General features: G+C 55.4%; 109 protein-coding genes, 10 pseudogenes and 1 CRISPR repeat array (1 of these 120 cut by a window edge). Of the genes and pseudogenes, 60 read left to right on the plus strand and 59 right to left on the minus strand.

Annotated elements, in window-relative coordinates; translation table 11 throughout:
• The first annotated feature begins 63 nt into the window (after positions 1–63).
• The 3 genes from DYE40_RS10555 (at position 64) to DYE40_RS10565 (ending at position 2,217) form a co-directional block, all read left to right on the plus strand.
• On the plus strand, positions 64–684 hold the full coding sequence (locus tag DYE40_RS10555; RefSeq protein ID WP_115309065.1) for an L-threonylcarbamoyladenylate synthase: 621 nt from the start codon (positions 64–66) through the stop codon (positions 682–684).
• 144 nt (positions 685–828) lie between these two features.
• Positions 829–1,455: a CPBP family intramembrane glutamic endopeptidase gene (locus DYE40_RS10560; protein WP_172461264.1), complete on the plus strand. Its 627-nt coding sequence runs from the start codon at positions 829–831 to the stop codon at positions 1,453–1,455.
• A 99-nt stretch (positions 1,456–1,554) separates the two neighbouring features.
• Positions 1,555–2,217 carry a site-2 protease family protein gene (locus DYE40_RS10565; protein WP_115309067.1) on the plus strand — a complete coding sequence of 221 codons (663 nt, stop codon included), beginning with the start codon at positions 1,555–1,557 and terminating at the stop codon, positions 2,215–2,217.
• Positions 2,218–2,274: 57 nt separating this feature from the next.
• On the opposite strand, the gene DYE40_RS10570 is transcribed toward DYE40_RS10565, so the two are convergent.
• The 3 genes from DYE40_RS10570 to DYE40_RS10580 form a co-directional block, all read right to left on the minus strand.
• A complete protein-coding gene (locus DYE40_RS10570; RefSeq protein ID WP_115309068.1) occupies positions 2,275–2,487 on the minus strand; it encodes a hypothetical protein in 213 nt (70 codons plus the stop codon).
• Between the two features lie 237 nt (positions 2,488–2,724).
• Positions 2,725–3,684: a histidine kinase dimerization/phospho-acceptor domain-containing protein gene (locus tag DYE40_RS10575; RefSeq protein ID WP_115309069.1), complete on the minus strand. Its 960-nt coding sequence runs from the start codon at positions 3,682–3,684 to the stop codon at positions 2,725–2,727.
• The gene (locus DYE40_RS10580) at positions 3,681–4,385 is read right to left on the minus strand and encodes a response regulator (protein WP_115309070.1); all 705 of its coding nucleotides are present in this window, start codon (positions 4,383–4,385) and stop codon (positions 3,681–3,683) included. The genes DYE40_RS10575 and DYE40_RS10580 overlap by 4 nt, the downstream gene beginning before the upstream one ends.
• A 191-nt stretch (positions 4,386–4,576) precedes the next feature.
• On the opposite strand from DYE40_RS10580, the gene DYE40_RS10585 reads away from it, so the two are divergent.
• The gene (locus DYE40_RS10585) at positions 4,577–5,200 is read left to right on the plus strand and encodes an inner membrane CreD family protein (protein WP_244731315.1); all 624 of its coding nucleotides are present in this window, start codon (positions 4,577–4,579) and stop codon (positions 5,198–5,200) included.
• A gap of 99 nt (positions 5,201–5,299) precedes the next feature.
• Here DYE40_RS10585 and DYE40_RS10590 read toward each other — a convergent pair whose 3' ends face one another.
• From DYE40_RS10590 to DYE40_RS10610, 5 genes are all read right to left on the minus strand, one after another.
• Complete coding sequence (locus DYE40_RS10590) at positions 5,300–5,536, minus strand: ParA family protein (protein ID WP_115309072.1); 237 nt, start codon at positions 5,534–5,536, stop codon at positions 5,300–5,302.
• A gap of 277 nt (positions 5,537–5,813) precedes the next feature.
• On the minus strand, positions 5,814–6,599 hold the full coding sequence (panB, locus tag DYE40_RS10595; protein ID WP_115309073.1) for a 3-methyl-2-oxobutanoate hydroxymethyltransferase: 786 nt from the start codon (positions 6,597–6,599) through the stop codon (positions 5,814–5,816).
• Positions 6,600–6,673: 74 nt separating this feature from the next.
• Positions 6,674–7,321 carry a deoxynucleoside kinase gene (locus DYE40_RS10600; protein ID WP_115309074.1) on the minus strand — a complete coding sequence of 216 codons (648 nt, stop codon included), beginning with the start codon at positions 7,319–7,321 and terminating at the stop codon, positions 6,674–6,676.
• A 125-nt stretch (positions 7,322–7,446) separates the two neighbouring features.
• Positions 7,447–9,849, minus strand: coding sequence for a hypothetical protein (locus DYE40_RS10605; RefSeq protein ID WP_115309075.1), 2,403 nt, complete (start codon positions 9,847–9,849; stop codon positions 7,447–7,449).
• Between the two features lie 105 nt (positions 9,850–9,954).
• Positions 9,955–10,617 carry a response regulator gene (locus DYE40_RS10610; protein ID WP_115309076.1) on the minus strand — a complete coding sequence of 221 codons (663 nt, stop codon included), beginning with the start codon at positions 10,615–10,617 and terminating at the stop codon, positions 9,955–9,957.
• 172 nt (positions 10,618–10,789) lie between these two features.
• On the opposite strand from DYE40_RS10610, the gene DYE40_RS10615 reads away from it, so the two are divergent.
• Together DYE40_RS10615 and DYE40_RS10620 are read left to right on the plus strand one after the other, a co-directional pair.
• On the plus strand, positions 10,790–11,074 hold the full coding sequence (locus tag DYE40_RS10615) for a PepSY domain-containing protein (RefSeq protein WP_115309077.1): 285 nt from the start codon (positions 10,790–10,792) through the stop codon (positions 11,072–11,074).
• Between the two features lie 47 nt (positions 11,075–11,121).
• Positions 11,122–11,715, plus strand: coding sequence for a PepSY domain-containing protein (locus DYE40_RS10620; protein ID WP_115309078.1), 594 nt, complete (start codon positions 11,122–11,124; stop codon positions 11,713–11,715).
• A 36-nt stretch (positions 11,716–11,751) separates the two neighbouring features.
• Here DYE40_RS10620 and DYE40_RS10625 read toward each other — a convergent pair whose 3' ends face one another.
• On the minus strand, positions 11,752–12,672 hold the full coding sequence (locus DYE40_RS10625) for a LysR family transcriptional regulator (RefSeq protein ID WP_244731321.1): 921 nt from the start codon (positions 12,670–12,672) through the stop codon (positions 11,752–11,754).
• Positions 12,673–12,777: 105 nt separating this feature from the next.
• The gene (locus DYE40_RS10630; protein ID WP_115309079.1) at positions 12,778–13,164 is read right to left on the minus strand and encodes a RidA family protein; all 387 of its coding nucleotides are present in this window, start codon (positions 13,162–13,164) and stop codon (positions 12,778–12,780) included.
• 104 nt (positions 13,165–13,268) lie between these two features.
• Between DYE40_RS10630 and DYE40_RS10635 the strand changes: the two genes are divergently transcribed.
• The 4 genes from DYE40_RS10635 to clpP all read left to right on the plus strand — a co-directional run bounded on the left by DYE40_RS10635 (position 13,269) and on the right by clpP (position 17,386).
• Complete coding sequence (locus DYE40_RS10635) at positions 13,269–14,090, plus strand: HpcH/HpaI aldolase/citrate lyase family protein (RefSeq protein ID WP_115309080.1); 822 nt, start codon at positions 13,269–13,271, stop codon at positions 14,088–14,090.
• A gap of 239 nt (positions 14,091–14,329) precedes the next feature.
• Entirely contained in the window at positions 14,330–15,106 is a 777-nt protein-coding gene (locus DYE40_RS10640; protein WP_115309081.1) for a ferredoxin--NADP reductase, read from the plus strand.
• Between the two features lie 231 nt (positions 15,107–15,337).
• Complete coding sequence (tig, locus tag DYE40_RS10645) at positions 15,338–16,645, plus strand: trigger factor (protein WP_115309082.1); 1,308 nt, start codon at positions 15,338–15,340, stop codon at positions 16,643–16,645.
• A gap of 105 nt (positions 16,646–16,750) precedes the next feature.
• Complete coding sequence (clpP, locus tag DYE40_RS10650) at positions 16,751–17,386, plus strand: ATP-dependent Clp endopeptidase proteolytic subunit ClpP (RefSeq protein WP_115309083.1); 636 nt, start codon at positions 16,751–16,753, stop codon at positions 17,384–17,386.
• A gap of 630 nt (positions 17,387–18,016) precedes the next feature.
• Here clpP and accD read toward each other — a convergent pair.
• The 3 genes from accD to DYE40_RS10665 form a co-directional block, all read right to left on the minus strand.
• Complete coding sequence (gene accD / locus DYE40_RS10655; RefSeq protein WP_115309084.1) at positions 18,017–18,880, minus strand: acetyl-CoA carboxylase, carboxyltransferase subunit beta; 864 nt, start codon at positions 18,878–18,880, stop codon at positions 18,017–18,019.
• A gap of 133 nt (positions 18,881–19,013) precedes the next feature.
• Positions 19,014–19,805 carry a tryptophan synthase subunit alpha gene (gene trpA / locus DYE40_RS10660; protein WP_115309085.1) on the minus strand — a complete coding sequence of 264 codons (792 nt, stop codon included), beginning with the start codon at positions 19,803–19,805 and terminating at the stop codon, positions 19,014–19,016.
• A 166-nt stretch (positions 19,806–19,971) separates the two neighbouring features.
• Entirely contained in the window at positions 19,972–21,141 is a 1,170-nt protein-coding gene (locus tag DYE40_RS10665; protein WP_115309285.1) for an alpha-hydroxy acid oxidase, read from the minus strand.
• Between the two features lie 245 nt (positions 21,142–21,386).
• On the opposite strand from DYE40_RS10665, the gene iscR reads away from it, so the two are divergent.
• The 4 genes from iscR (at position 21,387) to iscA (ending at position 24,148) form a co-directional block, all read left to right on the plus strand.
• Positions 21,387–21,830, plus strand: coding sequence for a Fe-S cluster assembly transcriptional regulator IscR (gene iscR, locus DYE40_RS10670; protein WP_115309086.1), 444 nt, complete (start codon positions 21,387–21,389; stop codon positions 21,828–21,830).
• A gap of 29 nt (positions 21,831–21,859) precedes the next feature.
• Entirely contained in the window at positions 21,860–23,074 is a 1,215-nt protein-coding gene (locus tag DYE40_RS10675) for an IscS subfamily cysteine desulfurase (RefSeq protein ID WP_115309087.1), read from the plus strand.
• A gap of 86 nt (positions 23,075–23,160) precedes the next feature.
• A complete protein-coding gene (gene iscU, locus DYE40_RS10680) occupies positions 23,161–23,553 on the plus strand; it encodes a Fe-S cluster assembly scaffold IscU (protein ID WP_115309088.1) in 393 nt (130 codons plus the stop codon).
• 274 nt (positions 23,554–23,827) lie between these two features.
• Entirely contained in the window at positions 23,828–24,148 is a 321-nt protein-coding gene (gene iscA / locus DYE40_RS10685) for an iron-sulfur cluster assembly protein IscA (RefSeq protein WP_115309089.1), read from the plus strand.
• Here the strand turns inward: iscA and DYE40_RS10690 are convergent.
• Positions 24,087–24,331: pseudogene (locus DYE40_RS10690) on the minus strand (alternative ribosome-rescue factor A). The gene iscA and the pseudogene DYE40_RS10690 overlap by 62 nt on opposite strands.
• A 69-nt stretch (positions 24,332–24,400) precedes the next feature.
• Between DYE40_RS10690 and hscB the strand changes: the two are divergent.
• From hscB to dinB, 6 genes are all read left to right on the plus strand, one after another.
• Complete coding sequence (gene hscB / locus DYE40_RS10695; protein WP_115309091.1) at positions 24,401–24,910, plus strand: Fe-S protein assembly co-chaperone HscB; 510 nt, start codon at positions 24,401–24,403, stop codon at positions 24,908–24,910.
• A 64-nt stretch (positions 24,911–24,974) separates the two neighbouring features.
• Positions 24,975–26,837, plus strand: a complete 1,863-nt coding sequence (gene hscA / locus DYE40_RS10700) for a Fe-S protein assembly chaperone HscA (protein WP_115309092.1) — start codon at positions 24,975–24,977, stop codon at positions 26,835–26,837.
• A 145-nt stretch (positions 26,838–26,982) separates the two neighbouring features.
• Positions 26,983–27,324, plus strand: coding sequence for an ISC system 2Fe-2S type ferredoxin (fdx, locus tag DYE40_RS10705; protein ID WP_115309286.1), 342 nt, complete (start codon positions 26,983–26,985; stop codon positions 27,322–27,324).
• Between the two features lie 89 nt (positions 27,325–27,413).
• The gene (gene iscX, locus DYE40_RS10710; protein WP_115309093.1) at positions 27,414–27,611 is read left to right on the plus strand and encodes a Fe-S cluster assembly protein IscX; all 198 of its coding nucleotides are present in this window, start codon (positions 27,414–27,416) and stop codon (positions 27,609–27,611) included.
• 27 nt (positions 27,612–27,638) lie between these two features.
• On the plus strand, positions 27,639–28,439 hold the full coding sequence (locus DYE40_RS10715; protein WP_115309094.1) for a polyamine aminopropyltransferase: 801 nt from the start codon (positions 27,639–27,641) through the stop codon (positions 28,437–28,439).
• Between the two features lie 69 nt (positions 28,440–28,508).
• Complete coding sequence (gene dinB / locus DYE40_RS10720; RefSeq protein WP_115309095.1) at positions 28,509–29,585, plus strand: DNA polymerase IV; 1,077 nt, start codon at positions 28,509–28,511, stop codon at positions 29,583–29,585.
• A 337-nt stretch (positions 29,586–29,922) separates the two neighbouring features.
• Here the strand turns inward: dinB and DYE40_RS10725 are convergent, their stop codons facing one another.
• Positions 29,923–31,713: a 2-isopropylmalate synthase gene (locus DYE40_RS10725; RefSeq protein WP_115309287.1), complete on the minus strand. Its 1,791-nt coding sequence runs from the start codon at positions 31,711–31,713 to the stop codon at positions 29,923–29,925.
• A 314-nt stretch (positions 31,714–32,027) separates the two neighbouring features.
• On the opposite strand from DYE40_RS10725, the gene DYE40_RS10730 reads away from it, so the two are divergent.
• Together DYE40_RS10730 and DYE40_RS10735 are read left to right on the plus strand one after the other, a co-directional pair.
• On the plus strand, positions 32,028–32,861 hold the full coding sequence (locus DYE40_RS10730) for an RnfABCDGE type electron transport complex subunit B (protein WP_115309096.1): 834 nt from the start codon (positions 32,028–32,030) through the stop codon (positions 32,859–32,861).
• A 66-nt stretch (positions 32,862–32,927) separates the two neighbouring features.
• Positions 32,928–33,665, plus strand: a complete 738-nt coding sequence (locus DYE40_RS10735) for an SDR family NAD(P)-dependent oxidoreductase (RefSeq protein WP_115309097.1) — start codon at positions 32,928–32,930, stop codon at positions 33,663–33,665.
• A gap of 450 nt (positions 33,666–34,115) precedes the next feature.
• Here the strand turns inward: DYE40_RS10735 and metG are convergent, their stop codons facing one another.
• Entirely contained in the window at positions 34,116–36,203 is a 2,088-nt protein-coding gene (metG, locus tag DYE40_RS10740; protein WP_115309098.1) for a methionine--tRNA ligase, read from the minus strand.
• A 374-nt stretch (positions 36,204–36,577) separates the two neighbouring features.
• Here metG and cas9 point away from each other — a divergent pair, with 374 nt between their 5' ends.
• From cas9 to cas2, 3 genes are all read left to right on the plus strand, one after another.
• Positions 36,578–39,934 (plus strand): type II CRISPR RNA-guided endonuclease Cas9, encoded by a 3,357-nt coding sequence (gene cas9, locus DYE40_RS10745; RefSeq protein ID WP_115309099.1) that lies wholly within the window; start codon positions 36,578–36,580, stop codon positions 39,932–39,934.
• A gap of 127 nt (positions 39,935–40,061) precedes the next feature.
• Positions 40,062–40,973, plus strand: a complete 912-nt coding sequence (gene cas1 / locus DYE40_RS10750; RefSeq protein WP_115309100.1) for a type II CRISPR-associated endonuclease Cas1 — start codon at positions 40,062–40,064, stop codon at positions 40,971–40,973.
• Positions 40,966–41,292: a CRISPR-associated endonuclease Cas2 gene (cas2, locus tag DYE40_RS10755; protein WP_115309101.1), complete on the plus strand. Its 327-nt coding sequence runs from the start codon at positions 40,966–40,968 to the stop codon at positions 41,290–41,292. The genes cas1 and cas2 overlap by 8 nt, the downstream gene beginning before the upstream one ends.
• A 63-nt stretch (positions 41,293–41,355) precedes the next feature.
• Positions 41,356–42,645: a CRISPR direct-repeat array (repeat unit 36 nt; unit sequence ATTGTAGCACTACGAGATGAGAGAGGAAGCTACAAC).
• A gap of 391 nt (positions 42,646–43,036) precedes the next feature.
• Here cas2 and mnmA read toward each other — a convergent pair.
• Both mnmA and DYE40_RS10770 read right to left on the minus strand, forming a co-directional pair.
• On the minus strand, positions 43,037–44,119 hold the full coding sequence (gene mnmA / locus DYE40_RS10765) for a tRNA 2-thiouridine(34) synthase MnmA (protein WP_115309288.1): 1,083 nt from the start codon (positions 44,117–44,119) through the stop codon (positions 43,037–43,039).
• Between the two features lie 132 nt (positions 44,120–44,251).
• Positions 44,252–44,584, minus strand: a complete 333-nt coding sequence (locus DYE40_RS10770; protein ID WP_115309102.1) for a hypothetical protein — start codon at positions 44,582–44,584, stop codon at positions 44,252–44,254.
• A 5-nt stretch (positions 44,585–44,589) separates the two neighbouring features.
• Between DYE40_RS10770 and DYE40_RS10775 the strand changes: the two genes are divergently transcribed.
• The 4 genes from DYE40_RS10775 (at position 44,590) to DYE40_RS10790 (ending at position 47,575) form a co-directional block, all read left to right on the plus strand.
• Positions 44,590–44,871, plus strand: coding sequence for a hypothetical protein (locus DYE40_RS10775; RefSeq protein WP_115309103.1), 282 nt, complete (start codon positions 44,590–44,592; stop codon positions 44,869–44,871).
• 15 nt (positions 44,872–44,886) lie between these two features.
• Positions 44,887–45,729, plus strand: coding sequence for a class II glutamine amidotransferase (locus tag DYE40_RS10780; protein WP_115309104.1), 843 nt, complete (start codon positions 44,887–44,889; stop codon positions 45,727–45,729).
• Between the two features lie 10 nt (positions 45,730–45,739).
• Entirely contained in the window at positions 45,740–46,237 is a 498-nt protein-coding gene (nrdR, locus tag DYE40_RS10785) for a transcriptional regulator NrdR (protein ID WP_115309105.1), read from the plus strand.
• Positions 46,238–46,381: 144 nt separating this feature from the next.
• Positions 46,382–47,575, plus strand: coding sequence for an amino acid aminotransferase (locus DYE40_RS10790; protein ID WP_115309106.1), 1,194 nt, complete (start codon positions 46,382–46,384; stop codon positions 47,573–47,575).
• A gap of 73 nt (positions 47,576–47,648) precedes the next feature.
• Here DYE40_RS10790 and leuD read toward each other — a convergent pair whose 3' ends face one another.
• The 13 genes and pseudogenes from leuD to DYE40_RS10855 form a co-directional block, all read right to left on the minus strand.
• On the minus strand, positions 47,649–48,290 hold the full coding sequence (gene leuD / locus DYE40_RS10795) for a 3-isopropylmalate dehydratase small subunit (RefSeq protein WP_115309107.1): 642 nt from the start codon (positions 48,288–48,290) through the stop codon (positions 47,649–47,651).
• A 78-nt stretch (positions 48,291–48,368) separates the two neighbouring features.
• Positions 48,369–48,590 (minus strand): membrane lipoprotein lipid attachment site-containing protein, encoded by a 222-nt coding sequence (locus DYE40_RS10800; protein WP_115309108.1) that lies wholly within the window; start codon positions 48,588–48,590, stop codon positions 48,369–48,371.
• 125 nt (positions 48,591–48,715) lie between these two features.
• A pseudogene (locus DYE40_RS10805) lies at positions 48,716–49,081 on the minus strand (VOC family protein).
• 176 nt (positions 49,082–49,257) lie between these two features.
• On the minus strand, positions 49,258–50,025 hold the full coding sequence (gene hisF / locus DYE40_RS10810) for an imidazole glycerol phosphate synthase subunit HisF (RefSeq protein WP_115309109.1): 768 nt from the start codon (positions 50,023–50,025) through the stop codon (positions 49,258–49,260).
• 50 nt (positions 50,026–50,075) lie between these two features.
• Positions 50,076–50,399, minus strand: a complete 324-nt coding sequence (locus DYE40_RS10815) for a diguanylate cyclase (RefSeq protein WP_115309110.1) — start codon at positions 50,397–50,399, stop codon at positions 50,076–50,078.
• A gap of 46 nt (positions 50,400–50,445) precedes the next feature.
• Positions 50,446–51,189 (minus strand): 1-(5-phosphoribosyl)-5-[(5-phosphoribosylamino)methylideneamino]imidazole-4-carboxamide isomerase, encoded by a 744-nt coding sequence (gene hisA / locus DYE40_RS10820; RefSeq protein ID WP_115309111.1) that lies wholly within the window; start codon positions 51,187–51,189, stop codon positions 50,446–50,448.
• Between the two features lie 267 nt (positions 51,190–51,456).
• The gene (gene hisH / locus DYE40_RS10825) at positions 51,457–52,101 is read right to left on the minus strand and encodes an imidazole glycerol phosphate synthase subunit HisH (protein WP_115309112.1); all 645 of its coding nucleotides are present in this window, start codon (positions 52,099–52,101) and stop codon (positions 51,457–51,459) included.
• A gap of 122 nt (positions 52,102–52,223) precedes the next feature.
• A complete protein-coding gene (locus tag DYE40_RS10830) occupies positions 52,224–53,003 on the minus strand; it encodes a TatD family hydrolase (protein WP_115309113.1) in 780 nt (259 codons plus the stop codon).
• 83 nt (positions 53,004–53,086) lie between these two features.
• Complete coding sequence (locus DYE40_RS10835) at positions 53,087–53,476, minus strand: PilZ domain-containing protein (protein WP_115309114.1); 390 nt, start codon at positions 53,474–53,476, stop codon at positions 53,087–53,089.
• A 10-nt stretch (positions 53,477–53,486) separates the two neighbouring features.
• A complete protein-coding gene (gene holB / locus DYE40_RS10840) occupies positions 53,487–54,464 on the minus strand; it encodes a DNA polymerase III subunit delta' (protein WP_115309115.1) in 978 nt (325 codons plus the stop codon).
• A gap of 120 nt (positions 54,465–54,584) precedes the next feature.
• Positions 54,585–54,794, minus strand: coding sequence for a (2Fe-2S)-binding protein (locus tag DYE40_RS10845; protein WP_115309116.1), 210 nt, complete (start codon positions 54,792–54,794; stop codon positions 54,585–54,587).
• A gap of 189 nt (positions 54,795–54,983) precedes the next feature.
• Positions 54,984–55,376, minus strand: coding sequence for a fluoride efflux transporter CrcB (gene crcB, locus DYE40_RS10850; RefSeq protein ID WP_115309117.1), 393 nt, complete (start codon positions 55,374–55,376; stop codon positions 54,984–54,986).
• Positions 55,373–56,077 (minus strand): energy-coupling factor ABC transporter permease, encoded by a 705-nt coding sequence (locus tag DYE40_RS10855; RefSeq protein WP_115309118.1) that lies wholly within the window; start codon positions 56,075–56,077, stop codon positions 55,373–55,375. Before DYE40_RS10855 ends, crcB begins: the two co-directional genes overlap by 4 nt.
• Before the next feature lie 120 nt (positions 56,078–56,197).
• Between DYE40_RS10855 and DYE40_RS10860 the strand changes: the two genes are divergently transcribed.
• On the plus strand, positions 56,198–59,509 hold the full coding sequence (locus DYE40_RS10860; RefSeq protein WP_115309119.1) for a DNA translocase FtsK: 3,312 nt from the start codon (positions 56,198–56,200) through the stop codon (positions 59,507–59,509).
• 378 nt (positions 59,510–59,887) lie between these two features.
• Positions 59,888–60,925: a hypothetical protein gene (locus tag DYE40_RS10865; RefSeq protein ID WP_115309289.1), complete on the plus strand. Its 1,038-nt coding sequence runs from the start codon at positions 59,888–59,890 to the stop codon at positions 60,923–60,925.
• Between the two features lie 321 nt (positions 60,926–61,246).
• On the opposite strand, the gene lpdA is transcribed toward DYE40_RS10865, so the two are convergent.
• The 9 genes from lpdA to sdhC form a co-directional block, all read right to left on the minus strand.
• Positions 61,247–62,680 carry a dihydrolipoyl dehydrogenase gene (gene lpdA / locus DYE40_RS10870; protein WP_115309120.1) on the minus strand — a complete coding sequence of 478 codons (1,434 nt, stop codon included), beginning with the start codon at positions 62,678–62,680 and terminating at the stop codon, positions 61,247–61,249.
• A gap of 133 nt (positions 62,681–62,813) precedes the next feature.
• Positions 62,814–63,989 carry a 2-oxoglutarate dehydrogenase complex dihydrolipoyllysine-residue succinyltransferase gene (gene odhB / locus DYE40_RS10875; RefSeq protein ID WP_115309121.1) on the minus strand — a complete coding sequence of 392 codons (1,176 nt, stop codon included), beginning with the start codon at positions 63,987–63,989 and terminating at the stop codon, positions 62,814–62,816.
• A 62-nt stretch (positions 63,990–64,051) separates the two neighbouring features.
• On the minus strand, positions 64,052–66,880 hold the full coding sequence (locus DYE40_RS10880; RefSeq protein WP_115309122.1) for a 2-oxoglutarate dehydrogenase E1 component: 2,829 nt from the start codon (positions 66,878–66,880) through the stop codon (positions 64,052–64,054).
• A gap of 167 nt (positions 66,881–67,047) precedes the next feature.
• Complete coding sequence (gltA, locus tag DYE40_RS10885; RefSeq protein ID WP_115309123.1) at positions 67,048–68,331, minus strand: citrate synthase; 1,284 nt, start codon at positions 68,329–68,331, stop codon at positions 67,048–67,050.
• A gap of 53 nt (positions 68,332–68,384) precedes the next feature.
• On the minus strand, positions 68,385–68,633 hold the full coding sequence (locus tag DYE40_RS10890) for an FAD assembly factor SdhE (RefSeq protein ID WP_115309124.1): 249 nt from the start codon (positions 68,631–68,633) through the stop codon (positions 68,385–68,387).
• Positions 68,634–68,731: 98 nt separating this feature from the next.
• Entirely contained in the window at positions 68,732–69,439 is a 708-nt protein-coding gene (locus DYE40_RS10895; RefSeq protein ID WP_115309125.1) for a succinate dehydrogenase iron-sulfur subunit, read from the minus strand.
• A gap of 13 nt (positions 69,440–69,452) precedes the next feature.
• A complete protein-coding gene (gene sdhA, locus DYE40_RS10900; protein ID WP_115309126.1) occupies positions 69,453–71,216 on the minus strand; it encodes a succinate dehydrogenase flavoprotein subunit in 1,764 nt (587 codons plus the stop codon).
• Positions 71,217–71,234: 18 nt separating this feature from the next.
• On the minus strand, positions 71,235–71,579 hold the full coding sequence (gene sdhD, locus DYE40_RS10905; protein ID WP_115309127.1) for a succinate dehydrogenase, hydrophobic membrane anchor protein: 345 nt from the start codon (positions 71,577–71,579) through the stop codon (positions 71,235–71,237).
• A complete protein-coding gene (sdhC, locus tag DYE40_RS10910; protein ID WP_115309128.1) occupies positions 71,573–71,956 on the minus strand; it encodes a succinate dehydrogenase, cytochrome b556 subunit in 384 nt (127 codons plus the stop codon). Before sdhC ends, sdhD begins: the two co-directional genes overlap by 7 nt.
• 473 nt (positions 71,957–72,429) lie before the next feature.
• Here sdhC and DYE40_RS10915 point away from each other — a divergent pair, with 473 nt between their 5' ends.
• The 3 genes from DYE40_RS10915 to mltB are packed head-to-tail and all read left to right on the plus strand — an operon-like array spanning position 72,430 to position 74,298.
• A complete protein-coding gene (locus DYE40_RS10915; protein ID WP_115309129.1) occupies positions 72,430–72,786 on the plus strand; it encodes a hypothetical protein in 357 nt (118 codons plus the stop codon).
• A gap of 4 nt (positions 72,787–72,790) precedes the next feature.
• Positions 72,791–73,225: a protein YgfX gene (locus DYE40_RS10920; RefSeq protein WP_115309130.1), complete on the plus strand. Its 435-nt coding sequence runs from the start codon at positions 72,791–72,793 to the stop codon at positions 73,223–73,225.
• On the plus strand, positions 73,222–74,298 hold the full coding sequence (mltB, locus tag DYE40_RS10925) for a lytic murein transglycosylase B (RefSeq protein WP_115309131.1): 1,077 nt from the start codon (positions 73,222–73,224) through the stop codon (positions 74,296–74,298). The genes DYE40_RS10920 and mltB overlap by 4 nt, the downstream gene beginning before the upstream one ends.
• A gap of 81 nt (positions 74,299–74,379) precedes the next feature.
• On the opposite strand, the gene DYE40_RS10930 is transcribed toward mltB, so the two are convergent.
• Both DYE40_RS10930 and DYE40_RS13160 read right to left on the minus strand, forming a co-directional pair.
• Positions 74,380–74,670, minus strand: a complete 291-nt coding sequence (locus DYE40_RS10930) for a calcium-binding protein (protein WP_115309132.1) — start codon at positions 74,668–74,670, stop codon at positions 74,380–74,382.
• A gap of 346 nt (positions 74,671–75,016) precedes the next feature.
• Positions 75,017–76,630, minus strand: coding sequence for a hypothetical protein (locus DYE40_RS13160; RefSeq protein WP_147286633.1), 1,614 nt, complete (start codon positions 76,628–76,630; stop codon positions 75,017–75,019).
• Between the two features lie 838 nt (positions 76,631–77,468).
• On the opposite strand from DYE40_RS13160, the gene DYE40_RS10945 reads away from it, so the two are divergent.
• Positions 77,469–78,110 (plus strand): IS1595 family transposase, encoded by a 642-nt coding sequence (locus DYE40_RS10945; RefSeq protein WP_115309135.1) that lies wholly within the window; start codon positions 77,469–77,471, stop codon positions 78,108–78,110.
• A gap of 35 nt (positions 78,111–78,145) precedes the next feature.
• On the opposite strand, the gene DYE40_RS10950 is transcribed toward DYE40_RS10945, so the two are convergent.
• The 3 genes and pseudogenes from DYE40_RS10950 to DYE40_RS10960 form a co-directional block, all read right to left on the minus strand.
• A complete protein-coding gene (locus tag DYE40_RS10950; RefSeq protein ID WP_147286634.1) occupies positions 78,146–78,622 on the minus strand; it encodes a hypothetical protein in 477 nt (158 codons plus the stop codon).
• Positions 78,613–79,324, minus strand: a pseudogene (locus DYE40_RS10955) (IS1595 family transposase). The gene DYE40_RS10950 and the pseudogene DYE40_RS10955 overlap by 10 nt, the downstream one beginning before the upstream one ends.
• Before the next feature lie 118 nt (positions 79,325–79,442).
• A pseudogene (locus DYE40_RS10960) lies at positions 79,443–79,664 on the minus strand (transposase); the annotation flags it as partial.
• 50 nt (positions 79,665–79,714) lie between these two features.
• Here DYE40_RS10960 and DYE40_RS10965 point away from each other — a divergent pair.
• Positions 79,715–80,521, plus strand: coding sequence for an integrase core domain-containing protein (locus DYE40_RS10965; RefSeq protein ID WP_115308639.1), 807 nt, complete (start codon positions 79,715–79,717; stop codon positions 80,519–80,521).
• A 24-nt stretch (positions 80,522–80,545) separates the two neighbouring features.
• On the opposite strand, the pseudogene DYE40_RS10970 reads toward DYE40_RS10965, so the two are convergent.
• From DYE40_RS10970 to DYE40_RS10975, 3 genes and pseudogenes are all read right to left on the minus strand, one after another.
• Positions 80,546–80,980 (minus strand): annotated as a pseudogene (locus DYE40_RS10970) (IS1595 family transposase); the annotation flags it as partial.
• A gap of 22 nt (positions 80,981–81,002) precedes the next feature.
• A complete protein-coding gene (locus DYE40_RS12390) occupies positions 81,003–81,326 on the minus strand; it encodes a hypothetical protein (protein ID WP_147286635.1) in 324 nt (107 codons plus the stop codon).
• 609 nt (positions 81,327–81,935) lie between these two features.
• A pseudogene (locus DYE40_RS10975) lies at positions 81,936–82,045 on the minus strand (IS1595 family transposase); the annotation flags it as partial.
• Between the two features lie 85 nt (positions 82,046–82,130).
• Between DYE40_RS10975 and DYE40_RS10980 the strand changes: the two are divergent.
• Positions 82,131–82,427, plus strand: a pseudogene (locus DYE40_RS10980) (integrase core domain-containing protein); the annotation flags it as partial.
• 49 nt (positions 82,428–82,476) lie between these two features.
• On the plus strand, positions 82,477–83,289 hold the full coding sequence (locus tag DYE40_RS10985) for an NUDIX domain-containing protein (RefSeq protein WP_115309137.1): 813 nt from the start codon (positions 82,477–82,479) through the stop codon (positions 83,287–83,289).
• A 303-nt stretch (positions 83,290–83,592) separates the two neighbouring features.
• Here DYE40_RS10985 and DYE40_RS10990 read toward each other — a convergent pair whose 3' ends face one another.
• The 3 genes from DYE40_RS10990 to hemA all read right to left on the minus strand — a co-directional run bounded on the left by DYE40_RS10990 (position 83,593) and on the right by hemA (position 88,062).
• Complete coding sequence (locus DYE40_RS10990) at positions 83,593–84,954, minus strand: PFL family protein (protein ID WP_115309138.1); 1,362 nt, start codon at positions 84,952–84,954, stop codon at positions 83,593–83,595.
• Between the two features lie 89 nt (positions 84,955–85,043).
• Positions 85,044–86,681 (minus strand): CTP synthase, encoded by a 1,638-nt coding sequence (locus tag DYE40_RS10995; RefSeq protein ID WP_115309139.1) that lies wholly within the window; start codon positions 86,679–86,681, stop codon positions 85,044–85,046.
• Between the two features lie 118 nt (positions 86,682–86,799).
• A complete protein-coding gene (gene hemA / locus DYE40_RS11000) occupies positions 86,800–88,062 on the minus strand; it encodes a glutamyl-tRNA reductase (RefSeq protein WP_115309140.1) in 1,263 nt (420 codons plus the stop codon).
• A gap of 226 nt (positions 88,063–88,288) precedes the next feature.
• Here hemA and ccoG point away from each other — a divergent pair, with 226 nt between their 5' ends.
• Positions 88,289–89,806, plus strand: coding sequence for a cytochrome c oxidase accessory protein CcoG (gene ccoG, locus DYE40_RS11005; protein ID WP_172461266.1), 1,518 nt, complete (start codon positions 88,289–88,291; stop codon positions 89,804–89,806).
• A 3-nt stretch (positions 89,807–89,809) separates the two neighbouring features.
• The gene (locus tag DYE40_RS11010) at positions 89,810–90,361 is read left to right on the plus strand and encodes a FixH family protein (protein ID WP_115309141.1); all 552 of its coding nucleotides are present in this window, start codon (positions 89,810–89,812) and stop codon (positions 90,359–90,361) included.
• A 158-nt stretch (positions 90,362–90,519) separates the two neighbouring features.
• Here DYE40_RS11010 and DYE40_RS11015 read toward each other — a convergent pair whose 3' ends face one another.
• The 3 genes and pseudogenes from DYE40_RS11015 to DYE40_RS11025 form a co-directional block, all read right to left on the minus strand.
• Complete coding sequence (locus DYE40_RS11015) at positions 90,520–91,233, minus strand: DUF4184 family protein (RefSeq protein ID WP_115309142.1); 714 nt, start codon at positions 91,231–91,233, stop codon at positions 90,520–90,522.
• 138 nt (positions 91,234–91,371) lie between these two features.
• The gene (locus DYE40_RS11020) at positions 91,372–91,917 is read right to left on the minus strand and encodes a methylated-DNA--[protein]-cysteine S-methyltransferase (RefSeq protein WP_115309143.1); all 546 of its coding nucleotides are present in this window, start codon (positions 91,915–91,917) and stop codon (positions 91,372–91,374) included.
• Between the two features lie 150 nt (positions 91,918–92,067).
• A pseudogene (locus DYE40_RS11025) lies at positions 92,068–92,322 on the minus strand (3-methyl-2-oxobutanoate hydroxymethyltransferase); the annotation flags it as partial.
• Between DYE40_RS11025 and DYE40_RS12685 the strand changes: the two are divergent.
• On the plus strand, positions 92,269–92,538 hold the full coding sequence (locus tag DYE40_RS12685; RefSeq protein WP_172461262.1) for an alpha/beta hydrolase: 270 nt from the start codon (positions 92,269–92,271) through the stop codon (positions 92,536–92,538). The pseudogene DYE40_RS11025 and the gene DYE40_RS12685 sit on opposite strands and share 54 nt — an antisense overlap.
• Before the next feature lie 240 nt (positions 92,539–92,778).
• Here the strand turns inward: DYE40_RS12685 and DYE40_RS11030 are convergent, their stop codons facing one another.
• Positions 92,779–93,639, minus strand: a complete 861-nt coding sequence (locus DYE40_RS11030; protein WP_115309144.1) for an EamA family transporter — start codon at positions 93,637–93,639, stop codon at positions 92,779–92,781.
• 91 nt (positions 93,640–93,730) lie between these two features.
• On the opposite strand from DYE40_RS11030, the gene DYE40_RS11035 reads away from it, so the two are divergent.
• From DYE40_RS11035 to DYE40_RS12805, 3 genes are read left to right on the plus strand one after another with little or no spacing between them, the layout of a single operon-like run.
• A complete protein-coding gene (locus DYE40_RS11035; protein WP_115309145.1) occupies positions 93,731–94,246 on the plus strand; it encodes a MarR family winged helix-turn-helix transcriptional regulator in 516 nt (171 codons plus the stop codon).
• A 27-nt stretch (positions 94,247–94,273) separates the two neighbouring features.
• Positions 94,274–94,744, plus strand: coding sequence for a Rossmann-fold NAD(P)-binding domain-containing protein (locus DYE40_RS11040; protein WP_115309146.1), 471 nt, complete (start codon positions 94,274–94,276; stop codon positions 94,742–94,744).
• Between the two features lie 36 nt (positions 94,745–94,780).
• Entirely contained in the window at positions 94,781–95,224 is a 444-nt protein-coding gene (locus DYE40_RS12805; protein WP_218564345.1) for a hypothetical protein, read from the plus strand.
• Between the two features lie 67 nt (positions 95,225–95,291).
• Here DYE40_RS12805 and DYE40_RS11050 read toward each other — a convergent pair whose 3' ends face one another.
• Together DYE40_RS11050 and DYE40_RS12980 are read right to left on the minus strand one after the other, a co-directional pair.
• Complete coding sequence (locus DYE40_RS11050; protein ID WP_147286636.1) at positions 95,292–95,573, minus strand: hypothetical protein; 282 nt, start codon at positions 95,571–95,573, stop codon at positions 95,292–95,294.
• 152 nt (positions 95,574–95,725) lie between these two features.
• Positions 95,726–96,002: pseudogene (locus DYE40_RS12980) on the minus strand (IS1595 family transposase); the annotation flags it as partial.
• Positions 96,003–96,194: 192 nt separating this feature from the next.
• On the opposite strand from DYE40_RS12980, the gene DYE40_RS12395 reads away from it, so the two are divergent.
• Both DYE40_RS12395 and DYE40_RS12400 read left to right on the plus strand, forming a co-directional pair.
• Complete coding sequence (locus tag DYE40_RS12395) at positions 96,195–96,476, plus strand: hypothetical protein (protein WP_147286637.1); 282 nt, start codon at positions 96,195–96,197, stop codon at positions 96,474–96,476.
• A 21-nt stretch (positions 96,477–96,497) separates the two neighbouring features.
• Positions 96,498–96,824, plus strand: a pseudogene (locus DYE40_RS12400) (DUF6985 domain-containing protein); the annotation flags it as partial.
• Positions 96,825–96,899: 75 nt separating this feature from the next.
• Here the strand turns inward: DYE40_RS12400 and DYE40_RS11060 are convergent.
• Entirely contained in the window at positions 96,900–97,955 is a 1,056-nt protein-coding gene (locus DYE40_RS11060; RefSeq protein ID WP_115309148.1) for an HlyD family secretion protein, read from the minus strand.
• Between the two features lie 192 nt (positions 97,956–98,147).
• On the opposite strand from DYE40_RS11060, the gene DYE40_RS11065 reads away from it, so the two are divergent.
• From DYE40_RS11065 to DYE40_RS11110, 10 genes are all read left to right on the plus strand, one after another.
• Positions 98,148–98,741 (plus strand): MlaC/ttg2D family ABC transporter substrate-binding protein, encoded by a 594-nt coding sequence (locus DYE40_RS11065; protein ID WP_115309149.1) that lies wholly within the window; start codon positions 98,148–98,150, stop codon positions 98,739–98,741.
• A gap of 56 nt (positions 98,742–98,797) precedes the next feature.
• A complete protein-coding gene (gene tpx / locus DYE40_RS11070) occupies positions 98,798–99,292 on the plus strand; it encodes a thiol peroxidase (protein ID WP_115309150.1) in 495 nt (164 codons plus the stop codon).
• 164 nt (positions 99,293–99,456) lie between these two features.
• Entirely contained in the window at positions 99,457–100,050 is a 594-nt protein-coding gene (locus DYE40_RS11075) for a bacteriohemerythrin (RefSeq protein WP_115309151.1), read from the plus strand.
• A gap of 271 nt (positions 100,051–100,321) precedes the next feature.
• Complete coding sequence (locus DYE40_RS11080) at positions 100,322–101,446, plus strand: ABC transporter ATP-binding protein (protein ID WP_172461267.1); 1,125 nt, start codon at positions 100,322–100,324, stop codon at positions 101,444–101,446.
• 13 nt (positions 101,447–101,459) lie between these two features.
• Positions 101,460–102,437: an ABC transporter permease subunit gene (locus DYE40_RS11085; protein WP_115309153.1), complete on the plus strand. Its 978-nt coding sequence runs from the start codon at positions 101,460–101,462 to the stop codon at positions 102,435–102,437.
• On the plus strand, positions 102,430–103,323 hold the full coding sequence (locus DYE40_RS11090) for an ABC transporter permease subunit (protein WP_115309154.1): 894 nt from the start codon (positions 102,430–102,432) through the stop codon (positions 103,321–103,323). Before DYE40_RS11085 ends, DYE40_RS11090 begins: the two co-directional genes overlap by 8 nt.
• A 377-nt stretch (positions 103,324–103,700) precedes the next feature.
• Positions 103,701–104,471: a (Fe-S)-binding protein gene (locus DYE40_RS11095; RefSeq protein ID WP_115309155.1), complete on the plus strand. Its 771-nt coding sequence runs from the start codon at positions 103,701–103,703 to the stop codon at positions 104,469–104,471.
• Positions 104,468–105,169: a LutC/YkgG family protein gene (locus DYE40_RS11100; protein WP_115309156.1), complete on the plus strand. Its 702-nt coding sequence runs from the start codon at positions 104,468–104,470 to the stop codon at positions 105,167–105,169. Before DYE40_RS11095 ends, DYE40_RS11100 begins: the two co-directional genes overlap by 4 nt.
• Positions 105,166–106,611, plus strand: coding sequence for a LutB/LldF family L-lactate oxidation iron-sulfur protein (locus tag DYE40_RS11105; protein WP_115309157.1), 1,446 nt, complete (start codon positions 105,166–105,168; stop codon positions 106,609–106,611). Before DYE40_RS11100 ends, DYE40_RS11105 begins: the two co-directional genes overlap by 4 nt.
• A gap of 302 nt (positions 106,612–106,913) precedes the next feature.
• On the plus strand, positions 106,914–107,180 hold the full coding sequence (locus DYE40_RS11110; RefSeq protein WP_115309291.1) for a SemiSWEET family transporter: 267 nt from the start codon (positions 106,914–106,916) through the stop codon (positions 107,178–107,180).
• 129 nt (positions 107,181–107,309) lie between these two features.
• Here the strand turns inward: DYE40_RS11110 and DYE40_RS12690 are convergent, their stop codons facing one another.
• Entirely contained in the window at positions 107,310–107,486 is a 177-nt protein-coding gene (locus DYE40_RS12690; protein WP_218564346.1) for a hypothetical protein, read from the minus strand.
• Positions 107,487–107,543: 57 nt separating this feature from the next.
• On the opposite strand from DYE40_RS12690, the gene DYE40_RS11120 reads away from it, so the two are divergent.
• The 4 genes from DYE40_RS11120 to carB all read left to right on the plus strand — a co-directional run.
• Entirely contained in the window at positions 107,544–108,197 is a 654-nt protein-coding gene (locus DYE40_RS11120) for an IS1595 family transposase (RefSeq protein WP_115307381.1), read from the plus strand.
• Positions 108,187–108,780: a hypothetical protein gene (locus DYE40_RS11125; RefSeq protein WP_115309159.1), complete on the plus strand. Its 594-nt coding sequence runs from the start codon at positions 108,187–108,189 to the stop codon at positions 108,778–108,780. Before DYE40_RS11120 ends, DYE40_RS11125 begins: the two co-directional genes overlap by 11 nt.
• Before the next feature lie 423 nt (positions 108,781–109,203).
• Positions 109,204–110,217 carry a YiiX/YebB-like N1pC/P60 family cysteine hydrolase gene (locus tag DYE40_RS11130; RefSeq protein ID WP_115309160.1) on the plus strand — a complete coding sequence of 338 codons (1,014 nt, stop codon included), beginning with the start codon at positions 109,204–109,206 and terminating at the stop codon, positions 110,215–110,217.
• Between the two features lie 42 nt (positions 110,218–110,259).
• Positions 110,260–112,827 carry the 5' portion of a carbamoyl-phosphate synthase large subunit gene (gene carB / locus DYE40_RS11135; RefSeq protein WP_115309161.1) on the plus strand. 651 nt of this gene lie beyond the right edge of the window, so the window shows 2,568 of its 3,219 coding nt (coding positions 1–2,568); it begins with the start codon at positions 110,260–110,262; the stop codon falls past the right edge of the window.

The raw sequence follows: 112,827 nt of genomic DNA on the forward strand, positions 1-112,827 counted from the left end.
CGCCTTTTTCCATCCAGCCGTGTTTGAGCCGATTTTTCAGACGGCCTATTTGAGGAGCCTGCCATGGCGCAGTTTTTCGCTATCCATCCCGACAATCCGCAAGACCGCCTGATCCGCCAGGCGGCCGCAATCATACGCGGCGGCGGCGTGGCCGCCTACCCCACCGATTCGTGCTACGCGCTGGGCTGCCGCTTGGGCGACAAGGAGGCGATGGAGCGGATTCTGCGCATCCGCAAAATCGATTTGAAGCACCATCTCACGCTGATGTGCGCCGATTTGGCCGAGCTGGGCACCTACGCCAAAATCGACAACGCGCAGTTCCGCCGGCTCAAAGCGGCCACGCCGGGCAGCTACACCTTTATTTTGCAGGCCACCAAAGAAGTGCCCAACCGCACGCTGCACCCGAAGCGCAAAACCATCGGCCTGCGTGTGCCCGACAACGCCGTCGCCCTCGCCCTGCTGCGCGAATTGGGCGAACCGCTGCTCTCGTGTACGCTGATGCTGCCGGAGGATGACGAGCCGCTGTCCGATCCTTATGAAATCCGCGACCGTCTGGAACATTCGGTGGATCTGGTCATCGACGGCGGCTGGTGCGGCACCGACCCGACCACGGTGGTGGATATGACCGACGGCATCGCGCTGGTGCGCGAAGGACGCGGCGACAAAGCCGTGTTCGGCCTGTAAACCCGTTTTGCGGCTTTTGAGGCCGTCTGAAAAAACACCGCCACAACCCCGTCCTACTTGTTTCCCGCTATGCAAAAACTTATCGAAATCCTAAAATTTTTCTGCGGATTGGTTCTGCTAAACGCCATTCCGGTGCTGGTGTTTATGTTTGTACGCATCAATAAAGAAGCCGGACAAATCAGCGACACCGCCGCACTCTATCAAAGCGTCATCTTCGCCGTTGCCGTTTGCGCCGTACTGTCCGTGTTCTACCACCTCTACCGCTCCGTACGCTTTGCCAACGGCTGCTTTCTCGAAGCACGCGAAATGCCGCTGCGGCACAAAGCCGGCTGGGCGGCCATGTATCTGGCCCTGATGCTGCTTGTCGCCCAATACGGCCTGCCCGCCATGAACGCCCTGTTCGGCACACCGCTTGAAACGGAAAACCAGCTCGCCCTGCTGCATTGGAAAGACAACCTTCCCGCTGCCGTATTCGTCGCCGATGTCGTACTTGTCGCCCCGCTGATGGAAGAATGGCTGTTTCGCGGCGTGCTGATCGGCATGTTCGGCCGCCTTCTCGAACACCCAGCAGGCCAAGCCGCAGCCGCAGCCGTATCCGCCCTGCTGTTTGCCGTGATGCACGGCCTGGGGTACGCACCGCTTGCCGTTTACGGCCTGATGGGGCTGGTACTCGCCGCTGCCTACCTGCATTTCCGCGACATCCGCTACCCCATCGCCATCCACATGGCCAACAACGCCCTTGCCCTGCTGGCGATTTACCAGGCCGTCTGAAAACGGGTTTTTCCTGCGGCACACCGCCTTGCAAACACACCGCCCCGCACAAGCGGAAACATCCTCCCACCCCGCCCGACACAAAAACGAAAGCAAAACATGAAGTTTGATCCCGCCCAAATCCTGCTAATGATCGCCCCCATACTGCTGGCCATCACCCTCTCCGAAGCCGCCCGCGCCTACGCCGCCCGCTACTGGGGCGACAACACCGCCGAAAAGTTCGGCCGCCTGAGCCTCAATCCCATCGTCCACATCGACATTTTGGGTACCATCATCGTCCCCGCCATCCTCATCCTGACTGGCGCACCCTTCCTCTTCGGCTGGGCCAAACCCGTCCCTGTCAACAGCCGCAACCTGCGCAACATCCGCCTCGGCATCCGCAGCATTTCCGCCGCCGGCCTGCTGGCCAATTTGCTGATGATGTACTGCTGGGGCCTGCTGCTCTCGCTCGTTCCCATCGTTCCCGCATCCTTCCGCGAACCCCTCTCCGGCATGGCCGGCTACGGCATCTCCTTCAACGCCATCCTGTTTGTCCTCAACGCCCTGCCCATCCTCCCCTTCGACGGCGGCCGCTTCATCGACACCTTCCTGCCCGCCAAATGGTCGGTACAGTTTCAAAAAACCGCCCGTTACGGCACATGGGTCATCCTCATCCTATTAATCACAGGCATCCTCGGATACCTCATCCTCCCCCTGGCCTCCGTCCTGTCATACACCGCCTACTTCATCGCCACCCTCATCGGCAGCCTGTTCCTGCTCTAAGCCCCTGCCGAAGGCCGTCCGAAGAGGCCGTCTGAAATTTCAGACGGCCTCTTCCGTTTAAAAAAGGGACGTTTCCGCATCGGAAAGCGTGCCGGTATGCCGATGGCAAGTGTTCCATTTGGTTTCCCAGTGGCAGATGCGCCATTCGTACCAGGTCGGAAAGCCGTATAACTCGGTGTTGCGGCGGATTTGTTCGCCGCAGTCCGCATCAAAGTGGCATTTGACAGCCGGATCGGGCTGTTGTCTGAACGGGGCTTCCGCATCGGACACCTTTTCTGCATCAAACTTGTGAAGAAGCGTATTCCCACAGGGTTGGTAAAAGGATTGGAACAATGCCGTGCACCCACGAATAGGCATAATGTTTAACGGCTGCATCGGGACAGTAAAACGACTGTCGGCGTGAACCTTTTATTCCGCTTGCAGCAGATGCACATCGCGGCCGCGGTGGTGCGCGGCGGGTACGGCCGTGTGTCGTCAGGCTGCCTTTGTATGTGTGATGGCTTGGGTTTATGGTTTGCTTGCTGGGGCAAAGATTAGGCTGGCGCGCACGCCGTTGGCTTGGTTTTGCAAGACGAGTTTGCCGCCGTGCAGGCGCATGATTTCGGCAACGAAGTTGAGCCCTAATCCGCTGCTGCGCCTGCCGTTGGCGCGTGGCAGGGAGTAGAAGCGTTGGGGGATTTTGGCTAGGGCGTAGTCGGGGATTGGGTCGCCTTGGTTGTCGATGTGCAGGGCGTTGGGGCTTAGGCTGATGTGGATGGTGGTGTGCGGGGTGGCGAAATCTAGGGCGTTGGCGAGTAGGTTGTTGATGGCTTGGCGCAGGAGCATGGGGTCGCCTTGCAGGACGGGGTTGGATGTTGTGTTGAGTTGCAGGGCGAGCTGTTTGGCTTGGGCGATGGGTTGGTTGTCTTGGAGAATTTGTTGGCAAAGGGGGGCGAGGGGGGTGGCTTGGGTGGTGCTTAGGTGGTCGCTGTTTTCCAGTCGGGCGAGTTCTAATAATTTGGCGATGAGTTGTTGTTGGTTTTGGGTGTTGCGGATGATGCGGGCGACTAGTTGGTGTTGCTCGGGGGTGAGTGGGCTGTCTTGCAGCAGTTCTAGGGCGGCGGCTTGGGCGGTGAGCGGGGTTTTGAGTTCGTGGGTGAGCCCGAGAATGTAGTTTTCTATGTGTTGGCGGTGGTTGAGTTCGTGGCGTAGTTGGGTGATGGCGTGGACGAGTCGGTAGAGATAGCTGTCGCCAAATTGGGGCTGGGGGGCGGGGTGGTTGGCTGCCATGGCTTCGGCGTAGTGGCGGATGCGGTTGATGCTGCGGGCGAGCCAGTAGGCTAGGCTGATGAGTAGGATAAGGGTGGCGGCGATGTGGTATTGGATGTGCGGGCTTTGGTTGAGCCATGCGTGGGCGGTAAGCAGGGTGCTGATGCCCAGTAGGATGAAAAATAGGCGCAGGCTGATGTTTTTGAAATATTTGCTCATTGGAAGCTGTATCCGATGCCGTGGTGGGTGTGTATGCAGTTGGGGTCTATTTGGGCGTTGCGGAGTTTTTGGCGTAGGGCACGGATGTGGCTGTTGATGGTGTGGGGGTCGGATGGGTGGTTGCTGCCATACATGGCGGTGAGCAGTTCGGCTCGGGTGTAAACGCGCTGGGGATGGGCGATTAGGGTGCGTAGTAGGCGGTATTCGCCCAAGGTGAGCGGCAGGGCTTGCCCTTGGTGGCGGATGCAGTGGGCTTGGGTGTCGTCTTGCCATTGCGGCTGGGCTTGGGGGTGGGATGAAAACGGGTTGTTTTGGTTTTCAGACGGCCTGTTTGGGTTGTGGCTGCGGCGCAGCAGGGCTTTGATGCGGGCGTTGAGTTCGCGTGGGCTGAATGGTTTGCCGATGTAGTCGTCTGCGCCCAGTTCCAGCCCGAGTATGCGGTCGGTTTCTTCGTCTTGGGCGGTGAGCATGATGACGGGCAGGCTGGGGTGTTGGCTGCGTAGGATTTTGAGGTAGTCAAAGCCGTTGATGTCGGGCAGTCCTACGTCTAGCAGGAGTAGGTCGTAGCGTTCAATCGCTAGGTGTTGGCTGGCGATTTGGGCGGTGGGGGCGATTTGGCTGGTGTGGTGGTCGCGCGTGAGGCTGATGGCGATGATTTCGGCGATTTCGGCTTCGTCTTCTAGGATGAGGATGTGGGGCATGGTGGCGTGGTGGATTGGGGTTGGGGTGGGTTTCAGGCTGCCTCAATGGGCTGGGCTGGGATTTTAGCGTACAACGTAATTTTCATAAATTCTTGATAACTTGTTTACTGTTTTTTGATGTTTGTTTTGCATAATGGCTGTGTGTTCAATTTAGGCAGCCTGAAAACGGGTTGCGTTATCGGAGTTTGATGATGGCTAGTAAGTTGTGGAGTATTTTGGGCTTGTGTGTGGTGTTTGCGGTTGTGTTGATGCTGATACATGATTTGGCGGTGCAGCGGGATTATTATGATTCGAGTGCGCTGTTGAGTTCGCTGGATTATCAGATGATTATCCGCAGTATGAAGTATGGGATGGTGTTGGTGATTATGGTGTTTAGTGCGTTTTTTTTGAGTGAGATTTTGCAGGATTGGCGCATTCATCCGATGCAGTATTTGTTGGTTGGCTCGGCGTTGTCTGTGTTTTATTTGTTGCTGTTGTCGTTTGCGGAGCATATTGGGTTTGTGGCGGCTTATGTGTTGGGCGCGGTGGCGTGTATCGGCTTGCTGTGGTGGTATTTGCGGTTTGTATTGAAAAACAGCGGCGGGGTTTATGCGATGGTGGGATTGCTGTGTTTGGCGTATGCGATGATGTTTGTTTTGTTGCGGATGCAGCAGTATAACTTGCTGGTGGGCTCTTGCTTGCTGTTTGCGGTGTTGTTTGCGGTGATGTATTGCACGCGCCATGTGGATTGGTATGCGCTGGGGGGTGGGAATCAGGCGCGTAAACATGAAGTGAAGGAAATGAAGCGGTTTCGGGAGGTTGATCGGGAATATTAAGGGGCCATAACTAGGTATAAGGCAGAAAAAATGAAGATAACTAATTGTAAAATAAAAAAGAGTACCCAAAGAAAACCCTTCCTGTTTTTGTACTCGCAATTACCGCCCGTTCCGCTGCTGATTTATGGACGCTTCGTCGTTTTTGCCCAGCAGCAGTTCAACTGTGCCATTGGGCGCGCGGCGGTGCAGCGGATAGTATTTGCTCAAAGATGCCTGCGTGTCGGTATCAACCATCAGCACCCTGAACCCCATATCCGCCAGCACCGCAGCCAGAGCCGCCGTCAGCGTTGTTTTACCCGTTCCCCCTTTTGTAGAGACAACTGTCAAAATAACCATAAGAATATCCTTTTATATCAAAAGCATATTCTCTTGAAGGCCTTAAAAGCAATCGCACCGTATCCAGTTTGAACTCACAGAAAATGGTATTTTCCGTTGACAAAAAACAAACACAGCGCGGTTTGTCCATAGGATGTCGCTTGCCACGCAGGCGTTTTTGCTGCACGAACGAAGGCCGTCTGAAACCTGAAATACGGTTTTCAGACGGCCTTTTGTTTGGCAAACGGGTACGCCGTCGAGCGGAACGCTTGGGGATTCCCGCACGCGCCGTGTCTGCTCAGAAGCTGTGTTCGGCGGCGGGGAAGGTTTGGTTTTTTACGGCTTGGACGTAGGCGGCCACGGCGGCCTGTATGCTGGTTTGGCCTTCCATGAAGTTTCTGACGAAGCGGGCGGTGCGGCCGGGGAAGATGCCGAGCATATCGTGCATGACGAGAACTTGTCCGTCGCAGTCCGCGCCCGCGCCGATGCCGATGGTGGGGGCGGACACGGCTTGGGTTACGGCTTTGCCGAGGGCGGCGGGGACGCATTCCATCAGGATCATGGCCGCGCCGGCTTCGTCGTGTGCCTGCGCGTCGGCCCTCAGTGCCGCGCCGCCGTCGGTTTTGCCCTGTACTTTGTAGCCGCCGAAGGCGTGGACGGATTGGGGGGTGAGGCCGATGTGGGCGCAGACGGGGATGCCGCGCAGTTGCAGGAAGCGGGTGGTTTCGGCCATCCATACGCCGCCTTCCAGTTTGACCATGTGTGCGCCGGCGGCCATCAGGCGGGCGGCGGAGGCGAAGGCCTGCTCTTTGCTTTCCTGATAGGAGCCGAAGGGGAGGTCGGCAACTATCATGGCGTTTTTCGCACCGCGTGCGACGGCGGCGGTGTGGTAGCACATTTCGTCGAGGGTAACGGGCAGGGTGGAGGCGCGTCCCTGCACGGTCATGCCCAGCGAGTCGCCGACAAGGAGGATTTCGACTCCGGCTTCTTCCATCAGGGCGGCGAAGGAGGCTTCGTAGGCGGTGAGCATGACGGCTTTTTCGCCTGCGGCTTTCATTTTTTTGAGTGTGTTTACGGTGATCATGTGGGGTTTCTCGGTGTGGTGCGGGAAGTTTTCAGACGGCCTGTGTGTATCGCCGTGCCGTCGGGACGGGGTTTTCAGATGTCTTTCAGGTTCAGGTAGTGGCGGTTGCCCTGCATATGGCTGATGGTGCGCAGCAGCAGCTCGAAGTGGTCGTCGTTGTCGGTGAAGTCCATTTCGTCGTTGTTGGCAATGAGCAGGGGGGCGTTGTCGTAGAGGTGGAAGAAGCGGCGGTATTCTTCGTTGATGCGGCCGAGGTAGCCTTCGGGGAAGAGGTGGGGTGCGCCGCCGCCGTGTGTGCGCGGGCGTTTTCCTGCCGCCGTGTCGCCGGTTTGCAGGTAGATAACCAGGTCGGGTACGGGCATTTCGGGCATGATTTTGTGCTTGGTTTCCCAAAACAGGGTTTGTTCGTTGGCGTTTTCGTTGTCGTCGAGGACGACGGGAACGAAAATTTTGTCTTTTTCCAGCAGGAAATCGGCGACGACGCGGCCGTTTTTGGCTTCTTCGGCGTTGATGATTTCAATGGCTTTGGCACGGCGCAGCAGGAAATGCAGTTCGGCGGCGAGGCCGTGGTTGGCGGCGTTTTGGTAAAAAAGCTCCAAAAAGGGGTTGGTTTCGGGGCTTTCGGTGAGATACAGCGCGTCAAAATATGCGGCCAGCCGCCGCGCCAGCTCGGATTTGCCGCTGCCGATCGATCCTTCGACCACGATGTATCGGTAATCCATTTTTTGTTTTCCTGTGTCGCAATGTGTTTTCGGAGGGCGGATTATACGGAATCGGACGGGGGCTTTCCAATGGCGCAACAGGCCGCCTGAAAACGCGGTTTCGCTTGGCAGACGGCTTCTTGCTTTTAATAGGGGGCGGGGCTTTTTTCCAGCAGGCGCAGTATCAGTGCCGATGCCAGCGTCCGCAGCCACACGACGAGCAGCAGGGCGGGATAAAGCAGCAGGCCGAGCTGTGGGACGCTTTCGGGCAGGAACAGCAGCAGAATCAGCGCGGCGGCGGCGGTTTCAAAGATGAGGCCGTACTGCCCTGCGATGGCGGCACGGGCTGCGTGGGCGGGCAGCAGCAATATCCACAATACGCCGGCGGCCAGGGCGGCAAAGGGGCGCAGCGGCAGGGAGGCCGTCTGAAAACAGGCGGCGCGGCGGATAAAGCGGACGGCGCGGGCATAGTGCGCCATATGGGCAAACAGCAGATACAGCGCGGCGTTAAACCAGAGGATGCAGGCGGCTTGGGCGGGTAGTCCGCCATCGGTTTTGGCAATCCATAAGCCGAGGCCGGTAAGCGGCAGATTGGCCAGTATCCAGTTGATATTGTCGTTTTTGCCGTTTTTGTCGCTGAAAAAGAGGAAATAATACGTCCAGCCGGCCGCAAGGACGCAGAAGAGGAGAAACTCTGCGGGCGTGCCTTCGCCGTAGCGTTCGGAAAACGGCAGCAGGACGGCAAAGAGGGCCGGCAGGGTAAACAGATAGACGGGCGCGGCTTTCGCGCTGTATTTCACCGCCGACCATTTGTCGGAAAGGAAGCGGCCGAGCAGCGGGACATAGAAAAGTGCGCCCAGTCCGAGCATATAAGCCGCAGAGGCGGCCAACGCGACGGCGGCGGCAGCCAGGCCGGCAAACAGCAGTTGGATACCGGCAGGCTCGCTCTCTCCGACGGAATAGCCCCACACGCCGAAAGTCAGGAAGGCGGAGACCATGACGATGAGCCACGCGCCGCGCCATTCGCCGCCCCATTCGAGCAGGCGGGCAAGCGCGGGGCGGAAAACGGCCAGCGCGGCGCGTTCGTCTTCGTCGGTTTCTCCGGAAAGCTCCGGCCACACCACCATCACGGCGCAGACGGCGCGGAATCTGCGCCAGAAGCCGGGGCTGCTGCCGAGGAAGCGGTCGAAGGCGCGGGTGTAGCGCGGGCTTTCGGTGCCGCCCTCCGCATCATGCGGGGACGGCGTTGCCGCAAGGCCGTCTGAAACGGGAAATCCGGCCAAGTCCGCGCCGCCGTCTCCGCCCGTCAGGCGGGCGAGACGGCGGTAGTGCGTGAGCTGCTGCGTTTCTGCGGGCGTGATGATGCGCCCGTGTACGTCTTCGTCCCAGTGGAAATAGTCCGCCCACTGCAGCCACAGCAGCGGATGGATGATGTTGCGTAGGCGCAGAAAGTCTGCAAACTGCGGCGACAGCTCCTGCGCCGCGCCCAACGGCAGGCCGTCGAGTATTTCGTGCAGCGTCGGCCAGCTTTGCGCCAGCGCATTGCTGCCGCCGACGGCATAACAGCGTTCGGCAAAGGCAAGGGGATCGCCGCCTGCATCAAAACCGCCGTTCCCGCCGTATTCGTGCAGATATTGCGTTGCCTGCGCAAACCCCGCCGCACCTGCTTGTGCGCCGTATTCGGGGGAAACGCTGCTTTGTCCGGCGGCACGCCGGCGGAAGTATTCGCGCCAATGCTGCCGCAGCGGGCTGTCGGCCAGCTGGTGGCGCAGCAGGAAGCGGAAGGTTTCCTGTTCGAGCCGTTCGCACTCTTCGGGCGCAAATGCGTTGAAAAAGGCAAAGGTCTGCCTGCGGCGGCGCATCAGCATGGAAAGCCCGCCCGCTTCATACCACGCTTCGAGTTGGGCGGCGATGGCTTGGTATTGCGTGTCGAAGCCGTCGGAAACACTGTTACCGCTGCCGCCCGTTTCGTTTTCAGACGGCCTGATGTCCAGTCCCGCCATGCGGCATTCTTTGCGCCACAGGGTTTGCAGCTTTTTCGGCAGGCCGTGCGGGCGTTCCAGCCACTCTGCCAGATGGGCGGCGGCGCGGGCGCGTTCTTCTTCTTCGTTTAGGGCGGCAAGCTGTGCGGCAAGCTGCGGCCACAGTTTCAGCAGGCCGCGCCCGTCGGCAAGGCGGTGGATGTGGTGGAGGCGGGCGATAAATTCATCGGCGGTGCAAAGTTCGCTTGCGTGGCCGTCTGAAAAGCCGTATGCCGCGTTTTCAAACGCTTCCCCGTTTTCAGACGGCCTTTGTGCCTGTTCCGCTTCGTCCGGATACGCCGTTTCTTCTGCTTCGTCCCATTCGTCAAACATCCAAGCGTCGCCGTCTTCTTCGTCCGCGCCGACATAGGGGGCGGCGGCCAGTGCGTCTTCAAAGGCTTGGCGCAGCCGCTGGTAGGCCGCCGCGTCGTCGTCGGGGCGGGTGGTTTTCAGCAGCCCGGCGTAGGCGCGTTTGACGGCGCGTTCGTCGTTGGTGGGGGCGATGTTCAGGATTTGCCAGCAGTTCATGGTTTTTCTTCGGTCGGCAGGTTGGGAAACGGAGTAGCAGAAAGTGCGGCTGCGTCAGGGAGCGCGTGCGCCGCCCCGCGCTTTTCAGACGGCCTCAAACGGTGTTCACGGCGCGTCGCCCAGCATATAGCCCAAGCCGCGCTTGGTTTTGATGGCCGATGCGCCGATTTTTTTGCGCAGGTTGTGGATGTGCACTTCCACCGCGTTGCTGTCCACTTCCTGATCCCAGCCGTAGAGTTTGTCTTCGATTTGGGCGCGGCTGACGATGTGCGCCGGCTTGGACACCAGCATTTCGAGCAGCCGCCATTCGCGGGCGGTCAAATCCAAAACCCTGCCGTCGAGCGCGGCGGTTTTGGCGGCGGTATCGAGCGTGAGCCGCCCGAATTGCAGGATGCTGTCGGCACGCCCGCGGCTACGCCGCACCAAGACGTTCAGCCGCGCGGCGAGTTCTTCCAGCGCAAAAGGTTTGCACAAATAATCGTCCGCGCCGCCGTTCAGGCCGGCCAGACGGTCGGGCAGCGCGTCGCGGGCGGTCAGAATCAGCACGGGTATGGCGATGCCGCCGGCGCGCCAGCGTTGCAGAATGTCCATGCCGTCGATATTGGGCAGGCCCAAATCCAAGACTGCGGCATCGTAAGGAGCGGCGGAAGCGGCGGCCAGCCCTTCGAGGCCGTCTGAAAACCAGTCGGCCGCCATGCCCAGCTTGTTCAAACCGGCGGCTATGCCGTCGCCGATATGCGGGTCGTCTTCGATCAAAAGTATGCGCACGCTTGCTCCGTTTGATTTAAATATATTTTAAAAACATTGTATTGCAAAATAGGCCGCAGAAATTTTCCTACTTTAAGATTCGCTTAATCTTGCTTTGGTTTAATGCGCTCCATCGCAAGGGACAAACTTCCCGAAGCCGAGAAATCCGTTAATTTCATCAAAGGAAACCATCATGAAAAAATTCATCTTCACCATCCTGACCGCCGCCGCCGCCGCCGCCGCCACTGCCGACGACCGCATCGAACAGCAGGTTTACAGCGATCCGGCCTTCGGACAAAAACGGGAAGCCGCCGTCAAAATACTGGAAAAACGCGGCTACCAGATACACCAAATCGAAGCCGACGACCATTGGGGCAAACCCGTTTTGGAAGTGGAAGCCTATAAAAACGGCCGCGAATACGAGATCCTGCTGTCTTATCCCGATTTGAAAATCATCAAAGAACGGCGCGACCGCTGATTTTATCCCTCCGCACACCCGTCCGACTTTATCTGCCGAAAGGAAGCATGATGAAAGCCCCAAACATTTTTAAGCGTAACCCAAAATTCATCGCCGCCGTCTTGGCCGCCGCCTGTGCGGGCTCGGCTTTCGCCGGCCCGTCCCAAACCTGCCCCGGCGCACCCGCCGCCCCCTGCGAGGCCTATAGCGCAGACGCTGCGCCTGCCGGCAAACAGGCCGCTTTCGCCCAGGCGAAAATCAGCGCGGCACAAGCGGTGGACTATGCCGCCGCCAAAACCAAAGGGCAGCCTGTGGAAGTGGATTTCCGCTACAAACACGGCCGCAGCTACTATAAGGTTGAGATTGCCGACGGCACGGCACAGCAGGAAGTGTTTGTCGATGCGGCCACAGGCAGCATCATCGACAGCCGCCCCGACTACGACAGCAAACCGCGCCGCCCCGTGCCGAATGTGGCCGTGTCGCTGAAACAGGCCATCGCCGCCGCCGAGGCGGAAACAGGCGGTAAAGCCAAAGATGCGGAACTGAAATACAAGCGCGGCCGGCCCGTGTACGAAGTGGAAACCGTAAACGGCGCACAGAAACACGAAGTGCGCGTCAATGCCGCCGACGGCAAAATCATTTCTTCCCATCTCGATCTCTAAACCGCCCCGCAGCTCCGAGGCCGTCCGGACACCGTTTCAGACGGCCTTTTGCGCGTCCCCGCCCTCCTCCGCCGCTTCCGCCAGCCGCTCCCGCAGCCAGCGGTGCGCCGGATCGGCATGGCTGCGTTCGTGCCACACCAAAAGCTCGTCGTATCCGTCCATCGCAAACGGCACTTCGCGCACTTCCAGTCCCTCTTCGCCCCGCACCAAACGCGAAGGCACCACGGCCAGCAAATCGCTTTGGCGCAGAATGGCGGGAATCTGCGCAAAACTCTGCACCGACACCGCCACATTGCGCCGCAGCCCCATCCGCGCGATCGTCTCATCTGCCGCACCGGTAAAAACGCCGCCGAAAAACGAACCCAGCACATAACTCGGGCGGCAAAACGTGTCCGCATCCCACGTTTCCCGCAAAACGGGATGGCCGATCCGCATCGCGCAGACAAAGCGTTCGCGGTACAGCACCTTATAGCGCAGCCGCTCCGGCGCGGCCACGGGGGCCACCACCGCCGCATCCAGCGCGCCATGCGCCAGCTTTTCCTCTATCTGCCCGCGGTGCAGGTTGAAAAACGCCGTTTTCACATTCGGCGCAAGCGTCTGCAGCCGTCGCAAAAAAGGAATGCCGACGCTGTAAAAACCGTCGTCGGCCACGCCGATTCTGAACACCGTATCCTGTGCCGCCGGATCGAAATCCGCCGGCCGCACCAGCGCGTCTATCTCGCCGAAAATCCGCGCCAGCGGCGCGGCAAAGGCGGCGGCACGCTCCGTCGGCACCATGCCCTGCGGCGTGCGCACCAGTATCTCGTCGCCGAAATACAGCCGCAGCCGCGCCAACATCCCGCTCACCGCCGACTGCGACAAGGCCAGCCGGCCTGCGGCGCGGGTTACGTTGCGTTCCTCCAAAAGCACATACAGGGCTTTGAGCAGGTTCAAATCGAGATTGGCAGGCAGCTTCATAAAACGTGTTCCGAAAACAAAACGGACAAGCGGCGGCAAAACGCCGCAGAGGCCGTCTGAAAACCGGAAACGGCATTTTCAGACGGCCTCTTTCCCTAGCGGAGCTTACGGCAGCACCATCACCGCTTCGGCCTCCACCTGCACCCCTTTGGGCAGTGCGGCCACGCCGACGGCGGCGCGGGCGGGGTACGGCTGCGCGAAATACTCGGCCATCACCTCATTGAACACGGCAAATTCCGACAAATCGGTCAGATAGGCGTTCAGCTTCACAATATCGTCCAAAGAGCCGCCTGCCGCTTCGGCCACCGCCCGCAGGTTTTGAAACACCCGATGTGCCTCGGCGCGGAAATCGCCGTCGCCGACCACTTCCATCGTGGCCGGATCCAGCGGAATCTGGCCGCTCAAATACACCGTATTGCCGGCCTTCACGGCCTGGCTGTACGCACCGATGGCGGCGGGGGCTTTGTCGGTATGGATAATCTGTCTGCTCATAGTTGCAACCCTTTTGTTAAGAAATCGGCATATAATAACATTTTTTAACCGCAGGCCGTCTGAAAATACGGCGGCAGCCACACCGACGCAGACAAGGAAAACATATGCAGGAAGGGTGCGCCCCGAAAATTTTTCTTTTCGTTCCCGGCAACCGCACCGATCTGATTGCCAACGCATTCGGCATCGGCGCGGACGAAGTCGTCGTCGACTGGGAAGACGCGCTGGCCGAAGCCGACAAAGACCAGGCCGCACTCGATCTCGCGGCCTACTGCGGCAGCAGCGGCGCACGCGGAATCTGGCTGCGCACCAACTCCGCCGACAGCAGCCGCTTCCCGCGCGACTGCGAAGCCCTGACCGAGCTTTCCGCCGTAAAAGGCGTATTCCTGCCCAAAGCCGAACGCCCCGCCGACATCACCTCCCTGCATCTGGCCTGCGGCAAACCCGTCATCGCCCTGATCGAAACCGCCAAAGGCATACTCAACCTGCCCCAAATCGCCTTCGCGCAGGGGCTGCACGCCCTCTCCTACGGCTGTCTCGATCTGACCAACGAACTCGGCCTCAACTTCGGCACCCCCGCCGCCGGCACCTTCTTCAACCACCTGCGCATCGAGCTGCTGCTGCACAGCCGACTCAACGGCCTCTTCCCCCCCATCGAAACCGTCTTCCCCGATTTTTCCGACGACGACGGCCTGCGCCGCCACACAGAGTTTTGGCGCGACATCGGCTTCGGCGGCATGCTATGCATCCACCCCAAACAGGTCGCCCTCGCCAAAATCCTGCTGCAGCCGACTCCCGAATCGGCGGCTTTCGCCGAAAAAGTGCTCTCCGCAGCCGAGCAAAACCGCTCCGGCGTATTCCAGGTGGACGGCAAAATGGTGGACGCGCCCGTTATCGCGCGCGCCAAAAAACTGCTGGGCCGCGGCTGATACCGCCGCAGCGCAACAGGCCGTCTGAACATTCGGTTTTCAGACGGCCTCTGTAATTGTGTCTTCACCGCAAACCAAATAAAAAAACATCCGCCCTGCCAACTGCAAAAGTAGGGTGTGTCGCCCTCAGGCGACGCACGCGTTCCCGCCGCAAACAGGCCGTCTGAAAACGCAAAACGGCTTTTTCAGACGGCCTTTCTGTATAATCCGCCCCCTGCACACATCCCGAGGAACAGAAAATGGCCGCCTCCCCCGAAGCCAAATACACAGCAGAAACCGTGCTGTGGGTCAAACGCCACACACCCAAGCTCCTTACCTTCGCCATCTCCCGCCCCGAAGCCTACCGCTTCTCTGCCGGGCAGTTTTCCCGCCTCGGCTTTACCGACGGCGCAGGCTACATATGGCGCGCCTATTCCGTTGTTTCCGCCGAATACGCCGACACCCTCGAATACTTCGCCGTGCTCATCCCCGGCGGAGCCATGTCGGAAAAATTCGCCGCCATGCAGGCAGGCGACACCATCCTGCTCGACAAAACCGCCACCGGCTTCCTCCTGCCCGAACGTTTCCCCGACGGCAGCAAGCTCGTCATGCTCTGCACCGGCTCGGGCATCGCCCCCTTCCTCTCCATCCTCGAACAGCCCGAAATCTGGCAGCGTTTCGACAAACTCGTCCTTGCCCACTCCGTCTCCCACGCCGACGAACTCATCTTCAACAGCCGCATCGCCGCCCTGTGCGGACACCCGCTGGTAGGCGGATATGCCGGCCGCCTGACCTTCATCCCCGTCCTCACCCGCGAAACCGGCGGCACGGCTCTGCACCAACGCCTGCCCGAGCTGCTGGCAAACGGCAAACTCGCCGCCGCCGCCGGTTTCCCGTTTGCCAAAGAAGACACCCGCTTCATGATCTGCGGCAACCCCGCCATGGTGCAGGACACCTTCCAAACCCTCCTCAACATGGGCTTTGCCATGCACCGCAACCGCATCCCCGGCCAAATCCTGATGGAAAACGGCTTCTGAGTCCGGCAAAACATTAAAAAAGGCCGTCTGAAAACGCCAATCCGGCCAAGCGCGAGCCTTTTCAGACGGCCTCATCCTTCCCTGACAAAAAACGTCATCCTGTGCCAAGAAAACGGAAACTGTGCTAGAATCGCGCCCTTATTTTGCCTGCGCAAACCGCAGGCACAGACACCCTGCGGGCAGCCCCTGCCCTGCCCGCCCGACCAACCGAAACCAATTTAAGGGTTTACCATGAGCGTAACATTAGAAACACTGGAAAATCTGGAACGCAAAGCCATCCTCTCCCTGCCGTGGGCGGACATCAACGCCGAATACAACAAACGTCTGAAACAAACCGCCCGCCGCGCCCGCATTGACGGCTTCCGTCCGGGCAAAGCCCCGCTGGGTATGATCCAGTCTATGTACGGCGCAGGCATCCAAACCGAAGTCATGAACGAGCTGGCACAAAAAGTGTTCTTCGACACCGCAGCCGCCGAGGGCTGGAGAATCGCCGGAATGCCCCGTCTCGAAGGCATAGAAGGCAAAGAAGATCAGGAAAACTTCCATTTTGCCGGCATATTCGAAGTATTCCCCGAAGTGAAAATCGGCGACATCTCCACACAGGAAATCGAAAAAGCCGATGCCGCCGTAAGCGATGCCGAAGTGGAAAAAACCATCGAAATCCTGCGCCGCCAGCGCACCCGCTTCAACCGTGCCGAACGCGCCGCACAAAACGGCGACCGCGTCATCATCGACTTTGCCGGCACCATCGGCGGCGAAGCGTTTGAAGGCGGCACCGCCCAAAACTACGCCTTCATCCTCGGCAACGGCCAGATGCTGCCCGAGTTTGAAGCAGGCGTAAACGGCCTGAAAGAAGGCGAAAGCAAAGATGTCCAGGTCGCTTTCCCCGAGGACTACCACGGCAAAGACGTAGCCGGCAAAACCGCCGTTTTCGCCATCACCGTACGCAATGTCGCCGAACCCGTACTGCCCGAAGTGGACGAACAGTTTGCCAAAGCACTGGGCATCGCCGACGGCAACGTCCAAACCATGCGTGCCGAAGTGAAGAAAAACGTCGAACGCGAAGTCAAACGCCGCATCGCCGCCCGCAACAAAGAAGCCGCAATGGATGCCCTCTTGGCCGTCAGCGAATTTCCCGTGCCCAACGCACTGGTTGCCGACGAAGCCGCCCGCCTGGCGGCCGAAATGAAGCAGAACTTCATCAACCAGGGCATGGCCGACGCGAAAAACCTCGATCTGCCTGCCGATATGTTCACAGAACAGGCCGAACGCCGCATCCGCCTCGGCCTGATTCTCGCCGAACTCGTACGCGCCAACGGCCTCGAGCCGACACCCGCGCAAATCGATGCCGTGATTGCCGATTTTGCCGAAAGCTACGAAGATCCGCAGGAAGTCGTCGAGTGGTATCACGCCGAGAAAAGCCGCCTCGACGGCCCGACTTCGCTGGCCGTGGAAGCCAACGTTACCGACTACGTTTTGTCCCAAGCCAAAGTCAGCGAAAAAACCCTGTCTTTCGACGAAGTGATGGGCAACGCCTGAAAGGCCGTCTGAAACGGTTTTCACACCCCCTGCGACACAAAGCACCGAAGCAGCCGACGCGCTTTGGTGCTTTTTCCAAACGGATTCCCAACCAAGGAGCGGAATATGTTTCCCGAAATCAGCAACAACACCCTCATCCCCACCGTCATCGAACAAAGCGGGCGCGGCGAACGCGCCTTCGACATCTACTCCCGCCTGCTCAAAGAGCGCATCATCTTTCTGGTCGGGCCGGTAAACGACCACACCGCCAACCTTGTCGTGGCGCAAATGCTGTTTCTCGAAAGCGAAAATCCCGACAAAGACATCTTCTTCTACATCAATTCCCCCGGCGGCTCGGTAACGGCCGGCATGTCGGTTTTCGACACCATGAACTTCATCAAGCCCGACGTATCCACCCTCTGCCTCGGCCAGGCCGCCAGCATGGGCGCGTTTCTGCTTTCCGCCGGCGCGAAAGGCAAACGCTTCGCCCTGCCCAACAGCCGCGTGATGATCCACCAGCCGCTCATCAGCGGCGGCTTGGGCGGACAGGCTTCCGACATCGAAATCCACGCCCGCGAACTCATCAAACTGAAACAGACGCTGAACGAGTTTCTCGCCAAGCACACCGGCCAGCCGATCGAAAAAATCGAACGCGACACCGACCGCGACAACTTCATGTCCGCCCATGCCGCCAAAGAATACGGCCTGATCGACCAAGTCATCGCCACCCGCGCCGATGCCGCCAAAGCAGCCGGTGTCTGACACAGACAAAACAAAAGGCCGTCTGAAAACTTGATTTTCAGACGGCCTCTGTTTGTATATTTATGACAAACCAAATTCCCCCCTGCCAACTGCATAACGGTCTAACGGCAGGGTGTGCCGCCCCAAGGCGACGTACGCGTTCACGCCATAGCAAGCAGACCGTCTGAAATCGAAAAACGACATTTCAAACACAGCATATCCCTGCTTTCAAACGGCTTCGTTTTACATTGTCCAACCCACCGTGCAAACAGCAGAAACCGCGTGCGTCGCTACGCGACACACCCTACCCAACGGCAGAGGCCGTCTGAAAACTTGATTTTCAGACGGCCTCTGTTTGTGTATTTATAACAAACCCAATACTGCCCCAACTGCATAACGGTCTAACGGTAGGGTGTGTCGCCCACAGGCGACGCACGCGTCCGCGCCATAGCAAGCAGGCCGTCTGAAACCGAAAAACGACATTTCAAACACAGCAAATACGTGCTTTCAAACGGCTTCGTTTTCCATTGTCCAACCCACCGTGCAAACAGCAGAAACCGCGTGTGTCGCTGCGCGACACACGCTGCCCAACGGCAGAGGCCGTCTGAAAACCCCAATCCGGTTTTCAGACGGCCTGTTTGCAGTAACACACTATGCGGCAGCGGGTTCGCGGCGCAGCAGGGTAATCATATCGGCAATCCGTGCTTTCATTTCGCGACGGTCGGTGATTTGGTCGATCGCGCCTTTTTCCAGCAGAAATTCGGCGCGCTGGAAGCCTTCCGGCAGGGTTTCGCGCACGGTCTGCTCGATAACGCGCGGGCCGGCAAAACCAATCAGCGCATTGGGCTCGGCAATAACAATGTCGCCGAGAAAGGCAAAGCTGGCGGACACGCCGCCCATGGTCGGGTCGGTCAGCACGGAGATGAAAGGCAGGCTTTTTTCGTTCAAAAGGTGCAGCGACGCACTGGTTTTGGTCATCTGCATCAGCGAGTTGAGGCCTTCCTGCATCCTTGCGCCGCCGGATGCGGCCACGCAGATGAAGGAGCAGCCGTCGGCGGCGGCGCGGCGCACGCCCTGCACGAAGCGTTCGCCGACTACGGAACCCATAGAGCCGCCGATAAAGCGGAATTCAAAGGCGGCCACAACAACGGGCAGGCCGTTCAGACGGCCTTTCATGACCACCAGCGCGTCGTCTTCGCCGGTGGCCTTTTTGGCGGCGGTAAGGCGGTCGGGATATTTTTTGCTGTCTTTGAATTTGAGGATGTCGGTGGGCTTGACTGCGGCTCCGATTTCCTCGCGGCCTTCGTCGTCGAGCAGCAGGTTGATGCGCTCGCGTGCACCCAGGGGGTTGTGGTAGCTGCATTTCGGGCAGACTTTGTCGTTCTGCACGAGGTCGGTGGTGTACACGGTGGCGGCACAGGAGGGGCATTTGTGCCACAGCCCTTCGGGTACGGCGGATTCGCCTTTGCCTTCGCGTTTGATTTTGGGCGGGAGGATTTTGTCGAGCCAGCTCATGGTTTGCTCCGTTTCAGACGGCCTGTTGCGCCGTCGGGCGGTGGTTGGGTGGAAAGGGGCGGATGGTAGTCAAATAAGGGGGTTTAGGCAAGGCCATACGGCGGCGTGTTTTAACTTCGTTGGAACGCCGCTTTCAGACGGCCTCCACCGCCGCTTTCAATTCCTTTACCAATGCGCCGGCGGCTTCGGCTTCGCGGCCGGGGTTGGCTTCGATTTCGCGTACGATGCGGCTGCCGACGATGACCGCGTCTGCCGTTTCGGCCACACGTTTCGCGCTTGCGGCATCGGAAATGCCGAACCCGACACCGATGGGCAGGCTGATGTGGCGGCGCAATACGGCAAGTTTGGCGGCCACGTCGGCGGTGTCGAGCGCGGCGGAGCCGGTAACGCCTTTGAGGGAAACATAGTAAACGAAGCCGCCGGCGAGTTGGGCGATTTCGGCGATGCGTTCTTCGCCTGTGGTGGGGGCGACGAGGAAGATGGTATCGATACCGTGCTGTTGCAGTTCGGCGTGCAGCGGGGCGATGGTTTCGATGGGGCTGTCGACAGTCAGCACGCCGTCAACGCCTGCTTCGGCTGCGGCTTGCGCAAAGGCGGCGTAGCCTGTTTTGTGGACGGGGTTGAGATAGCCCATCAGTACGACGGGGGTATCGGCATTGCTTTCGCGGAAACGGCGCACGATGCCGAGCACGGTTTGCAGCGATACGCCCTGCGCCAGGGCGCGTTCGGCGGCCCGTTGAATAACGGGGCCGTCGGCCATAGGATCGGAGAAAGGCACGCCCAATTCGATAATGTCCGCGCCTGCGGCGGCAAGCGCGTGCATGAGTTGCAGGGTGGTGTCGGGACAGGGGTCTCCGGCGGTAATGTAGGGGATGAGGGCTTTGCCGCCGTTCAGGCGGGAAAAGGCTGCTCGGATTCTGCTCATGGAAGGTGGCTTTCTGGGTTGGCTGTCGGTATGTCTGCAAAAACTTTGCCCCGCATCTGCGGGGCGGCCTTTTTACTATATTTCAGGCCGTCTGAAAAGGCGGTTTGCACTTTGTCGGAGCGGCTTTTTCAGACGGCCTGCCGGCATTTTGCTGCCGGACGGACAATCAGCGGGCCGGCAGGGGATAGGTGCCGTCCACCAGAATGTCCGTGTTCACGCCGGAGAGGTTGCGGTGGCCGGTAAAGGCCATGGTAACGTCCATTTCTTTGTACAGGATTTCGAGTGCGCGGCGTACGCCGTCTTCGCCGTATGCGCCTAGTCCGTAAAGGAAGGCGCGTCCGGTCAGGCAGCCGCGTGCGCCCAATGCCCAGGCTTTGAGCATATCCTGTCCGCTGCGGATGCCGCTGTCAAACCATACTTCGGTTTGGCTGCCGACAGCCTGTACGACATTGGGCAGCGCGTCGATGGTGGAAGGTGCGCCGTCGAGCTGGCGGCCGCCGTGGTTGGACACGACTATCGCATCCGCGCCGTGTTTGACGGCCAATTCCGCATCTTCCGGCTCCATAATGCCTTTGATGATGAGCTTGCCGCCCCACAAGTCTTTGATGCGGGCAACGTCGTCCCAGCTCAAACTCGGGTCAAACTGTTCCGCCGTCCAGGAAGAGAGCGACGACAAATCGCCGACGCTTTTGGCATGGCCGACGATGTTGCGGAACGTGCGGCGTTCGGTGTGCATCATATTCCAGCACCATTCCCATTTGGTAGCCAGATTGAGGCAGTTCATGAGGGTGGGTTTGGGCGGGGCGGACAGGCCGTTTTTGATGTCTCTGTGCCGCTGTCCGAGTACCTGCAAGTCGGCGGTAAGGATCAGGGCGGAACATTTGGCATCCTGCGCACGCTTAATCAGGTTTTCCATAAATTCGCGGTCGCGCATCACATAAAGCTGAAACCAAAACGGCGCGGAAGTGTTTTCCGCCACGTCTTCAATCGAACAGATAGACATGGTGGACAGGGAAAACGGCACACCGAACTTCTCCGCCGCCCGCGCAGCATGGATTTCGCCGTCGGCCCACGCCATGCCGGTAAAACCCGTCGGCGCGATAGCCAGCGGCATTTTCACTTTCTGCCCGAGCATTTCGCTTTCCAGCGAACGGCCTTCCATATCCACCAACACACGCTGGCGGAACTGGATGGGCGTGAAATCGGTGGTGTTGATATGGTAGGTATACTGCGTCCACGAGCCGGAATCGATATAGTCGTAAAACATCTTCGGCATTTTGAATTTCGCCACGCGGCGCAGGTCTTCGATACAGGTCATTTTGCTTAAATCGCGCATCTGCCCTTTTCCTTTCGTTCGGTTGGTTGGTTCGGATTCGGCTGCCGGTTGCCGCATGACGCGTTTTCAGACGGCCTTTGCACTAAGCGGAAGCCGCGCACTCTATCCGAATCGCCCGATTGACGCAAACACATATCATTTGGAATGCTATTACTAATTGATTTTGGTCAAAAAAGATGTAAATACTTGACTGATTCACTCAACTATCGCAAAATCCCGCCCGACAAGAAATAACAGCACAAACCATGCGACTGACCACCAAAGGACGCTTCGCCGTTACCGCCATGCTTGATTTGGCCATGCACGCGCAAAACGGCGCGGTGAAGCTGAACGACATCAGCGAACGCCAAAACATCTCCCTGTCTTACTTGGAGCAGCTCTTCGGCAAACTGCGCCGCGCCGGCCTGGTAGACAGCATCCGCGGCCCCGGAGGCGGCTACATACTGGCTGCCGATGCCCGCGAAATCAGCATTGCGCAAATCATCACCGCCGCCGAAGACAGGCTCGATGCCACCCTGTGCAGCGGCAAAGCCAACTGCCACAACGGCGCACCCTGCCTTACCCACGACCTGTGGGAAAATCTGAACCGCACCATCAACCAATACCTCAGCAGCATCACCCTGCAAACCGTACTCAGCCAAAAAGACCACCACTCGGGCAAAGCCGTCAGCCTGACACACATCAACTGACACACAAACACAAAAAGAGAGACCAAACCATGACCGTCAAAACCCCCGTCTATCTCGACTACGCCGCCACCACCCCCGTTGATCCGCGCGTGGCCGAAAAAATGATCCCCTACCTCACCGAAACCTTCGGCAATCCCGCCTCCAACAGCCACAGCTTCGGCTGGGTGGCGGAAGAAGCTGTCGAAAAAGCCCGCGCCGACATCGCCGCGCTGATTCATGCCGACCCGAAAGAAATCGTCTTTACCAGCGGTGCTACCGAGTCCAACAATCTCGCCATCAAAGGCGCAGCGCATTTTTACAAAAGCAAAGGCAAACATTTAATCACCGTCAAAACCGAACACAAAGCCGTACTCGACACCATGCGCGAGCTCGAGCGTCAGGGATTTGACGTAACCTATTTGGGCGTAAAGGAAAACGGCCTGGTTGATTTGGACGAACTCCAAGCCGCCATCCGCGACGACACTATTTTGATTTCCGTCATGTGGGTGAACAACGAAATCGGCGTGGTGCAGAATATTCCCGCCATCGGCGCAATCTGCCGCGAACGCAAAATCATCTTCCATGTGGATGCCGCCCAAGCCTGCGGCAAAGTGCCGGTGGATGTCGAAGCCGCCAAAGTCGACCTGCTTTCCATGTCCGGCCACAAAGTGTACGGCCCCAAAGGCATCGGCGCACTTTACGTCCGCCGCAAACCCCGCGTACGCCTTGAAGCGCAAATGCACGGCGGCGGTCACGAACGCGGCTTCCGCAGCGGCACGCTGCCCACCCACCAAATCGTCGGCATGGGCGAAGCCTTCCGCATTGCCAAAGAAGAACTCGAACAGGACACCGCCCATTACCTGAAACTGCGCGACATTTTCCTCAAAGGCATCGAAGGCATCGAAGAAGTCTATATCAACGGCGATTTGGAACACCGCGCACCCAACAATCTGAATGTCAGCTTCAATTTTGTCGAAGGCGAAAGTCTCATCATGGCCGTAAAAGAACTCGCCGTATCCAGCGGCTCCGCCTGCACCTCCGCCAGTCTCGAACCCAGCTATGTTTTGCGCGCACTCGGCCGCAACGACGAACTGGCGCACTCCTCCCTGCGCATCACCTTCGGCCGCATGACTACCGAAGAAGAAGCCGCCTATGCCGCCGAACTGATCAAATCCAAAATCGGCAAACTGCGCGAACTTTCCCCCTTGTGGGAAATGTTTAAAGACGGGATTGATTTGAACGCGATTGAGTGGGCGGCACATTGATGGAGCAGGAAAAATAAAGGCCGTCTGAAAACTGTTTTTCCAGACAATTTGACACATAACACCATAAAACATATAGGAAACATATCATGGCATACAGCGACAAAGTAATCGACCACTACGAAAACCCCCGCAACGTCGGCACCTTCGACAAAGGCGACGGCTCCGTCGGCACCGGCATGGTCGGCGCGCCCGCATGCGGCGACGTGATGCGCCTGCAAATCAAGGTAAACGACGCAGGCATCATCGAAGATGCAAAATTCAAAACCTACGGCTGCGGCTCGGCCATTGCCTCGTCCAGCCTGATTACCGAATGGGTAAAAGGCAAAAGTTTGGATGATGCCTTAGCCATCAAAAACAGCGAAATCGCGGAAGAATTGGAACTGCCGCCGGTAAAAATCCACTGCTCGATTTTGGCCGAAGACGCGGTAAAAGCCGCCGTAGCCGACTACCGCAAGAAAAAAGAAGCCGCTTCCGTATAAACCGTTGCAGTTTTCAGACGGCCTTTCCTTCCATTTGAAATACGGATTTAAGGCCGTCTGAAACCATATTGTCTGCCGGCGGAAAAAACGCCGTGTGCTTTGCCGGAGTGGAACCGACCGGTCTGCCTGCCGTGAAACAGCCGGAAGCCGCCGCTGCCGGATAGCCGGAGCAAGCGGTCTCAGAGGCCGTCTGAAACCGCTTCGGCCGACAAATCTTTCTCCGCCCGCACGGAGAAAGATTTGTCGAAAGCCGAAACAAAGGAAAGGATCCATCATGATTAGCATCACAGAAAATGCCGCCAAATATATCAACAGCCATTTGGCCAAACGCGGCAAAGGCCTCGGCGTGCGCTTGGGCGTGAAAACCAGCGGCTGCTCGGGCATGGCTTACAACCTCGAATTTGTCGATGAACCTGCCGCCGAAGATTTGGTGTTTGAAGAACACGGCGCGAAAGTGTTTGTCGACCCGAAAAGCCTGGTCTATCTCGACGGCACGCAAGTCGATTACACTCGGGAAGGTTTGCAGGAAGGCTTCAAATTCGAAAACCCGAATGTGAAGGACTCATGCGGCTGCGGCGAAAGTTTCCACGTTTGAGCACATAAAAAAGACGGGACAGTTTCCAAAACCGTCCCGCCATTTTTTCGCAGCCTGCCTGTTGTAGCTGCCTTTGCCTTTTTTGTTCCGCTCCGTTTTGTACCGGAACAGATTGGATCTGACCAGGGCCTTTAATGCGTTGTCGCGGATTTTGCCCTTATTGTGCTGTACTTTCGCAGACATTCGTATTTCCTTTTTCCAAATGAGGCGGCGGATTATATAAAAGGCCGTCTGAAACCGCAAGAAACCGTTATGAGCCAATACTTTGATTTGTTCCGACTGTCCGAAGGTTTCGCGCTGGACGAGGCGGAGCTGGAAACCCGCTACCGCACGCTTGCCGCCCGTTTCCATCCCGACCGCTTTACCGCCGCTTCCGCCTTTGAGCAGAAACAGGCCGTAATGATGTCGGCCACCGTCAACGAAGCCTACCGCACGCTCAAAAAACCGACCGACCGCGCCGCCTACCTGCTCAAACAGCAGGGCATCGATGCCGACGCGCCCGAGCATACCGCCTTTGCCCCCGAATTTCTGATGCAGCAGATGGAATGGCGCGAAACCCTGGCCGAAGCCCGCGCACGGCAGGATCAAACCGTGCTGGATACGCTGGCAGCCGAAATACGTGCCGAACAAAGCGCACTTCACGACAGCCTGCAACAGGCGTTCGACCGCCGGGAATACGAAACCGCCGCGCAGCTTGTAAGGCAGGGACGTTTTCTCGATAAATTAAACCAAGAAATCTCCGAGCTGGCAGAGGCCGTCTGAAAACGCGGCTCCACAAAGTCCGAACAGCCGGCCGCCCTCCTCCAACCAAGCATACAACGACATTATGGCACTCCTCCAAATAGCCGAACCCGGCATGTCCGCCGCCCCGCACCAGCACCGCCTTGCCGTCGGCATCGACCTGGGTACCACCAACAGCCTAGTCGCCGCCGTGAAAAGCGGCAGCGCGGTATGCCTGCCCGACGAAAACGGGCGCGTTACCCTACCCTCGGTCGTACGCTATCTTTCAGACGGCCAAATCGGTATCGGACACGAAGCCCTTGCCGAACAGCCAACCGACCCGCTCAATACCGTCAGCTCCGCCAAACGCCTTATCGGCCGCACGCTGGCCGATTTGTCGCAGGAGGCGCACTACCTGCCCTACCGTTTCGGCCAAAGCAGCCATGTGGTCGAAATCAACACCCGCCACGGCATCAAAACGCCCATCGAAGTATCGTCTGAAATTCTGAAAGCCCTGAAAACCCGTGCCGAAGAAAGTTTGGGCGGGCAGCTTACCGGCGCGGTGATTACCGTACCCGCCTATTTCGACGACGCGCAGCGTCAGGCCACCAAAGACGCGGCGCGTTTGGCCGGCATCAACGTATTGCGCCTGCTCAACGAGCCGACCGCCGCCGCCATCGCCTACGGCCTGGACAACGGCTCGGAAGGCACATTTGTCGTGTACGACCTCGGCGGCGGCACGCTCGACGTATCCGTACTCGAATTGAGCAAAGGCCTGTTCCAAGTCAAATCCACCAACGGCGACAGCGCCTTGGGCGGCGACGATTTCGACCAACGCCTGTTCTGCCACCTGCTCGAACAACTCGGCCTCTCGCAACTCAACGACCAAGACAGCCGGCTGCTGCTCTCGCTCGCCCGCCGCACCAAAGAAGATTTGACCGCACACGAGCAAACCCTCATCGAAGCCGCCCTTTCAGACGGCCGCCAAGTACGCGCCACCGTTACCCGCCAAGAATTCCAAGAGCTTACCCGCCATCTGGTGCAAAAAACCATCGAACCGGTAAAGCAGGCACTCAAAGACGCAGGCGTATCCAAAGCCGACATCAAAGGCGTGATTATGGTAGGCGGCTCGACCCGTATGCCGCACATCCAGCAGGCCGTAGCCACATTCTTCGGCCAAACCCCGCTCAACAATCTCAATCCCGACCAAGTCGTCGCACTGGGCGCAGCCATGCAGGCCGATGTGCTGGCCGGCAACAAAACCGCCGGCGAATGGCTGCTGCTCGACGTAATTCCCCTCTCGCTCGGCCTCGAAACCTACGGCGGACTGGCCGAAAAAATCATCCCGCGCAACTCCACCATCCCCACCGCCCGCGCCCAAGACTTCACCACCTTCAAAGACGGCCAAACCGCCATGACCGTACACGTCGTGCAGGGCGAGCGCGAGCTGGTATCCGACTGCCGCAGCCTGGCCAAATTCACCCTGCGCGGCATTCCGCCTATGGCCGCCGGCGCGGCGCGTATCCGCGTAACCTTCCAAGTCGATGCAGACGGCCTGTTGTCGGTATCCGCGCAGGAGCAGTCCACCGGCGTGCAGGCGCAAATCGAAGTCAAACCCTCCTACGGCCTCGACGATGACACCATCACGCAAATGCTCAAAGACAGCATGGCCAACGCCGCCGGAGACATGGCCGCCCGCGCCCGTGCCGAAGCCGTGGTCGAAGCCGAAAGCCTGCTTGACGCAGTAGCCGCCGCGCTGGAACTCGATGCCGACCTGCTCGATGAAGCGGAGCTTACCGCCATCCGCAGCAGCATCGCCGCGCTCGAAGGCCGTCTGAAAAACGGCACCGCCCAAGACATCCGCGCCGCCGTGTCCGCACTCGGTGCAAGTACCGACAACTTCGCCGCCAAACGTATGAACCGCAATATCCAAAGGGCGTTGGCCGGACAGAGCATCGACGATATTTGAGTCTGCCGCATGGCGTTCAGACGGCCTGCCGCATAAAAAGGCCGTCTGAAAACAAAGTGCGCAAATGCCGCCCGCAACGCTTGCACACCGCCCCGAATACGCCCGAACGAAATACACAAACCGCTTTCATCAAAGAGAAAAAACAATGCCCAAAATCACCGTACTCCCGCACGCAACACTCTGCCCCGAAGGCGCGGTCATCGAAGACGCGCCCGAGGGCAAAACCGTACTCGACGTTTTGCTCGACCACGACATCGAAGTCGATCACGCCTGTGAAAAATCCTGCGCCTGCACCACCTGCCACGTCATCATCCGCCAAGGCTTCGACAGCATGGAAGACCCCACCGAGCTCGAAGAAGACCTGCTCGATCAGGCCTGGGGCTTGGAAGCCGACTCGCGCCTGAGCTGCCAGGCCGTGGTTGCCGACACGGATTTGGTGGTCGAAATCCCCAAATACACCATCAACCACGCCCGCGAAGACCATTAAACAGGCCGTCTGAAAATCCGCCGGCAAAACCCTGCCCGCAGCCTTTCAGACGGCCTCTGATAAAACAACGGACACAAGGAACCCAAGCCATGAAATGGACCGACACCCAACGCATCGCCGAAGAACTCTACGACCTGCACGGCGACAGCATCGATCCCAAGACCCTGCGCTTTACCCAACTGCGCGATCTGATTCTCGCCCTGCCCCATTTCGACGACGACCCCGCCCGCTGCGGCGAGCGCATCCTCGAAGCCGTGCAGCAGGCATGGATTGAAGAAGCCGAATAAATCCGACCCATCCGTTCAGGACCAGCCATGCCCCGCCATCCCTACCGCCGCCTGCGGGCGGCACAAAACGCCCTGCCCGAAGTCGGCATTTCCGAAGAAAACGGCATCCGTTCCCTGCACTTGGGCAGCAGCACCATCCAAAGCTCGATGAACCTCGACAATCCGGCGGAACTCGTCCTCTCATACAGCCGCGCCATGATGGGCTGGCTGCTGTTTGCCGACCCGCCCGCACACATCACCCAAATCGGTTTGGGCGGCGGATCGTTCGCCCGCTGGATAGACGCACACCTGCCCGATACACGCCAAAGCGCAATCGACATCAATCCGCAGGTCATCGCCGTTGCCCGCAGCCTGTTCGAGCTGCCCTTTGAAGGCACGGGCTTTGAAATCATCGAAGCCGACGGCGCGCAATACGTCAAAACCCTGCTCGGCGGCACCAACGTTTTACTGGTGGACGGATTCGACGGCGAACAAATCATCGACAGCCTGGTTAGCACAGAATTTTTCCTCGACTGCCGCCGCGCCCTTGCCGCCGACGGCATCTTCGTCGCCAACTGGTGGAGCGGAGACAAACGCTACCCGCGCTTCCTTGCCGATCTCTCCGCCGCATTCGGCGGCCGCGTGCTGCAAATTCCCGCCGCCAGCCACGGCAACATCGCCGTAACCGCCTTTTGCCGCACCCCGCCGACGCTGAATTTCGACAGCCTGAAAAAACGCGCCGCCAAACTGGCCGCGCAATACGGCCTCGACTTTCCCGCCCTCCTCGCCGCCGCCAAAGCCGCCAACCCGCACAACGGCAAATCCTTCGTCTTTCCGGACTGCCCGTAGCAGACACGCCGACCCTCCCCCGCACGCGCAAACCCGTTTTCAGACGGCCTCCCCCATCCGCCCACCGCCATGCAGCAGCGCAAAATCATCCACATCGACATGGACGCGTTCTACGCCTCGGTAGAGCTGCGCGAACGCCCCGAACTGCGCGGCCTGCCCGTCGTCGTCGCCTGGGAAGGAGCGCGTTCCGTCATCTGCGCCGCCTCCTACGAAGCCCGCCGCTACGGCCTGCACTCGGCCATGTCCGCCGCAGCCGCCCGCCGCCTCTGCCCGCAAGCCGTATTCGTCCCGCCGCAGTTTCCCCTCTACCGCCAAGTCTCCCGGCAGATACACCGCATCTTCCAACGCCACACCGACCTCATCGAACCCCTCTCCCTCGACGAAGCCTATCTCGACGTAAGCCGCAACAAACAAAACCTGCCCTACGCCACCGACATCGCCCGCCTCATCCGCGCCGACATCAAAGCCGAAACCGGCCTCACCGCCTCCGCCGGCATCGCCGCCAACAAATTCCTTGCCAAAATCGCCTCCGACTGGAACAAACCCGACGGCCAGTTTGCCCTGCCCCCGCAGAAAACCGAAGCCTTCCTCGCCGCCCTGCCGCTGGAAAAAATCCCCGGCGTAGGCAGAGTAACCCTGCAAAAAATGCACCGCCTCGGCCTCAAAACCGCCGGCGACCTGCGCCGCATGGAACGCGGCGAACTCGCCAACCTCTTCGGCAAATGGGGCTACCGCCTCTACGACCTCGCACGCGGCACCGACAACCGCCCCGTCAGACCCGAGCGCGAACGCATACAGATTTCCACCGAAATCACCCTGCCCGAAGACCTGCCCCTGGCCCTCATCCTGCAACACCTGCCGCATTTGGCCGGCGACCTGTGGGCGCAGGCCGAACGCAGAAAATGCCGCGCCCGCAGCGTTACCCTCAAACTGAAAACCACCCGCTTCCGCACCCTCACCCGCAGCCTCACCTACTCCTCCCCCCTGCCCGATGCCGCCGCCCTGCTGACCGCCGCCCGCGAACTGGCCGAACGGATGCCGCCCGACAGCGAAGGCGGCTACCGCCTCATCGGCCTGGGCATCTCCCACCTCGAACAGCCCGGCATCCAGCCCGAGCTGTGGCTGCCGGAACAAGATGCCGTCTGAAAACCGTTTTTCAGACGGCCTTTTGCTTGTAATCGATTCGGCAGGACAAATCCACGGCGAAGTAAAAGACGCGTGCGCCGCCGGGGCGACACACCCTACCTGATGCTGCGCAAGCCTCTCCCCGCTGGAAATCCGTCCCCGCCACCGGTGTAGGGTGTGTCGCGCCGCGACGCACGCGTTCCACGAACTTCGGCAAAAGTCCGTCTGAAAACCAATATCTGCGACTGTTGTAGGGTGTGTCGCGCCGCGACGCACGCGCCCCCAAATTCGGCAGAAAGGCCGTCTGAAAATCCTGCAAACGGATTTTCAGACGGCCTGTGTTTGCGGCGGTGCGAAATCAGATGCCGCCTTGTGCTTTGACTTTTGCGGCGCTGAATTCCAGTTTGGAGAGGGCGGAGAGGTAGGCTTTGGCGGTGGCGGCCAACACGTCGGTGTCCGCGCCCTGTCCGTTGACCACACGTCCGCCGCGTGCGAGGCGTACGCTGGTTTCGCCCTGGCTTTCCGTGCCTTCGGTTACGGCGTTTACCGAATAGAGCTGCAATACCGCTCCGCTTTGCACCACGCTTTCGATGGCTTTGAAAATGGCATCGACAGGGCCGGAGCCGGTGGCTTGGGCGCGTTTTTCTTCGCCTTGGATGCTGAACACGATTTCGGCACGCGGCTCTTCGCCGGTTTCGGTGGTGATGCGCTGCGAGATGAATTTGTAGGCATCTTGGGCGAGGCTGTGCATTTCGTCGGAAACCAGCGCGTGCAGGTCTTCGTCGAAGATTTCGCGTTTTTTGTCGGCCAGTTCTTTGAAGCGGGCGAATGCGGCATTGAGGGCTTCTTCGCCGCCCAAGTCTATGCCCAAGTCGGCGAGCTTGGTTTTAAAGGCGTTGCGGCCGGAGAGTTTGCCCAGGCTCAGACGGTTGGCCGCCCAGCCGACGGATTCGGCCGACATGATTTCGTAGGTTTCGCGGTGTTTGAGCACGCCGTCCTGGTGGATGCCCGACTCGTGGGCAAAGGCGTTTGCGCCGACGATTGCTTTGTTGGGCTGCACGGGGTAGCCGGTGATGGTGGAAACCAGTTTGGACGCAGGCACGATTTGGGTGGTGTCGATGCCGGTTTCCATGCCGAATACGTCGTGGCGGACTTTCAGCGCCATGACGATTTCTTCAATCGAGGCATTTCCCGCACGTTCGCCCAAGCCGTTGACGGTACACTCGATTTGGCGTGCGCCGCCTTTTAAGGCAGAGAGCGAGTTGGCAACGGCCAAGCCCAAATCGTTGTGGCAGTGTGCCGACCACACCACTTTGCTGCTGCCGGGGGTTTTCGCAATCAGTTCGCGGAAAAAATCTTCGGTTTTGTGCGGAATCGAATAGCCGACGGTGTCGGGAATGTTGATGGTGGTCGCGCCCGCCTCAATGACCGCGCCGCAGATTTCGGCAAGAAAGTTGATGTCGGAACGCAGTGCGTCTTCACACGAAAACTCTACGTCGTCGGTATATTCTTTGGCGATTTTTACCGCTTTTACCGCCGCTTCAATCACTTTTTGCGGCTTCATCTTCAGCTTGTGTTCCATATGGATGGGGCTGGTGGCGATGAAAGTGTGGATGCGGCGGCGTTCGGCAGGGGCAACGGCTTCGCCGGCTTTGCGGATGTCGTTTTCAACGGCGCGGGAGAGCGAGCAGACGGTGGCGCGGGTCAGCGTTTTGGCGATTTCGTGAACGGCTTCCCAGTCGCCGGGGCTGGCGGCGGCAAAGCCCGCTTCAATCACGTCTACACCCAGTTTTTCAAGCTGGCGGGCAACGCGGATTTTTTCTTCTTTGGTCATGGCGGCACCGGGCGACTGTTCGCCGTCGCGCAGTGTGGTGTCGAAAATGATGACACGGTTGTCGTAATGGGGCATGGTGGTTTTCTCCAAGTCGGTTTGCCGGTGCATAAAGGCGTTCAGATCCAGCGGCCTGCCCTGCGCTTCGGCCAGGGCGATAAGCCTGTTGAGCTGCGCAAGCGGCAGCGAACCGCGCGTACGCCATTTGTAGATGGCGGCAGTGCTGGCGGCATTTTGCGGATCTTGCTGCTTTAAGGCTTCGGCCAGCGTATTCACGCCGCCGAAATAGGCAATTAAGCGGTCTATGTTCAGTTGCATTTTTTTGTCCAATCGTCATTGGCCGTTTCTTTAAAGAAGCCGCGATTATACTGAAATTAGACATTCTGACAATAAGAAAGCCAAAATTTTCTTTCACACAATCCAATCGGATTAGTTTTTAGGACTTTTTGTCCAATTTCACCTGTTTGCCCAAACAGGCAAACCGGCCTGCCGGGCCGTCTGAAAAGCGGGACAGCTGCGGCGGGGCGCACAGGCGGTACGGCGGCATCTGCGTTTTCCGCCAGCCGCAGGATTTTTGCAAGGATTTGAATCTGTTAAAATACCGCCCTTTCTTTATGCCGACAGGTTCCGCTATGAACGCCGTTTCCTCCGCCGAGATCGACCGCCTGCTGCCGCAGACGCAATGCCGCGAATGCGGCTATGACGGCTGCCTGCCCTATGCCGAAGCCTTGGCGGCGGGCGGAGCGGCGGTCAATCTGTGCGCACCCGGCGGCGAAGCCGTGATGCTCGACATTGCCGGGCTGCTCGGCAAGCCGCCGCTCGCGCCCGTCAAAATCCAGCTTCCGGCACTGGCGTGGATAGACGAATCGGCCTGTATCGGCTGCACCGCCTGCATCCGCGCCTGCCCCGTGGATGCCATTATGGGCGCGTCCAAACTCATGCACACCGTGATCGCCGAAGAATGCACCGGCTGCGGCTTGTGCGTTGCGCCGTGTCCGGTGGACTGCATCTATATGAGGCCGTCTGAAAACCGTTTCCTGCCGCAGGCGCGCACTTTGTCCGAAGCCGGTTTGCCGCCGCGCTTCGCCGCCGCCGCCCATGCCCGCGCCCGCTATCGGAAGCGCGAGGCACGCCGGGCGCGGGAAGAACAGGAAAAAAAGGCCGAACGCGCCGCCAAAGAAGCCGCCGTCCGCCGCACCCGTGCGGAGGGCGCGGACAAGCCGCCTGCCGCCCAATCCGCTTTCGATCCCGCAAGCCTGATTGCGCAGGCTATGGCACGTGCCAACGCACAGCAGGCGCAGCGCAGCACACCGGCCAACCGCGACAGCTTCAACAGCCGCCAAATCGAAGCCGACCGCCGCAAAGCCGCATTGCGCCGCTACCGCCGCGACGCACAATACGGCAGCCCGCAGGAAAAAGCCGCCGCGATAGAGTGGCTGCGGCGGCATCAGGACGAGGGCGCGTAGCGTGTGGGCAGGGTTTTTCTGCGAAACTTATCGGGTGAATTTCACCCATTAACACAAGGAGCATTTATGCGCTTTACCGACAAAACCATCCTCATCACCGGCGCCAGCAGCGGCATCGGCCTTGCAGGGGCAAAACGCCTGATTGCCGAAGGCGCGCGCCTCATCATCACCGGCCGCACGCCCAGCCGCCTACACGCCGCCGCCGCACTCTTGGGCGAGCGAGCCATCGTCATCCACGACGACGTAACCGACGGCAAAACGCTGGAGCGGCTCTTGCCCGTGGTGGAAAAAGCGGGCGGACTGGACGGCCTGTGGCTCAACGCCGGCTACGTTACCGGTGCACCGCTGGAAGTATGCGACCAAGCGATGATTGAAAACATATTTCAAGTCAATGTCTTCGCCCCGATGCTGCAAATGGGCGCACTCTCACCGCATCTGCGTGAAGGCGCGGCGGTGCTGGTAACTTCGTCAACTGCGGTTTATGAAGGAATGCCGCAAGTCTCGCTCTATGCGGCGACCAAAGCGGCGCTGTTGTCGGCGGCACGCTGCTGGACGGCGGAACTTGCGCCACGCAAAATCCGCGTCAATACCCTCGTCCCCGGCCCGATAACCAGCAACCTGCGCTCCATCATTCCCGAAGAAGTCCGCGACCAATTTGAAGAAAATCTGGCGCAAAGCGTGCTGTTCAAACGGGTGGGCGATGCCGAAGAAGCGGCAGCGGTGGCGTTATTCCTGCTTTCTGATGAAGCCAGCTACGTTACCGGCAGCTCCTACACCGTCGATGGCGGACTGCTGCTGCAATAAGCCCCCGCATATTGTTATCGGCCGTCTGCCAAAACGTACAGCCCGACCAAGCCCCCGCCAGCCGCAAAGACCGGGCAGACAACACCGTTGTGCCAAACGCAACCTTCCGCTACGGCACAAACGGCAGCCCGTTGGCCTGATGGGCGGGCAAAGCGGAACGGATTTTGATTTTGTCAAAAAGCACAAAAGGCCGTCTGAAAGTTTCAGACGGCCTTTCGTTATCGCAAACATGAAATAAGCAAGGAGCTTGGGAGGCAAATTCTATGGCTTAATTTGTCGGCATTTTCTCGATACAAATGTTCAAATCAATCAAATTGTCGGATAGCAAAGCGTCGGGCATGGATGCCTGAGCCGCAAACTATGACGATGAAAGGCCGTCTGAAAACAGCTTCCAACGTGGTTGGAGTTGTATTTCAGACGGCCTTTGTGTTTTCAGGCAGCTTTTGGGGACTAGCCCACTTTATCCCCCGGTTGTGCGCCTGCATCCACATCAAGCAGCTTCAGTTTGCCCTCTGCGGTGGCGGCGGAGAGTATCATGCCTTCGGACACGCCGAATTTGGCCATTTTGCGCGGGGCGAAGTTGGCCACGGCGATGACCATGCGGCCGTTGAGTTCGGCGGGATTGGGGTAGCTGGCGGCGATGCCGGAGAAAATCACGCGCTGCTCGAAGCCGAAATCGAGGTCGAATTTGAGCAGCTTGGTGCTGCCTTCGACGGCTTCGCAATTCAATACTTTGGCCACGCGCATGTCGATTTTCATAAAGTCGTCAAACGATGCCTGTTCGGCGACTTTTTCGTATTGGCTTTCGGTTTCGGCGGCTTGGGCGGGCACGGCGGCTGCCTGAATGCTTTGTTTGTTGGCTTCGATTAAGTTGTCCACTTGTGTTTGCTCCACTCGTTGCATGAGGTGTTCGTATTTGTTGACGGCGTGGCCTGCGGGCAGGGTTTGCGCGGCCATGTTCCACGAAAGTGCGGGAATGTTTAAGAACGCGGCGGCCTTCCCGGCAACGCGCGGCAATACGGGGGCGAGATAAACGCTCAATACGGCAAAGGCGTTAATCAGCTCGCTGCATACTTGGTGCAGACGCTCTTCCTGCCCTTCTTGTTTGGCCAGCTCCCACGGTTTGTTGGCATCGGTGTATTCGTTCACGGCATCGGCCAGCGCCATGATGTCGCGCAGGGCTTTGGCGTATTCGCGGTTTTCGTAGTCGGCGGCAATGTTGTCGCGCTCGGCGGCAAGTTTGGCCAGCAGCGGGCTGCCTGAAACGTCTTTCAGACGGCCTTCGAAGCGTTTGGCGATGAAACCTGATGCGCGGGCGGCGATGTTGACGTATTTGCCCACCAAATCGCTGTTGACGCGGGCGATGAAGTCTTGCAGGTTGAGGTCGATGTCTTCGATGCGGCTGTTGAGTTTGGCGGCGATGTAGTAGCGCATCCACTCGGGATTAAGGCCTTGTTCCAGATAGGATTTGGCGGTGATAAACGTGCCGCGCGATTTGGACATTTTCTGGCCGTCCACGGTGAGGAAGCCGTGGGCGAACACGCCGGTGGGGGCGCGGTGGCCGCTGAATTTGAGCATGGCCGGCCAAAACAGGGCGTGGAAATAGAGGATGTCTTTGCCGATGAAGTGGTACATCTCGGTTTGGCTGCCGGCTTGGAAATATTCGTTGTAATCCAGGCCGGTGCGGCCGCACAGGTTTTTGAACGAGGCCATGTAGCCGACGGGCGCGTCCAGCCACACATAAAAATATTTGCCGGGCGCGCCGGGGATTTCAAAGCCGAAATAGGGCGCGTCGCGCGAGATGTCCCAGTCGGAGAGCGTGGTTTCGCCGTTGTCGCCGCTACCGAGCCATTCGTTCATTTTGTTCAGCGCTTCGGCTTGCAGATGCGGCTGTATGCGGCCGTCTGAAAGCTGTGTGCTGCCGGCCGTCCATTCTTTCAGGTAGCCGGCGCATTCGCCGAGCTTGAAGAAGAAATGTTCGGATTCTTTCAATACGGGGGTTGCGCCCGATACGGCGGAATAGGGTTTGATGAGTTCGGTGGGGCTGTATGTCGTGCCGCAGCTTTCGCAGTTGTCGCCGTATTGGTCTTGGGCGTGGCATTTGGGGCATTCGCCTTTGACGAAGCGGTCGGGCAGGAACATGTTTTTTTCGGGGTCGAAAAGCTGTTTGATGACGCGGCTTTCGATTTTGCCGCTGGCTTTGAGGGCGAGATAGATTTGTTCGGAAAGCTCTTTGTTTTCAGGCGAATGGGTGCTGTAGTAATTGTCGTAGCCGATATGGAAGCCGGTGAAGTCGGCCAAATGCTCTTCGCGCACTTTGGCAATCATGTCTTCGGGGGCGATGCCCTGTTTTTGCGCGGCCAGCATCACGGGCGTGCCGTGGGTGTCGTCGGCGCAGCAGTAGTGGCAGTCGTGGCCGCGCAGCTTTTGGAAGCGTACCCAGATGTCGGTTTGGATGTGTTCGACCATGTGGCCGAGGTGGATGCTGCCGTTGGCATAGGGCAGCGCGGAGGTTACGAGGATTTTGCGTTTGGTCATGGAATACGTTCTCAAAACAGCTGCCGCAGCGGGCAGCAAAAGGCAGAATTATGCCATAAAGCGGGAGGCCGTCTGAAAACGGTTTCAGGCGGTTTGGAAAAGGTAAAACCGTCTTTTCAAAATACCCGTGGTTTCTGAAAAGACGATGCCCCTGTCTGACTTGCGTCGGGCAGGGGCTCATACATAATGTATTTTACGTCGCGGCACATCTTTTCAGATGGCCTTATTGTAGCAACGGCTCTCATCTCGTAGTGCAACAATGTTCCAAATTCTAGCCAAAGTTGTTCGTGCCTGCAAGTGTTTATTTTTTAGTACAACACCGTTAATATATGCAAAATTATTTATTTTTAATGGATAATGCAAGGTTTTTTGTGATGAATAAGACATACAGATACATTTTAGGTCTCGATTTGGGAATTGCCAGCGTCGGTTGGGCACTAGTGCTGGTGGACGAAGAAGAAAACCCCGTCGGGCTGCTGGATTGCGGGGTGCGGGTTTTCGAACGGGCGGAAGAGCCGAAAACGGGTGAATCTTTGTCGGCGGGGCGGCGTGTGGCGCGGAGCATACGCCGTTTAATCCGCCGTCGGGCGCACCGTCTGCTGCGTCTGCGCCGCACGCTGAAACAGTCGGGGATTTTGACGGCGGCGGATTTCGGTTCAGACGGCCTGCCTTTGGATTTGCCGATTGATGCGTGGCAGTTGCGCGTGCAAGGTTTGGACAGAAAGCTGGGCAACAAAGAATGGGCGGCGGTGCTGCTGCATTTGGTCAAGCATCGCGGTTATCTGTCGCAACGTAAAAGCGAGATGAAAACCGACGATAAAGAGCTGGGCCGGCTGCTGGCGGGTGTGGCGGAAAACAGCAAGCTGCTGGCGGAAGCGTCCGACGAATACCGCACGGCGGCGGAGTTGGCGCTGAAACGTTTTGCCCAAGCCAACGGCCATATGCGCAACAAGGGCGGCGATTATTCACACACGTTCAACCGCCAAGATTTGCAGGTGGAGCTGCATCTGCTGTTTGCGCGCCAACGCGAATTGGGCAACCCGTTTGCCACGGTGGATTTGGAACGACAGGCCGATAATTTGCTGATGACCCAGCGCAGCGCGTTGCAGGGCGAGGCAGTATTGAAGATGCTGGGCAAATGCACGTTTGAACCGTCTGAATACAAGGCGGCGAAAAACACTTATTCGGCTGAGCGTTTTGTGTGGCTGACCAAACTGAACAATCTGCGGATTCTGCACAACGGCGAAGAACGCGCTTTGGACGAGGGCGAGCGCAAAATGCTGTTGGACGAGCCGTATAAAAAAGCCAAACTGACTTACGCGCAAGTGCGAAAACTGTTGGGGCTGCCTGAAAGCGCGGTATTCAAAGGCTTGCGCTACGGTAAGGATTCAGACGGCCTCAAAGCCGAAAGCAGTACTACGCTGATGGAAATGAGGGCGTGGCACGCTGTCCGTAAAGCCTTGGAAAAAGCGGGTTTGAAAACGGAATGGCAAAGTTTGGCAGGAAAGCCGGAACTTTTGGATGCGGTTGGGACGGCATTTTCGTTATATAAAACAGACGAAGATATTCTGAATTATTTAACAGGAAAAGTAGCTTCTAAAACCGTATTGGCCATCCGTAATTTTTGGGGCGGAGGGGTTCTAGACGAATGTGATAGTGGTATTGAGTATTTGGCAGATGAGGATATGACTCAATATCTAGCTTCTGGCGTATTACCTGTCAATGTGTTACAGGCATTGTTGGAAGGGCTGAATTTTGATGAGTTTATCCATTTGTCGTTAAAGACTCTTTCCAAAATCCTGCCGCTGATGGAGCAGGGTATGCGTTACGATGAAGCCTGCCGGGTCGTATATGGCAACCATTACGGTTTGAAAAAGAAAGAAGAAAGCCGCCTGCTGCCGCACATTCAGGCCGATGATATCCGCAATCCCGTGGTGTTCCGCACGCTCACGCAGGCGCGCAAAGTGATTAACGCCATCATCCGCCGCTACGGTTCGCCACAGCGCGTACACATCGAAACCGCGCGAGAGTTGGGCAAATCGTTTAAAGACCGTAAGGAAATCGAAAAACGCCAAGAAGAAAACCGCAAAGACCGCGAACGCGCCGCCGCGCATTTCAAAGAACTGTTTCCGTATTTTGTCGGCGAACCGAAAGGCGGCGATATTCTGAAACTGCGCCTGTACGAACAGCAGCAGGGCAAATGCCTGTATTCGGGCGGCGAAATCGATTTGCGCCGCCTGAACGAAAAAGGCTATGTGGAAGTGGATCACGCGCTGCCGTTTTCGCGCACTTGGGACGACAGTTTCAACAACAAAGTTTTGGTGCTGGGCAGCGAAAACCAGAAAAAGCGCAACCAAACGCCGTACGAATATTTGGACGGTGCGAACAACAGCCCGCGCTGGCGTGAGTTTCAGGCGCGGGTGGCCGGCTGCCGTTTCCCGTATGCCAAAAAACAGCGCATTCAGACGGCCAAATTGGACGAGCAGGGCTTTATTGAGCGCAATTTGAACGATACGCGCTATATTGCCCGTTTTTTGTGCAATTTTATCGGCGACAACCTGCATCTGGAAGGCGCGGGCAAACGCCGCGTGTTTGCGTCCAACGGCCAAATCACTTCGCTGCTGCGCGGTTTGTGGGGCTTGCGCAAAGTGCGCGAAGAAAACGACCGCCACCATGCGCTTGATGCGGTGGTGGTGGCGTGTTCCACCGTGTCTATGCAGCAGAAAATTACCAAAGCCATGCAGCGGCGCGAAACGTTTGAAACCGTGGATACCGAAACGGGCGAAATCAAATCGCGCATTCCGCAACCGTGGGATTTTTTCCGCCGAGAAGTGATGATACGGGTGTTTTCAGACGACCCTGTGCGCGAGTTGGCGGAAAAACTGGACAGCCGCCCAGAAGCCGTTCACGAGCATGTTGTGCCGCTGTTTGTATCGCGGATGCCGATGCGGAAAATGTCGGGGCAGGGGCATTTGGAAACCGTGCGTTCGCCCAAACGCTTAGACGAGAAAATCAGCACGGTGAAGAAACCTTTGTCCATGCTGAAAAGCAAAGATGTCGAGAAAATCGTCGGCTATCCCGACCGCGAACCCGCGCTGTATGCGGCCTTGCTGGAACGTTTAGCTGCACACAAAGACGACCCCGCCAAAGCGTTTGCCGAACCGTTTTACAAGCCCGCAAAAGACGGCGGGCAAGGCAGTTTGGTCAGATCGGTGCGCGTGGAAGACGTGCAGAAAAGCGGCGTGATGATCCGCAAAGACCGCAGCGGACGGGCGCAGGGTATTGCCGATAACGCAACGATGGTGCGGGTGGACGTGTACGGCAAAGGCGGTAAGAACTATCTGGTGCCGGTGTATGCGTGGCAGGTGGCGGAAGGGATTTTGCCGAATCGGGCAGTGGCGTCAGGTAAGGATGAATCTGATTGGGATGTAATGGATGCAAGTTATGAGTTTAGATTTTCATTGTGTCCTAATGATTTAGTCGAAATCATCAGTAAAAAGGGGCGTATATTTGGCTATTTTTCAGGACTAGATAGAGCAACGAGCAACATTCATATCAAAGAACATGATATGGACAAAACCAAAGGCAAAGATGGTTTACATCGTAGCCTTGGTGTAAAAACCGTTCAGTCCTTCCAAAAATACCAAATCGACCCCTTGGGCAAGGAAATCCGCTTGTGCAAAGCCGAACCACGCCCGAGCCTGCGGGTCAAAAAATCCAAAAAGCAGTAAAGCACACGGCTGCGCCTTTAAGGGCGTAGCCGTTTTTTCTGTCCGAGCGATTTTCAGGCTGCCTGAAAACGGCATCAGCAAACCATAAAGGCCGTCTGAAAAAATAAAAACAATAAGGAGAAAACGTATGACTTGGCGCAGCATCGTTATCAGCAGACCCGCCCGCTTGTCGCTGCAACAGCGGCACTTGCTGATCCGGCAGGACGAGGAGATTCCCGTGCCGCTGGAAGATATTGCCGTGATTGTGGTCGAGTCGCGCGAGGTGGTGCTGACCGCGCCGCTGCTGTCTGCTTTGGCGGAACACGGCATCAGCCTGCTGACCTGCGACGAGCAGTTTCTGCCTTGCGGCCAATGGCTGCCGTTTGCGCAATACCACCGCTGCCTGAAAATCCTGAAATTGCAGATGGAGATGACGCAGCCGCAGAAAAAACAGTTTTGGCAGCAGATTGTGAAGCAAAAAATCCGCAATCAGGCTTGGGTGTCGGATTACAGCGGCCACGATCTCGCGGCAGGCCGTCTGAATGCTTTGGCAGACAGCGTCAAATCGGGCGACAAAGGCTATGCCGAAAGCCAAGCCGCCGCGCTGTATTTCAGGGTGTTGTTCGGCGACGAGTTCACCCGCAACGCCGAAAACGGTATCAATGCCTGCCTGAATTACGGTTACAGCATCGTCCGCTCCGCCGTGGCGCGGGCGCTGGTGCAATACGGCTTTCTGCCCGCTCTAGGGCTGCACCACCGCAGCGAGCTGAATGCCTTTAATCTGGCCGACGACTTTATCGAGCCGTATCGGCAAATTGTTGATTTGTGGACTTATGAACAGATGCTTTCAGGTAGCCTGCCCGACACGCTGACGCCTACCGCCAAGCAGCAACTGGTATCGTTGCTTTACCATCAAATCGGCCTGAACGGGCGCAGGTTTACCCTGCTTGCGGTAATCGACCGCACCATCCAGTCTTTTCAGACAGCCTTAACCGGCGACGGGGCGAAAACCTTAAAGCTGCCTGAAATGCTGCCTTTACAGGTGCAGGATTATGAGTGAGGCCAAATTTATGCGTTTGATCGTGTTTTTCGACCTGCCCGTAACCACAGCCGAGAAGCGCAAAGCCGCCAACCGCTTCCGCCAGTTTCTGCAAAAAGACGGCTATCAGATGCTGCAATTGTCGGTGTATTCACGCATCGTACGCGGCCGCGATGCGTTGCAAAAACACCACAACCGCTTGCAGGCCAACCTGCCCGAAGAGGGACAGGTGCGCTATTTGGAGGTTACCGAGAAGCAGTATGCGGGCATGACCATGCTAATCGGCACACCGAAAACGCGTGAAAAAAAGGTCAATGCCGACCAACTTTTGCTGTTTTGAAGCAGAATTTTCCCGCAAAATAAAACGCGAAACCCTTAATACATCAGGGTTTCGCGTTTGGATATTGTAGCACTACGAGATGAGAGAGGAAGCTACAACCAGGCGTGCGCTGCGGCTGTCAATAGCGCGATTGTAGCACTACGAGATGAGAGAGGAAGCTACAACTCACTGCACAGACGCGGAAAAACAGACAGCATTGTAGCACTACGAGATGAGAGAGGAAGCTACAACCTAAAAACGCAAATTTGCGGCCTTTGCGGCATTGTAGCACTACGAGATGAGAGAGGAAGCTACAACCAGGTTGCAGCGGTTGCGCCCGCCCTGTCTATTGTAGCACTACGAGATGAGAGAGGAAGCTACAACACGGAAAACGGGGCAATGAGATGGGCAAAAATTGTAGCACTACGAGATGAGAGAGGAAGCTACAACGCAACAGCCGTAAAGGCCGCAAATTTGCGTATTGTAGCACTACGAGATGAGAGAGGAAGCTACAACAATTCGGCTGCACCTACAAGGCGGTGTCGCATTGTAGCACTACGAGATGAGAGAGGAAGCTACAACGCCCTATGTGGAAGGATTGGCTACACACCGATTGTAGCACTACGAGATGAGAGAGGAAGCTACAACGCAGGCAGGATACGCCTATCCGCGTATCCTATTGTAGCACTACGAGATGAGAGAGGAAGCTACAACGTCGCTTGTGGTTATGAGACATAGGCGACTATTGTAGCACTACGAGATGAGAGAGGAAGCTACAACAAACCTTAAAGCCTTAAACCTGCAACACTTATTGTAGCACTACGAGATGAGAGAGGAAGCTACAACCTTGCATCAGGGCTATCTGAATGGAGACCCATTGTAGCACTACGAGATGAGAGAGGAAGCTACAACCAGCCCAAAGCCGACACAAACAAAGGCGGGATTGTAGCACTACGAGATGAGAGAGGAAGCTACAACCGACAGCCACACCGCCCGCATCCGCCAAAAATTGTAGCACTACGAGATGAGAGAGGAAGCTACAACGCCTGTAAAGCCGCCTATTTGCGCTTTATAATTGTAGCACTACGAGATGAGAGAGGAAGCTACAACCTGAAAAGGTCAAGCCAGCCAGTTAAGGGGATTGTAGCACTACGAGATGAGAGAGGAAGCTACAACTATGCGAAACAGCAAACGCTAGCGGTTTCGATTGTAGCACTACGAGATGAGAGAGGAAGCTACAACGAAACTATAACACTCGTGTGTTAATTCTTTATTGTAGCACTACGAGATGAGAGAGGAAGCTACAACGTGATGATGCGGCCGGCCAATTCGTCAAACATTGTAGCACTACGAGATGAGAGAGGAAGCTACAACTTACTATGCCGTCTTACAACCTGCTTTATAGTCTTTCTCAAAAATGAGAACATAACAGGATGAGAAAAGCATACCCTGGCGATATCAGCCGCGGACAGTTTAAACACATCCGTCCCATCTTGGAAAGTACCCGCAAAAAGACTGTACCATGTAGAAATTAACAGCATTATCTACACTTTTCGGATTTTGGATGCAGGAAAAATCAGTAGCTTTCACAGATTGTCAAGAACGCCAAAGGCACGGCAAAGCTGCATAGCTCTTGATAATCTGTGAAAGCACTACATTATCATACAACCAAAAAACGAAAGCAGGGCAGCCTGAAAAAGTGCAAACAACGCAACGATTTCTACATAACGGGTTTTGGCATTGATTTTCTGCGATTTGGCAATTTTTACGCGCCGGCAGCGGTAATCACGCCGCCGCCCAGACAGATTGCTCCGTCGTATAAAACCGCCGACTGGCCGGGGGTTACCGCCCATTGCGGAGCGTCGAAAACGAGTTCGGCGGTGTTGTTGTCCGAATAGCGCAGTTCGCAAGGTGCGTCGGCCGTGCGGTAGCGGGTTTTGCAGGTGTAGCGGCCGGGCTGCGGGCGTTCGGGCAGGGTGAAACTCAAATCGTCCATTGTGAGGCTGCGGGTGTGGAGCAGTGGGTGGTCGTGTCCCTGTACGACGATGAGTTCGTTGCGCGGCAGGTCTTTGCCGGCGACAAACCACGGTTCGCCCGCACCGCCTATGCCCAGTCCTTTGCGCTGGCCGATGGTATAGAAGGTCAATCCGAGGTGTTCGCCGACGGTTTTGCCTTCGGGCGTTACCATGCGGCCGTTATGGGCGGGCAGGTATTTTTGCAGAAATTCGCGGAACGGCCGCTCGCCGATGAAGCAGATGCCGGTGCTGTCTTTTTTGGCGGCGGTGGGCAGGTGCAGGGCGGCGGCCAGGCGGCGGACTTCGGTTTTTTCAAGGCCGCCCAGCGGGAAAACGGCGCGTTCGAGCTGGTGTTGCCGCAGGCGGTAGAGGAAATAGCTTTGGTCTTTGCTGCCGTCTGTGCCTTTCAGCAGGTAATGCAGGCCGCCGCGTATTTCTTTGCGGGCGTAGTGGCCGGTGGCAATCAGGTCTGCGCCTTGTCCGATGGCGTGATCGAGGAAGCATTTGAATTTGATTTCGGCGTTGCACAATACGTCGGGATTGGGAGTGCGGCCTGCGGCGTATTCCTGCAAAAAGTAGGCGAACACTTTGTCTTTGTATTGGGCGGCGAAGTTGACGATGTCGATGTCGATACCGAGGATGTCGGCCACGGCGATGGCATCGAAGGAGTCTTGTTTGATGCTGCAGTATTCGTCGTTGTCGTCGTCTTCCCAGTTTTGCATGAATATGCCGCGCACTTGGTGTCCCTGTTGTTTGAGGAGGGCGGCGGTTACGGAGGAGTCTACGCCGCCGGAGAGGCCGACGACGATGTTGTGTGTTCGGGTGGTGGTCATGGAGGGTTTTGCCGTGCGGCGGTGGGGGATGGCGGGAAAACGGCGGATTGTACGTTTTTCAGACGGCCTTTGCATAGCGTGAGGCCGTCTGAAAACGTGGTGGTTTTCAGACGGCCTTTCGCGCTTATCTGCCTAATGAAGCTGCAGCTTCTGATCGCGGTTTACCCCCAAAACACCGCGCACCTTGGAAAAATAAGCCTCCGCCGCAGCCATATCCTTGCCCTGCGGCACGGCAAGGGCAAAGCCGTTCATTGTTTTGTATTCGTACACCACTTTCGCGCCATACGCCTGCGCGGCCTGCAACAGCGGCGCACTGCCGGTTTGCGCGTCATAAAAAACAATCAGATTGCGCGACGCGGCCGGATGCTCTGCTGCATGGGTGGGAACAGGCTGCGGGTTGCCCGCGCAGGCAGCGGCAGCCAGGCAGAACGACAATGCGGCGGCAGGGAAAACGGCGGTATTCATAAAGTATGCTTCCTGAAAAAAGCGGCATTCTAACCCATTGCAGCCAAGCCATGCCGCCGCAGGCCTGCGTTTTTTCAGACGGCCTCCTGCGCAGGCAGGACATATTCATGCAGAACACCCGCACCCCGTCCGCCGCAACGCAGCCCCGCCTTTCACAGCCCTTTCCCCTGTTTCTCGGCGGAGGCCGTCTGAAACATCCTTTTCAGACGGCCTCCGCCGCCTGTGGCAAACCTTCCGCCTGTGATAGAATCCGCACGTTTGTAAACAATGTTTGTCAGGCCGTCTGAAAAAAGGATAAAGCCATGTGCCAGCTTCTCGGCATGAACTGCAACACCCCCACCGACATCGTTTTCTCGTTTGAAGGCTTCCGCAAACGCGGCGGCCTCACCGACCACCACGTAGACGGCTTCGGCATCGGCTTTTTCGAACAAAAAGGCATCCGCCTGTTCCACGACGACAAGCCCAGCGCAAATTCCCCCGTTGCCGACCTGGTCAGAGCCTACCAAATCAAATCGGAAAACGTCATCGCCCACATCCGTAAAGCCACCAGCGGCCGCACTTCCCTTGCCAACACCCATCCTTTCGTGCGCGAAATGTGGGGCAGCTACTGGATGTTCGCCCACAACGGCCACCTGCAAAACTTCACCCCCGCACGCGGACGCTACTACCGCCCCGTCGGCAACACCGATTCCGAACGCGCCTTCTGCCACATACTTGAAGAGCTGAGAAACCGATCCGACGAACGCCCCTGCGACGACACCCTGTTCCGCACCCTGTCCCGCCTCGTGCGCGAAATCCGCAGCCACGGCCTTTTCAACTTCATCCTGTCGGACGGACAGGTCATGTTCGCCCATGCCAGCACCCTGTTGCACTACATCGTCCGCCAGGCACCTTTCGGCGAAGCCCGCCTGCTCGACGACGACATCGCCGTCGATTTCTCCGCCGTTACCACGCCAAACGACCGCGTGGCCGTCATCGCCACCCTCCCCCTCACCGAAAACGAAACCTGGCAGCAGTTTGCCTGCGACGAACTCGTCATGTTCCGCGACGGCGCAATCGTCCGGCGCGAATGCCCCGATCCGCCCCGCTACCTCTCCACAGAAGAAGGGCTTGCCCTTGCCCGCGCCGTCGGCGCATCCGCATGAGAACCACGCCATGAAATGCCCTTTCTGCCAGCACACCGAAACGCAGGTTACCGACTCCCGCCTCACCGAAGACGGCAACTGCGTCCGCCGCCGCCGCCGCTGCCACGCCTGCGACAAACGCTTCATCACCGTCGAAACCCTGGACGTACGCCTGCCCGACATCGTCAAAAGCAACGGCAGCCGCGTTCCCTACAACGCCCACAAGCTGCGCACCAGCCTCGAACGCGCCCTGCACAAACGCCCCTTCGACAGCGAAGACGTAGACGACTTGGTTGCCGTTATCGAAGGCCGCCTCTACCGCCTCGGCCTCAAAGAAGTGTCCTCGCAGCTAGTCGGCGAAATGGCCATGGAAGCCCTGCTCGCCACCGACCAGGTCGCCTATGTCCGCTTCGCCTCCGTCTATAAAAGTTTTAACGACGTATCCGAATTTACCCAGGCCATCGCCACCCTGTCCGCAGCGCACACCGCACATACGGCGGCACCTGCCGGAGCGGAACAGCCTACCTGACACCCGCCCCTTTTCAGACGGCCTGTCCGCTGCCGCAAGCCGGACAGGCCGTCTGAAAAAAGACACTTGCCTTCCAAACCGCCCGGCAGTATAAACACCGGCGGCAGCATTCCCCCTCCAACCCCGTTTCCAGAAAGGAAAAATATGTTCTTCGACAAAATCCAAACCGCCCCCGCCGATCCCATCCTCGGCTTGGGCGAAGCCTTCAAAGCCGAAACCCGCCCCGAAAAAGTCAATCTCGGCATCGGCGTATACAAAGACGCAGAGGGCAACACCCCCGTACTCAAAGCCGTCAAAGCCGCCGAAACCCGCCTGTTGGCCGAAGAAAAAACCAAAAACTACCTCGGCATCGACGGCGTAGCCGCCTACAACGCAGAAACGCAGAAACTCCTCTTTGGTGCAGACAGCGAAATCATTGCCTCCCGCCGTGCCAAAACCGCCCAAACCCTCGGCGGCACCGGTGCGCTGCGCATCGCCGCCGAATTTGTCAAACGCCAAACCGAAGCCGCCTCCGTCTGGATTTCCACCCCCACCTGGCCGAACCATAACGCCATCTTCGAAACCGTCGGCGTAAACATCCGCAACTACCGCTATTACGACAAAGCCGCCCACGCCCTCGACTGGGACGGTCTGACCGCCGACCTCGCCCAAGCGGAAAAAGGCGACGTGGTACTGTTTCACGGCTGCTGCCACAACCCCACCGGCATCGACCCCACGCCCGAACAATGGGACGCGCTGGCAAAAATGTCCGCCGAAAAAGGCTGGCTGCCCCTCTTCGACTTCGCCTACCAGGGGCTTGCCAACGGCATCGAAGAAGACGCATACGGCCTGCGCGCATTTGCCAAACACAATAAAGAGCTGCTTGTCGCCAGCTCCTACTCCAAAAATTTCGGTATGTACAACGAGCGCGTCGGCGCATTTACCGTAGTGGCCGAAAACGAAGAAACCGCCAACCGCGCGTTCAGCCAGGTCAAAGCCATCATCCGCACCATCTATTCCAACCCCGCCTCCCACGGCGGCCACACCGTAGCCATGGTGCTGCAAGACCCCGCACTCAAAGCGCAATGGATAGGCGAACTTGACGAAATGCGGGCGCGCATCAAAGAAATGCGGCAGAAATTCGTCGATACCCTCAAAGAAAAAGGTGCGAAACAAGACTTCGGCTTCATCATCAGACAAAACGGCATGTTCTCCTTCTCCGGCCTCACGCCCGAACAGGTAGACCGTCTGAAAGACGAGTTTGCCGTTTACGCCGTCCGCTCCGGCCGCATCAACGTTGCCGGCATGACCAACGCCAACATCGGCTATCTGTGCGAAAGCATTGTCAAAGTACTGTAACGCGTCCGCGCAATAAAAGAGGCCGTCTGAAAATATTTTCAGACGGCCTCTTTGGTATTTTTCCTCATCCCGCTCATCCGTGAAACAGCCACGGCTGGCTGTTTTTCCGCTCCGCTTCAAAGCCGCGTATCTCATCGGCATGCTGCAAAGTCAGGCCGATTTCGTCCAAGCCGTTCAGCAGGCAGTGCTTGCGGTGTTCGGTAATTTCAAACGCGAACGACTGTCCCGAAGGCGTGGTAACGATCTGCCGCTCCAAATCGACGGACAGCGTGTAACCTTCGTTTGCTTCCACTTCCCGAAACAGCCCGTCCACCGTATCTTCGTCCAACACAATCGGCAGCAGGCCGTTTTTATAGCAGTTGTTGAAAAAAATATCGGCGAAACTGGGCGCAATCACCGCGCGGAAGCCGTAATCGTCCAATGCCCACGGCGCATGTTCGCGTGAAGAACCGCAGCCGAAATTCTTGCGCGTCAGCAGGATTTGCGCCCCACGGTAACGCGGTTTGTTCAGCGGAAAATCCGGATTCAGCGGCCGTTTGCTGTTGTCCATGCCCGGCTCGCCGTGATCGAGATAACGCCACTCGTCAAAGGCATTCGGGCCGAAACCGGAGCGTTTGATCGATTTGAGAAACTGCTTGGGAATAATCGCGTCGGTATCGACATTGGCACGATCCAGCGGAGCGACAACGGCGGTCAGTTTGGTAAATGCTTTCATGGTGTTCCTGTATGTGCGTTGTTTGTCGGACAATAAAGCAGGCAGCCCGGAACATTCCAAGCTGTCTGCCAAAGCCGCTTATTCGGTCGCGTCTTCGATTTTCTCGCCGACGTGCGAAATACCGCGGCCGACGGCATTGCCGCCTTTTTTCACCGCATCTTTGGTTTTATCCCAACCGTGTTCGATACTGTGGCCGGTTTTTTCCGCATTTTCGGAAGCATCTTCCTTCATGCCGTGCCAAGTGCTGGAACAGGCTGCCAAAGCAAATGTGGCTAGTGTCAGGGCAAGTACTTTTTTCATACTGGTTTCCTTAGAAAATATTACTGAAACAGAGACACGGCTCAATCCGTGTCCCAGCGATTATATAGCCAAACGCCTGCCGCGCAAGCCGGGCGGCACACAGGCCGGACGTGTTTACACAAAAATCACTGCGGCGAATGCAGGCCGATACGGTTGCCCTCGCTGTCTTCCACAAACGCGGCAAAACCGTTGGCGATAGCAAATTTCCCGCGCAGCAGCCTGCCGCCGCATTCCACCGCCTTTTGCGCCGCCGATTCGCAGTCTGCACAACTGAAAAACAGCGTGCAGCCGCCGCAGGCAGAGGAATCCGCACCTTCATCGTGCCAAATCATGCCGCTCACGCCGTAACGCTGCCAGTCCGCACCGAAAAGATAAAAACGGCCGCCCGCCACTTCCTACAAAGGCAGGCCGAACACATTTTCATAAAACGCCTTCGCCCGCGCCATTTCCTGCGCATGGATGCCGAACCAGCCGACGGGATTGTCCGCCATGGTTTTTCCTTTCTTAAACGGATTTAACGGTTTGCCAAACGGGAAAGATTCCACACCTTTTCAGACGGCCTTTTGCCGTGCCGAAACATTCTGCCGACGGAGACAAACAATATGCAGATGGGAAAACGGATGAAATGCGGCGGCGTTACCGGAGACAGGCCGGCGGAAAAACCGCGTTACAGACGTACTTCTATGCCCGCCCTGCGCATGGCTTCTTTGGCTTCACGGACGGAGATTTCGCCAAAATGAAAGATGCTGGCCGCCAATACGGCATCGGCTCTGCCTTCTTTGATGCCGTCAATCAGATGCTGCACGCTGCCTACGCCGCCCGAAGCGATAACGGGTATGCCGACCGCTTCGCTGACGGCGCGGGTAAGCGGCAGGTTGAAGCCTTGTCTGGTGCCGTCCCTGTCCATGCTGGTCAGCAGGATTTCGCCTGCGCCGCGCCGCTGCATTTCCACCGCCCACTCTACCGCGTCCAAACCGGTAGCATTGCGCCCGCCGTGGGTGAAAATTTCCCAGCGGGTGTTTTCGGGATTGACGGCTTTGGCATCAACGGCGGTAACAATGGCCTGCGAGCCGAAAAAGGCGGCTGCCTCGCCGACCAGATCGGGATTGCTTACGGCGGCGGTGTTGATGCTTACTTTATCCGCACCGGCATTGAGCAGGCGGCGGATGTCGGCAATGCTGCGCACCCCGCCGCCGACGGTAAGGGGGATGAAGACGTGTTCGGCCACTTCTTCGATAACGTGCAGAATGGTGTCGCGGTTGTCGGAAGAGGCGGTAATATCGAGAAAGGTAATTTCGTCCGCGCCTTCGTCGTTGTAGCGTTTGGCGACTGCAACGGGATCGCCCGCGTCGCGCAGGCCGAGAAAATTCACGCCTTTGACGACGCGGCCGTCTTTCACGTCCAAACAGGGAATGATGCGTTTTGCCAGTGCCATGTTGTTTTCCGTAAAACGGCAGCCCCGAAAACGAAGGCTGCGGCGCGGGTTCAGCCGATAAACGGGGAGAGAACGGCTTTGGTGTTTTCGGGCAGCCCGAGCCAGTAGAAGCCCATCGAGCCAAGGGCGGCTATGGCGAGCGTAACGGCAAAGCTGCTGGACAGGCGGTTTACGGCGGTCAGCACCAGCGCGGTATAGAGCCACTGCACGCCGATACCCGCCATCCATACGCCGTCCATCTGCGGCAGGCTCATGGTCATGAAGCCGCGTATGATGACGACGATCACCATAAATCCCAGGCTTTCGGACAGGGCGTAGATGTCGCGGTTGGCCGACCAGATGATCCAGAATCCCAAAACAAATGCTTCTAACATTTTTATTCCTTATGTTTGTTGTGTCTTACCCGTAAAAATCCCTGCTTTACCGCCGTGTCAGACTGTCCGCCAGCTTCTGTGCTTCGGCAAAATCGATACTGCCCTCATAGATGGCGCGGCCTGTAATCGCGCCGGTAACGCCGTACGGCTCGGCGGCGCACAGGGCGCGTACGTCGTCAAGATCGGTCAGGCCGCCCGAGGCGGTAACCGGCAGGCCGGTTTCCTGTGCCAGCCTGATGGTGGCTTCGGTGTTGATGCCTTTCATCATGCCGTCGCGGCCGATGTCGGTGTAGATGATGCCGTTTACCCCGTCGCCGGCAAAACGCCGCCCCAAATCGGCGGCGCGGTGCTGCGTCAGCTTCGCCCAGCCGTCCACAGCCACCATGCCGTCCTTTGCGTCAAGGCCGACAATGATGTGTCCGGCAAATTCTTTGCAGGCTTCGCGTACGAAAGCGGGATTTTCGGCGGCGGCCGTGCCGATGATGACATCGTTCAGCCCCAAGCCGAGGTATTTTTCGATAGTGGCAAGATTGCGGATGCCGCCGCCGAGCTGGACGGGAATGTGTTGCGCAACGGCTTCGAGTATCGCTTGGATGGCAGGAAAATTTTTCGGTTCGCCCGCAAAAGCACCGTTCAAATCCACCAAATGCAGGCGGCGTGCGCCCTGTTGCAGCCAGTGGTGTGCGGTTTCGGCCGGGTTGTCGGAAAAAACAGTGGCATCGTCCATAACGCCTTGGCGCAGACGGACGCATTTTCCGTCTTTCAGGTCGATGGCGGGAATCAGCAGCATGGGTTTGTCCTTTGCAATCGGGCGGCGCAGGCCGTCTGAAATGACGGCCGGACGGCTTTCGGATTTTGCCTCACTTCGCTTTCAGACGGCCTCTCCTTTATATATTTATAACGGAGAGGCCGCCGATATTGCTTTTGAATACATTTAAAGCAACATGTAAACGACATGTAAAATCTATTTTACACAAATTAGGGCTTATTCACAATTAATTTGCAATATTTTTGCCCATACGTCATGCAGCGGCGTATTGCGCGTGCGAAGCAGGCTCTAAATGCGCCAAGACAAGAAATTGCGCAGCAGAATCAGGCCGGCATCGTGGCTTTTTTCGGCGTGAAACTGGGTGGCAAACACGTTTTCGCGGCCGACAATGCAGGCGAAAGGCGCGGGGTAGTCGCTTTCGGCCAATATGGTGCTTTCGTCTTGCGGAGCGAAATAATAGCTGTGGACGAAGTAGAAATGGGTGTTTTGCGGAATGTCGCGGAACAACGGATGCGGACGGATTTGGTGCACGGTGTTCCAGCCCATGTGCGGCACTTTCAGACGGCCTCCCGCGCTGTCGGTGAGGCCGTCTGAAAAGCGTTTTACTCTGCCGGCAAACAGGCCGATTCCGTGCGTGCCGCCTTCTTCGCTGTAATCGAACAGAAGCTGCGCGCCGACGCAGATGCCGAAGAAGGGTTTGTTTTTCAAACCGTCGGCCACAGCCTCGCCCAGTCCGCTGTTGTTCAACGCGGCCATGCAGTCGGGCATTGCGCCTTGTCCGGGAAAAACGATTCTGTCGGCCGCGGCGACTTCTTCGGCTTTGTCGGTCAGGACAATCTGCGTCCGGCTGCCGGCAAGGCGGGCGGCCTCGCGCACGGATCCGAGCACGGAATGCAGGTTGCCCATGCCGTAATCGACGATGGCGGTTTTCATGTTTGATCCTTTATTAAAGGTATTAAAGGCGGATTGGAATGAGAAGGCCGTCTGAAAAACGGAATGCGGCTTTCAGACGGCCTGTTGCCGGGCGGTGTTTCAATTGCGTCGGAGCCGCATTTTCAGACGACCGCCGTGCGCGGGATTTTGGCAAACAGACGGAAGAAGTTGTCTGTGGTAACGGCGGCGATGTTTTCTATACTGTCGCCGCGCAGTTCGGCAAGAAATGCGGCGGTGTGGCGTACAAAGGCCGGTTCGTTTGTTTTGCCGCGTTTGGGTACGGGCGCGAGAAAGGGTGCGTCGGTTTCCACCAGTATTCTGTCGGACGGAACATAGCGGGCGGCTTCCTGTATCTGCACGGCGTTTTTGAAGGTTACGATGCCGGAAAAGGAAATGTAGAAACCCAGATCGAGAGCGAGTTTGGCAACGCGGATGTCTTCGGTAAAGCAATGGATGACACCGGCGTGTGCTTTGTGTTCGCGCAGAAAACGCATGGTGTCGTCGGCGGCTTCGCGGGTATGGATGATGAGCGGCAGGCCGCTACGGTTGGCAGCTTCGATATGGGTGGCGAAACGGCGGTGCTGCCAGGCCAAATCGCCTTTGCACCAGTGGTAGTCGAGGCCGGTTTCGCCGATGGCGGCCACTTTGGGCAGTGCGGCACGCTCGGTAAGCTCTTCCAAAGCAAATTCTTCATCATCCGGGTCGGCAGGGTGGACACCGACGCTGGCATAGATGTGGCGGTGTTCCCGGGCGATGGCGTGTACTTCGTCGAAACTCTGGCGGCTGACGCTGACGGCCAACGCAAGGGCAACTTGGTTTTCGGCCATGTTGGCCAGCACTTCGGGCAGGCGGCCGGCCAGACTCTCATAATTGAGGTGGCAGTGGGAATCGATGAGCTGCATAGTTGTCGGCGTTGGCATAAAGGCCGTCTGAAAAGGAAGTCCGTATCCGTTTGCGGGATGCAGGCTGCGGGACGGCCCGCTGCCTACATGGTAAAAGTGGGGCGGTCGCTTTTCAGCGATGTACCCAGTTGTTTTTCAATCAGGTTTTTGGCGGCAATGCAGATTTCGTCTTTGCCGAAAGCCACGCCGATGCCGCGCGGGCGCACGGGGGTGGAGCGGGCGGTGTTGAGCCAGCCGACGTTGGTGCGCAGGAATTTTTTCTCTTGGCTGTTGCCCAAGGAAAGGGCGAGCAAAACTTCGTCGCCGAGCGAGAATTTGTCTTCGGTGGTAACAAACAGGCCGCCATGCTCGAAGAAAGGGATGTAGCAATTGTAGAGCGATTGCAGATCGGGAATGTGCAGGTTGAGCATTTTCCCCGGAATGGGAACATTGGTCGGTTTGCTGAAATCAAAGTCTGTATTGGATTGTGCCATTTCGGTTTTCCTATTTGTTCTGCCAGAAGCGCAGATATTCGGTGAGTAGGGATTCGGCCTGCATTCTAACACTCAAGGTATGGTGTCCGTAAGGGACAAGGGCGTTGAGGCGGCTGCCGAATGCAAACAGGGCGGCAGGGTCGGTGCGCACGGCAACCGCCGCCGATTGCGCCGCAAAGACGGGATAATAGCGCGGCGGCATATTGCGTTGTGCCAATCCCACATCCAGCAGCCATTTCTGCATCCAGTCGAGAAACACGGCCAGCGGCAGCTTGTGCTTGTCGAATGCGGCGGAGTAGTCGAGGGCGGCAATGAGGCGCGGTGCGGCGAGAAATTGCAGCAGTTCGCCGCGCAACGCGGTCTGCTCCGCTTCTTCGTCGAAAAGCGGTGCGCCGCTATGGAAAGCGAGCAGTTCTTCGGCGTGCTGCGGGTGGTGCTGTCGGACGTATTCCAAGGCGGCGGCGCGGCCGGGGGCAGGCAGCACGGTTTGGCGGCAGCGGCTTCTGATGGTGGGCAGCAGGCGGTCGCGCTCGTGCGACACCAGCAGGAAAACGACATTCTCAGGCGGCTCTTCGAGAATTTTCAGGAGGCCGTTGGCCGCCTGTGCGTTCATGGCTTCGGCAGGACGGATCAATACCACGCGCCGCCCGCCGCGCACGGAAGTAAGGCGGATGTGTTCGATCAGGCCGCGCACCGCATCAATTTTGATTTGCGGCAGTTTGCGGGCGGCGGTTTCGCCTTCGGCGGTTTCGGGCGCGAGTTCGTAAAAATCGGGGTGGCTGTTTTGCGCAAAGAGGTGGCACGAGGGACAGGTGCCGCAGAATCCGCCGTCTGCGCCCGGGTTTTCGCACAGCAGCAGTTGCGCCAGATGGCGGGCAAAGGCGGTTTTACCGGTATCGCGTTGGCCGCAAAACAGCATCGCGTGCGGCAGACGCTGCGGCTGCGCGGCAATCTGCCGCCATTCGGATTCGTGCCAGGGATAAATCATGGTGCGCTCGCGGCGGGAAAAAACGGCGTATTATAGCGGCTTCGCGCCGCCGCAAAACATATGAGGCCGTCTGAAACCACGTTACAGGTTTCAGACGGCCTCATATGTTTTTCCGCAGAATCAGTCGCTGACACGGATGGCCGGCGTGGCGGCTGCGGCCTGATGCGCGTTGTTGGCGGAGGTCAGGAAAGAGGAGGCCAAGTCGGTGCAGCAGCCGCAGCAGGTTGCGACACCCAGCTGCGACTGCAAATCCGCCAGCGTGGAAGCTCCGGCGGCTACGGTTTCTTTAATCTGATGGTCGGTAATCGCATTGCAGATGCAGACAAACATGGCTGTTTCCTAATGATTAAAACGCATTCTGTGAAATAGGATTAAATTGTGTTAGTGAATATAAATGGAAACGGTTAGTGTTGCAAGGGGGGAAATTGTAAAAACCGGGCGCAAATGTTTTCAGACGGCCAGTCTGCCCGAAGGCCGTCTGAAAAAACGGAAAAAAGAAACCGGAAATACCACAGGATGCTAACGGGCAAACAGCCGCGCCAGCCAAAGCCCCGCCGCCGTCAGGCACAGCGAGCCGGCAAGATGCAGCACGGCATTGAGGATGGCGGCGGCGTAGCGTTGCTGTTGCAGCAGGGCGACGGTTTCAAGCGAAAAGCCGGAAAAGGTGGTCAGGCTGCCGAGCAGGCCGGTTACGAACCACAGCTTCCAATACGGCGGCAGGTTCGGAAACAGTTCGGCCGCGCCTGCCGCCAGTCCGATAAATAACGCGCCTGCCCAGTTGGCCGCCAGCGTTGCATAAGGCACGGGCTGTGCGGCTGAGGCAAACCACAGGCCGAGCAGCCAGCGGGCGGACGCTCCGCACACCGCGCCGCAGGCCACAGACAGAAAAGCGGGAAAAAACGGCGCGTTCACGGCTGGTTTTCAGACGGCCAGATGCTGTTGCGGCGGCGCAGGTAGTGCGCGTCGTCGAAAGAGGCCAGCAGATGCGGCTTGAAGGCGACGAACACGGCGGCAAAAAGTCCGGTCAGAAACGCTTCGCCCCATCCCAAAAGGAAAAACACGGGAAACGACCGCCGCCACAAATCCGCAGCGGCAAACGTTTCGGTGTGCGCAAGCAGGGCGACGGCTGCCGCTCCGGCCGCCAGCATACCCAGCGCGGCGGCAAAAAAGCCGTTGATGAAGATATAGAGAAACAGATTGGGCGGCAGAAAACGGCGCACGGCATATTTCAGCGTTTCGGCCACAGCAGCCGCAGGCAGCACCGCAAACAACACGTCCAGCGGCCAAACCGCCAAACCGCCCTGCCCCGCCGACAGCAACAGATGCAGCGGCATAAACAGCGCGGCAAGCCACAGCACCGCAGGCGCGCCTATCATCAGGCAGCCGAGCGGCACGCCGAGCAGATGGTAGCGCAAACCGCCCGTCAGGCCGCCGTCGGCTCCCGCGTCCAGCGACCAGAACGCGGCAAAAAAGCAAAGCAGCACGCCGCAAGCCTGCGGCCTGGCCCGCAGCGATGCCAGCGCGGGTTTGGCGCAGGCGGCCAGCAGGATCAGCAGCACGGCGCAGGCGGCGGTATGCAGCGCGGGCGCAAACCATTCTGTGCGAAAGTCCATAATTATTCGGTGTTTCCGGTAAAGCGGCGCATTATAGACCAAACGCGGCAAAGTTTCTGTCAGCGTCAAAATAAGTTAAAATGCCGCCCGTTTGCTTAACAGTTACGGAACGTCGGACACATGTTTTGGTTCACACTCTGCCTCATCCTGACGGCCGCCATCGCCGCATTATGCGTCTGGCGGCTGTATCTCGACCGGGGCTGGCGGCGCGACCTGCGCTATTTCAACCGCCACGGTAAAAACAGGCCGTCTGAAAACCGCGAAACACAAGATGCCGCCAAACCGCTCTCCGGCGCGAAACCCAACTTCAACAGCAGCCGCGCCGAAACGCGCGAAGCCGACGAAAGCCGCGCCGTATACGAGCGCACGGTAGAAAAACTGCGCGAACTCTCCCCGAAACGCTACCGCCGCCTCAAGCCCGAAATCCCTCCCGGCCACCACCACGACAGCCTGCCGATTTTTTCCGTGCAGCCGCAGCAAACGTCCGAAACGCAACAAGAAACCCAACAAAACGGGGAACACGGTTTTCAGACGGCCTCCGACACGTCGGCAGACGCGCCCGCCCCTCCGCCCGAAATCATCACCGAAGACGAAATCAACCGCAGCAGACGCAAAACCGTACAGGAAATCCTCGAAGAAGAATACGCACGCATCCGCGAAAGCGAAGCGGCGGCAGCGGAGAAAGAAAGCGGCAACGATGGTGCAGCCGCCGAAACGCCGCATCCGCCCGCTCCCGACGCACCGGTTATCAAGCCCGACGAAATCGTCCGCTTCAAACGCAAAACCGTGCAGGAAATCCTCGAAGAAGAAAACGCCCTCATCCGCGAAAGCGAAGCGGCGGAAAAAAATGCCGAAGCCCAAGACCCGCCGCCGCAGCCGCCTCCTCCCGACGCGCCGGTCATCACCGATACCGAACTCGGCCGCTTCAAACGCGAGCCGGTAGAATCGCTTATCGAAAAAACCGGCAGCGAACCCGAATCCGAACGCAAGCCCGCGCCCGATGCCGAAGTCATCACACCCGAAGAACTGCGCCGCGCACAAAGCATCCGGCATAACCGCCCCGCCGCCGTCCGGGCAGAGATTTCTCCCGACGAATCCTCTCTGGCCGGCGTACGCGAACGCGCCGCCCTGCGCCGCATCGAACGCGACAACCGCATTTTTTCAGACGGCCTCCCCACTCCGCCGCCGTCTGTGGCGGCAACGCCCGAATCCGGCGGCACGGAACAGGCCGCACCCGTGCAGGTTATCGGCGAAGGCGACATCCGCAGCAATCTGCTGCGCCAGCAAACCAGACGCCGCCGCCTGTCCGCCGCCGCTCTGCAAAACACGCCGCCGCACACCATTGCCGAAGCGGAAGTCCGCGCCAATCTGGCCGGACGCGACACTCCCGCCGCCCGCCGCCTGCGCCGCGTCAGCACCGTCGAAAACGCAAGCGTCCTGCCCGCTGCCGCGCCGGTGTCCGCCTACGGCGGCGAAGTGGTGAAAACGCCGCCCGAAAGCCGCAGCCTCAACCCGAGAGCCGCCCTGCCCCGCCGCAGCCGGGCCGTGTTCCGTCCGCGCCTCGCCGCCGACGTGCCGCCGCCAGACGCTACCGTGGTCGAGCCGCCCGCCGTCCCCGATACGCCGCCGCTCGCCGTGGATGTCCCCCCGCCCGCAGCCCTTGCCTTTTCCGCCGAGCTGCTGCCGCCGCAGGATGGGGAAATGCCGTCTGAAAACCCTTATGACGACCTTGCCGCCGCTTTTGCCGCCGTATCGGAAAATGAAGAGAAAATAAGGCCGGAAGAGGAAACCGGCGGCTGGGCAGACACAGAGTGGAGCGAACCCGAATGGCCGTCTGAAAATCCGCAGGACGGCAATACGGACGACGCACCCGATCCCTATGCCTACGACAGCGGCCAACTGCCCGACTTCCCCGTCGAACTCGACGAAGAAGGCCGCTACCCCCTACCCGACACCGGCCTGCTGCTGGCAGCCAGCCACAATCCGGAAGCCGAGCAGTCCGAAGAAGAGCTGCTGGAAAACAGCATCACCATTGAAGAAAAGCTGGCCGAGTTCCGCGTCAAAGTCAAAGTGCTCGAATCCTACGCCGGCCCCGTGATTACCCGCTACGAAATCGAACCCGATGTCGGCGTGCGCGGCAATGCAGTAATGAATCTGGAAAAAGACCTCGCCCGCTCGCTGGGCGTGGCCTCCATCCGCGTCGTCGAAACCATCCCCGGCAAAACCTGCATGGGCTTGGAGCTGCCCAACCCGAAACGGCAGATGATCCGCCTGAGCGAAATCTTCGATTCGCCCGCTTTCGCCCGATCCGAATCCAAGCTCACCCTCGCGCTGGGACACGACATTACCGGCAATCCCGTTGTAACCGACCTTGCCCGCGCGCCCCATCTCTTAGTGGCCGGCACCACCGGTTCGGGCAAATCCGTCGGCGTGAACGCCATGATCCTGTCCATGCTGTTCAAAGCCCGCCCGGAAGACGTGCGCATGATCATGATCGATCCGAAAATGCTCGAGCTTTCCATCTACGAAGGCATACCCCACCTGCTCGCCCCCGTCGTTACCGATATGCGGCTGGCGGCCAACGCCCTTGCCTGGTGCGTCAACGAAATGGAAAAACGCTACCGCCTGATGAGCCATCTGGGCGTGCGCAACCTTGCCGGCTACAACCAGAAAATCCGTGAAGAATCCCGGATGGGGCGCAAAATCGGCAACCCTTTCAGCCTCACGCCCGATAATCCCGAGCCGCTGGAAAAGCTGCCTTTCATTGTTGTTATCGTTGACGAATTTGCCGACCTGATGATGACTGCCGGCAAAAAAATCGAAGAACTCATCGCCCGCATCACCCAAAAAGCACGGGCGGCGGGCATCCACCTCATCCTTGCCACCCAACGCCCGAGCGTCGATGTGATTACCGGCCTCATCAAAGCCAATATCCCCACACGCATCGCCTTTCAGGTATCGAGCAAAATCGACAGCCGCACCATCCTCGACCAAATGGGCGCGGAAAACCTGCTCGGCCAGGGCGATATGCTCTTCCTGCCGCCCGGCACCGGCTATCCGCAGCGCGTACACGGCGCGTTTGCCTCCGATGCCGAAGTACACGGCGTAGTCGAATACCTCAAACAATTCGGCGACCCCGACTACACCGAAGACATCCTGACCGGCGGCACCGGCAGCGACGATATATTCAGCAACGCCAACGAAGGCCGCAGCAACGAAGGCGACAGCGACCCGCTCTACGACCAGGCCGTCGCCTGCGTCATCAAAACCGGCAAGGCCACCACCTCATCCGTGCAGCGGTCCCTCAGAATCGGCTACAACCGCGCCGCCAACCTTGTCGAGCAGATGGAAGCCGACGGCATCATTTCCGCCCCCGACGCGGCCGGAAAGCGCACCGTCCTCGCCCGCGACGACGGCCGTTTCGACGGATAGGCCGTCTGAAAAACAATATCCGCCGCGTGCAGGCTGTCCTGCCGAATCTCCCGTAGGGTGTGTCGCCCTAAGGCGACGCACGCGCCCTATGCCACAAAGCAAAGGCCGTCTGAAAACGAAAACGGCATTTGGGCTGTGCCGAATCCGTGCTTTCAGACGGCCTCTTTTCCGTTTTTCCAATCGGCATACAAATGTTCCACCAATCTCCCAAACCGCGTGCGTGGCAGAGCCACACACCCTACTGAACGGCAGAGGCCGTCTGAAAACACCACTCCGGTACAGCCCGAAACGCTGCCAACAGGTTTTTCAGACGGTATCAAACTGAAAACGCCCCGTCGTGCGGTTACAATGCCGCCTTTTCCCCGCGCCGCATCCGCCATGACCCGACAAGCCTTTATCCTCAGCGACAGCGAATTTCCCGCCGGCGGCAAACCGTTTGCCCTGCTCTCCCCCAACCCCACCCGCGAACACCACTACACCGCCCAAACCGAGCAGCGGCAGTATGCGCACAATCCGCACGTTGCGCCGCAAAACCAAAACGTCTACCGTTTGGACACCGCCCTGTTTTCCGCAGAAAAACACAGGCAGCAGCGTGCCGAAAGCGTCAATATCAACGGCAACCTGGCAGCGCAAAACCTCTACACGCTGACCCGCGCCGCCCGTGCTTCCGAGCAATACAATCTCGAAAGCTGGTTCAACCGCCACGAAAGCGGCTACGAAGACGCGTGCGGGATACTGCGCCGCTGCGCGGCAGACGGGAAAACCGGCTCTGCGGCAAAAGCCCCTGACGTGCTGTGGCGTATCCTGCGGCTGAAATTCCTCGGCATCCTGCGCAACCCGCACAACCATGCCGACCCTTTCGTGCGCCGCCTGCACCGCGCCCTGCAAACGTACCTGCCCGAAGCCGGTTTCGAGTTTGTCCGCCTCATCAGCCGCCGCAATCCCGACCGCATCGAATCGATTATGCACGGCTTCGGCTTTTCCTTTCTCGACTATGTAAACTGGCTCGCGGGGCTGTATGGAATGTTGAGCGAAGGCGTGATGCAGCCCTCGCTGTTCGAGCGTATGTTCCGCGCCGCCTTCGCCGATACCGGCGCGGTACGCATCGAGCTGTGCCGCTATCCGCAGGGTGGCGAATGCCTGTTTTCCGACCGCAGTTTCTGTGTAGAAACCACGCAGCAGCGGGTAAGCATCGGTGTCGGCATTGCCGCCGATATGTTTGCTGTCGTCCGCATCCGCCACAGCCGCTGGCGCGGGCTGAAACACTCTTTCCACCTATCCGCCCCGCCGCTGCACGGCACGGTGTACATTACCGAAGGCAGCCACGCGCGCAGACAGGCATTCAACCGCCTGTGCGTCGCCCAAGCACACGGAGCGGTATTCGGCAGAAGCCCGAAGCCGGAGGATTATCTGTAAGCCCGAAACCTGCGCAAGCTCCAGAATCTGTCCGGCCGTCGTCATTCCTACGCAGGTGAAAGCCCGTCAGAAGCAAGCAATAGATTGTTTTTTCAAAAATTTCAAAATATCAAAGAAAATTCCCGCCTGCGCGGGAATAACGGATTTAAGGCAGATTCGGGGTTTTGCCAAAGTATCCGCCTGTAAGACAGGCAGAAAGGCCGTCTGAAAATATACTTTCAGACGGCCTTTCATCCGTTTTACGCATACGGCTTTTCAAGTGTCGGATGCGGCATACAGATCAAGCTGCTTTAAAACATTATCCGCGCAAGCGGTGCGCCGTCAGCCGTGCAGGGCGCGTTTGTCGGCGGCCAGGCAGGCTTCGTGTACCACTTCGGAGAGGGTCGGATGCGCATGGATGATGCGGGCGAGGTCTTCGCTGCTGGCGGAAAACTCCAAACCGACCACACCTTCGGCAATCAGCTCGCTTACCATCGGGCCGACCATATGCACGCCGAGAATGCGGTCGGTTTCGGCATCGGCCAGCACTTTGACTGTGCCTTTGGCTTTGCCCAAACCAAGGGCGCGGCCGTTCGCTCCGAAGCCGGAAGTGCCTTTTTTGTATTTCACGCCTTCGGCTTTGAGCTGCTCTTCGGTTTTGCCGACCCAGGCGATTTCGGGATCGGTATAAATCACGAAAGGCACGCTGTTGAAGTCGATGTGCGGCTTCTGTCCGGCAATACGCTCGGCCACGGCCACGCCTTCGTCGCTGGCTTTGTGCGCCAGCATCGGGCCGCGCACCACGTCGCCGATGGCCCAAACATTGGGCAGGTTGGTGCGGCAGTCGCCGTCTACTTTGATAAAGCCGCGCTCGTCTTTTTCCAAACCCACGGCTTCGGCATTCAAACCGTCGGTATTCGGGATGCGGCCGATGGAAACGATGAGTTTGTCGAATACTTCGGTCTTCTTCTCGCCCTCTGCCGACTCGAACGTTACGCTCACGCCTTTTCCGTCGGATTGGATGTCGCCGATTTTCACGCCCAATTCGATGTTTATGCCCTGCTCTTTGGTAAAGTATTTGAAGGCTTCTTTGGCGATTTGCTGGTCGGCGGCTGCAAGGAAGACGGGCATGGCTTCGAGAATGCTTACCTGCGATCCGACGCGGTTCCACACCGAACCCATTTCCAAGCCGATAACGCCCGATCCGATGATGCCGAGTTTTTGCGGCACTTCGGTCAGGTTCAGTGCGCCTTCGTTGTCCAACACATTGACATTGTCGATGGCAATCTGCGGCAGCGGACGCGGTACGGAGCCGGTGGCAACAATCACGTTTTTGGCTTCGATAAGGGTTTTTTCGCCTTTGTTATCCACTTCGATTTGGTACAAATCTCCGTTTTTGCCGGCAAACGAGCCTTTGCCGTGCAGGCTGTCAACTTTGTTTTTCTGAAACAGAAAAGCAATGCCGCCGGTCAGTTTGGTAACAATCGCGTCTTTGCGTTCGATCATTTTGGCGGCATCGAATTTTACGTCGCCGACGGTAATGCCGTGTTCGGCAAAATCATGCTGTGCGGCATGGAAATGCTCGCTCGACTGCAACAGGGCTTTGGACGGGATGCAGCCCACATTCAGGCAGGTGCCGCCCAACGCGGGGGCATCGCCTTTTTTGTTTACGCCCGCATCAATGCAGACGGTTTTAAAACCGAGTTGGGCGGCGCGGATGGCGGCAACATATCCGCCGGGGCCGGCACCGATTACGGCAACATCGTATTGGGACATTTCAAAATCCTTTTTATCGGTTTCAGACGGCTTGGAAAATACGTGCGGCCGTCTGAAAAAACAGCAATGGGAATGTTTGTCTGATGCAGATTTTCAGACGGCCTGTTACAAAAACAGGCCGTCTGAAAAACGCTTACAGGTCGAGCAGCAGGCGTGCCGGATCTTCCATCAGATCTTTGATGGTAACCAGCGTCAGTACGGCTTCGCGGCCGTCGATAATGCGGTGGTCGTAAGAAAGTGCCAGATACATCATCGGCCGCACGACAACCTGGCCGTTTTCCACAACGGCGCGTTCTTTGGTGGCGTGCATACCCAAAATGGCGGACTGGGGCGGGTTGATGATCGGGGTGGACATCATCGAACCGAACGTACCGCCGTTGGTAATGCTGAATGTGCCGCCGGTAAGGTCTTCGATAGCGATTTTGCCGTCTTTGGCTTTCACAGCGTAATCGACGATGGCTTTTTCGATGTCGGCAATGCTCATTTGGTCCGCATCGCGAAGAATCGGTACGACAAGGCCGCGCGGGCTGCCGATGGCGATGCCGATGTCGAAGTAGCCGTGGTAAACAATGTCTTTGCCGTCGACAGAGGCATTCACTACCGGGAATTTTTTCAACGCGGCAACGGCAGCTTTGACAAAGAACGACATGAAGCCGAGTTTGACACCGTGTTCTTTTTCAAATTTTTCTTTGTACTTGGCGCGCAAATCCATCACCGGTTTCATATTGACTTCGTTGAAAGTGGTGAGAATGGCATTTTCCTGCTGGGAAGTCAGCAGACGTTCGGCCACGCGGGTACGCAGACGGCTCATCGGCACGCGTTCTTCGGGACGCGCGCCTGTGGGAATCGGAGCGGCGGGCGCAGCAGCTTTGGCAGGTGCTTTCTGCACGTCTTCTTTCAGCACACGGCCGTCGCGGCCGGAACCCTGCACAGACGATACGTCCACGCCTTTTTCGGCCGCCAGCTTGGCTGCGGCGGGCATGGCGACACCGGCTTGGGAATGGGATACGGATGCGGCAGGCGCAGCTTCGGCAGATGCCTGTGCGGCAGGTGCGGCTGCAACGGCGGCGGCTTCGGTATCGATTTTGGCCAGCACCTGTTGCGATTCGACGGTATCGCCCTCGTTGACGATGATTTCTACCAGCACGCCCGCCTGCGGCGCAGGCACTTCCAGCACGACTTTGTCGGTTTCGATATCTACCAGCACTTCGTCGCGGGCAACGGCTTCGCCGGCTTTTTTATGCCATGCCAGCAGCGTGCCTTCGGTAATGCTTTCGGCAAAAACAGGAACGTTTACTTCTACGATCATTTTGTACTCCTAGTAAGTGTGGTTTGGTGCGGTCCGGACGTACCGGGCCGCCTGTGTCGGAATTAATTGGATGAAAACGCGTCTTCAACCAACTGTTTGAGCTGCTTGGTATGCAGACTGCCGTAGCCTACTGCGGGCGACGCACTGGCCGGACGGCCGGCAAACAGCACTTTCCTGCCTTTGGCCAAACGCTCCAACCGGTGGAGGGTCTGATACCACGCTCCCTGGTTTTTCGGCTCTTCCTGCGCCCACAGAAACTCGGCGGCGTTCGGATATTTCGCCAATTCCGCTTCGGCTTCCGCATAGGGGAAGGGATAGAGCTGCTCGATACGGACAATGGCCACTTCTTCTTCCAAGCCGCGCTCGACACGGCCTGCGGCCAAGTCATAGTAGACCTGTCCGGCACAAAGAATGACGCGTTTTACTTTGCCGTTGTCGGCACGCTGCACGGTATCGCCGATTACGGGGCGGAAAGTCGTACCTTCGAGGAAATCGGACAGCGGGCTGGTTGCGTCTTTAAAGCGCAGCAGGCGTTTGGACATAAAGATAATCAGCGGCTTGCGCATGGAACGCAACTGCTGGCGGCGCAGGATGTGGAACATCTGCGACGCTTCGGAAGGCATGATGATCTGCATGTTTTTCTCCGCACACAATTGCAGCCAACGTTCCAAACGGCCGGAAGAGTGTTCCGGACCTTGTCCGTCATAACCGTGAGGCAGGATGACGGTCAGGCCGCACATACGTCCCCATTTGGTTTCGCCGGAAGAGATAAACTGGTCGATGGCAACCTGTGCGCCGTTGGCAAAATCACCGAACTGCGCTTCCCAAATAGTCAGCATATCGGGCGCGGAACAGGCATGGCCGTATTCGTAGGCCAATACCGCTTCTTCGTTCAGAATCGAGTCGATAACGGTAAACGGAGCCTGGTTGTCGCTGATATGCTGCAAGGGAATGTAAATGCCCGCATCCCATTTTTCGCGGTTTTGGTCGTGCAGCACGGCCTGACGGTGGGAGAACGTGCCGCGTCCGGAATCTTCGCCGGAAATACGCACGCCGATTCCGTTGCTGACCAGGCTGGCATAAGCGATGGTTTCAGCCATACCCCAGTCAAGGTTCTGCTCGCCGGCAGCCATTGCTTTACGGTTTTCAATCAGACGCTTGGAGGTGTTGTGCAGTCCGAAGCCCTCAGGAACATAGGTAAACTTTTCGGCAAGGCGTTTGATGTCTTCGGCAGACAGTCCGCTTTCCACATTCTCACGCCAGTCTTGTCCCTGATATTTCGACCAGTCCACACTGTGTTTGCTGGTATAGTCGGTCAGCCTGGTTTGTTCGACATGCTCGCCCCGATCCAAGGCGTTACGGTAGGCTTGGACATAGGATTCGGCTTCTTCCTTCCCAACCACGCCCTCGCGTTCCAGTTTGTCCGCATAAATCGCACGGGTACCCGGATGTTTGGCAACGGCTTTGTACATCATCGGCTGGGTCAGCGTCGGATCGTCGCTTTCGTTATGTCCGTTTTTACGGTAGCAAACCACATCAACCACTACGTCTTTGTGGAAGGTTTTGCGGTAGTCCATCGCTGCCTGCATTACAAGGCAGACAGCTTCGGGATCATCGGCATTTACATGAAATACCGGTGCATCCACCATTTTGGAAATATCGGTACAGTAAACGGCAGAGCGGGTATCGCGGGTATCGGAAGTGGTAAAGCCGATTTGGTTGTTTACTACAATGTGGATGGTACCGCCCGTGGTATAGCCGCGTGTCAGCGACATATTGAACACTGCCTGATTGACACCCAAACCGATGAAAGCGGAATCGCCGTGAATCAACACAGGCAGAACCTGTTTGCTGCCTTGTTCGCCGCGTCTTTCCTGTTTCGCACGGCTGGATCCTTCAACTACGGGATTAACGATTTCCAAATGCGAGGGATTGAACGCCAGCGTAACGTGCAGCGGGCCGGTGGGCGTAGCAATGTCGGAGCTGAAGCCGGTGTGGTACTTCACGTCGCCGCTGGGCAGCTTAATCTCTGCACGTCCTTCAAATTCGGCAAACAAATCGCTCGGTTTTTTACCTAAGGTATTGACCAAAACATTCAGACGGCCTCGGTGTGCCATACCGACAATCACCTCTTCCACACCGTCTTTGCCGATGTTCCGCACCAAATAGTTCAAAGCCAAAATCGAGCTTTCGCCGCCTTCTACACCGAAGCGTTTTTGTCCGACGTATTTGTTCTGCAAATAGCGCTCGAGTGTCTCGGCAGAAGTAAGCTCTTTCAAGATAAAGCGTTTTTCATCAGTACTGTATTTGGGCGACGAAGAAACGCTTTCAAAATAATTCCTTACCCAATGGCGTTCGTCGCGATCGGCAATGTGCATATATTCGACACCAACGGAGCCGCAGTAAGTCTGTTTCAGCTTGGTCAGGATTTCCGACAAAGTCAGCTTTTCGTACTGGCCGCCGAAATCGCCTTTACCGACATTGAATTTAACCGCCATATCTTCATCGGAAAGTCCGTGAAACTTGGGATCCAGACTTTCAATGAAGACAGGCGGTTTGCGTTTGAGCGGATCAAGCTGTGCCGCATAGACACCTTGAATGCGGTATGCCGAAATCAGACGCAGCACGGCAACCTGTTTTTTCAGCATAGCTTCATCAGGCATTCCCGCAGCCAAAGGGCGGGCTTTTGCCAGCTTGGCAAAAGACTCCTGAATCGGCCTGTGCGCCACGTCGCGTTCGGCATTGCCGGGCTGCGCAGCCAACTCGGAAAAATACTGCCGCCAATATTCTTCCACCGAATTCGGGTCATTTAAAAATTCTTCATAGAGCTCTTCAATATACGGGGCATTTGAGCCGAAGAGATAAGAAAAGTTTTGTTTTTCATCCATCATGGCATGGCCTTTTCTGCTGGTGAGCAAATGTAAACAAAAAGATAAATTATGTATTCGAAACGTTTATCGAAAACAGTAAGGATATTCTACCCTTTATAACTGTGCATTACTACCATACAAATGGCAAAGGAAGCGGGATTGCTCCCGCTTCCTTGTTTTATATCAGATTAGCGTTGATCCAAAGGTACATAATCCCTACGCGGCGCACCTGTATAAAGCTGGCGCGGACGGCCAATCTTCTGCCCAGGATCCGAAATCATTTCATGCCAGTGGGAAATCCAACCTACTGTACGCGCCAAGGCGAAAATCACAGTAAACATGGAAACCGGTATACCCAATGCCGACAAAACGATGCCGGAATAGAAATCAACATTCGGATACAGCTTTTTCTCAATGAAATAGGGATCGTTCAGAGCAATTTTTTCCAACTCCATCGCCAGCTTGAATTTGGGATCGTTTTCCAACCCAAGCTCGCGCAATACTTCGTCGCATGTCTGCTTCATAATGGCTGCACGCGGATCCATATTTTTGTACACCCGGTGTCCGAAGCCCATCAGGCGGTATTTTTTCGCCTTAACGCCCTCCATAAATTCAGCCACACGAGATACGTCTCCGATTTCGTCCAACATATTCAGAACTGCTTCATTCGCTCCGCCGTGCGACGGACCCCACAAGCTGGCAATGCCAGCAGCAATACAGGCAAACGGATTCGCACCTGAGGATCCTGCCAAACGGACAGTAGAAGTAGAGGCATTCTGTTCGTGGTCGGCATGGAGGATGAAGATACGGTCAAGCGCACGAACCAGTACGGGATTGGGAGTATACGCTTCACAAGGCGTGGCAAACATCATATGCATGAAATTTGCCGTGTAAGAGAGGTCGTTTTTCGGATAATTAAACGGCAGGCCGTTTGAATAACGGTAACACATGGCCGCAATGGTGGGGATTTTGGAAATCAGCCGATAGATGGCAACTTTACGATGCTCCGGATCGGAAATTTCCAAACTGTCCTGGTAAAAAGCAGACAAAGCCCCGACCACGCCCACCATCATCGCCATCGGATGCGCATCCCTCCGGAAACCACGGAAAAACCATGTCAGCTGCTCATGTACCATAGTGTGGTGCATCACAGTATCGACAAATTGTTTTTTCTGCTCAGCAGTCGGCAAGTTACCGTAAATCAACAGGTAACAGGTCTCCAAATAATCGCCTTTTTCCGCCAGTTGCTCAATCGGATAGCCGCGATAGTACAGATAACCTTTATCGCCGTCGATAAAGGTAATTTTTGATTCGCAACTTGCAGTGGAAACAAATCCCGGGTCGAATGTGAACATTCCGCTGGCTTTGGTAAATGCGCGGATGTCCACTACATCATTCCCTAACTCTCCTTGCAAAACAGGCAGCTCGATAATTTCTTTACCTGCGATTTCTACTTTAACGGACTGAGACATCTCTTAACTCCTTTATTCTTCTAAATCAAAGTGGGGCTTTCAGACGGCCTCCTTCAATTCCGTCTGATCTTATCCAGCAGCGCCTCAAACTGCGGTTTGTCTGTGGCTTCCTTGCCATTTACCAAAGCGAGAAATTCCTGATCGGGCAAATCAAGGATTTCCACAAACACCGACAGCTCTTCATCGCTAAGATGCCGGAATTCTGTTTCCATGAACCGCGTGAGTACAATATCAAGCTCAAGCAGCCCTCGGCGTGTAAGAAAACGGATACGCCGTTTGGCATTTTCGTCAAATTTTGTCATAAATAAATCAAGATTGGAACGGGTCATGCTTTTTTGTTATCGCTGCCATCAATATTTACAGGCTGTCCGCGCAAAAACACAGACAGCCTGATTAAAGGTTATACAGCCCGTTTCAGCATAATTTCCTTTATCTTACCGATAGCACGCGTCGGATTCAAATGCTTAGGACACGCATCAACACAGTTCATGATTGTGTGGCAACGGAACAAACGGTAAGGATCGTTCAAATTGTCCAAACGTTCGTTGGTTATGGTATCGCGGCTGTCTGCAATAAAACGGTAGGCATTTAAGAGACCGGACGGGCCGACAAATTTGTCGGGATTCCACCAAAACGACGGACAGGACGTAGAGCAGCAAGCGCACAAAATACACTCATACAACCCGTCCAGCTCTTTGCGTTCTTCCTGAGTTTGCAGGCGTTCCTGATTGGGATCTGCCGGCGTGTCATTGACTACATAGGGCTTGATTGAATGATACTGTTTGAAAAACTGCGTCATATCGACAATCAGATCCCTGACAACCGGCAGCCCGGGCAGCGGACGCAATACGATTGGCTGTTTCAAGCTGCGGATATCAGTCAGGCAGGCCAAACCGTTTTTGCCGTTAATGTTCATACCGTCCGATCCGCAAATCCCTTCGCGGCATGAACGGCGGAAAGACAAAGTATCGTCCTGCGCTTTCAGCTTCACAATGGCATCCAGCAGTTTCACATCGCTTGGCTCGATTTCCAATTCGTAGTCTTTCATGTACGGCTTCTCATCCACATCAGGATTATAGCGGTACACGCTCAAACGGATTTTTTCCATGTGTGTATATTCCTCAATAAACGCGTTTTGCCGGTTTGATATATTCCACAGTCAAGGGCTTCGTGTGCACCGGCTTATAAGCCAAACGGTCATCCTCGGTATAAAACAGCGAGTGTTTCATCCAATTCTCATCATCCCGATCCGGATGATCGTCTGATGCGTGCGCACCGCGCGACTCTTTGCGCGCCTCTGCCGCGATCATCGTGGCCTTGGCTACTTCCATCAGATTGTCCAACTCCAAAGCCTCAATACGTGCAGTATTCCAAACCATACTTTTATCGCCGATTTCGGTATTTTTCGAGCGTTCGTATAATTTAAGCACTTTTTCCACGCCGTCTTTTAAAATAGCATCGGTACGGAACACGCCGGCATGAAGCTGGACGGTACGTTGCAACTCGCCACGCAGAGCATCAACTTTCTCTCCATCGGTTTGGTTGTTCAAACGATCCAAACGGCGCTTGGTAAACTCACCAGCATCCTCCGGCAAAGGCTTCCAATCGCTCTGTTCCTGAACATAGGCAATCATACTATCACCTGCCGACTTGCCGAATACAACCAAATCCAACAGCGAATTGGTACCCAACCGGTTTGCACCATGAACAGAAGCACAGGCACACTCGCCTGCCGCATACAATCCTTTTACCGGCTCCTCAAGATTGTTGCCTTTCGGCACAACGACTTCACCGTGATAGTTGGTTGGGATACCTCCCATCATATAATGGGTGGTCGGTACAACCGGAATTGGATCTTTAATCGGGTCGATGCCGGCAAACTGGATGGAAATTTCACGAATCCCCGGCAGTTTTTCCATGATTTTTTCGGCTCCGATATGGTCGATTTTCAATAATACATGGTCTTTGTTTTTACCGCAGCCGCGTCCCTCGTAGATCTCCATTGCCATCGCGCGGGAAACCACATCGCGCGAAGCCAAATCTTTCACAGTCGGGGCATAACGCTCCATAAAGCGTTCTCCCTGCGCATTGAGTAAAATACCGCCTTCGCCGCGCACGCCTTCCGTAATCAATACGCCAGCACCGGCTACACCGGTCGGATGAAACTGCCAAAATTCCATATCTTCCAAAGGAATACCCGCACGGGCACAGATACCCAAGCCGTCTCCGGTATTCATAAACGCGTTGGTAGACGAAGCATAAATACGCCCCGCACCGCCAGTAGCAAACAATACTGCTTTGGCATGGAAAATATAAACATCGCCTGTTTCCATTTCCATCACAGTAACGCCCAACACATCGCCATCTTCATTACGGATTAAATCCAACGCCGTCCACTCGACAAAAAACTGAGTATTAGCGCGGACATTCTGTTGGTACAGCGTATGCAGCATAGCATGACCGGTACGGTCGGCCACCGCGCAAGCACGCTCAACCGCACGTTTGCCGTGTTCCGCCGTATGTCCGCCAAACGGCCGCTGATAGATTTTGCCGCTCTCGACACGGTCAAACGGCATACCCATATGTTCCAGCTCGATTACAGCTTCGGGGGCTGCACGGCACATAAACTCAATCGCGTCCTGATCGCCCAGCCAGTCCGAACCCTTTACGGTATCGTACATATGCCAATCCCAGCGGTCTTCCTGCACATTACCAAGCGAAGCGGAAATACCTCCCTGCGCGGCGACAGTATGGGAACGCGTTGGAAATACTTTGGACAGCACGGCAGTATTCAGGCCTGCTTTGGAAAGTTGCAAAGCGGCACGCAAACCCGCACCGCCGCCGCCGACAATAACGGCATCAAATTTTCGAATAGGAAAGCTCATTATCTACTCACTCCATGCTTACCAAATGACTTTAAACGAATAAACCGCACACATTACCAGCCAGACAATAGTGGCGCAGTGCAGGGTCAGGCGCAGGCCGAAAGACTTGACATAGTCCATCCACAGATCGCGGATACCTACCCACGCATGAAGTAGCAACGCAAACAGAGTGGTTTGAGTAAAGACTTTTACCCATGTTTTTCCGAAAAAAGCCTGCCATTGGGAATAATCCTCCGCTCCCGCCATACCGATCAGAAACAGGAGAAACACTACCGCATAAATAAGCATAATAACGGCGGTAATGCGCTGCGCCGCCCAATCACGCAGACCATAGTGCGCTCCCGTTAGTTTGCGGTCTACCATAATGCAACCCCCAAAACCAAAGTCATCGAAAGCGAAACAGCCAAAACCAGCTTGGCGGTTTTACGGCAGGTCTGCAACTCCAAACCTTTGTGCGCATCCAATAACAGAAAGCGGACACCCGCGCACAGATGGTGCAGGAATGCCCACAATACACCGATCAAAATCAGCTTGACCAAAGGATGGGAGGCTACTGCCTTATATGAAACAAAAGATTCTCCACTGCCGAGCGAGCCGTCAAGCAGCATCAGCAACACGGGAATCATCAGGAACATAATCACACCGCTGGCGCGATGCAGAATGGAGACTATACCCGGCACCGGCAGCACGCGAACCAATACGGGTATCTCCAAGAATACAGGCCGTTTTTTCGTCTGCATTACGATTCCTCTTTAAAATGATAATATTTTTCTCAAAAACAAAACCAAACAAATGCAGCCTGTCAGACTGCATTCGACTACTTCGCCAGTAATTTACCTTGTTTGTCCCGGCTTGGGTAGTCTTTTCACTATTTTTTTTAATCTGTTTTTACAAGGAAATTACAAATAAAAACAATTATAAAATATAAATTTATAATTTTCTTTAAATTTCATAATGTTACATGAAACTACCTGTATTTTAACGAGCCAGTTATCCGTATGGCAAATGATTTATCTTCCTATATTTTTTAATGGCTTAATGGCAGCCCGGCAGTTTATGCTCCGGTTTCTGTCGCAACGGAGATTTTTCAGACGGCCAAAATGCGGCGGATATTCCGGCACGGACAAACATGGCAGCTCAAATCTCTGCTGGGCAGAATAAAATCCCCGTGTTTGTATTACAATCCGCAGCTTCCATACCAAAGGACATTCCGATGTATTTTGTAGACCGCACCGCCGTGGTGCTGAAACCGACACAAAAATTTCTCGACTGGCTCAAATCCACCGACGACAGCCTGCCCGAACTGACGCTGGCACAGATACGCAGCAACTGTTCGGTATTTCTCGTTCCAGAAGCCGATACTCCCGAAGCCGTGATCGGCTATTTCGGCGAACGCAGCCGACAGATTTTCGAAGCCGAAATATCTTCATGGGAAGTGGAGCACAAAGACTGGCCGCAAGATATGGGCGTGCAGGCGTTTTGGGAGTTTTTCGAAGTCGAAATCCATGATGCCGTATTCGATTTGGAACAGGCGGACATCAAAATCCGCTCCGTGTTAGACAACATATAAAACAATGCAGCCCTTTTGTGTCCGCATCCGTCCGTCGCTCAGTCTGGCGGCATTGTCGCTGCTGCTCCACGCGGCGGCTTTTACCATTTGCGCCGTATGGTTTTACGGTGCGCAACGAGCTTTCGGCTTAGCTGCGCTGGCCTTGTCGCTGGCACACAGCCTGCGCGCGGTATCCGGCAGGCGCAATGCGGTGGAAGAAATCCACATCGGCACGAAAGGACATTCCTCGCTGAAACTGAAAAACAATGCGGAACTTGTCCCCGCCCAACTGCTCGACGACAGCCTCGTCCATCCTTACGCCTGCTTTTTAAAATGGCGCATCGGCGAACGGACTTTCCGCCAATGTATCCCTGCCGATGCCGCAGATGCCGAATCCTACCGCCGCCTTACCGTTTGGGTGCGCTACGGCCAACCGAGAAAGGAAAAACAAACACAATGAAAAACAAACTGACCCTATTGTCCGCCGCCTTGATACTGGCCGCCTGCTCAACCGAACAGCCGCCCGCACCGGCAGGCGAATCCGTCGCCCAAACTGTCGCCCCGCAGCCGAAAATGCCCGAATTCGACCCTTCCGCCGCTCCCGTATCGCAAGTGGGCTTCAACGGCAACGACAACGTGCGGCGGTTCGTCGAAAGCGAAGCACAAAACGGCCGTTACAGCCGCAACGAATTGCAGACGTTTTTCAACGGTGCGGTGTACAAAAGCAACATCATCAGCATCATGAACCGTCCCGGCACTTCCCGCCCGTGGTATGAATTTCAAAAAAGCAATGCCGGCTCGGCCAAAATTTCAGACGGCCGCAACTTCTATATGCGCCACCGCCAGGTTCTTGAACAAATCTCACGCGAGTACGGCGTACCGGCCGAAGTCATCGCCGCCGTTATCGGCATCGAAACCAACTACGGCCGCAACATGGGCAGCTTCCGCCTTGCCGACTCGCTCTCCACCCTTGCCTTCGACTACCCGCGCCGCGCCGGCTTCTTCCAAAAAGAACTGCACGAAATGCTGCTGATGGCCAAAGAAGAAAACCAAGATCCGTTTTGGTTTGCCGGCAGCTACGCCGGCGCAATGGGTCTGCCCCAATTCATGCCGTCCAGCTACCGCAAATGGGCGGTGGACTACGACCGCGACGGCCGCCGCGACATTTGGGGCAGCGTACCCGATGCGGCTGCCTCCGTTGCCAACTACTTAAAAGCGCACGGCTGGAAAACCGGCGGCAGAATGGTTGTCCCCGTCCTGCTCACGCCATCGCCACAGATACAGGCCGTTATCGACGAAAAAACCGAGTTGAAACACACCGTCGGCGAACTGAGGGCAATGGGCGTAGAAATTCAGACACCCATAGCCGACCACGAACGTGCCATCCTCTACCGCCTCGAAGTCTCGCCCGGCCTTTACGAATACTACATCGGCCTCAACAACTTCTACGCCGTTTGGCAGTACAACCACAGCCGCATGTACGTTACCGCCGTGCGCGACATCGCCAACGGCATCGGCGCAGATAATCTGTAAACCGCCCTCTGTCCTTTCTCCCAATTGATAAAAGGCCGTCTGAAAAACATTTTTCAGACGGCCTTTGAGCTTTTCAACCCATTAAAGCAGCGTTGCGGCCAGCAAAGGCGGTTGCGGTTGCCCTGAGACGGAAGCAGGGGACGATGCCGCACCCGACTGTACACCGAATACAGCCATCGACTGTACCAAGTTGTCCGCCATTTGGGTGTATTTGGCAAAATCCGTCGATTGGACGGTCTTGCCGGCAAATCGGAAGCGTTCAATACCGTTGCCGTTGAAGAAACCGTCTATCTGCACCGAATCCGCTTTGTTTTTAGTTTGCAGAACCAAACTTGATCCACTTTTGAAAAAGTCCGTATCGGCCAGTTTCAAATAGACTCATCAGCAGGGTATCGGGGTCATTTTGTTGCCGTAGGGCATGACTTATTCTTACTAAGGAAAAATTTACAATAAATTTTTTTTGATTGTCTGAGTTAAGGAAGTTACTACTATTTAATACAATAAAATAAAATTTCTATTTAAAATTATTAAATTATACATTTATGTAAAATATCTAAAATTTAGAGATACCATAACACACATATATATTATATATATATCAACATACCTAATATAATTAACATAATATTAATATCCTGTACTATTATTAGCTGTACAAATCCCTCTACTTATTTACCTCTAAAAATCTTTATTATTAAGCATAATTTAAGCTAAATAATCAATTTATTAAGCTGAAACGCTGGCTGTTTTGGCAGTATCCGGGATCGGTTTTCGCCCACTTCCGAATCAGGCCGTCCAGTTGTTTCATCTGCTCCTGTTTGGTTTGGGCGGCGGAATAGGCGGACAGCACTTTGCCCAAAGCTCCCGAAAGGGCGGCGGCCTCGCGCAGATCGCGCAGGCGGCCGATGCCGTGCAGATTGGCAGCCTGTGCCTGTTTGTCCGTCAGTTTTACAGGGTTGGCATAACGGCTGTATAAGGTATCGGCCTGCAACAGGATGTCGCCCATCTGTGCGGTTTTGCCGTCGGTTTTGGTATAGCTGCCGTTTTGGGCAAGTGTATTGCCGTTGCCGAGTACGGTACGGGTATTCTGGTAGGCCAGATTGAAGGATTTGATTTTGAGGGAGGCGGCTGTGAACAGTTCGCCGGATTGGCTGATGCCGTCCTGGTTGAGGTCGCGCCAAACGCGCAGTTGGGAGAAGATTTTGTCTTTTGCATCAATCACGCCGTCTTTGTTGCCGTCGTGCTGGGCGAGTGCGGCAAAGCCGTGTGCGGCTTTTTTGCCGCCGGAGAGGGCGGTGTTGTCGCCAAACAGTTCCGTGCCGTTATCGATACGGCCGTTGCCGTTTTTGTCCCAAACCAAAAAGCCGTCGTCGGATGCCAACCAGCCGCCTGCGGTGCGGATACCGTCGTTGTCGTGGTCGAACAGGCTGCCTGCAAAACCGTTGGCGGCGACTGTTTCGATGCCGTCGCCGTCAAGATCGAGAACCAGAGGATCAACAATGTGGTATTTGTCGGTACGGAAAGGGAGTTTTACCCACGGTGCCCAGCATTGGTGGCCATCGTCGTACCAGCCTTGTTCTTTATTTTTCGGGAATAAACTCTCCCATTGTTCTTTTGCCCTATTGAGCTGATCTTCAAGAAAATTTTGAAGGGTTTTTATTGACTCCTGTGCTTGATTAATAACTTCTTGAACAATTTTTTCGGTTTCTTCAATGCTGTCGGAAGTTTTCTCCACTGCTTTTTCATAAATACCAAAAACTTCATTTTTATATTTACTAAATGAAGAATTCATTTGTTGCTTCCAAATCTCAGATAAATCTCCCACTTTGGGTAATAATTTCGCATTTTGAGGGTTAGAGCTTTGAAGAACCCAAGCATCATTCCCTGTCGAAGACATCATATATGCAGTTGAACTCATTGCAGTCCCCCTAAGACCAATCTCTGTGCCCGCACCAAAAATGGGAACTCCCACTCCTTCTGGTGCCAATGCAATCCCTATTGATTCTATACCATCTTCTGCCAAACTCGTTACCGATCCTGCCAAAGATAATAAATCAGACAAAGCAACACCTTCATTACGTACAATTTTTTGCGACACACTTGCGACCGAAGCTAGAACAGAAGCAATCGAAAAAGGCAGCCCTGCCGGACCAGGGAGGACACTAGACATCCCAGTTAAAGCAGCTACTATAGCAGTAATATCTTTTTCATTTACTGCCTTTTGTAGATTTTGAAAATTTACTCCAGCATCAACACTCCTCCTTGAAGCCTGAATAAATTTTACAGCATCATAAATTTTATTTTGACTTGATACTTGCATCATTTTACCCATTCCCAACAATCCTTATATCAGATGAAATTAAAAAATAATAATGAGAGATATTGCAAATATTAATGCAGCATTAATGAATAATAGATTATAGAAAAACATTGCCCATTTTGCTTTTTTATTACCTTCTTCGCTCAACTCTTTTACTTTATACCAAACAATAATTGTATTACGTCTAAGATTATCTGGAATAAGTTTTTTTGCCTCCGAACTAAAATAATGATACAAGCTTAAAAGAATAAAAAAGCTAATATAAAATATTTTTAATAAAATCATAATTTAGCACACCAAAGCAGATAAATTATAGTTACATACTATGCTTATTCATAACTACGGAGGAGCAATTCGATGCTTTGGCATAATACATAACAACTGGACAATACATGACAAGCCAGAGCTTGACTATTAGCCAGTTCCCGTATCTCCTGATTCGACACTTCGAGACTAACCAATTTTTCAGAAAATACAGCCATAATTCAATCCTTAAATAAAAATTACATGATTAATTAAAAAAACTTCTATTAAAAAATAAATTATGTTTAGCAGAAATACATAAACAAATTAAAGAAAAAAGCACCAATCAAAAAAATAAAAAAATAATCTTATGTATATAAACTTTAAATTTCTCCTGCCTTAACTCGTTATTAAAAAAATCCTCATCTCGAATAAAATGATACATACTAGATTTATCTTTTTCTTTAAAACCTCCATTTACTAGCAATCCTACAATATTAAGCCTAGAATCTTCAAATATTTCAATAATTTTAACATTATATACAATTAATTTTTTATTATAAAATTTGGGGCTGTACTAGATAAGCAGTCATGATAGACTGCAAAAATGAAGATAACCTATTGTAAACTAAAAAAGAGTATCCAAAGAAAACTCCTTCAATTTTTTGTACTCGAAGTTGCCGCCCGTTCTGCTGCCGATTTATTAGGCATCCACCCCAATTCAGCAGCACTGTTTTACCGCAAAATTCGTGAAGTCATCAGCTACTATCTTTCATTGGAAGCTGACGCTGTTTTTGATGGAGCTGTCGAATTAGATGAAAGCTATTTCGGTGGGCATCGCAAAGGCAAACGGGGGCGCGGAGCAGCGGGAAAAGTGGCGGTATTTGGTATTCTTAAACGGGGTGGGAAGGTTTATACCGTGGTTGTTAAGAATGCCAAAATAGAAACCTTACTTCCTGTTATCACAAGAAAAATCATGCCTGACAGCATTGTTTATACCGATTGTTTAAGCAGCTATGACGTGTTGGATGTAAGTGGTTTTACCCACCACCGCATCAACCACAGCAAGCTGTTTGCCGACAGACAAAACCACATCAACGGCATTGAGAATTTTTGGAATCAGGCAAAACGGGTTCTGCGAAAATATAACGGAATTGACCGTAAATCTTTCCCTCTTTTCTTGAAAGAATGTGAGTTTCGTTTTAACTTTGGCACACCGTCTGAGCAGCTTAAAGTGCTGCGTCGGTAGTGTAAATTTAGAGCTGATCTATTACACTCCCTAATTTAAATCTTTTTAAAAAATAAAAAAATAGAAATTAATAAAAAGATTAAAGATAGTTTAAAACTAAAAATTGAATCAGATGCTAAAATAAATAAAAGATTATCTTCCTTGGGTTTAAATCTATTATTTTTATAATAATTATTTCCGTCATGATATTCTAATATCACCCCATTTAAAAAATCTGTCTCATCCTCTTTATTCAACAACACTCTCACATTATTTATATTTTTCTCTGCACCAATATTATACCACTTACAAATATCCTCCACTCCATAACAAGATAACCAATACCTCCTTTCATTTGCCTTTAACTTAATCTTTCTCCCTCCTTTATTTGTTGATACTAGTGTAATAGTACCCTCGTCGAATACTTTTTCTTTTTCATGAAATCTAAAACCATAAGGTATAAAAAAAATAAAAGAGAGAAACATACAAAACAAGCAATTAAATAATGAAAATTTATAATACTTTAATACCATACCATACTGTTTTTAAAATAAGTGATAATAATATTTGAGGCCATCCTATATAATTGGAAAAAATCCGATTTTACCAATTGTTTTAAAATGTAAATTTGAACTTTTATCTCACTGTTGTTAAAACGCCATTCGCACTCCTTCAAATACAGCTCAAAATGCTCTTTGGGAATGCCGTTAAACTTACGCAAATGCCGTTTTGCCTGACTCCAAAAGTTCTCAATTCCGTTAATGTGATTGTGCTTTTTGGCAACATGTGTGCTGTGGTTAATGCGGAAATGATTGAACTCACTCACGTCCAACACGTCATAGCCTTTATGGCAATCCGTGTAAACAATGCTGTCAGGCTTAACCTGTTCGCAGATAATGGGCAGTAATGTTGCTGCCTCGTATTAGGTACGGCAACGGTGTAAACCTTGCCATTGTGCTTTAACAGCCGAATACTGCAGTTTTGCCAGCAGCTCCGCGACCGCGTTTGCCTTTGTAGTGTCCGCCGAAATAGCTCTCATCTGCTTCTACTTCGCCGTCAAACATTTCTAAGTGGCGGCTGTTTTGGTAAATAAGCAGGCGTAAACGGTGGAAGTAATAGGCTGCGGTGTTTTTGTTGACGTTCGCCAATTGGGCAGCCGTGCGGGCGGTTACACCTGCAACGAAAAGTTCAATTAGTTTGTTTTGCTTGTACTGGCTTAGACGACTTTTTCTCATGGGGGAAATTCTAAATTATGTGGAATTTCCTGAGTTATCTAGGACAGTCCCTTAAATTATCATAAACGTAGGTAATACAATTATTTTCAATTAAATTAGGGGCTGTACTAGATAAGCCCTAAATTTCACACCACCGACGCAGCACTTTAAGCTGCTCGGACGGTGTACCAAAGTTAAAACGAAACTCACATTCTTTCAAGAAAAGAGGGAAAGATTTACGGTCAATTCCGTTATATTTTCGCAGAACCCGTTTTGCCTGATTCCAAAAATTCTCAATGCCGTTGATATGGTTTTGTCTGTCGGCAAACAGCTTGCTGTGGTTGATGCGGTGGTGGGTAAAATGTAGAAACCCCTAGCGTTGTTTACAGTATTTCAAGGAAAATACCGTAAATGAACATCCACAAAAACACCCGCCTCGTCCCACACGACCGCCAAGCCATCTGGCTCGCCTACACACAGAACAAAGAAAGCGTTACTTCATTAGCACAACGCTTTATGGTCAGCCGTACCACCATCTATCGTGTGCTCAAAGCCGCACGAGTCCAATTACTTGTGCCGCAGAACAGCACCAACAATCGCTTCAAGCAGGCCTATTACGGAATGCGCCGTTTAGCCAAAGTGGAACGCGCCATCCAAGAGAGGCTTAAAAAACAAGCCAAACGCTACAACAAGTCTTATCCCGGCGAGATGGTTCATGTAGACACCAAACGCCTGCCGTTGCTCAAAGGGCAGAGAGTTAGCGACAAACGCGATTACCTGTTTGTTGCCATTGATGACTTCTCACGAGAGCTATACGCGGCTATCTTGCCCGACAAAACGGCAAACAGTGCCGCCGTGTTTCTTAATGAACACGTTATCAAACCCTGTCCGTATCTAATTGAATGCATCTATTCGGACAACGGCAGCGAGTACAAAGGTGCAGCCAATCATGCGTTTGGCGTTGCCTGTTTTGAGAACGGCATCAATCAGAAGTTTACCCGTCCTGCCCGTCCGCAGACCAACGGCAAAGCCGAAAGGGTAATACGGACGATTATGGAGATGTGGCACGACAAACAGCAGTTTGACAGCCCTAGTCATCGGCAGAAAGAGCTGTGCCGCTTTGTGAATTTCTACAATACCGTGAAGCCGCACAGCAGCCTGAAAGGGGATACGCCTTTTGAGGTGTTGCAGGCTTATTTTTCCCAACCTGTTGTGTAAACAACGCTGTTGATTTCTACAGGTAAAACCACTTACATCCAACACGTCATAGCTGCTTAAACAATCGGTATAAACAATGCTGTCAGGCATGATTTTTCTTGTGATAACAGGAAGTAAGGTTTCTATTTTGGCATTCTTAACAACCACGGTATAAACCTTCCCACCCCGTTTAAGAATACCAAATACCGCCACTTTTCCCGCTGCTCCGCGCCCCCGTTTGCCTTTACGATGCCCACCGAAATAGCTTTCATCTAATTCGACAGCGCCATCAAAAACAGCGTCAGCTTCCAATGAAAGATAGTAGCTGATGACTTCACGAATTTTGCGGTAAAACAGTGCTGCTGAATTGGGGTGGATGCCCAATAAATCGGCAGCAGAACGGGCGGTAACTTCGAGTACAAAAAATTGAAGGAGTTTTTTTTGGATACTCTTTTTTAGTTTACAATGGGTTATCTTCATTTTTGCAGTCTATCATGACTGCTTATCTAGTACAGCCCCTTAAATTATACTGACCTTTCCCATAGCCATATTTTTCGGGATGTTCTCCCATTTCTACAATAGCACGATACTGTTCTTCTGAAATTATTACCATCCTAGTAGAATGCACCTCCCCAGAATCTCCACTATGATAATTTAAACTATCTTCTTCTGTAACACCATTAGGTGTATGACCATATGAGGTAGCTACGCCATTTGAATTTTTAACTGTTAACCAAGCATGCCCGAAAACTGATCTCCCTATTGAGCGATCACGATTATTTGATAACGCTTCAGCTGTATGAATTTCAAGAGTATAAGTTCCCACAATCTAAATCCTTTATTTACGCGGCCTAGTTTCAAAAAAAGTTAAATATACAGGTAGTTCATAAACTCTGTCAAGTCATTTATATTTTGTATCTCTATTTTTACTTGCTCTCCTTTATTATATCTTTTTGTTTTTATATCATACACCAAATAAGGATTACGGATATATTTTGCCTCTATCGGTTGAACGATAGAATAATCAATAATGTTTTGATATTTTTTATTTAAAATAGTATATCTAACCTTAAATTTATCTTTAAATTCATTGCTATGAAGAATTTCTGTAATTCTCCAATCTGGAAAATTAGTTTTTTAGCCAAATCCACTCCTTCATATCGAATATTAATGCCAATGCAATATAATCCATCATGCGGAATAACCAATTCCATAGAACATTTTTGATCTTTTTTTTAAGATACATGATGCAGATTGAATTGGATCCGAATTAACTTTTTTAATTAATGATTCATATAATAATATATAATAAAAAACTATTATTAAAATAATTAATATAATAATTAGACCAAACCATGTAAAAATTTTTTTTAATGACATCTCTGTTAAATTTCTATCCAGTTGATATTTTATTTGGGACTGTACTAGATAAGCCTTAAATCCCACACCACCGACGCAGCACTTTAAAAGCTGCTCAGACGGTGTACCAAAGTTAAAACAAAATTCGTATTCTTTCAAGAAAAACGGGAAACATTTACGGTCGATGTAGAAATCCCTAGCGTTGCTTACAGTATTTCAAGGACAATACCGTAAATGAACATCCACAAAAACACCCGCCTCGTCCCACATGACCGCCAAAAGTAGCGCAAAATTCCTGAGTGAACACGTTATCAAACTCTGCCCGTATCTGATTGAATGCATCTATTCGGACAACGGCAGCGAGTACAAAGGCTCGGCCAATCATGCGTTTGGCGTTGCCTGTTTTGAGAACGGTATCAATCAGAAATTTACCCGCCCTGCCCATCCGCAAACCAACGGCAAAGCCGAAAGGGTAATACGGACGATTATGGAGATGTGGCACGACAAACAGCATTTTGACAGCCCCGAACACGGTCAGAAAGAGCTGTACCACTTTGTTAATTTCTACATTCAGACAGCCTACAAACCAATCCGATGACAGACACCAAGAAGCAGCCATGAACGCAAAAGACACCCGCCAACTGATTGAAGTCGTTGCCGGCATCGTCTCGAACGATGCCGGCGAATATCTCCTCTCCTCCCGTCCCGAGGGAAAACCCTACGCGGGCTACTGGGAGTTTGCCGGCGGCAAGAGCGAGGCGGGCGAAACCCCGTTTGCCGCCCTGCAGCGCGAGTTTGCCGAAGAGCTGGACATCCGCATCTGCCACGCCCTGCCCTGGCTGGTGAAAACCCATTCTTACGAACACGCCCGTGTGCGCCTGCGCTTTTTCCGCGTACCCGCAGACGGCTGGACGGGCAGCATACAGGCTAGGGAAGGCCAGCAATGGGCATGGCAGAAGGCAGGAGCATTTACCGTTTCCCCCATGCTGCCTGCCAACGGCGCACTACTCAAAGCCCTGTCCGTCCCCACGGAGCTTGAAGGCCGTCTGAAAGACGGCTTTCGCGGCGCAAATGGCGCAGGCATATACCGCGTCATACCGCTCGCCCGCGCCGGTGCAGACGACAAAAATCTGCTGCTCACGGCAGACGAATACCGCGCCCGCAGCAGCATCCTGCCTGCCGCCGACAGCCTGTGGCTGGCCGTGGATACCGCGCAAGAGTTCGCCCGCGTACAGGATGCCGCCGATGTCGCCGTTTGGCGTGTTACCGATACCGCCGCCGCGCACAGCGTGCTGGATGTATTGCAAAATGGTGTCTCCGTCCCGCTGGTTGTTTCCGCCACGCCCGCCCTTGCCGCGCAATTCCGCACAGCCTGGCTCGAAGCCGGAGCGCAGGCGGTGGCGGAAGGCGAAAGCGGGTTGGAAAACTGAAAACACGCCTGCCCTGCCCAAACCGAAACCTTTACAAGACCCTTCCCGCCTTCATTCCCGTGTAGGCGGGAATTTTCTTTGATGTTATGAATACTTTGTAAAAACAATATATTGACTCAAGAAAAAGAAGATTTCAGCCTGTACAGGAGTAACGGATTGAGGGCGGATTCGAGGTTTGGCAAAGGTTCCAAGCTGTTTTCAGACGGCCTCCGTTTCCTTATCCGCCTGCGCAGCCGCCGCACAAAAAAATACAGGCGCAGCCAAAGGCGCGCCTGCTTAATACGGCAAAGGCCGTCTGAAACCTTAGTTTTTCAAGGCCTGCACCGGCGCGGGAATGCGTCCGCCGCGTTTGACGAAGACTTCACACGAGCCGTCTTTCACCGGCATGATGGGCGCGTAGCCGAGCAATCCGCCAAATTCGACGCTTTCGCCCACGTCTTTGCCGGGTACGGGAATGATGCGCACGGCGGTGGTTTTGCTGTTGATCATGCCGATGGCCGCTTCGTCGGCGATGATGCCGCTGATGGCGGCGGCGGAGGTGTGGCCGGGTACGGCAACCATGTCGAGGCCGACGGAGCAGACGGCGGTCATGGCTTCGAGTTTGTCCAGCGTGAGCACGCCCGATTCTGCGGCGGCAATCATGCCTTCGTCTTCGGATACGGGGATGAATGCGCCGGAGAGGCCGCCCACCGCGCTGCTGGCCATCATGCCGCCTTTTTTCACTGCGTCGTTTAAGAGTGCGAGTGCGGCTGTGGTGCCGTGTGTGCCGCATACGCTCAAGCCCATCGCTTCCAAAATGCGGGCAACCGAATCGCCGACGGCGGGTGTGGGTGCGAGCGACAAGTCTAAGATGCCGAAGGGAATGCCCAGCCGTTTGGCTGCTTCCTGGCCGATGAGTTCGCCGACACGGGTGATTTTAAACGCGGTTTTTTTCACGGTTTCGGCGATGGCGGTCAAATCTGCGTCGGCCGGGCAGTTTTCCAAAGCAGCCTGCACCACGCCCGGGCCGGATACGCCGACATTGAGCATCACATCGCCTTCGCCCGCGCCGTGGAACGCGCCGGCCATAAACGGGTTGTCGTCCACTGCGTTGCAAAACACGACGATTTTGGCGCAGCCGAAGCCTTCGGGCGTGGTGTCGGCGGTGTGCTTGATGGTTTCGCCCATCAGCCGCACCGCGTCCATATTGATGCCGGCACGGGTGCTGCCGATGGCTACCGAGCTGCACACGATGTCGGTGGTGCGCATCGCTTCGGGTATCGAGCGGATCAGAGTTTGCGCCGAGGGAGAGATGCCTTTTTGCACCAGCGCGGAAAAGCCGCCGATAAACGACACGCCGATGGCTTTGGCGGCTTTGTCGAGTGTTTGGGCGATGGAAACATAGCTGTCTGCGCCTGTGGCTGCGGCGATTTGGGCAATCGGCGTTACCGAGATGCGCTGGTTGACAATCGGCACGCCGTATTTGGCCGACAAAAATTGCGCGGTGGATACCAAGTCTTTGCCGACGCGGGTGATTTTGTTGAAGATATTTTGGTTGAGCGTGTCGAGATCGGGTGAGATGCAGTCGTGCAGGTCGATGCCGATGGTGAGCGTGCGTACGTCAAAATTCTGGTCGGCAACCATGCGCACGGTTTCGAGAATTTCGGCGGATTGGAATTGGGGCATAAGGTGTTCCTGTCTGGTTCGGAGGGATGGGGAATGGCAGATGCCGTCTGAAAACGGGTTTTCAGACGGCCTCTCCGGCATTGCGGACGCTATTTACGGTTATTCAATGCCGCTTTGATGTAGGCGGTAAACAGCGGGTGGCCTTTGCGCGGGTTGGAGGTAAATTCGGGGTGGAACTGGCAGGCAAAAAACCACGGATGCTCGCTCTGCGGCAGTTCGACGGTTTCAACCAAACGCTCGCGGCCGCCGGAAACGCCGCCAATGGTAAGGCCGGCTTTTTCCAAAGCCGATACATAATTGTTGTTGACTTCGTAGCGGTGGCGGTGGCGCTCGCGGATACGTTCCGAGCCGTAGATGCGGGCGGCGAGGCTGCCCGGTTTGAGCTCTACTTCCTGTGCGCCCAGTCGCATGGTGCCGCCCAAATCGGCCGATTCGTCGCGCGTTTCGACTTTACCGTCGGCGGTTTGCCATTCGTCAATCAGCGCGACAACGGGGTCGGCCGCTTTGAGGTCAAACTCAGTGGAGTTGGCGCCTTTAAGTCCCGCTACATCGCGGGCGTATTCGATGAGCGCAATCTGCATTCCGAGGCAGATGCCCAGATACGGCACTTTGTTTTCACGCGCATAGCGCACGGCGGCGATTTTTCCTTCTACGCCGCGTGAGCCGAAGCCGCCGGGAACGAGAATCGCGTCCATGCTTTTGAGTACGGATACGTCGCCGCCGTTTTTTTCGATGCTTTCGCTGTCGACAAAAGTAATCTGAACGTCGGTTTCGGTGTGGATGCCGGCGTGTTTGAGCGCTTCAATCAGCGATTTGTAAGACTCGGTCAAGTCCACATATTTGCCGACCATGGCGATTTTGACGGTGTGCTTCGGGTTTTTGATGGCGTGGACGATTTTTTTCCACGCGGTCAAATCGGCCTGCTGTACGTTAAGCTGGAGCTGCTCGGTAATAATCGCGTCGATGCCCTGGTTGTGCAGCATTTCGGGAATTTCGTAAATGCTCTCCGCATCGTAGCTGCCGACCACGGCACGCTCTTCCACGTTGCAAAACAGCGCGATTTTGCGGCGCTCGTCTTCGGGCAGGATTCTGTCCATGCGGCAGATGAGTACGTCGGGCTGGATGCCGATTTCGCGCAGTTCTTTAACTGAATGCTGGGTGGGCTTGGTTTTGATTTCGCCTGCGGCGGCGATGTAGGGAACGTAGCTCAAATGCACAAACAGCGTGTTACTGCGGCCGAGCTGGCTGCGCATTTGGCGGATGGCTTCGAGAAACGGCAGCGATTCGATGTCGCCCACTGTGCCGCCGATTTCGACAATGGCCACATCATAGCCCGCCGCGCCTTCATGGATGCGGCGTTTGATTTCGTCGGTGATGTGCGGAATCACTTGCACCGTGCCGCCCAGATAGTCGCCGCGACGCTCTTTCATGATAACGTTTTCGTACACCTGTCCGGCGGAGAAGCTGTTGCGTCGGGTGAGCGTGGCGTTGATAAACCGCTCATAGTGTCCCAAATCGAGGTCGGTTTCCGCGCCGTCGTCGGTTACGAACACTTCGCCGTGCTGAAACGGGCTCATGGTGCCGGGATCGACGTTGATATACGGGTCGAGCTTGAGCATGGTTACATTCAAGCCGCGCGATTCGAGGATGGCGGCAATGGAAGCGGCGGCGATGCCTTTTCCTAACGAAGAGACCACGCCGCCGGTTACGAAGATAAATTTAGTCATGATGATACCGCTTTGTTGGAATGCGTGATTTTAACGTTTACCGCAGGCCGCCGCAATACGGCAGAGGCCGTCTGAAAACGGTTTTCAGACGGCCTCTGTGTCCGTTTGCTGGCGGCCGTCAGGGTTTCTGCGGCGGATGGCTGAGATGGTAAATCTGCGCCACGGCTTCCACCAGGCCGCTGTCCCTGCCGCCGGCTTTGGACAGCGTGTGCGTGGGGGAATGCAGCAGCTTGTTGGTGAGCTGCACGGAAAGGCGTTCGAGCACTTCTTCGGGCGACGCGCCTTTGGCAAGCTGCTTCATCGCGTTTTCCAAAACGTGGCGGCGGGCGCGTTCGCCTTCGTCGCGCAGGGCGCGGATAAGCGGGACGTTTTCACGGCTTTTCTGCCATTCGAGAAACTCGGCCACTTTCTGCTCCACCATCACTTCAGCTTCGGCCGCCGCCTTCTGCCGCGCTTCCCGTCCGCTCTGCACCACGTCGGCCATATCGTCCACCGTATAAAGGTATACGTCGTCCAATCCGGCAATTTCGGCTTCGATGTCGCGCGGAACGGCCAAATCAAGCATAAAAACAGGCATCTGCCCGCGCTGTCTGAGGGCGCGTTCGGCCATGCCTTTACCGATAATCGGCAGCGGGCTGGCAGTGGAGGAAATTACAACGTCGTAGCGGTGGAGAATGTCGGGAATGTCAGACAGCAGGCAGGGCTCGGCGTTGATGCCGAGCTTGCCGCACAACTCCTCGGCGCGGGCAAGGGTGCGGTTGGCAACAGTCATCAGACGCGGATTTTCGGCGGCAAAATAAGTGGCCACAAGCTCAATCATTTCCCCCGCACCGACAAAAAGAACGTTGAGCTTGCCGACGGAAGGAAAAATCTGCTCCGCCATCTTCACCGCAGCCGCGGCCATAGAAACGGAATGCTCGCCCACAGCTGTGCCGCTGCGGATTTCTTTGGCAACGGAAAAAGTTTTCTGAAACAGGGCATTGAGCCATGTGCCGACAGTATTCTGCTCTTGAGCGGCCTGTACCGCGTCTTTGATTTGGCCGAGAATCTGCGGCTCGCCCAAAACCATGCTGTCCAGCCCGCAGGCCACGCGGAAAGCATGGCGCACGGTATCGGTGCAGCCGTAGGCGTAAAGATAGGGGCGGAGTTCTGCTGCGGAAACGGAACGGGAGGCAGCGAGCCATTCGGTAACGGCGGCGGGTTCGCCGACGCAGTAAAGCTCGGTGCGGTTGCAGGTGGAAAGAATGACGGCTTCGCCGGCCGCGCCGCTATCGAGCAGGCTGTTGACCGCTTCGGACAGCGCATCGGCGGGAAAGGCGAGCTTTTCGCGGATGCCGAGCGGCGCGGTTTGGTGGTTCAGTCCGATAACGGTAAGCTGCATGGGAAACGGGAGCCGGGGCTGGAAAAACGGCGCATTATAGCAAATTTCAGACGGCCTTAACGCTTGAAAACCGCCTTGCCGGCAGGATTGAAATCATGAATAACGGCAATAAAATGCCTTTGCGCACACAGCGGCAAAAGGACAAACAGGCGTATAATCCCGCCCGATATAACGCCATAAATAATAAATATTTGACAAACCCAAACCCATACCGAAGGAACGCATCATGGCCGACCCAGAAAAAGCCGATGTAGAAAGTGCCGCGCCGCAGGAGCAGCCTGCCGCGCAGGCGGGAAAAACTGCCGCAAAAGCCGCACCTGCCGCAAAAGCGAAACCGGCCGGCAAGCCGAAAGAACAGGTCATCAGGCTCTACGAAGCAAGCAAACGCATCCATCCGAAAAAGGCCGAAGGCCGCTTTGCCAAGCTGCGGATTGCCGCCATCGCCGCCACCCAGTTTGTTTTCTACTGCATCCCGTGGTTCAACTGGTCGGGACGGCAGGCCGTTTTGTTCGACATTCCCAACCGCCATTTCTTCATTTTCAGCCTGTCTTTCGGCATGGCGGATCTGATTTACCTCGCCCTGCTGCTGATTATCAGCGCGTTCGGCCTGTTTTGGTGGACCACCGTTGCCGGACGTTTGTGGTGCGGCTACGCCTGCCCGCAAACGGTGTATACCGAAATCATGCTGTGGATCGACCACTTCGTAGAAGGCGACCGCAACAAACGCATGAAGCTCGAAAAAGAGCCGTGGAATTTCCGCAAAATCCGCATCAAACTTACCAAATATCTGATTATATTTGCCGTTTGCGCATGGACGGGCATCACATTTGCCGGCTGGTTCACACCCATCCGCGAATTTGTTCCCGCCGTATTCACCATGCAGGCCGGCGGCGGCGCACTTTTCGCGGCGGCGTTTTACGGCTTTGCAACTTGGCTGTTTGCCCATCAGATGCGCGAGCAGGTATGCAAACACATGTGTCCCTACGCCCGCTTCCAAAGCGCGATGTTCGACCCCGACACCCTGATTATTTCCTATGACACCGAACGCGGCGAACCGCGCGGCGCACGCAAAAAAAACACCGTGCGCGGCGAAACCGACCTCGGCGACTGTATCAACTGCACCATGTGCGTCCAAGTCTGCCCCGTAGGCATCGACATCCGCGACGGCCTGCAATACGAATGTATCGGCTGCGCCGCCTGTATCGACGCGTGCGACGACATCATGGACAAAATGGGCTATCCGCGCGGCCTGATCCGCTACACCACCGAAAACGTCCTCGAACACAAATACTCCGACGGCGACATCAGAAAACAAATCATGCGCCCGCGCGTCATCGGCTACGGCGCAGTATTGTGTGTTGCCGTGATCGCTTTCTTCATCGGCGTGTCCACCCGACAAACCCTGCGTGTGGACATCATCAAAGACCGTGGCGTAATGGTGCGCGAAAACAGCAAAGGCTGGCTGGAAAACGCCTACAACCTGCGCATCATCAACAACAGCGAAAAACCGCAAACCGTAACCGCCGCCGTTGCCGGATTCGACGACATCAAGCTGACCGGCCTGCCCGAAAGCGGCATACGGATCGGCAGCAGGGAAACCATTACCGTCCCCGTCCAAGTGTCCACCATCCCCGAATATGCCGACAAAGGCAGCCACCCCATCGAATTTACCTTTACCTACCGCGAAGAAGGCCGCGACACCGGCCGCACCATCACCGAAAAATCCAACTTCATCGGAGAATAAACCATGACAGACAGGCAGCAATCGAAAGTCTGGTACAAAGAACCCTGGCCCTGGCTGCTCATGTCCGGCCCGCTCATCGTTGTGGTTGCCGCCTTTGTTACCCTTTGGCTCGCCGCCACCAACAATTCCGACTTAGTCAGCGACGACTACTACAAAGACGGCAAACACATCGATCTCGACATCAAACGCGACACCGCCGCCGTCGATCGCGGCATCGCCGCCCAGCTTCTCATCAGCCCCGACGGCAGCGCGGTACGCGTTTACGTTTCAGGGCGTTTCGACGACAAAGTACCGCTGCGGCTGACCCTCATGCATCCGGCGAAAAAAGAGTTCGACCAAAGCATCATGCTGCAAAGCAGCTCCGCCCCGAAATCAGGCGACAAAACCGAATACACCGGCCGCTTCGCCCAGCTCCCTCCCTCCAAACACTGGTATGTACGCCTCGAAGACAGCGCACACATCTGGCGCGTAGAAAACAAATGGATTGTCGGCCAAGGCGGCGCGGTCAGCCTCAATCCGATGAAAAACCTCTCCGAAGCCGCAGGCAAAAAATAATAGTGCGGCAAAATAAAAAAGCCACGGCCTGCCCTTATTGTCTGCGGCCGCATCTTTTCTATTTTGTTCCACTATCATCCGCTTGCGCCCGCCCCGATACAAAGGCTTTGAGGCCGTCTGAAAACCGGTTTTCCGATTTTCAGACGGCCTCAAAGCCTTTATTTAATACGGATACGGCAAAAACAACCCGCTGCAAGTAACACCAGCGCAAACCCATCCACCAAACGGATAACCCAAATCGCAGCAGCATTCCGCCCGACGGGCAACAGAATCTGCCAAACACACAGCAGCAGGAACACCCCTGCCGCAGCCGCCGTCCAAAAAAGCCGCTTCTGCCGCGCCGATGCCATATTCTGCCGCCCACACCTTTGCGCCATTTTCATTTGAAACCAAGCGATTGCCGCCAAGCCGAACACCCCGCCGCCGTATTGCAGCCATTTGAACAGCGGCAGCATACCAACGGACATCCGCAGCACATCCAGCCGCACGACAAACCAACCCTGCGGATGGGTAAAGCCGTCGAGCAGAATATGCGTTGCCGCCCCCAAAGCCGCAGACAAAACAAACACAGCGGCATTCTGCCAACTGCGGGCAAAGCGGTGCGGCGGCGGATAAGCCGCGTTCAAACAGGCCGGCAGATACAGCCGCAGCGCGTATGCCGCCGTGTGGCGGTACACGCCGTAAAACAGCGCGGCCAGCGGCACATCGAGATACCACAAAGCCGCCCAGTCATGCCCGCCCGCCACCGGCCGGCCGCAGAGGAAATACAGAAAATCAGGCGACATCGCGCCGAACACCAGCGCGGGAAAATGCAGAAAGCGGCAGCGGTAAAACGGCAGCACGACAAAAGGATGGGCAAGGGTAAAAGGCATTGTTTTTTCCAAAAATCACAAACAGACAAACAGGCAAAAGGCCGTCTGAAAACGGATTAAACGCTTTTCAGACGGCCTGTGTCCGCCATACTGCCGCGCCGCCGGCTCCGTACGGCCTTCCCTATCGTTTGCAAACATTCAAAACAGACTTTCGCCAAACAAATCTTTGTTATCGGGCGCATCGCCGCGCTCGTGGGCGAGCAGCCATTGTTTGCGCTGCAAACCGCCGCCGTAGCCTGTGAGGCTGCCGTCTGCGCCGATGACGCGGTGGCAGGGAATGATGACGGAAACGCGGTTTGCACCGTTGGCATGGGCAACCGCGCGGACGGCGGCGGGTTTGCCGATGCGTTCGGCCTGCTCCCGATAACTGACGGTCTTGCCGTAGGGGATGGCTTGCAGTGCCTGCCATACGGCCGTCTGAAACGGTGTGCCCGGGGTGTGCAGGGCAACCCCGAATTGTATGCGGCTGCCTGAAAAATATTCGTTTAACTCGGCTTCGGCCTGTTGCAGGTGGACGTTGCCGCCCACCGCGATGGGACGCTTCAGCAAACGTTGCAGCTCCTGCTGTTCGCGCTCTATGCGTTTGCTGCCGACAAATTCCAGCAAACACAATCCCTGTTCGGTGGCGCAGGCGATGATTTTGCCCAAAGGGCTGGGGAAGATGCGGGTTTGGATAACTGGCATAAAACACTTTCGGTATGGAAAACACGCAAAACCGCCCGCTGCCATCTGGCGGCGCACAGCTTGGCAATGCGGCGGATGTTACCACAGGCAGGGCTTGGCAAAGCCGGCGGATAATCCGAACGCTGCGGATGCCGCGTGTGCCGTGTCTGCTCAGAAGCTGTGTTCGGCGGCGGGGAAGGTTTGGTTTTTTACGGCTTGGACGTAGGCAGCCACGGCGGCCTGTATGCTGGTTTGGCCTTCCATGAAGTTTCTGACGAAGCGGGCGGTGCGGCCGGGGAAGATGCCGAGCATATCGTGCATGACGAGAACTTGTCCGTCGCAGTCCGCGCCCGCGCCGATGCCTAATGCGCGGTGTCGTCGCTGTTCTCGCGCAACGCGCCAGCGGTGAGCTGGGACGCGCTCGATCGCGCCAAACGGTTGTTGACCAACCCGATTATGGTGGTCATCGGCGACAAAACAGGTGCATTTGGCTCGCACCATTTCGGCTACGACATCATCCGTCGTGCGGAGGCGAAAGAACTGGTTATCCTGCCGTTCAGCCATTACGAACTTTACAACCTGCCCGCGGCAAGCAATGCTGCGCTGGAAAAAATCATGCCGTTTTTTGGGAAGAATTTGTGATTTGATTGAGCATTAAATATTTAAGATAAAAGCCGTCTGACAGTTGGATTTCGGGCGTTTTTTGTTTTTTGCTTAAAGTTGGGATTTGTAGGCCTTGCTTGCCCTACTTTTTTTGATTTTTAAATATAAAGCAGGCCGAGTATGCTTTAAAAAAGCGAATTTCAGGCTGCTTTTTTATTCCCAAACCCATTCAAACCCTCATCGCTCTGACTATTTCCCACAAGACCAGAGCAGTTAGATTTACTTACGATGGGCGGCGCGTTGTACGCCGAAAACGGAGACTAACACCAGCACAAAGCCGATAAGCGACACGGCATTCATATGCTGCTGCAAGAACAGCCAGCCGAGAATAAAGGCGCAGACGGGGCTTAACAGACCGAGCGACGACACGGCGGCGGGCGGCAGCTTGGCAATGCCGCGAAAATACAAGGCATAAGACAGCACCGCACCGAACAGGCACAGATAGAGATAACCGCCGATATTGGCAGCGGTGAACGCGGCAGGCAGGGTTTCACGCCATGCGGCAACGGGCAGGAGCATGAGTCCGCCGAGAAACAGTTGCCAGCCGGTGAGCGCAGGCAGCGGCAAATCCACCTGCCAGCGTTTGCCGAAAAACACCCCTGATGCCATCGACGCAGCACCCGCCAGCGCCGCAACAATGCCGAGCGTATCGCTTTTGGCATGGGGCGAAAGCACCAACATCGCCACCCCGACCACGCCGAGCAGGGCGAACAGCCACACCGCTTTTGCCACCGTTTCCCGTCCGATAAAACGTAGCAATAACAGCACCATCAGCACCTGCGTAGAGCTAAGCACCGCCGCCAAGCCGCCGGGCAAACGGTAGGCGGCGATAAACAGCATTGCCTGAAAAAAGCCGATATTCAAAAACGCCAAGGCCGCCGTTTTGCCCCAATCGCCCGCCTTGGGCAGGGTTCGCGTCCACAACAAAAGCAGCACACCGGCAGGCAGACAACGCAGCACGGCAGCGGTAAACGGGCGGTCGGGCGGGAGAAATTCGGTGGTTACCAAATAGGTCGAACCCCAAATTAGCGGTGCAAGAGCGGTGAGTAAAACATTGGCTATCAGATTGTCTTGTTTCATATTAACTGTCTCAATGTTAAGATAATATCAGTATAAAACACGATATATCTTAAAATCAAGATTCTTAAACTTAAGACAACAAGGAAACCGCATGAGCAACCAAACCGACCGCGTGGACGACATCATCGCCCAATGGCACGCCGCACGCCCTGACCTGCGTTCAGGGCTGCCCGCGATGGCACTATTAGGACGGCTGAACCGCTGCAACGCCCTGTTAGCCCCGCAATTGGGCAAAATCTTTGCCGAATACGGGCTGAACTTCGGCGAATTTGACGTACTCGCCACCCTACGCCGTGCAGGCGCGCCGTTTATCCTTTCGCCCACCGCCCTTTACGCCACGCTGATGGTGTCGTCAGGCACGATGACCCACCGCTTGAAAATCCTAGAAAATCGCGGACTTATCAGCCGCCTGCCCAATCCCGACGACAGTCGCAGCCAGCTCGTACAACTAAGCGGCGCAGGAAAAACACTGATAGACCAAGCCGTTACCGCCCATCTCGCCAACGAAAACGCCCTGCTGTCAAACCTGAGCGACGCAGAAAAACAGGCACTGGACACAGGACTGCGGGCATTGCTTAGAGAATGGGAAAGCGGCAAGGCTGATTGAATATAAAACACCCCAAAGGAGTAAATTATGCTGGTGATTATCGGCGGCTCGGGCATGCTATTTGCCGCCAGCCAAACCTTAACAGAGCACAGCCAAACACAAGTTTTACTGTGCGGACGACAACAAGCACGCTACCAAGCAATTTTGACGGCATTTGACCATGCCGAATTTTTCCCCTTTGATTTCTCGCAAGCGGAAAGCTACACCGCTTTGGCAGAAAAACTAAACCAACAAACCCGGCCGATTAGCTTGCTGGCATGGATTCACAGCCCCTACTATCCGCACCTGCTCAAGCTGTTAGACGAAATAAAACCGCTGCTGAAAAAAGCCTATCTCGTCAAAGGCTCAAACAGCAATCCTTTACCAGAGGCACTGATTAGCGACTTTCCATTAACCGTTATCCAACTAGGCAAACACACCAGCGAAAACCGCTGGCTCACCCATCAAGAAATCTCGCAACAGGTGCTGGAGACGGTGGAGGGCGAGCAGGCCGTCTGAAAACATTCAAACAAACGCAACAAACAGGGCGAAAACATGCAACTCACCATCAACGAAAACCTATCTCTTGAACCCGTCAAAACCAGCGACGCGGCGGATATTTTTCACACCATCGACCAAGAGCGGGCATATTTGGGCGAGTGGCTGCCTTTTATTGCCCTGACCCTGTTGCCTATTATGTATATGATTTTCTTCTTGCCTCAAACCTTGTCTGATCAAATCTTGCAGTGGATTGGCGGTGGTGTTCGTTCTTTGGGTGATAGTGATGCCATTAGCAAAGCACAAGCTGGTTTGGCAGGTTTGTATGGCATGGGTAGGGGTGCAACAGTTAGGGGAGGTGGCGGAACTTCACCTGTTCCCAAAGGGGCAAACCCCAAGCAAGATCCAAAAGGATCCTCAACGGGTGAGGACAAAGCTATTTCAGGGTCTCAAGGGGTAGATGGCTCAGTGGTGCAGAGATCTCGGGCTCCAAAAAAATAAATGACCAGCTGAAAAAAGGCCTGAAGAAATTCAGGCCTTTTCTTTTGGGGATAATTCAAAAGATATTTTAGAAAGAAATACCATGCAATATTAATAGTCTTTTAAGTCTATCAATTTCGGCATTTTTGCTGTCAATTATTACATTGCACTCATCAACAGCTGCGTCCCAACCATTTGCGTCACCTTTTTGGTAACCAAGTTTGTATCCCCTATCAAATTCAGCTTGGACCCAGCCTTCAGCTTTGCGATAGCAGTCATTGTATCCCGCATCATAACCTTGGTTATAACCGGTTTTTTTGGCTTGGTTGTAGGCAAAAGCAGCAACGAGACCATCAACAGGATGTGACATGACTTTTCCTCCGATTCAATGTTTACAGGATGCGAGTCTGAAACTCGGCTTACTGTATCATTAATTATATGTATTTCAGGGTATTTGTCAAGTATGCGAGATAATGCAGATGTGGTACTATGCTTTCTTGTAGGGACTGTACTAGATAAGCCCTAAATTCCACACCACCGACGCAGTACTTTAAGCTGCTCGGGCGGTATGCCAAAGTCAAAACGAAATGCATATTTTTCCAGAACATTGGAAAAGATTGTCGGTTAATTCCATTGTATTTTCGTAAGGTGCGTTGTGTCCGATTTCCACAATCCCCAATACAAAGTTGATATGGTTTTGCCTGTCGGCAAACAGTTTGCTGTGATTGATGCAGTGGTGGGCAAAACCACTTACATCCAACACATCATAGCTGCTTAAACAATCGGTATAAAATGTAGAAATCCCTAGCGTTGTTTACGGTATTGTCCTTGAAATACTGTAAACAACGCTAGGGATTTCTACAACTTAAAAGCAAGGTTTAGACAAATGCGTTTTTCTAGTACAGAGCACCTAAATCTAATCACTTCCATCGCCCAAGGAAAACCCCGTGTCCGATTTAAACAACTTAATCAAACACATCAACGGCAACAAGTGGACGATGAAAAATACAGCGGTTACAGCGAACGCTGTGAACAAGCGGAAAACCCGCCCGCCGCTGAAACCCTATCACTGGCCGCACGGCATCGTTTTTTCAAACTACCAAACGATGCCGCGTTGTCTTTAATCTGTTTGGCGAAGACGGCGAATGCAACGAAGACGAAGACTATACCCCCTCCGAACAACGCGCGCGCTGCCGTGCAATCGTTCCGGCCGCATCAAAGCGAAATGCTGCATACGCTGTTTGCCGCGTTGTTTGCCCGTTATCTACAATAGAGCAAGACTTACGATGCTGACGAAATGGCGGACATGATGCCCGAGCCGGACAGCCCGCAAAGTTTTGCCGATTTGCTCAGCCCCCCAACGGTGTATGTTGCCCCTGCCGATGAACACGGCGGAATCGGCATAGGCGTAGCTTTTCATTGCGAATGGGATTTGGAACGCAGCTTGGGCGTAATACTTTGCGGCGGCGAAGTAGTAGAAACAGGCGGAGAAGATGTGACGTTTTGCTTTTCAGACGGCCTGAAATGCCCGCGTTCCGCATTTTTTGGCACAATCCACCGTAAACCGTATCCTGCCATACAGGCTTATCGAAAAGGGCTTAATTGGCCGATCCTTAGGTAAGCCCGCCGGCAAAGACAAAGGCCGTCTGAAAACTGTTTTTCAGACGGCCTTACGTTACGGCTTGCGGCAAACGGCCTACTGCGGCAGCCTGACTGCCAAATCCTGCGGCCATTCGGCTTTGTCGTCGGTTTTGACATAGCCGTTGCCGGTCATCCCGCCTTTGAGTAGGCCTTTGTATTTTACGGCGGTGTCGGCGGGAATCTTCAGCCTGACCTTAAACATCAGCTTGGCACGCTCGTTTTCCGTTTCCACCGATTTGGGCGTGAACTGCGCGTCGGTGGCGATGAATTTTACCTGTGCGGGAAAAACGGCATCGATGCTGTCCAGCCGGATACGCGCCTCGCCGCCCACTTTCAGACGGCCTGCATCATGATTCGGCAGAAAAATGCTCATCGACACATCGGACGGATCAAGCAGGCTGACCACTTTCGAGCCGGAGGCCACCACATTGCCGGCTTCGGCGATTTTATATTCCACCCTGCCCGCAATCGGTGCGCGGATATTCATATCGTCGTTGGCGGCGGCGGCAGACTTCACGGCGGCGGCGGCCTGCCGCGTACCCGCCTGCGCCTCGGCTTGGGCGGCCAGGCTCTGGGCAACGGTGGACTGTGCTTCGGCTTGTGCCGCCTCGGCGGCTTTCACGGCGGCGGCGGCACGCTCGTAATCGGCGCGGCGGCGTTCGGCTTCGGCTTGGGAAACGAGATGGTCGGACAGCATTTTCCGCGCATTGTCCCATTCCATTTTCGCCACCTTCCGCTGCTGGCGTGCGGCCTCGACATTCGCCTGCGCCCGCGCCACGGTGCGCCGCATCTGCTCGCCTGCCGCCTGCGCCCGCCGCACGCTTTCCCGCTGGCGCAGCTCGGCTGCCTGCGCTTCTTCCAAACGGCTGCTGCTGGTATCGGACGAGAGTTCGGCCAAAATGTCGCCGGCCGCCACATCCGCCCCCTCTTCGACATTCACCGTTTTCACACGGCCCGGATAGAGGCTGGCCACATCGATGCGGTTCAGCTCCAGCCGCCCGTTGGACGACGCAATCCCTGCGGGCAGGCTGCCGGCCTCATGTGCGCGGTAGTAGAAAAAACCGCCTGCCGCCGATGCGGCGGCAAGCAACAGCCAAATCGCTTTTTTCATCGTTTGCTTTCTGAATAGGTCAATCGGAAACAGCGGCAATAATAAGATTCCCGCCCCGCGCAGGCAAGCGCGGTGCGGCGTATTTTGCGAAAGGCCGTCTGAAAAAGGCGGTCTGCCGTTTTTCAGACGGCCTTTGCCAGCCTCCGTGCAAGCTGATAAAGTGCCGCCGTTTGCGAAACGAAAGGTATTTTTATGTATAAAGCAACCGTAGCCGCCGTCCTGATTGCCGCCGCCCCCGTTGTGCAGGCCGCGCAAAACCACCCCGCGCAGCAACAGGTGCAGCAGAACATCGACGCGATGATAGGCATTGTGAAAAACAAATCGCTCAACGAGCAGCAGCGCATCCGCCAGGTGGAGCAGTATGCCGACCGCTTCCTTGATTACGAACGCCTCTCGGCCACCGCCGTCGGCCTGCCGTGGCGGCAGTTTTCCGCGCAGCAGAAACAAGAATTTATCCGCGCATTCAAAGATATGGTTATCGCCATGTACGCCCGTTCCGCCATGATAAACGCCGAACGCGCCGACGTGAAAGTGCTGCCGAAAATGACGACGCACGGCAACAAAACCGACGTTTATTCGGAAATCCTCACCCCCTCGGGCAAAAAATACGAAGTGGGCTACCAGCTCTACCAGAGCGGCAACGTCTATAAGCTCTACAACATCCAGGTAGACGGCGTAAGCATTGTTACCGTCTACCGCAACCAGTTCGGCGAACTCATCGCGCAAAAAGGCATCGACGGTATGATCGAAGCCGTGAAAAACAAAAGCCTGAAAAAAGCGGAATAGCCTTTTTCAGACGGCCTCCGCCACCCTTTCCCGTCCCCTGCAAAAAAGGAAACGACATGAGCAAAGTAACCCTGCAAGGCAATCCCGTCGAAATCGGCGGCACCTTCCCCGCCGCCGGCCAAACCGCACCCGCCTTCTCGCTGGCTGCGGGCGATCTGTCCGACAAAGCCGCCGCCGACTTCGCCGGCAAACGCAAAGTGCTGAACATCTTCCCCAGCGTGGACACCAACGTCTGCGCCCAATCCGTGCGCACCTTCAACGAACGCGCCTCCTCGCTGGACAATGCCGTCGTGCTGTGCATCTCCGCCGACCTGCCCTTCGCACAGGCTCGCTTCTGCGGCGCGGAAGGTTTGGACAACGTCGTATCGCTCTCCACCTTCCGCAGCGGTTTTGCCCGCGATTACGGCGTGGCAGTCGAAAGCGGCCCGCTGCGCGGCCTCACCGCCCGCGCCGTCATCGTTTTGGATGAAAACAACAAAGTACTGCACGCCGAACTCGTGCCCGAAATCGCCCGCGAACCGGATTACGATGCCGCGCTGGCGGTGCTGTAAGCACGCCCTGCCGGACACAGAGGCCGTCTGAAAACCGTATTTTCGGTTTTCAGACGGCCTTTTTCCGCCCCACTTGATATGGATTAAACCGCAAAACAGCAGCCCCGCTAAAATCGCGCCTTTCAAAATCCGTATCCGAAAACAAACATAAAGGGAAAACAAACATGGCCTATTTCGACTGGACACCCGACTTGGACAGCGGCATCACTCTGGTAGACGAACAGCACAAAATCCTCGTACGCTGCATCAACGAGCTGCACGAAGCCAACAGCCGCAAAGATTTCGGCGCGGAAGGAAAAATCATCGAAGACCTCATCCGCTACACCGTCGAACACTTTACCGACGAAGAACGGCTGATGGACGAAGCCGGTTATCCTTTGAGCAAACAGCACAAAACCATCCACCAGCGTTTCGTAGACAAAGTCGGCGAAATGCAGAAAAGCCACCAGGCCGGCGAAGACATCGGCCAAGAGCTGCTGGACGTGCTGCACTCGTGGCTTTTTACCCACATCAGCCACCACGACCGCGGCTTTATCGCCGTCGTGCAAAGCCATTTGGCCAAACAGCAGGCCGAAAACGAAACATCGGCTGCGGAAACCGCAATCCAAAACGCTTTCGCCCACCCGCGCCACAGCGGCGGCGGCTTTGCCACCGTATCCGACAAAGAAGCCGACGGCACGCACGCCGCAGCGGAAGAACCAACCGACACATTCGCCCAAGCACGGCAGAAAATCGGCGATTTGAAAATCTGGCGTTAGTACCGTTTGCAGGCCGTCTGAAAAACATATTGAGGCCGTCTGAAAAAGCCCGAAAGGCATTTTCAGACGGCCTCTTCCCGTTTCCGCGCCACACCGCCGCCGCCGCATTCCGCCCGCAAACGGAAAATATTGCCGCGCGGCAGCGGTTTTGTTTGCCCGAAAGGCTTGTCCGCCAATATAATACGCGGCTTTTTTCCGCAGCCCGCCCGCCGGCCTGCCCGTATCCACCTTTCGAGTTCCGTCCCAGCCGGTATCGAGTTTCTTTGGAGCATTGAAGATGACCACAGAATCCGCCGCCCAGCCCTATCTGCAAATCAAAGGACTGGTTAAAAAATTCGGTGAAAATTTCGCCGTCAACCACATCAGCCTCGACATCGAGCAACACGAAATCTTCGCCCTGCTCGGCAGCTCCGGCTCGGGCAAATCCACCCTGCTGCGGATGCTGGCCGGCATGGAAACCCCCTCGGAGGGCAGCATCATCCTCGACGGACAGGACATTACCGCCCTCGCCCCCTACGACCGCCCCATCAATATGATGTTCCAAAGCTACGCCCTCTTCCCGCATATGACGGTGGAGCAGAACATCGCCTTCGGCCTGAAACAGGACAAAGTCCCCCCCGAAGAAATCCGCGAGCGTGTGGACGAAATGCTGCGCCTCGTTCAGATGTCCAAATTCGCCAAACGCAAGCCGCACCAGCTCTCCGGCGGCCAACAGCAGCGCGTCGCCCTCGCCCGCTCGCTGGCCAAACGCCCCAAACTGCTGCTTTTGGACGAACCCCTGGGCGCACTCGACAAAAAACTGCGCCAGCAGACCCAGCTCGAGCTGGTCAACACTCTGGAAAAAGTCGGCGTAACCTGCATCATGGTTACCCACGACCAGGAAGAAGCCATGACCATGGCCACCCGCGTGGCGATTATGTCCGACGGCGAGCTGCAACAAGTGGACACCCCCAGCAACATCTACGACTACCCCAACAGCCGCTTTACCGCCGAATTTATCGGCGAAACCAATATCTTCGAAGGCACAGTCGCCCACAAAGACGACAGCCACACCCTGATCGACTGCCCCGAACTGCCGAGCAAGGTCTATACCGACCAGAAATTCGAGGCGCAAAACGGCCAAACGGTATGGGTGAGCATCCGTCCCGAAGACATCGACCTGCACAAGGAAAAACCCGCCCACCGCGACACCCACAACTGGGCAAAAGGCACGGTAAAAGACATCGCCTATCTGGGCAGCTACGCGATTTACCACGTACAGACCGACAGCGGCCGCATCGTCAAAAGCCAGGTGCCCGCACCCTACTGGTATGTACGCAACATCGCACCCCCGACCTGGGGCGACGAAGTGTATCTCGACTGGCCGGAAAACCAACCCACCCCGCTGACCCGCTAGGAGGCCGTCTGAAATGTCCGTCAACATCAAACGCCGCCTGCGCCCGGGGCGCAAACTCGTCATCGGCATCCCCTATGTCTGGCTGCTGCTGCTGTTTCTCGTGCCGTTTTTCATCGTGCTGAAAATCAGCTTTGCCGAACAGGATGTCAAAATCCCCCCCTATACCGACCTGTTCGTTACCGACCCCGAAACCGGCAGGCAGACCCTGTACCTCGTAACGCAAAACTACAAGGAAATCTTCCAAAACTTCGGCGGCACGCTTGCCCAAATGGTCGGCCTCTCGCCCTCCGACGGCAATGCCAATATGTACCTGCGCACCTACTGGTCGTCGGTCAAAACCGCCAGCCTGACCACCCTTATCTGCCTGCTGCTCGGCTATCCGATGGCCTACGCCATCTCCCGCGCCAAACCGGCCTACCGCAACGGCCTGCTTCTGGCCATCATGCTGCCCTTTTGGACTTCCTTCCTGCTGCGTGTCTACGCTTGGACGGGGCTGCTGAGCTTCAACGGCATCATCAACCACCTGTTGCAGAAATACGGCCTCATCAGCGAGCCGTTTAATATGTTTTACAACGCCTTTTCGCTGCAACTGGTGATGGTGTACGCCTACCTGCCCTTCATGATCCTGCCGCTCTACACCCAACTTACCAAGCTCGACCACCGCCTGCTCGAAGCCGCATCCGATTTGGGCGCGGGGCCGGTCAAATCGTTTTTCACCATCACCCTGCCGCTGTCGAAAACCGGCATCATCGCCGGCTCGATGCTGGTGTTCGTGCCCGCCGTCGGCGAGTTCGTCATTCCCGACCTGACCGCAGGCTCGGAAAACCTGATGATCGGCAAAGTGCTGTGGATGACTTTCTTCGACCAAAACAACTGGCCGCTGGCCTCCGCGCTGGCCGTCGTCATGGTTGTGCTGCTGGTTTTCCCCATCACCCTCTACCACCGTTACGAAAACCGCCAGCTCGAACAGGAAAGGGGCAGAAATGGCTAAAAAACAGAATCTTTCATGGTTTCTCAAAGCCGCACTCTTCCTCGGCCTGCTGTTCCTCTACATCCCCCTCGTCGTGCTGGTCATCTACTCCTTCAACGACTCCAAACTCGTTACCGTCTGGGGCGGATTCTCCACCAAATGGTATGCCAAGCTGCTGAACAACGACCAAATCCTCGATGCCGCCTGGCTGTCGCTGCGCATTGCAGTCAGTGCCTCACTGGCCGCCGTCGTCCTCGGCACGCTGGCCGGCTACGCCCTTGCCCGCATCAAACGCTTCCGGGGCAGCACCCTGTTTGCCGGCATGGTATCCGCCCCGATGGTGATGCCCGACGTGATTACCGGCCTGTCCATGCTGCTGCTCATCATGCAGGTGCAAACCATGCTCAAAGGCATCTTCGGCAACGCAGACTGGCTGGGCAACGGCTTCTTCACCATCTTCCTCGGCCACACCACCCTGTGCATGGCCTATATTACCGTCCTCATCCGCGCCCGCCTGAGCGAGCTCGACCAATCGCTCGAAGAGGCCGCAATGGATCTGGGTGCAAGGCCGCTGAAAATCTTTTTCGTCATTACCCTGCCCCTTATCGTCCCCGCCATCTCTTCCGGCTTTCTGCTCGGCGTAACCCTCTCGCTCGATGATTTGGTCATTACCTCCTTCCTCTCCGGCCCGGGATCGTCCACCCTGCCGCAGGTTATCTTCTCCCGCGTCAAACTCGGCCTCGACCCGCAGATGAACGTACTCGCCACCATCATCATCGGCGTTGTCGGCACCCTCGTCATCCTGCTCAACTGGTACGTCATGCGCCAGACCACCCGCCGCGAACGCGAAGCCGCAGAAGCCGAACGGCAGGAAAAACTGGCAATAGAACAAGCACTTCACCACTAGACCGATACTTCCGCAAAAGGCCGTCTGAAAAGTTTTCAGACGGCCTTTCCGATATTTGGCGGCAGCAGAAATTTTGCCGGCACAAAATAAAACGGGAAAGACCGTCAGCACACGCCCGCAGCCCCACTCCTGCCGCGATGCCCTTCCATCTGGAAAACCACCCGCCCAATGCTGACTAATTTTGCCTATCATTTAATAAACCCTTATTTCTCATAAGGTTAAATCACAGATTTCCGCATTTTTTCCTTGACCGCCCATACAGGATTACTTAAAGTGCCGCCCTTAATACAAACAGCCCGTATCCCCGCCCAAGCGGCGGATGCAGGTTGGAAAACATAAAAACCAACCGATTCCGATACAAACCTGGAAGCCAAAATATGAATGCAAACCCCGAAAAAAGCATCGGCGGCAAACCCGCAGATGTCTATTTTTTCGGCACCTGCCTGCTCGACATTTTTATGCCCGAAGCCGGTTTGGATGCCGTTACCCTAATCGAACAGCAAGGCATACGGGTACACTTCCCCATGGCGCAAAGCTGCTGCGGCCAGCCCGCCTACACCTCCGGCCACCCGCAGGAAGCATTCGACGTGGCCGCCGCCCAGCTCGATCTCTTTCCCGAAAACTGGCCCATCGTCGTCCCTTCCGGATCGTGCGGCGGCATGATGAAACACCACTGGCCGCAGCTTTTCAAAGGCAGCGTCCACGAAGCGAAAGCCGAAGACACCGCCGCCCGCGTGATCGAATTTACCCACTTCCTCCTCGACATCGGCTACACCCCCGAAGACAAAGGCGGCAACATCAAAGTAGCCGTCCACACCTCCTGCGGCGCACGACGCGAAATGGGCGTACACCTCACAGGCTGGAAACTGATCGACAGCCTGAAAAACGTCGAACGCGTGGTGCACGACCACGAAAGCGAATGCTGCGGCTTCGGCGGCACCTTCTCCGTCAAACAGCCCGACATTTCCGGCGCGATGGTTGCCGACAAAGTCTCCGCCCTCAAAGCCGCCGAAGCCGTGGAAATCGTCAGCGCGGATGCGGGCTGCATGATGAACATCGGCGGCAAAATCGCCAAAGACGAGCCGCAGATGCCCCGTCCCAAACACATTGCCACCTTTCTTTTGGAACGCACCGGAGGCAAAGCATGAGCGCGCGCGAAAACATACTGGCCAAGCTCAAAAAAGCCGATGCCTACCCGATGCAGGAACCCCGGATTGACGAGTACTACCGGGAAATCCGCCCCGAATGGGAAAGCGAAACCGCACGCCTGCAACACTGGGCGGCCACCATGCGGGCGGTCAAAACCGAAATCCTTTGGGTAACGCGGCAGAACTGGCCGCAGGCCATGCTTGAAGCCGCGCGGAAAAAAGGCTTGAAAAACATCCTGCTCCCGCTGCACACCGAACACGGCAAAGCCGCAGCCGAAGTTTTTCAGACGGCCTCCGATATAGCAGTCAAAACCTTCGACCGCCCGATCGAAGAATGGAAAGACGAATACTTCGCCGACATCGACGCAGGCTTTACCTCCGCCCGCTGCGGCATCGCCCACACCGGCACCCTGATCCTCTGGCCCGACGCGCAAGAGCCGCGCAGCCAAAGCCTCGTCCCGCCCGTACACATCTGCCTGTTCGACACCGCAAAAATGTACGACACCTTCCACCATGCCGTTGCCGGCGAAAACATGGCGCAAAACATGCCCACCAACGTCGTCCTCGTTTCCGGCCCCTCCAAAACCGCCGACATCCAACTGACCCTGGCCTACGGCGCACACGGCCCGCGCGACCTGATCGTCCTTGCCGTCCTGCCCGACCACATCGCCCCGTCATACATGGAGACCGCCGCATGAGCACCCAAACCGTACACTTCCACCCCAAGCCCGAAACCTTCAAACAAAACGCCCGCGAAGCCCTCGCCGACCAGCCCCTGCGCAAAAGCCTGCGCACCGCGATGGACATGCTGATGGGCAAACGCAAAGCCGTCCTGTCCGACGAAGAAGAGCTGCAACTGCTGCGCACCCTGTGCGAACACATCCGCCAACGCTCCCTTTCCCGCCTGCCCGAGCTGCTCGAACAGCTCGAAGCCAACCTGACACGCCTCGGTGTCAAAATCCACTGGGCCGAAACCCCCGACCAGGCCTGCCGCATCATCCACGGCATCATCGCCGCACACGACGGCAAGCTGATGGTAAAAGGCAAATCCATGGTCAGCGAAGAAATCGAGCTAAACCACTACCTCGGCGAGCGCGGCATCAAAGCCGTCGAAAGCGACCTGGGCGAATTTATCGTCCAAATGGCCGGCGAAAAGCCCACCCACATCGTCATGCCCGCCATCCACAAAACCAAAGAGCAAGTCAGCGAACTCTTCCACCAACACCTCGACACACCCCTCACCGACGACGTAGACCGACTGACCGGCTTCGCCCGCCAAGCATTGCGCGACGTATACCGCACCGCCGATGTCGGCCTCTCCGGAGTCAACTTCGCCGTAGCCGAAACCGGCACGCTGTGTCTGGTGGAAAACGAAGGCAACGGCCGCCTGTCCACCACCGTCCCCCCCGTCCACATCGCCATCACCGGCATAGAAAAAGTCGTTGCCAAACTCTCCGACATCCCTCCCCTGTACAGCCTGCTGCCCCGCTCCGCCATCGGCCAAAACATCACCACCTACTTCAACATGATTACCGGCCCGCGCCGCAGCGGCGAACTCGACGGCCCGCAGGAAATGCACCTCGTCCTCCTCGACAACGGCCGCAGCCAGGCCTATGCCGAAGAACAAATGCGCCGCACCCTCCAATGCATCCGCTGCGGCGCATGCATGAACCACTGCCCCGTCTACACCCGCATCGGCGGCGCGGCCTACGGCACCACCTATCCCGGCCCCATCGGCGAAATCGTCTCCCCCCACCTCCTCGGACTCGATGCCACCCGCGACCTCCCCACCGCCTGCACCATGTGCGGCGCGTGCGACGAAGTCTGCCCCGTACGCATCCCCATCACCGCCCAAATGCGCCGCCTGCGCGAAGAAGCCCAGCGCGCCCCCGACGAAAAAGTCCCCCACCCCATACGCGGCCAAGGCGCATCGCACACCCTGGCCGAACAATGGGCATGGCGCACCTTCGACGGCATATTCAGCGGCAAAAAAGCCTACCGCGCCTTCGGCTGGGCCGCCACCACCTTCCGCGCCCTCACCCCCTCATCGCAACTGGGCTGGACCAACCACCGCAAACCCATGAAACCCGCCGCCAAAACCCTGCACGAACTCATGAAAGAGCGGCAAATGCAGAAATAGCGAAAAACAGCGGCGGCCCGCAATACCCCCCTGCGGCAGATTTGCCAAACGGATTTTCCGCCGCACCAAACGCCCCAAGCCTTTTCAGACGGCCTCCACTCCATCCGAAGGCCGTCTGAAAACAGCCAGCCGCCACATCAAAAGGCCGTCTGAAAAACCGTTTTCCGGTTTTCAGACGGCCTTTCCCCACCCGCCAAAACATGACAAACAAATCCGAACAAACACAAAAAGATTGGAGTATAATCCCGCCGTTTGTCCGCCTCCGGCGCGACACGCCTGATTTACCCGGAAAGAAAGAAAACATGACCGAAAAACAAATGAAAATCCTGTCCGTCGTCGCCACCATCACCGCCGTCGGAATGTACGTCTCCTACATCCCCCAAATCCAAAACAATCTTAATGGCCAGCCCGGCTCGTGGCTCCAGCCCCTCGTCGCCGCCGTCAACTGCACCCTGTGGGTGGCCTACGGCCTGCTGAAAAAACAGCGCGACTGGCCCGTCGCCCTTGCCAACGCCCCCGGCATCTTCCTCGGCCTGATTACCTTCATCACCAGCATCATGACGTTCTAAAACAAAGAGGCCGTCTGAAAAAGATTTTTCAGACGGCCTCAAAACGGAAAAACCACGCAAACCCCTTTTCAGACGGCCTGAAAAACCAAGCCGCCACCCGTTCCCGCTTCATACACAGCAAACGCAGTATCAGCCGACATCATGTTCAAGACCACGCCCAAAAACACTTTCCTGCCGCTGTTCTCTGTCGCCGCGCTTTTTTTGGTTTGCTCGCTGGTTTCCCTGCTTATTATTGCCATATTCAACTTGGAATGGGCGAAAGCGGCCATCCAATGGATTTCCGGAGGGGATAGCAGAAATTTCCATATCGCAATCAATATAATAGGGGCTGTACTAGATAAGCAGTCATGATAGACTGCAAAAATGAAGATAACCCATTGTAAACTAAAAAAGAGTATCCAAAAAAAACTCCTTCAATTTTTTGTACTCGAAGTTACCGCCCGTTCTGCTGCCGATTTATTGGGCATCCACCCCAATTCAGCAGCACTGTTTTACCGCAAAATTCGTGAAGTCATCAGCTACTATCTTTCATTGGAAGCTGACGCTGTTTTTGATGGCGCTGTCGAATTAGATGAAAGCTATTTCGGTGGGCATCGTAAAGGCAAACGGGGGCGCGGAGCAGCGGGAAAAGTGGCGGTATTTGGTATTCTTAAACGGGGTGGGAAGGTTTATACCGTGGTTGTTAAGAATGCCAAAATAGAAACCTTACTTCCTGTTATCACAAGAAAAATCATGCCTGACAGCATTGTTTATACCGATTGTTTAAGCAGCTATGACGTGTTGGATGTAAGTGGTTTTACCCACCACCGCATCAACCACAGCAAGCTGTTTGCCGACAGACAAAACCATATCAACGGCATTGAGAATTTTTGGAATCAGGCAAAACGGGTTCTGCGAAAATATAACGGAATTGACCGTAAATCTTTCCCTCTTTTCTTGAAAGAATGTGAGTTTCGTTTTAACTTTGGTACACCGTCCGAGCAGCTTAAAGTGCTGCGTCGGTGGTGTGAAATTTAGGGCTTATCTAGTACAGCCCCATATAATAAGTATCAGCCTGCTGTTTGCGTCAAGTTTTTATTACCCCTTCCTGATAAATAAAAACACCAAACCGGGAAATATAGAGGACATATCGGCCTTTCTCGGATTAAACTATGAGCAGACGGAGAAAAAATTCGGCAACGAAACAGCCGTCTGCCTGAGAATTAAATACAGCCTGAACGACTTCTTCGAATGTATAGAAAAACTGACCGTACTGATTGCCATGGTCGGCATCTATCTGACGGTATCGGGCAATCTATCTGCAAACTCCTTTGCAGAAGGCGCAGTCTATACCGTATCGATGATATTGATCCCGATTGCATTCGGTCTTATGTATCCGCATTATGCTGCAAAAATAATCATCTCCCTACTCTGGCTCAAATATCCTCCTGTAAAGGACGGGAAAGGATCGTTTCCGGCAAACCACAGAATCACAAAAAAAGAAATCATCACTTCCCTGCCGTATATTTTCCTTGTGGCTCTGGTGTCGGTGGTCATGGTTATATATTTTCCCGTTGCCGTGGGAATTAAGATGGCTCCCATCCGCATACCACACGGATAATTCGGCAGATTTTTTGCGCTTGGCTTCAACCTGCGCCTGTTTCAATATCATCATCCCCGCGCAGGCCGGAATCTTGGCCGAAGTGAAACGTACTGTGGAACAGGGAACAAGCGTTTCAGGCGACCTTAACGGTTGCCGAAAGCCTCACGGTAATTTGAGTAGCTTGGGTTGCAAACCCGACACGGAATAGATGATTTAACGGTTTGTTGGAGCAAGCCCCAACCTGCTTGCGGAAACAATTTTAGACGGCATTACCCGAAAACCGGTAGGGTGTGTGCCAACGGCACGCACGCGGCATTTAAAATTTTCAGTAAAAATGAAAAACGCGTGCGTGGCTGCGCCACACACCCTACATGCAGGCTACGCTTGCTCTGTTTCAACACAACCTATACTTACTATTTTTTATTGAGGAGTGATTTTGGTATGCATAACTCACAAGAGAAAAAGAATGGATACATAATTTATTACGATCAACTAAAAGCTGGAGATATTATTCTTACTGCTGAAAATAGTTTGATTAGCAAGGGGGTACGGTGTGCAACCAATAGCCAATTTTCCCATGTAATGATGATGATTAATCAAAGTTCTTATATTCATGCCATTTCTAGTGGAGTCCAGAGTGGAAATATTCAAAGGCTCATTATTGAAAAACCTGAATACATCCGTGTTTTACGATTAAACAAATCAGAAATAGACCTAGAAAATATTATTAGCTACTTAAGAAAAAACATATCAAAACCCTACTCAGTTTCCAATGCAATTAATGCTAAATTCAAAATTCCATTTGATTTCAACTCACTAGAAACGAAAAGGTACTGCTCACAATTGGTGGCTTTGGCTTATGAGGAGGCCGGAATTAAGTTAGTTAAGGATGCTAATCACTGTACTCCTAAGGAAATTGCACAATCTAAAAATTTAATTGATGTCTATATAGAACTTACTTCATTACAAGATCCAATAATAGACCAAAACTATCTAAATCAAATTTTTCAGCCTAACTTGTTAGATGAATTTGCCAAAATAGAAAACAATGCCGTAAATGAGGTAAGTAAGTTATCTAAAACAAAATTAAGCCGTTATTCGATAACTGATTTTTTATGTAAAAACCCCAATTATGACAATAAGTTTGTTGAGGTTTTTGACAAGCATAACTATTTTGAATTTTATAATAAATTTAAGCAAGCTAATAAATATCGCTATGGAGACTTTCAAGAATTCGTGCAAGGCTTAAATAAACAAGACCCAGGTGAAGAAGTAGCTAGGCTAAGAAAGATGGCTGAGGAACTGACAACCTTCCATGAAAATGCACTAGTTGTTGTTAAGCAGAATTATCAGCACTTCCCTCTTCACTTTTTTAAAAAAGAAGTTGAATTACAAAAAAATCTTTGTGAGATGTATGGCCAATTACTAGATAATTGCATCCAATTTAATTCTTAATTGATAAACTTTTACTTTTTAATTTTTTAAAGAGACCCCACCATGCCCAAACGTACCGACCTAAAATCCATCCTCATCATCGGCGCCGGCCCGATTGTGATCGGCCAAGCCTGTGAATTTGACTATTCCGGCGCGCAAGCGTGTAAGGCGCTGCGCGAAGAAGGCTACAAAGTCATCCTCGTCAATTCCAACCCCGCCACGATTATGACCGACCCCGATATGGCCGATGTTACCTATATCGAGCCGATTATGTGGCAGACGGTGGAGAAGATTATCGCCAAAGAACGTCCCGACGCGGTGCTGCCGACCATGGGCGGCCAAACCGCGCTCAACTGTGCGCTGGATTTGGCGCGCAACGGCGTGCTGGCCAAATACAATGTCGAACTGATCGGCGCAACCGAAGATGCGATTGATAAAGCCGAAGACCGCGGCCGCTTTAAAGAGGCGATGGCGAAAATCGGCCTCTCCACGCCCAAATCGTTTGTGTGCCACACCATGAACGAGGCCTTGCGCGCGCAGGAAGAAGTGGGCTTTCCCACGCTGATCCGCCCGTCGTTTACCATGGGCGGTTCGGGCGGCGGCATTGCCTACAACAAAGACGAGTTTCTGGCGATTTGCGAACGCGGTTTCGACGCTTCGCCCACGCATGAGTTGCTGATTGAGCAGTCGGTGTTGGGCTGGAAAGAATACGAGATGGAGGTGGTGCGCGACAAAAACGACAACTGCATCATCATCTGTTCGATTGAAAACTTCGACCCGATGGGCGTGCACACGGGCGACAGCATCACGGTTGCCCCCGCGCAGACGCTCACCGACAAAGAATACCAAATCATGCGTAACGCCAGCTTGGCGGTGTTGCGCGAAATCGGCGTGGACACGGGCGGCTCGAACGTGCAGTTTGCGGTCAACCCCGCCAACGGCGAGATGATTGTGATCGAGATGAACCCGCGCGTGAGCCGTTCGTCTGCGCTGGCTTCCAAGGCCACGGGCTTTCCGATTGCCAAAGTGGCGGCCAAGCTGGCGGTGGGCTTTACGCTGGACGAGCTGCGCAACGACATCACCGGCGGCCGCACGCCCGCGTCGTTTGAGCCGAGCATCGATTATGTGGTTACCAAAATCCCGCGTTTCGCGTTTGAAAAATTCCCCGCCGCCGACGACCGCCTCACCACGCAGATGAAATCGGTGGGCGAAGTGATGGCGATGGGGCGCACGATTCAGGAATCGATGCAGAAAGCCCTGCGCGGTTTGGAAACCGGCCTGTGCGGCTTCAACCCGAAAACCGCCGACAAAGCCGAAATCCGCCGCGAGCTGGCCAACCCCGGCCCCGAGCGCATTCTCTATGTGGCCGACGCATTCCGCGCGGGCTTCACGATTGCCGAAATCCACGACATCTGCGCCATCGATCCGTGGTTTTTGGCGCAAATCGAAGACATCGTTAAAGAAGAGCAAAGCATTGTTTCAGGCAGCCTGAACGGTTTGGACTACGCCGCCATGCGCCGCCTGAAACGCAAAGGCTTTGCCGACAAACGCATCGCGCAACTGCTCGGCGTGAGTGAAAAAGCCGTACGCGAACACCGCTACGCGCTGAACCTGCACCCCGTTTACAAGCGCGTGGACACCTGTGCGGCCGAGTTCCAGTCCGACACCGCCTACCTCTATTCCACTTACGAAGAAGAATGCGAAGCGCGGCCGTCTGAAAACAAAAAAGTGATGATTCTCGGCGGCGGCCCCAACCGCATCGGCCAAGGCATCGAGTTCGACTACTGCTGCGTGCACGCCGCGCTGGCGCTGCGCGAATCGGGTTTTGAAACCATTATGGTCAACTGCAACCCCGAAACCGTGTCCACCGACTTCGACACCAGCGACCGCCTGTATTTCGAGCCGCTCACGCTGGAAGACGTACTGGAAATCGTGCGCACCGAAAACCCGTGGGGCGTGATTGTGCATTACGGCGGCCAAACCCCGCTGAAACTGGCCAACGCGCTGGTGGAAAACGGCGTGAACATCATCGGCACATCCGCCGACAGCATCGATGCCGCCGAAGACCGCGAACGCTTCCAAAAAGTGCTGAACGACCTCGGCCTGCGCCAGCCGCCCAACCGCACCGCCCGCAATGAAGAAGAAGCCTTGGTGCTGGCCGAAGAAATCGGCTATCCGCTGGTGGTGCGCCCGTCATACGTACTCGGCGGCCGCGCCATGCAGGTCGTCCACTCGCCCGCCGAATTGCAAACCTATATGCGCGAAGCCGTGCAGGTGTCCGAAGACAGCCCCGTGCTGCTGGACTTTTTCCTGAACAACGCCATCGAAGTGGACGTGGACTGCGTTTCAGACGGCAAAGACGTGGTCATCGGCGGCATCATGCAGCACGTCGAGCAGGCCGGCATCCACTCGGGCGACTCGGGCTGCTCGCTGCCGCCGTATTCGCTGGGCGCGGAAATCCAAGACGAAATCCGCCGCCAAACCAAAGCCATGGCCTACGCGCTGAACGTGGTCGGCCTGATGAACGTGCAGTTTGCCGTGCAGGACGGCGTGGTGTTTGTGTTGGAAGTGAACCCGCGTGCCAGCCGCACCGTGCCGTTTGTTTCCAAAGCCACGTCCGTGCCGCTGGCC

Origin of the sequence: Kingella potus, assembly GCF_900451175.1 — a bacterium.
Taxonomy (GTDB): domain Bacteria; phylum Pseudomonadota; class Gammaproteobacteria; order Burkholderiales; family Neisseriaceae; genus Neisseria; species Neisseria potus.

Excerpts from the sequence above, each read along its gene's own strand:
- DYE40_RS11105 (WP_115309157.1), top strand. The coding sequence starts at position 105,166 with ATGAGCACCCAAACCGTACACTTCCACCCCAAGCCCGAAACCTTCAAA.
- DYE40_RS11075 (WP_115309151.1), top strand. The coding sequence starts at position 99,457 with ATGGCCTATTTCGACTGGACACCCGACTTGGACAGCGGCATCACTCTG.
- iscX (WP_115309093.1), top strand. The coding sequence starts at position 27,414 with ATGAAATGGACCGACACCCAACGCATCGCCGAAGAACTCTACGACCTG.
- accD (WP_115309084.1), bottom strand. The coding sequence starts at position 18,880 with ATGAGCTGGCTCGACAAAATCCTCCCGCCCAAAATCAAACGCGAAGGC.
- DYE40_RS10620 (WP_115309078.1), top strand. The coding sequence starts at position 11,122 with ATGATGAAAGCCCCAAACATTTTTAAGCGTAACCCAAAATTCATCGCC.
- DYE40_RS10855 (WP_115309118.1), bottom strand. The coding sequence starts at position 56,077 with ATGGACTTTCGCACAGAATGGTTTGCGCCCGCGCTGCATACCGCCGCC.
- odhB (WP_115309121.1), bottom strand. The coding sequence starts at position 63,989 with ATGATCGTAGAAGTAAACGTTCCTGTTTTTGCCGAAAGCATTACCGAA.
- DYE40_RS10860 (WP_115309119.1), top strand. The coding sequence starts at position 56,198 with ATGTTTTGGTTCACACTCTGCCTCATCCTGACGGCCGCCATCGCCGCA.
- lpdA (WP_115309120.1), bottom strand. The coding sequence starts at position 62,680 with ATGTCCCAATACGATGTTGCCGTAATCGGTGCCGGCCCCGGCGGATAT.
- DYE40_RS10985 (WP_115309137.1), top strand. The coding sequence starts at position 82,477 with ATGAACGCAAAAGACACCCGCCAACTGATTGAAGTCGTTGCCGGCATC.
- DYE40_RS10775 (WP_115309103.1), top strand. The coding sequence starts at position 44,590 with ATGCTTCCTGAAAAAAGCGGCATTCTAACCCATTGCAGCCAAGCCATG.
- cas1 (WP_115309100.1), top strand. The coding sequence starts at position 40,062 with ATGACTTGGCGCAGCATCGTTATCAGCAGACCCGCCCGCTTGTCGCTG.
- DYE40_RS10800 (WP_115309108.1), bottom strand. The coding sequence starts at position 48,590 with ATGAAAAAAGTACTTGCCCTGACACTAGCCACATTTGCTTTGGCAGCC.
- DYE40_RS10640 (WP_115309081.1), top strand. The coding sequence starts at position 14,330 with ATGGCCGCCTCCCCCGAAGCCAAATACACAGCAGAAACCGTGCTGTGG.
- clpP (WP_115309083.1), top strand. The coding sequence starts at position 16,751 with ATGTTTCCCGAAATCAGCAACAACACCCTCATCCCCACCGTCATCGAA.
- hscA (WP_115309092.1), top strand. The coding sequence starts at position 24,975 with ATGGCACTCCTCCAAATAGCCGAACCCGGCATGTCCGCCGCCCCGCAC.
- DYE40_RS10580 (WP_115309070.1), bottom strand. The coding sequence starts at position 4,385 with ATGCCCCACATCCTCATCCTAGAAGACGAAGCCGAAATCGCCGAAATC.
- DYE40_RS11020 (WP_115309143.1), bottom strand. The coding sequence starts at position 91,917 with ATGCCAGTTATCCAAACCCGCATCTTCCCCAGCCCTTTGGGCAAAATC.
- hisF (WP_115309109.1), bottom strand. The coding sequence starts at position 50,025 with ATGGCACTGGCAAAACGCATCATTCCCTGTTTGGACGTGAAAGACGGC.
- DYE40_RS10590 (WP_115309072.1), bottom strand. The coding sequence starts at position 5,536 with ATGGTTATTTTGACAGTTGTCTCTACAAAAGGGGGAACGGGTAAAACA.
- DYE40_RS10845 (WP_115309116.1), bottom strand. The coding sequence starts at position 54,794 with ATGTTTGTCTGCATCTGCAATGCGATTACCGACCATCAGATTAAAGAA.
- DYE40_RS10625 (WP_244731321.1), bottom strand. The coding sequence starts at position 12,672 with ATGAAGCTGCCTGCCAATCTCGATTTGAACCTGCTCAAAGCCCTGTAT.
- DYE40_RS10830 (WP_115309113.1), bottom strand. The coding sequence starts at position 53,003 with ATGCAGCTCATCGATTCCCACTGCCACCTCAATTATGAGAGTCTGGCC.
- mnmA (WP_115309288.1), bottom strand. The coding sequence starts at position 44,119 with ATGACCACCACCCGAACACACAACATCGTCGTCGGCCTCTCCGGCGGC.
- DYE40_RS10615 (WP_115309077.1), top strand. The coding sequence starts at position 10,790 with ATGAAAAAATTCATCTTCACCATCCTGACCGCCGCCGCCGCCGCCGCC.
- cas9 (WP_115309099.1), top strand. The coding sequence starts at position 36,578 with ATGAATAAGACATACAGATACATTTTAGGTCTCGATTTGGGAATTGCC.
- DYE40_RS11085 (WP_115309153.1), top strand. The coding sequence starts at position 101,460 with ATGTCCGTCAACATCAAACGCCGCCTGCGCCCGGGGCGCAAACTCGTC.
- leuD (WP_115309107.1), bottom strand. The coding sequence starts at position 48,290 with ATGAAAGCATTTACCAAACTGACCGCCGTTGTCGCTCCGCTGGATCGT.
- nrdR (WP_115309105.1), top strand. The coding sequence starts at position 45,740 with ATGAAATGCCCTTTCTGCCAGCACACCGAAACGCAGGTTACCGACTCC.
- DYE40_RS11060 (WP_115309148.1), bottom strand. The coding sequence starts at position 97,955 with ATGAAAAAAGCGATTTGGCTGTTGCTTGCCGCCGCATCGGCGGCAGGC.
- DYE40_RS10725 (WP_115309287.1), bottom strand. The coding sequence starts at position 31,713 with ATGCAACTGAACATAGACCGCTTAATTGCCTATTTCGGCGGCGTGAAT.
- DYE40_RS10575 (WP_115309069.1), bottom strand. The coding sequence starts at position 3,684 with ATGAGCAAATATTTCAAAAACATCAGCCTGCGCCTATTTTTCATCCTA.
- DYE40_RS12805 (WP_218564345.1), top strand. The coding sequence starts at position 94,781 with ATGCAACTCACCATCAACGAAAACCTATCTCTTGAACCCGTCAAAACC.
- ccoG (WP_172461266.1), top strand. The coding sequence starts at position 88,289 with ATGGCCGACCCAGAAAAAGCCGATGTAGAAAGTGCCGCGCCGCAGGAG.
- DYE40_RS10895 (WP_115309125.1), bottom strand. The coding sequence starts at position 69,439 with ATGGAAAAAATCCGTTTGAGCGTGTACCGCTATAATCCTGATGTGGAT.
- panB (WP_115309073.1), bottom strand. The coding sequence starts at position 6,599 with ATGATCACCGTAAACACACTCAAAAAAATGAAAGCCGCAGGCGAAAAA.
- DYE40_RS11065 (WP_115309149.1), top strand. The coding sequence starts at position 98,148 with ATGTATAAAGCAACCGTAGCCGCCGTCCTGATTGCCGCCGCCCCCGTT.
- trpA (WP_115309085.1), bottom strand. The coding sequence starts at position 19,805 with ATGAGCAGAATCCGAGCAGCCTTTTCCCGCCTGAACGGCGGCAAAGCC.
- DYE40_RS10555 (WP_115309065.1), top strand. The coding sequence starts at position 64 with ATGGCGCAGTTTTTCGCTATCCATCCCGACAATCCGCAAGACCGCCTG.
- hisH (WP_115309112.1), bottom strand. The coding sequence starts at position 52,101 with ATGAAAACCGCCATCGTCGATTACGGCATGGGCAACCTGCATTCCGTG.
- DYE40_RS10780 (WP_115309104.1), top strand. The coding sequence starts at position 44,887 with ATGTGCCAGCTTCTCGGCATGAACTGCAACACCCCCACCGACATCGTT.
- DYE40_RS11010 (WP_115309141.1), top strand. The coding sequence starts at position 89,810 with ATGACAGACAGGCAGCAATCGAAAGTCTGGTACAAAGAACCCTGGCCC.
- DYE40_RS10995 (WP_115309139.1), bottom strand. The coding sequence starts at position 86,681 with ATGACTAAATTTATCTTCGTAACCGGCGGCGTGGTCTCTTCGTTAGGA.
- DYE40_RS11095 (WP_115309155.1), top strand. The coding sequence starts at position 103,701 with ATGAATGCAAACCCCGAAAAAAGCATCGGCGGCAAACCCGCAGATGTC.
- hemA (WP_115309140.1), bottom strand. The coding sequence starts at position 88,062 with ATGCAGCTTACCGTTATCGGACTGAACCACCAAACCGCGCCGCTCGGC.
- DYE40_RS10790 (WP_115309106.1), top strand. The coding sequence starts at position 46,382 with ATGTTCTTCGACAAAATCCAAACCGCCCCCGCCGATCCCATCCTCGGC.
- sdhA (WP_115309126.1), bottom strand. The coding sequence starts at position 71,216 with ATGAGCTTTCCTATTCGAAAATTTGATGCCGTTATTGTCGGCGGCGGC.
- hisA (WP_115309111.1), bottom strand. The coding sequence starts at position 51,189 with ATGCTGCTGATTCCCGCCATCGACCTGAAAGACGGAAAATGCGTCCGT.
- gltA (WP_115309123.1), bottom strand. The coding sequence starts at position 68,331 with ATGTCTCAGTCCGTTAAAGTAGAAATCGCAGGTAAAGAAATTATCGAG.
- DYE40_RS11110 (WP_115309291.1), top strand. The coding sequence starts at position 106,914 with ATGACCGAAAAACAAATGAAAATCCTGTCCGTCGTCGCCACCATCACC.
- DYE40_RS10835 (WP_115309114.1), bottom strand. The coding sequence starts at position 53,476 with ATGGCACAATCCAATACAGACTTTGATTTCAGCAAACCGACCAATGTT.
- DYE40_RS11015 (WP_115309142.1), bottom strand. The coding sequence starts at position 91,233 with ATGCCTTTTACCCTTGCCCATCCTTTTGTCGTGCTGCCGTTTTACCGC.
- DYE40_RS10730 (WP_115309096.1), top strand. The coding sequence starts at position 32,028 with ATGAACGCCGTTTCCTCCGCCGAGATCGACCGCCTGCTGCCGCAGACG.
- DYE40_RS10880 (WP_115309122.1), bottom strand. The coding sequence starts at position 66,880 with ATGATGGATGAAAAACAAAACTTTTCTTATCTCTTCGGCTCAAATGCC.
- sdhD (WP_115309127.1), bottom strand. The coding sequence starts at position 71,579 with ATGGTAGACCGCAAACTAACGGGAGCGCACTATGGTCTGCGTGATTGG.
- DYE40_RS10990 (WP_115309138.1), bottom strand. The coding sequence starts at position 84,954 with ATGCCCCAATTCCAATCCGCCGAAATTCTCGAAACCGTGCGCATGGTT.
- iscR (WP_115309086.1), top strand. The coding sequence starts at position 21,387 with ATGCGACTGACCACCAAAGGACGCTTCGCCGTTACCGCCATGCTTGAT.
- DYE40_RS10715 (WP_115309094.1), top strand. The coding sequence starts at position 27,639 with ATGCCCCGCCATCCCTACCGCCGCCTGCGGGCGGCACAAAACGCCCTG.
- DYE40_RS10635 (WP_115309080.1), top strand. The coding sequence starts at position 13,269 with ATGCAGGAAGGGTGCGCCCCGAAAATTTTTCTTTTCGTTCCCGGCAAC.
- sdhC (WP_115309128.1), bottom strand. The coding sequence starts at position 71,956 with ATGCAGACGAAAAAACGGCCTGTATTCTTGGAGATACCCGTATTGGTT.
- DYE40_RS10950 (WP_147286634.1), bottom strand. The coding sequence starts at position 78,622 with ATGGTATTAAAGTATTATAAATTTTCATTATTTAATTGCTTGTTTTGT.
- iscA (WP_115309089.1), top strand. The coding sequence starts at position 23,828 with ATGATTAGCATCACAGAAAATGCCGCCAAATATATCAACAGCCATTTG.
- cas2 (WP_115309101.1), top strand. The coding sequence starts at position 40,966 with ATGAGTGAGGCCAAATTTATGCGTTTGATCGTGTTTTTCGACCTGCCC.
- DYE40_RS10585 (WP_244731315.1), top strand. The coding sequence starts at position 4,577 with ATGGCTAGTAAGTTGTGGAGTATTTTGGGCTTGTGTGTGGTGTTTGCG.
- DYE40_RS10920 (WP_115309130.1), top strand. The coding sequence starts at position 72,791 with ATGCAGCCCTTTTGTGTCCGCATCCGTCCGTCGCTCAGTCTGGCGGCA.
- hscB (WP_115309091.1), top strand. The coding sequence starts at position 24,401 with ATGAGCCAATACTTTGATTTGTTCCGACTGTCCGAAGGTTTCGCGCTG.
- DYE40_RS10735 (WP_115309097.1), top strand. The coding sequence starts at position 32,928 with ATGCGCTTTACCGACAAAACCATCCTCATCACCGGCGCCAGCAGCGGC.
- DYE40_RS12690 (WP_218564346.1), bottom strand. The coding sequence starts at position 107,486 with ATGGAAATTTCTGCTATCCCCTCCGGAAATCCATTGGATGGCCGCTTT.
- DYE40_RS11130 (WP_115309160.1), top strand. The coding sequence starts at position 109,204 with ATGCATAACTCACAAGAGAAAAAGAATGGATACATAATTTATTACGAT.
- DYE40_RS11035 (WP_115309145.1), top strand. The coding sequence starts at position 93,731 with ATGAGCAACCAAACCGACCGCGTGGACGACATCATCGCCCAATGGCAC.
- DYE40_RS11050 (WP_147286636.1), bottom strand. The coding sequence starts at position 95,573 with ATGTCACATCCTGTTGATGGTCTCGTTGCTGCTTTTGCCTACAACCAA.
- DYE40_RS10665 (WP_115309285.1), bottom strand. The coding sequence starts at position 21,141 with ATGCGCGATTTAAGCAAAATGACCTGTATCGAAGACCTGCGCCGCGTG.
- DYE40_RS11090 (WP_115309154.1), top strand. The coding sequence starts at position 102,430 with ATGGCTAAAAAACAGAATCTTTCATGGTTTCTCAAAGCCGCACTCTTC.
- DYE40_RS10605 (WP_115309075.1), bottom strand. The coding sequence starts at position 9,849 with ATGAACTGCTGGCAAATCCTGAACATCGCCCCCACCAACGACGAACGC.
- DYE40_RS10890 (WP_115309124.1), bottom strand. The coding sequence starts at position 68,633 with ATGACAAAATTTGACGAAAATGCCAAACGGCGTATCCGTTTTCTTACA.
- DYE40_RS10965 (WP_115308639.1), top strand. The coding sequence starts at position 79,715 with ATGAACATCCACAAAAACACCCGCCTCGTCCCACACGACCGCCAAGCC.
- mltB (WP_115309131.1), top strand. The coding sequence starts at position 73,222 with ATGAAAAACAAACTGACCCTATTGTCCGCCGCCTTGATACTGGCCGCC.
- fdx (WP_115309286.1), top strand. The coding sequence starts at position 26,983 with ATGCCCAAAATCACCGTACTCCCGCACGCAACACTCTGCCCCGAAGGC.
- metG (WP_115309098.1), bottom strand. The coding sequence starts at position 36,203 with ATGACCAAACGCAAAATCCTCGTAACCTCCGCGCTGCCCTATGCCAAC.
- DYE40_RS10565 (WP_115309067.1), top strand. The coding sequence starts at position 1,555 with ATGAAGTTTGATCCCGCCCAAATCCTGCTAATGATCGCCCCCATACTG.
- DYE40_RS10675 (WP_115309087.1), top strand. The coding sequence starts at position 21,860 with ATGACCGTCAAAACCCCCGTCTATCTCGACTACGCCGCCACCACCCCC.
- DYE40_RS11030 (WP_115309144.1), bottom strand. The coding sequence starts at position 93,639 with ATGAAACAAGACAATCTGATAGCCAATGTTTTACTCACCGCTCTTGCA.
- DYE40_RS10865 (WP_115309289.1), top strand. The coding sequence starts at position 59,888 with ATGACCCGACAAGCCTTTATCCTCAGCGACAGCGAATTTCCCGCCGGC.
- DYE40_RS11120 (WP_115307381.1), top strand. The coding sequence starts at position 107,544 with ATGAAGATAACCCATTGTAAACTAAAAAAGAGTATCCAAAAAAAACTC.
- dinB (WP_115309095.1), top strand. The coding sequence starts at position 28,509 with ATGCAGCAGCGCAAAATCATCCACATCGACATGGACGCGTTCTACGCC.
- tpx (WP_115309150.1), top strand. The coding sequence starts at position 98,798 with ATGAGCAAAGTAACCCTGCAAGGCAATCCCGTCGAAATCGGCGGCACC.
- tig (WP_115309082.1), top strand. The coding sequence starts at position 15,338 with ATGAGCGTAACATTAGAAACACTGGAAAATCTGGAACGCAAAGCCATC.
- DYE40_RS10630 (WP_115309079.1), bottom strand. The coding sequence starts at position 13,164 with ATGAGCAGACAGATTATCCATACCGACAAAGCCCCCGCCGCCATCGGT.
- DYE40_RS11100 (WP_115309156.1), top strand. The coding sequence starts at position 104,468 with ATGAGCGCGCGCGAAAACATACTGGCCAAGCTCAAAAAAGCCGATGCC.
- DYE40_RS10560 (WP_172461264.1), top strand. The coding sequence starts at position 829 with ATGTTTGTACGCATCAATAAAGAAGCCGGACAAATCAGCGACACCGCC.
- iscU (WP_115309088.1), top strand. The coding sequence starts at position 23,161 with ATGGCATACAGCGACAAAGTAATCGACCACTACGAAAACCCCCGCAAC.
- holB (WP_115309115.1), bottom strand. The coding sequence starts at position 54,464 with ATGATTTATCCCTGGCACGAATCCGAATGGCGGCAGATTGCCGCGCAG.
- DYE40_RS11040 (WP_115309146.1), top strand. The coding sequence starts at position 94,274 with ATGCTGGTGATTATCGGCGGCTCGGGCATGCTATTTGCCGCCAGCCAA.
- DYE40_RS10770 (WP_115309102.1), bottom strand. The coding sequence starts at position 44,584 with ATGAATACCGCCGTTTTCCCTGCCGCCGCATTGTCGTTCTGCCTGGCT.
- DYE40_RS13160 (WP_147286633.1), bottom strand. The coding sequence starts at position 76,630 with ATGGGTAAAATGATGCAAGTATCAAGTCAAAATAAAATTTATGATGCT.
- DYE40_RS10945 (WP_115309135.1), top strand. The coding sequence starts at position 77,469 with ATGAAGATAACCTATTGTAAACTAAAAAAGAGTATCCAAAGAAAACTC.
- DYE40_RS10600 (WP_115309074.1), bottom strand. The coding sequence starts at position 7,321 with ATGGATTACCGATACATCGTGGTCGAAGGATCGATCGGCAGCGGCAAA.
- DYE40_RS10915 (WP_115309129.1), top strand. The coding sequence starts at position 72,430 with ATGTATTTTGTAGACCGCACCGCCGTGGTGCTGAAACCGACACAAAAA.
- DYE40_RS10815 (WP_115309110.1), bottom strand. The coding sequence starts at position 50,399 with ATGTTAGAAGCATTTGTTTTGGGATTCTGGATCATCTGGTCGGCCAAC.